Source organism: Massilia norwichensis (assembly GCF_024753245.1).
GTDB classification, from domain to species: Bacteria; Pseudomonadota; Gammaproteobacteria; order Burkholderiales; family Burkholderiaceae_D; genus Telluria; species Telluria norwichensis.
Genome location: NZ_JANUGX010000010.1, coordinates 57,672 through 170,833 on the forward strand (window position 1 = coordinate 57,672; position 113,162 = coordinate 170,833).

Genomic DNA, 113,162 nt, shown 5'->3' on the forward strand with positions numbered 1-113,162 from the left:
CTGACGATCTGGCCGCCGTGGGTATGGCCGGCCAGCGCCAGGTCGAAGCGCTGCCCGTCCAGCAGCGCCATGCCGTCCGGCGAATGCATCAGGTAGATACGTATCGGCCCGGCGCCGGCGAAGGCGGCGTCCAGCGCGGGCGTGCCAGTCCAGGGATCGTCGATGCCGCAGATGCTGACGTCGCCGAAGGGCTCGGGCAAAGCCACGTTGCGGTTGACCAGCACCTCGACCCCGGCCGCCGCGAGTGCCGCGCTCACCTCTTCGCTGCCGTTCCAGACGTCGTGGTTGCCCAGCACCGCATAGGTGCCGAGCGGTGTGCGCGCCTGCACCAGAAAGGTGCGCAGGGCGCGGATGTTGGCGGCATCGAAGGAGATGTAATCGCCGCCCAGCAGCAGCACGTCGGGACGTTCGCGCCGGACCTGCTCCAGCAGGACATCGAAGATGGCCGGCGCGGTGGTCGGGCCGGCGTGGAAGTCGGAGGCGAAGGCGATCCGCAAGGGTCGTGGCAGGCGCCGCTCGGGACCCAGGTCGACCTCGTGGCGCGTGACGCCCAGGCGGCCGTGGCCGCCCAGCCGCCAGCTCAGGCCGGCGACCCAGCCTTTCAGCAGCAGGACGTCGAGCAGCCGTTCGGTGGCATGGCGGAAAGGACGGTGGTGCTTGCTAGGTCTCATACGGCGCCGACTATACGGCAGATGTTGCAAAATTGCCACTATACACCGTCGGGCGGCAGCGAGGGCGCAGGCTACGACCGGGCACTAGTGCTGCGAATCAACGCGATGTAAGATGCGCCCATGCTGACACCTGAACAATTGCTCGCCTTCCTGCCCGCCGCCATCCTGCTGACGCTCTCCCCCGGCCCCGACAACATGATGGTGCTCGGCATCGGCATGGCCAAGGGGCGGCTGCGCGGCATGGCCTTCGGCCTCGGCTGCGCGCTCGGCTGCCTGAGCCACACGCTGCTGGCCGCGATCGGCGTCAGCGCCCTGATCGCCGCCTCGCCGCTGGCCTTCACCACGCTCAAGATTTGCGGCGGCCTCTACCTGGCCTGGATGGGTTTCAACGCGATCCGCTCGCGCGGCGGCGCTGCCGCCAGCCGCGCCGAAGGGGTGAGCGAATCGGCGCGCACCCTGTTCCTGCGCGGCGTGTTCGCGAATGCCATCAATCCCAAGGTCGTTCTGTTCTTCCTGTCTTTCCTGCCGCAATTCGTGGTGGCGCAGCGCGGCGACGCCAACCTGCAGATCGCCCTGCTCGGCCTGGTCTTCACGACGCAGGCGGCCATCCTGTTCGGCCTGCTGGGCTTCTTTTCCGGCGCGGTCGGCGCCTGGCTGCAGCAGCGTCCGCGCGCCGGCATGTGGCTGGACCGGATCGCCGGCGTCATCTTCATCGGCCTGGGTTTGCGCCTGATCGTGGCGCGCTGAGCATCGCTGCGGGCGCACTTGCATAGACGGTTTCCGTTTTAAGGTTTAGTTCATATGCTAGGCCGAATATCTTCGTTCACACCCGACGCGTGGTTTGGAATACTGGGCAGCACCGCTGAACAGGACAAGCCATCATGCAACTCACCAGTGTGCCGCCGGCCGACCAGGCCGCTTCTACCGCCCCTTTCGATGCCATCGCCGCTGCCGGCGAACTCGCCCAACGCCTGAGCGAAACCGCCGTCGAGCGCGACCGTGCCGGCGGCCACGCCGGACCGGAACGGGAGCTGATCCGGGCCTCGGGCCTGCTGGCCCTGTCGGTGCCGCGCGCTTACGGCGGCCCGGGCGCCGATTGGGCGACAGTACTGCGCACGGTACGCATCGTCGCCGGCGCCGACAGCGCCCTCGCCCACCTGCTGGGCTTCCACCACCTGCAATTGGCGGGGCTACAGCTCTACGGCAACCCAGCCCAGCAGCGCCGCCTGCTCGCGGCGACGATTGAGGAGCGTATCTTCTGGGGCAATGCCCTGAACCCGCTCGACAAGCGCCTGGTCGCGACGCCCACCGCCGGCGGCTACCTGCTGAACGGGACCAAGAGCTTCGCCTCCGGTTCGGTCGGCTCCGACTGGCTGACCATCTCGGCCTGGAATCCGCTGGCGGGCGCCGCCCTGATCGCTGTGCTACCCACGCGCCAGCCCGGCATCGCCGTACAGCCGGACTGGGATGCTTTCGGCCAGCGCCAGACCGACAGCGGCAATGTCCACTTCAGCAGCGTCCTGCTGCCGGACGACCTGGTGCTGCAGGCACCCGGCCAGGCCGCCACGCCGCGCAGCACGCTGCGCTCGCAGGTGGCGCAGCTGGTCATGGCAAATCTCTACCTGGGCCTGGCCGAAGGCGCGATGGCGGCGGCCCGGCGCTACCTGCTCGAAGAAGCGCGGCCCTGGTTCGCATCCGGCCCCGAAGTCGAGGACGCCATCGACGATCCCTTCGTGCAGCACCGCTTCGGCCAGTTCCGCTTGCTGGTGCGCCCGGCCCAGCTGCTGGCCGACGCCGCCGCCGGCGCGCTGGACGCGGCCTGGCGCCGCGGCGCGGAGCTGACGGCTGCGCAGCGCGGCGACGTCGCGCTGGCGGTGGCCGAAGCCAAGGTGCTGGCGCATCGCGCCGCCATCGAGATCGGCAGCCAGCTGTTCGAGCTGACCGGCGCGCGCTCGACCTCCGGCCGCCATGGCCTGGATCGCTACTGGCGCAACGCCCGCGTACATACCCTGCACGACCCGGTCGACTACAAGCTGCGCGACCTCGGCCGCCACGCGCTGGATGGCCGCCTGCCCGAACCGACAGCCTACTCCTGAGCCATGCGCCCCCTGATCCGCATCGAGCGCGTCTCGAAAACCTTCGGCAGCGGCCTGCCCGCGCTGCGCGAGGTGTCGCTGCAGGTGGAGCGCGGCGAAATCCTCGGCATCGCCGGGCGCAGCGGCGCCGGCAAGTCGACCCTGCTGCGCATGATGAACCTGCTGGAGCGGCCCGACAGCGGCACGGTCGAAGTGGCCGGGCGCGAGCTCACCAGCCTGGCCCCGCGCGAGCTGCGTGCGGCGCGCCAGGAGATCGGCATGATCTTCCAGGGCTATAACCTGCTGCAGAACCTGAACGTCGCCGACAACGTCGCCTTCCCGCTGCGTCTGCACGGCCGCCTGAACCCGCCGCGCCTGCGTCAGCGGGTCGAGGAATGCCTGGCACTGGTGGGCCTGACCGGCAAGGCGCGCAGCTACCCGGCCCAGCTCTCGGGTGGCCAGAAGCAGAGGGTGGCGATCGCACGCGCGCTGGCCAACCAGCCGGCTATCCTGCTATGCGACGAGCCGACCTCCGCGCTGGACGCCGAGACCACGCGCGGACTGCTGCAGACCCTGCAGGCAGTGAACACGGAGCTGGGCGTGACGATCGTAATCGTCAGCCACGAGCTGCCGGCCCTGGGCGCACTGTGCCGGCGCGTAGCCGTGATCGAGGATGGCCGCGTGGCCGAGGACTTCCTGCTGTCCGACCTGAGCACGCCGCGCAGCACCGCACTTGGGCGCGAACTCGCCTTCCACGGCGCCGAGGCCGCCGCCGCCCTGCACCAAGGAGCCCTGCATGCCTGAGACCCTGCACGAACGCTTCGCTGCGCTCTTGCCCGAGCTCTTGAGCGCCCTCGGCCAGACCCTCGTCATGCTGGGCATCGGGCTGCTGGCCGCAGTCATGCTGGGCGGACCGCTCGGCGTGCTGCTGTACCAGGCCGGCCGCAATCCGTCGGGGCGCCTGCGCCTGCTTGCCCGGCTGCTGGGCTGGGCCGTGAACACGCTGCGCTCCTTCCCCTTCATCGTGCTGCTGGTGGCGCTGGTGCCCTTCACGCGGCTGCTGACCGGCACCTCGATCGGGCCGCTGGCCGCCGCGGTGCCGCTGGCCATCGCCGCGATCCCGTATTTCTCCCGCCTGGTCGAGCAGACCCTGGCCGAGGTGCCGCAAGGTGTGATCGAGGCCGCGCAGGCGATGGGCGCGTCGCCGCTGCAGATCGTGCTGCGGGTGCTGCTGGTGGAGGCCCGTTCCGGCCTGGTGCTGGCGCTGACGGTACTGGCGATCAGCTTCCTGTCCTACTCCGCGGTGGCCGGCGTGGTCGGCGGCGGCGGCATCGGCGACCTGGCGATCCGCTACGGCTATTACCGCTTCGAGACCGACGTCATGATCCTGACCGTGGCGGTGCTGGTGGTCCTGGTGCAAAGCATCCAGTTCACCGGCGCCCGCCTCGCGCGCAGGCTGGATAAACGCTGACAACAAGAAGGAATGAACATGCTCCATGCACGCCGCAGCCTGCTGGCCGCCGCACTCGCCGCAATCCCGCTGCTCCTGGCGCCCGCCGTCCAGGCCAGGGACGCCAACGCCATCGTGATCGGCACCAGCGCCGGCCCCTATGCCGACCAGGTCAAGTACGGCATCAAGCCCATCCTCGAACGCCAGGGCTACCAGGTCAAGGTGGTCGAGTTCAACGACTACATCCAGCCGAACTTCGCGCTGGCCGAGGGTTCGCTGGACGCCAACGTGTTCCAGCACAGCGTCTACCTCAGGAAATTCTCCGCCGACCACAAACTGGCCCTGAGCGAGCTCGTAACCATCCCGACGGCGCCGATCGCCATCTACAGCCGGCGCCACCGCAGCCTCGACGAAGCGCGCGCCGGCAGCACCGTGGCGCTGCCGAACGACCCCACCAACCAGGCACGCGCCCTGGTCATGCTCGAGCAGCTGGGCTGGATCAGGCTGAAGCCGAACACCGATCCGGTCAAGGCCTCGGAGCGCGACATTGCCGCGAATCCGCGCGGCGTGAAGCTGCTGCCGCTGGAAGCCGCCCAGCTGCCGCGCGCGCTGCAGGACGCCGACTATGCCTTCGTCAATGGGAACTATGCGCTGGCCTCGGGCCTGAAGCTGACCGATGCCCTGCGCACGGAAAACATCTCGCGCAACTACGTCAACCTGGTGGCGGTGCGCACGGCCGACCGCGACAAGCCCTTCGCGCGCGACCTGGCCGCGGCCTACCGCTCGCGCGAATTCCTGGCCTGGACCGTGCAGCACTGCCCGGGCTATGCCAAGACCGACTACCAGCTGGCGCTGCTCTCGAACAAGCCGGAGGCGAACAAGCTCGAGGCGGCCCGATGAGCCCTCAGATCCGCTTCAACGCCTTCCAGATGAACACGGTGAGCCACCAGTCGCCGGGGCTCTGGACCCATCCGCGCGACACCAGCCACCGCTACAAGAGCGCCGAGCACTGGGTCGAGCTGGCGCGCCTGCTGGAGCGCGGCGGCTTCGACGCGCTGTTCCTGGCCGACGTGCTGGGCGTGTACGACGTGTACGCCGGCAGCGCCGATGCGGCGCTGCGCCACGCGGTGCAGGCGCCGCTGAACGACCCGCTGGCGCTGGTCCCGCTGCTGGCCCACGCCACCCGCCACCTGGGCTTCGGGGTCACCGCCTCCCTCACCTACGAGCATCCTTACACCTTCGCGCGGCGCATGTCGACGCTGGACCACCTGAGCGGCGGCCGGGTCGGCTGGAATATCGTCACCGGCTACCTCGACAGCGCCGCGCGCAACCTCGGCCTCAAGCAGCAGATCGCCCACGACGACCGCTACGACCTGGCCGACGAGTACCTGGATGTGGTCTACAAGCTGTGGGAGAAAAGCTGGGATGACGATGCCGTCCTCGCCGACAAGGCCAGCGGCGTGTATGCCGACCCGGCGCGCGTGCACCCGATCCGCCATGAGGGCCGCCACTACACGGTACCGGGCATCCACCTGTGCGAGCCCTCGCCGCAGCGCACGCCCTTCCTCTACCAGGCCGGGACCTCGCCGCGCGGCCTCGCCTTCGCCGCCCGCCATGCGGAAGCCACCTTCGTCTGCGGGCCGAGCAAAAAGGTGGTCAAGCGCTACGTCGACCAGACCCGCGAAGCGGTGCGCGCCGCCGGCCGCGATCCGCAGGAGCTGCTGGTCTACGCCCAGGCCCTGATCGTCACCGCGCCCACCGCGGCGCTCGCGCGCGCCAAATACGGCGACTACCTGGACCACGTCGACATCGAAGCATCGCTGGCGCTGCTGTCCGGCTGGACCGGGGTCGACTTCTCGAAGCTGCCGCTGGACGCCACCGTCGACTACATCGAAACCGAAGCCGGCCGCAGCGCCCTGGCCTCGCTGTCCAGCGCCGATCCGGAGCGCAAGTGGACCGTGCGCGAGGCGGCCCGCTTCATCGGCCTGGGCGGACGCGGGCCCGTGCTGGTGGGCGACCCCGGCCAGGTCGCCGACCAGCTCGAAGCCTGGCAGGCGCAGACCGGCGCAGACGGCTTCAACCTGGCCTTTGCCGTCGCCCACGAATCGATGCGCGACGTGGTCGAACTGGTCGTGCCCGAGCTGCAGCGGCGCGGGCGCTATCGCAAGCACTACGAAGGCGGCACCCTGCGCGGCCAGCTGCTGGGCCGCGGCGACCGCCTGCCGGCCAGTCATGCCGGCCGCCAGGTCAGCATCGCATGAAGAACGACAAACCAGAAAGGATCACCGTGAAACGCAGGACCCTGCTCCAACTCGCCGCCGGCGCGGCTGCCGCCGGCATACTGCCTCGTACCGCCATCGCCGCCGCTGGCCAGTCCGCCGCCCCGCTCGAGGAACTGCGGCTCGACTACGCCTATTACTCCCCCACCAGCCTGGTGCTGCGCCGCTTCGGCTGGCTGGAACAGGAATTCAAGGCCGACGGTACGAACATCAAATGGGTGTTCAGCGCCGGCAGCAACCGCGCGCTGGAGTACCTGAACGGGAACAGCATCGACATCGGCTCCTCGGCCGGCCTGGCAGCCTTGCTGGCACGCGCCAACGGCAATCCGATCCGCACGCCCTACATCTACTCGCGCCCCGAATGGACGGCGCTGGTGGTGCGCAAGGATTCCCCGATCCGCGGCCTGGCCGACCTGCGCGGCAAGAAGATCGCCGCCACCAAGGGCACCGATCCCTATCTGTTCCTGCTGCGCGCCCTGCAGGTGGCGGGCCTCAAACGCGCCGACATCGAGCACGTCAGCCTGCAGCACGCCGACGGCCGCGTCGCCCTCGAACAGGGCAGGGTCGACGCCTGGGCCGGGCTCGACCCGCACATGGCCGCCAGCGAACTGGAAAGCGGATCGCGCCTGCTGTACCGGAACGTCGCCTTCAACACCTATGGGTTCCTGAACGTACGCGAAGCCTTCCTGGCCAGCCACCCGCAGCAGCTGGCACGGGTGATCAAGGCCTACGAACGGGCACGCGCCTGGGTCCGCGCCAACCCCAGCGAGGCGGCGAGCATCCTGGCCGAGGAAGCCAAAGTCTCGCTGCCGGTGGCACTCCTGCAGATCAAGCTGCGCAGCGATTTCTCGCAGGCGCTGCCGGGCGCCCGCCACGTGAACGCCCTGCGCGCCGCCGCGCCCATCCTGCACGACGAGGCCCTGGTCAAGCCGGGCACGGACCTGAACCGGGTAGTGGCGGAGCTGGTCGACACGCGCTTCGCGCAAACCATCGTGGCGCGAGGCTGAAGCCATGACGACCCGTGTGCTCGATCTGACGCGCGCAACAAAGTGCGATCCGGCCGGCGGCCGGCGCCTGCCGCCGCCGCTATTGCCGGCGTGGCTGGCCGCGCTGCTGCTGCCGGCCGTCGTTCTGGCCGGTCTCGAAGCGGCCGTGCGCGCCGGCGCCGTGCCGGCCAACCTGATGCCGCCGCCGTCCGAGGTGGCGCGCACGATCGTCGACCTGGCCGGCCATGGGCTGGCGGGCCATGCGACGGCCAGTAGCTTGCGCGTGCTGCTGGGCTTCCTCGGCGGCGCCGGTGCCGGCCTGCTGCTGGGCGCTGCGGTCGCCCTGCACCGCGGCGCGCGCGGCATGCTCGACCCCAGCCTGCAGGCGCTGCGTTCGATTCCCTCGCTGGCCTGGGTGCCGCTGCTGCTGCTCTGGTTCGGCATCGACGAGCTGCCCAAGCTGGTCCTGATCGGCATCGGCGCTTTCTTCCCGGTCTATACCGGCGTCACCTCGGGCTTTGCCGGCGTCGACCGCAAGCTGGTCGAGGTCGGCCTGCTGTACCGCCTGCCGCCGCCGGCACTGGTCGGCCGCGTGCTGCTGCCGGCGGCCCTGCCGGCGATCCTGACCGGACTGCGCAACGGCCTGTCGCTGGCCTGGATGTTCATGGTGGCGGCCGAACTGATCGCCGCATCGCGCGGCCTCGGCTACCTGCTGTCGGACGGACGCGAGACCAGCCGCGCCGACATCGTCCTGGCCGCGATCGTGCTGCTGGCGCTGCTCGGCAAGCTGAGCGACATGGCGATGCTGGCGCTGGAACGCCGCCTGCTTGCCTGGCGCGACACGCATCCCGATACCGGAGCACGCGCATGAGCTTTCTGGAGATCGAGGTCGAGGACAAGCGCTTCGGCACGCGCCAGGTGCTGCGCAAGCTGCGCCTGGCCGTGCAGGCCGGCGAGATCGTGAGCCTGCTGGGCGCCAGCGGCTGCGGCAAGAGTACCTTGTTGTCCATCGCTGCCGGCCTGGACCGGGCATGCACGGCGCGGGTCGGTCTCGACGGGCGCGAACTGCACGGACCGGACGCCGGCATCGGCTTCGTGTTCCAGGAGCCGCGCCTCTTTCCCTGGCTATCGGTGGCGGACAACATCAGCTTCGGCGCCGGCGTGCGCAATGCGCCGGCGCAGGCGGTGGAGGCCTTGCTGGAAGAAGTCGGCCTGCCGGGCTATGCGCAGGCCCTGCCCAAGCAGTTGTCCGGCGGCCAGGCCCAGCGCGTGGCGATCGCGCGCGGCCTGTACACGCGGCCGCGCGTGCTGCTGCTGGACGAACCCTTTTCGGCGGTCGACGCCATCACCCGCATGAAGCTGCAGGACCTGCTGGCGCGGGTGGCCGCGGAGCGCGGCCTGAGCGTGCTGCTGGTGACCCACGACGTCGACGAAGCGGTGCAGCTGTCCGACCGCGTGGTGCTGCTCGACCGCCAGCCAGGGCCGGCGCGCGCCTCGCTGCCGATCGGCCTGCCGCGCCCGCGCACGCGCGGCGGGGCCGGCGCAGCGGCGCTGAAGCGCCAGATCCTGGCGCATTTCGACGTCGACCTGGCGGCATGAAGCGCCAGCGCCGGCTTCTCAGGTCGGGGTGCCGGTCGCCGGCGGCACGCCTTCGCGCGAAGGAATCAGCTCCACCTTCAGCCAGCCCGGCCGGCGCAGGTCGAATTCCTTGTAGGCGTCGATCACCGACGCCATGCCCTCGCGCCTGGTGATGATGGCGGTCGGATCGAAAGCGCCGCTGCGCACCAGTTCGATCAGGTCGGGGATGTACTTGCGGTGGTTGCAGTTGCCCATGCGCACCGTCAAGTTCTTGTTCATCGCCGCGCCGATCGGGAAGAAATTGTCGGTCGGCGGATAGACGCCGATGATCGAAAGGGTGCCGGCCTTGGCCAGCGCCTGCACCGCCCACTGCTGGGCCTGGGAAGGCGCCTGGCCCGGCACCCAGTTCTCGCCGTCCGGGTGCTGCACCGGCGCGATCTTCTCGAGTTCCTGCTTGAATTCGTCCTTCTTTTCCGCCGCATCCTTGGCCGCCGGGCCATGGTGCGGGCACTCGGCGTCCACGCCCACGGCATCGATCACGCAATCGACACCGATGCCGCCGGTCAGATCCTTCAGGGTCTGGACCGGGTCTTCCTCGTCGAAGTTGATGACCTCGGCGCCCTGGCGGCGCGCCATCTCGAGACGGTCGGGCAGGTTATCGACGGCGAACACGCGGCCGGCGCCCATCAGCTTGGCGGACGCGATGGCGAACTGGCCCACCGGGCCGCAGCCGAACACCGCCACCGAGTGGCCGTGCTTGATGTTGGCCAGGTCGGCGCCGAAGTAGGCGGTCGGGAAGATGTCGGACAGCAGGATGGCCTGGTCGTCCGTCACCTCGTCGGGCAGCTTGATCAGGTTGATGTTGGCGAAAGGCACGCGCGCCTTTTCCGCCTGCAGGCCGTTGAAGGGGCCGGTGTCCTTCGGTCCGCCGTAGAAGGCGGTGCCGGCGCTGGGGCCGTTCGGGTTGGCGTTGTCGCACTGCGCGTAATAGCCGGCGCGGCAGTACGAGCAATAGCCGCAGGCGATCGTCGACGGAATCACGACGCGGTCGCCCACCGACAGGTTGCGTACCTTGCTGCCGATCTGTTCGACCACCCCGACCGCTTCGTGGCCGAGGATGGTGCCTTTTTGCATGCCGCTGAAAGTGCCGCGCACGAAGTGCAGGTCGGTGCCGCAGATGGCGCTGGTGGTGATGCGCACGATGGCGTCGCTGTCCTGTTCGATCTTCGGTTCGGGGACATCCTCGAGGCGGATGTCGCCGATGTCATGGAATACCACGGCTTTCATCATGCTCCTTTCGGTCAACTGGCAGGGATAGGGTGGCTCAGCTTAGCACCGTGAATTTTCGACACCAACACCTTACCGGGCGTTATCAAACAGGCACCCGGTAACACTGTTTTCCGGTGTCAACGCTGCGCCGCGGCAGCACGGATCTTGGGATGATCGGAGCGAACGCGGCCAGCCCGACAGCCTGTCCGCCCTGCAGCTATCCGACATCGAAAGAAAGGCGCTCCCATGGATACTTCCTCGCTCTGGAAAGGCACGGCGGCCAAGATGGCCTGCCTGCCGACCCTGCAAACCGACCTCAAGGTCGACGTCGCCATCGTCGGCGCCGGCATCACCGGCCTGACCGCCGCCATGCTGCTGGTCCAGGCCGGCAAGCGCGTGGCCGTGCTCGACGCCTATAAAGCCGGCGACGCCAGCACCGGCAACTCGACCGGCAACCTGTATGCGACCGTCGACCTCGGCCTGCACACCCTCGAGGAGCAGCACGGCCTGGAAGTGATGCGCCGGGTGGTCGAATCGCGCGCCGCCGCCATCGACCTGATCGAGGCCACGGTGGCGCGCCTGAACCTCGATTGCGGCTTCCAGCGCGTGCCCTGGCACCTGATCGGCGTCGATGCCGCCCAGGTCGGCGAGGTCGAGAAGGAAGCGCTGGCGGCGATGCGCGCGCGCCTGCACGCCGACCTGCGCGACGATGCCCCGCTGCCGCTCGACGCCGCGAAGACCCTGCGGGTCGAGGACCAGGCCCAGTTCCAGCCGCTGGAATATGTGCGCCAGCTGGCCCAGCGCATCGGCGGCGAGGACTGCCTGATCTTCGAGAACACCCGCGTCACCGCGATCGACGACGAACCGGCCGTGGTCCATACCGAGCACGGCAAGGTCCAGTGTCAGCACATCGTCATCGCCACCCACACGCCGATCGGCATCCACCTGGTGCAGTCGCAGCTGGAAGTGGTGCGCGAATACGGCATCGCCGCGCCCCTGCACGACAGCGTGCCCGAGCCGGGCGTGTACTGGTGCATCGGCCAGGAGCGCCATTCGGTGCGCACCTATGCCGCGCACGGCCGCACTTACCTGGCGGTGGTCGGCAGCGCTCACAAGCTGGGCGAGAAGGAAGTCGGCGGCGAGCGCTTCCAGGAGCTGGAACTGTTCGCGCGCGACCACTGGCCGATCGGACCGGTCGAGTACCGCTGGTCGGCCCAGCGCTACCGCGCCAAGGACAAGCTGCCCTACATCGGCCGTAACGTCGACGCGCAGAATACCTATATCGCCACCGGCTTTTCGGGCGACGGCCTGACCTACGGCACCCTGGCCGGGATGATGCTGGCCGACGAGATCCTCGGCCGCGGCACCCCCTGGCGCGACCTGTACGCGGTCGACCGGCTGGCGCAGGCGCAGCGCCCTGAAGGCTTCGAGAAGGAGCGTACCGGCCCGGCCCAGCCCGACGCCGCGGCCCAGCTCGGCGCGGCCGAGTTGAACCAGCTGCAGGACCTGCCGCCCTGCCAGAGCCGCAAGATCGAGATCCAGGGCCAGCCGGTGGCGGTGTACCGCGCCGAGGACGGCCGGCTGCAGGCGGTGGCCGGCAAATGCTCGCACATGGGCTGCGAGATCAAGTGGAACGGTGCCGAGACCAGCTGGGACTGCGATTGCCATGGCAGCCGCTTCGCGCCCGACGGCCGGGTGCTGGAGGGCCCGGCCCTGGTGCCGCTGGCGGCAGCGAAGGTCGATCAGGGCGCTTGATCCCGCTCACACGGATCGGCGCCACAGGAACTTCGCGCGGGTCGGCTCGTCCTAATGGACATGCCGATCTCGCCCACCACCGCCCATGAAAGCGCCGCCGATGCCCAGGCCCAGCCGCGGCCGCTGCTCGGCCTGCGCGCAGCGGTCACGCTGATCGTCGGCATCGTGGTCGGTGCCGGCATCTTCAAGGCGCCGGCACTGGTGGCCGGCATGAGCGGCGGCGCCGGCGGCATGTTCCTGGCCTGGCTGCTGGGCGGCGCGGTGTCGCTGGCCGGCGCCCTCTGCTACGCCGAACTCAGCACCGCCTACGCGCATGCGGGCGGCGATTACCACTTCCTCCAGCGCGCCTACGGCCGCGCGGTGGCCTTCCTGTTCGGCTGGGCCCGCTACGCCGTGATCACCACCGGTTCGATCGCCCTGCTCGCCTTCGTGTTCGGCGACTACCTGGCCCAGGTGGCGCCGCTGCCGGGCCTGGCGCCGGCCTGGAGCGGCGCCCTGTACGCCGGCGCCGCCGTGCTGGTGCTCGGCCTGCTCAACCTGCACGGGCTGCGCGCGGGCAGCGCCACCCAGACCTGGCTGACCCTGGCCGAAGTCGGCGGCCTGCTGCTGGTGGCCGTGGCGGCCCTGCTGCTGCCCGCTGCCGGCGCCGGAGCTTCTGCCGCTGCGGTCGACGCGGCAGCCGCGCCTGGCGCCGGCCACGCTTCCTTCGGGCTGGCGATGGTCTTCGTGCTGCTGACCTACGGAGGCTGGAACGAAGCCGCCTACCTGAGCGCCGAGGTCCGCGACGGCGCCGTCAACATGGTTCGCGCGCTGGTGCTGGCGGTGCTGATCGTGACCGGTCTCTACCTGCTGGTCACCTGGGGCTACTGGCATGGCCTGGGCATGGACGCGCTGGCCGCCTCCCAGGCGCCGGCCGCCGAGCTGATGCGCCGTGCCTTTGGCGCCGCCGGCGAGCAAGGCATCGCCCTGCTGGTCGCGCTCTCCAGCCTGACCTCGATCAACGCGACCATGATCGTCGGCGCCCGCACCGGCTATGCGATGGGGCGCGACTGGCGCCCGTTGGCCTGGCTGGCGCGCTGGGACGGCCGGCGCGCCACGCCCACGCTGGCCATGCTGGTGCAGTGCGGCGCCGCCCTGCTGCTGGTCGGTATCGGCGCTACCCTGGGCGGGGGCTTTCGCGCGATGGTCGAATTCACCGCGCCGGTGTTCTGGCTGTTCTTCCTGCTGAGCGGCATCTCCCTGTTCGTGCTGCGCCGGCGCGAGCCCGGCCGTGCCCGCCCTTACCGGGTGCCGCTGTTTCCGCTGCTGCCGCTGCTGTTCTGCGCCAGCTGCGCCTACATGCTGTGGTCCAGCCTCAGCTATGTCAGCAGCCAGACGCTCGGCGGCCTGAACGCCGCCTGGATCGGCATCGCGGTGCTGGCCGCCGGCCTGCTGCTGCTCGCCTTCCTGCACCAGGACGAAGCGCTTCGCGAACCGTCCCACGCCAACCACGATGAGGAGAGCCGATGAATCCGCACGCACGCCGCCGTACCCTGCTGCTGTCCGCTGCCGCCGCTGCCGGCGCCAACCTGGGCCTGGCCTGGGCCCAGGACTTCGCCACCCCGCCCAGACTCGACGTGCCCTTCGTCCCCACGCCCCAGGACGTGGTCGACCGCATGCTGGCGCTGGCGAAGGTGAGCAAAAGCGACACCCTGTACGACCTCGGCTGCGGCGACGGCCGCATCGTGGTCACGGCCGCCAGGCAATTCGGCGCGCGCGGCGTCGGCATCGACCTGAATCCTGAACGGATCGCCGAAGCCCAGGCCAATGCCAAAAAAGCCGGGGTCGAGCAGCGGGTCCGGTTCCGGGTGGCCGACCTGTTCGAGACCGACCTGTCGCCGGCCTCGGTGGTCAGCCTCTACCTGCTGCCGAACATCAACATCAAGCTCAGGCCACGCCTGTGGTCCCAGCTCAAGCCGGGCGCGCGGGTGGTCTCGCACGCCTTCGACATGGGCCCGGACTGGCCGCCCGAGAACACGGTCGACGTCAATGGCAGGACCATTTATTTGTGGACCATCACGGCGGCGCAGAAGACTGCGGGCGGAAAGAAATCTGCATAAAATTGATCGTATTCACGTTTTTGCGATACATTGCTGTTTTTACGTTTCCACGGGATAGGCTGCTATCCCGCCCGCAGCACGCGAATGCGCGATCTTTCCCTGTTCAAGCACCTGAATGCCGGCTCGCTGGTCACCGTCACCTGCGGGCTGGGTCTGCTCTATTTCGGCCGCGACGTCCTCGAGCCGATCGCCCTCGCGTCCATCCTGAGCCTGGTGATCGCGCCCTTGATCCGCAGCATGCGCCGCGCCGGCCTGCAGCAGATGCCCGCCACCATCCTGTCGGTGCTGGTGGCGACCACCTGCGTGGTCGGGATCGGCATCGTCCTTGCCTTCCAGCTGGTGGCCGTGACCCGCGACCTGCCGAAGTACCGGGCGGCGATGCGCACCAAGGTCGCCGCCGTGCGCGAACTTGCCGAACGCCCCTTCGAGCGCCTCGAGGCCGAACTGAGCGCGGTGGCGCCCAGCGGCAGCGTGCCCGCCACCGGCAAGCGCGGCATGACCACGATCACCATCAGCCCGACCCAGCCGATTCCGGTCGAGATCCGGGCACCGCGCCTGACCACCGCCGGCGCCCTGACCCGTCTGTTCTCGCTGGCCTGGGGTCCGATCGGCGAGGCCGGCCTGGTGCTGGTGCTGCTGGTCTTCATGTCGCTGGAGCACGAATCCCTGCGCGACCGACTGATCCGGCTCGGCGGCCAGACCGAGGTCAGCCGCACGATCCAGGCGCTGGCCGATGCCGCCCAGGGCGTATCGCGCTTCTTCTTCTCGCAATTCATCGTCAACGTCACCTTCGGTGCCCTGATCGCCGTGGTGCTGTGGGCGGCCGACGTGCCGCACGCGGCGCTGTGGGGCGCGCTCAGCGGCCTGCTGCGCTTCGTGCCCTACCTCGGCATCATGGCGGCCGGCGCCGTGATCGCGCTGTTCGTCGCCGCCATCGACCCGGGCTGGAGCCTGGCGCTGTCCTGCATGGTGCTGTTCGTCGCGCTGGAACTGCTGGTTGCGAACGTCGTCGAACCGAAGGTGTATGGCCACAGTTCCGGCCTGTCGCCGCTGGCGGTGATCATCTCGGCGCTGTTCTGGGGCGCGATGTGGGGCCCGGTCGGCCTGCTGCTGTCGACCCCGCTGACCCTGTGCCTGGTGGTGGCCGGCCGCCATGTGCGCACGCTGGAGCCGGTGACCATCCTGCTCGGCGATGCCCCGGCCGTGTCCGGCGCCCAGCGTTTCTACCAACGCATCCTGGCCGGCGACATCGCCGCCATCATCCACGACGCCCAGGCCTTCCTGGAGCGCTCCAGCTTCGCCCGCTACTGCGACCACATCCTGCTGCCGGGTATCGTGCTGGTCACCAGCGACGCCCGCTCGGGCAAGATCGAAAAGCCGCAGGAAGACCGGATCCGCAGCGCGATCGCCGACGTCGCCGCGACCCTGACCCCGGAATCCGGCGGTGCGCCCAAGCTGCGGCGCCGGCGCGACATGTCCCTGCTCGACGCCAACATCGGCGCCCACCTGCGCCAGATGCGCGAAGCGCGCCTGGGGCGCTGGCAGGGCGCGCTCGACGTCCCGGCGCATTCGGTGGTGCTGTGCGTGGGCCTGGCGTCGATGCGCGACGACCTGCTCAGCGAACTGCTGGTGCGCGCCCTGCGCGAAGACGAGGTCGACGCGCGCAGCTTCTCGATCATCGGCGAGGCCGAGAACCCGGGGCCGGACAAGGCCGACATGGTGTCGACCGTGTTCATCAATTATCCGACCGAGGCGATGCTGGACCAGTGGCTGACGGCGGTCGCCAACCTGCGCGCCGGCCTGCCGGAAGCGATGCTGGTAACGATCCGCCTGCCGCTGACCGAGCCGGTGCCGAGCGCCTCGCTGGTGGAAAAGCAGGTCGACATGGTGCTGCGCTCCTTCGAGGAAGCCCTGACCCTGGTCTCGCCCGAGCAGGCCGCGCCGCCGGCACGGGCCCGCCTTTCCGCCTGACATCAATTGCACCGCGGCGTCTTGATCCGCGGCCAACAATCCGCTTCCGAGCTGCTCCACGGCACCAAGCTTGCCCTTATGATCATGGCGAAGGGGTGACGAAAGGGAGAAGGCGATGCCGGAACCAACCGAGATCGACGAGCGCGGCGCGGCACACGAACCGCCGCCGGACTCGCCGCAGACAGCCAGGCAGCGGCGCGCCCCATCGCATGCCGGCCAGATCACGCGCTTCACCTTCCTGCGCCGCACCCTGCTGCTGAACTTTTACCCGGTGCTGACGGTTGCCGCCGGCAATGTCATCCTGCTCGGGGTTCCGCAGGCGCGCGAAGCGCTGGGCGCCTTCCGCAACTTTGCCGAGACCCGCGAAAGCCTGTGGGCCAACCCGGGCTACTGGATCTTCATCGCAGCGCTGGCCTACTGGTCGCTGACCGCCTGGTATTGCGCGCGCCTGCTGGTGGCCAAGCGCTTCGCGGTCGACAATATCGGCCGCTGCGAGCACCATCGCTTCGCCGCCGCCGTGAATACCTGGCTGCCGCGCGCGCTGGGCCTGCTGTCCTGCGTGCCGATCACGGTCTGGTTCGCGCTGCCGGGCGCGCCGCCCGGCGCCTGGCTGGCCCCGGCACTCTACACCGGCGGCTTCGTGCTGCTGGTGGTGCTGCGCCGACGCCTGCTGAACCGCTGGCTGCGGCGCCAGGCGCTGGCCAGCCAGCCCTGGGCCCGCACGCGGCGCACGCCGCGCGTCAGCGTAGTGGCGGTGCTGTTGATGTTCGGCGTGTCGGCGCTGGTGCTGGCGGCGGTCTGCTTCGGCCAGGAAGCGGCGGCGCGGGCGCTGGGGGCGCCGGCGCTGCTGCTGTTCGCCTTCGGTTCCTGGACCGTGTTCGGCAGCATCGTGCTGGTCTACCTGCCGAAAAGCGCCGGCTGGCCGTCGCTGGCCCTGCTGCCGCTGTTCGCAGTCCTGCTGGCCTCGATCTCGAACGAGAACCACCTGGTCGCGCAGAACGGCGGGCCGCCGCTGCACCTGCGGCGCCCGGGCCTGGCCGAGGATTTCCGCGCCTGGCAGGCCGCGCGCGGCGCGCACGGCGCTGAACCGGTCTACCTGGTGGCGGCGGCCGGCGGCGCCTCGCGCGCGGCGTTCTGGTCCGGCACCCTGCTGCTCGAACTCGAACGCCAGGCGCGCAGCCAGGGCAGGCGCTTCGCCCCCAACATCTATGCGATGAGCGGGGTGTCCGGCGGCAGCCTGGGCCTGGCCGCCTTTGCCGGCTCGCTGGCGGTGGGCGGCGCCGACTACGGCGCCACCGCGAACCAGGTGGCGGCCTTTCTTGGCCAGGATTACCTGGCGCCGCTGGTCGGCTACCTGCTCTACCCGGACCTGCTGGCGCGCTTCTCGCCCATTCCCTGCCCGCGCTGCGACCGTTCGCTGGCCCTGGAAGGCGCCTGGCAGCGCGACTGGGCGCAGCGCTTCCCGGATTCGCCGGCGCGCGACTGGTTCGCGCGCCCGCTGCTGGCACCCGGTCCGCAAAGTGCGGCACTGCCGCGCCTGCTGCTGAACGCCACCTCGGCCAGCGAGGGCCGGCGCGTGGTCCAGTCCAGCCTGGCCTTCGTGCCGCCCCAGGCCTACGACCTGTTCGCCGCCGGGCCCGGCGAGCCGGCGCTGGACACCTCGCGCCTGACCCTGGCGCAGGCGGTCCACAACAGCGCGCGCTTCCCCTACATCAGCCCGGCCGCGCTGGTGCGGCGCACCGACGGCCAGGCCTGGAACTACCTGGTCGACGGCGGCTACTTCGAGAACTCGGGCGCCGCCACCCTGAATGCGATGATCTCGGAGATCCTCAAGCTCGGCGTCGTCAAGCCGGAACAGCTGGTGGTGCTGGTGATCGAGAACGAACCGGCTTCGCAGTCGCAATGGATCTGCCCGACCCGCGCGCAGATGATCGATGCCGTGGCCGGCCCGGCGCCGCGGCCGCTGTCGGTCGGGCTGCGCATGCCCTGGCAGCCGCCCCGGCGGCCCGGCGACCGGGCCGTGCCGCCGGTGCCTGAGCTGTCGCTGCCCTTCTTCGCCCTCTACCAGACCCGCAACGCGCGCGCCCAGGCCGCCGAGGAAGAGACCACGCGCCTGCTGGGCGGCTGCGGCGGCGGCCGCGTGATCGAGCTGCGCTATCCCTGGACCGCGGAGGGCCGCCAGCCGCCGCTGAGCTGGTTCCTGAACGGCGGCACCACGCGCGCCATGGCCGGCATGCTGCAGCGCCGCGAGAGCGAGGCCGCCGAAGTCGATGCCTTCCTGGTCAACTGGCAGCGGATCCGGCGCACGGTGCTTGCTGCGCCGGGGCCGGCGCCGTTGCCGGCTGACTGAGCCAGAAAGGACACGCCATGCCGCGCGCAGCCGCTCGGGATCGCGCGCCGTCTCAGGATCAGCGTACCGGCACCGCAGCCGGCCCGGCCGCCGCACGCGAACGCGGCGCCGCCTTGCGCACGATGCCAGGCAGCGCCAGCGCTGTGGTCGTCCCGGTGGCCGCCGCCCCGCCGGCCGTGGCCGCCGCGGCGCTCTGCCAGCTGGCCGTCGTGGCGCCGCCGGACCAGCCGTTCAGGGTCCAGGCGCCGCGTCCGAGAATGCCGGCGATCAGCACCCTGGCCCGCTCGTTGTAGCGCAGGTCGAGCACCAGCCCGTGCGGCAGATTGCTGCCGAGGCGGCTCCAGGCGGCAGCGCCCGTACCCGGCTCGCGCAGCTGGAACACCCCGCCCAGGCCACCCACCAGCAGCACGCTTTGCGCACCGCCGGCAGGCCGCGCCAGCTCGATGGTGCGCGCCTGGCCCAGCAGGGTCGGCAGGTTGCCGGTCAGGTTGCGCCAGCTCAGGCCCTCGTCGAACGAAGCCCAGACCCGGCTCTGTTCGTCGACCACGTAGACGCGCCGGTAGTCCTGCGGGTCCATCGCCAGGTCGCCCACGCCGCCGCCCGGGTAGGCGCCGAGGGTCTGGACCGCGCGCGTCCCGGCGCCGCGGTGCAGCAGCAGCGGCTGGCCGGCGCCCGCGGTGCCGACATAGAACACGTCCGGCGCCGGCTGGCCGTTCAGCCGCCCACCATAGGCCAGCGAGCTGATGAATTTCCCGGTGGCGTAGAGATCGACCAGCGTATCGCCCTGGTCGCGCGATTCGTAGATGTTGGCGGTGCCGATCAGCATGCGGCGCGGATCGATCCGGTTCAGCACATACGGATTGTAGAACTGGATATTCGGATCGTAGCTGTGCAGGTCCTGGCCTGCGCCCGGCCCGGCGACGATCTGCAGCCCCAGTTCGGTGGGCCCGCTGATCAGGGTGTTGGACGGGCTCCAGGTCGAACGGTTGAAGAACTCCAGGTCCTCGAAACTGGTGTAGCGCACCGAGTAGGCGCCGCCGCCGGTGAGCTCGTCGACCTCGACCACGCCGCCGTCGCCGGTCAGGAAGTCGGTCCAGGTCCGGCTGCCGGGGCTGTTCTGCATCGGCGTACCGGTGTCCTGGGTGCCCCCGAAGGCCGTGCGCGTGATGGCGTCGAACACCGCCGAATGCATCTCTGCCGGGCGCAGGTCGCCGTTCGCCGAGACCCAGCGCCGGCTGCTCAGGTTGGGGTTGTCGAGCCGGTAGAAGCCGCCGTCGTTGGCCTGCAGCAGGTTGCCGTTGGCGTCGAATTCCATGTCGCGCGAATCGGCGTGCGGCGAGGTGCCCTGGGCGCCGTTGCAGACCGCCAGCTGCCAGGGCGAGGCCAGCGAGGCGTCGCCGCGGAAGACGTTGGCGCTGAAGTCGTTGCAGCCGTTCGTGTTCGGGAAGGGAAAGTCCTGGCGGTCGCCGCTGACGTAGACCACGTTCGGATCGCTGGGATCGGCTTCGATGGCGCCGTGGATGATGCCCTGCCCGCCCGGATGGATGGTCGGCGCGGGCACACCGAGCGCGGTCCAGCTGGCGCCGCCGTTGGCCGAGCGGAACACGCCCGAGGCGGCGCCGTTGCTGTCGATGACCATCGCGTAGACGACGCCGGTATGGCGGCCGACGCTCAGGAGCACGCGCAGCGAGCTGCCCAGGCCGGTCAGGCCGGTGTCGGCACGGACCCAGGTCTGGCCGCCATCGTCGCTGCGGAACACGCCGGCCGGCGCCCCGCCCGCGTACGAGGCCGGCACCGCGGCGTAGACCCGGCTGCTGTTGGTCCGGTCGGGCGCCAGGCTGCTGACGCCGGCGCTCGGCAAGCCGCCCGTCCCCGACACCCGCACGAAGCTGTTGCCGCCGTTCGTGCTGCGGTACACGCCGCCGCCATCGAACAGGGTCGCGGCCAGCACCACCTGCCCGGCCAGTCCCCCGCCGGTGCGCGCCAGCGGCGCGATGCTGACGATGCGGCGTCCGGCGAAGGTGGCGCCGGCCAGAATCGACCAGGTCGCGCCGCCGTCCGTGCTGCGGATCACGCCGAAGCCCGGACTGCCCTCGAAGGCGTCGGAGCTGGTGCTGCCGGTGCCGGCGAAGATGGTCTTCGGATCGAGTGGGCTGATCGCAATCGAACTGATCGACAGCGCCGGCAGCTGCAGGTCGGTCAAGGGCTTCCAGTTGGGCGCGGTGGTATTCGCGTTCGTGGTCTTCCAGACGCCGCCGTTGACGGTGCTGAGGTAGACCGTGCCCGGATGCGCCAGGTCGACCGCGATGGCATTCACGGCACCGGCGACCGGATTCCCGGGCAAGCCCTCGGTCTGGCCGTTCAGGGTCGGGCCGGGCCCCTGCTCGGACCAGGCTGGGGTGGCGGTCGGCGCCGCCGGTCCGGCCGAGGCGGCGCCGCTGACGGCAATTCCTAGTGCCCAAGCAACTAAATTCTTGCGTTTTGACATGGCAATCTCCTGACGATGCTGCTAGCGGTTGGGTCCATCCACGCTAAGCGTTCGCGGCTGGACCCGGCTAGAGCCCGAGCAGGAAGCGGCGGGCGACATCGCCAAAACACGAGCCAGATCAAGAAGATTTTTTCAGGGCATTTCTCGGCGCCATGCTCAAGCACGCAGGTGCACGCTGCCCCGGACGCAGCAGGCCGCGGCATGCTCGGCGATAATACGATTTTCCACTCGCGATACGCCCATGCATCTGCCGGAAAACCACTGGTATGTCGTCCTGTCCAGCGCCGAACTGCGGCGCAAGCCGGTCGGCGCCGAGCGCTTTGGCCGCCGCATGGTGTTCTGGCGCGATGCCGGGAATGTGGCGCACGCCCACGAAGACCGCTGTCCCCACCTGGGCGCGGCGCTGAGCGCGGGCAAGGTCGAAGACGGCCGCCTGGTCTGCCCCTTCCACGGCTTTGCCTTCGACGGCGGCGGCGCCTGCCGGCACATTCCCGCCAATGGCTGCGCCGGCAAGATCCCGAAAGGCATGGCCTTGACCAGCTTCGTGCTGCGCGAAGCCTACGGTTTCATCTGGCTGTGGCACGGCCAGGCGCGCGACAGCTATCCCGAGCTGCCCTACTTTCCGGAGCTGCTTGAGGAGGGCTGGCGCTGCCGCACCGATATCGTCGACTGGCCGGTGCACTACACGCGCGCCATCGAGAACCAGCTCGACGTCGCCCACCTCGCCTTCGTGCACGGCGCGGCAATGGGACAGGCCGGCCGCAGCTTCGTCGACGGCCCCTGGGTCGAAGCCGACGACCACGGCATCCGCATATGGAGCAGCAATGCGCGCGACACCGGCCAGCCCAAACGCAGCCAGGCCGCGCTGCGCGAAGCGGCACAGGGCCAGCCGCCGCGCATCCGCTTCCTGTTTCCGGGCACCTGGATCCTGCACATCGCACCGTCGATCAGGAACGTGGTGGCCTTCGTGCCCATCGACGACAAGCACACGCGCTACTATCTGCGCTTCTACCACCGGGTCCGGCTGCCGGTCGTGGCCCAGCTGTTCGAACTGGCGCTGGGCTGGAGCAACCGCCACATCCTCGCTCAGGACCGGCGCGTGGTCGTCACCCAGACGCCGGCCAACAGCCTGGATGCCGCCGACGACCGCTTCATCGAGGCCGACCGGGCGATCGTCGCCTTCCGCCGGCGGCTGGCGGCGCTGCTGGCCGGCGACGCACCCGACCAGCCCGGACGCTGAAGCGCCTCAGCGGCAGAGCGCGTCCAGGTCGCCGGCCGGCGGCACCGTCGGCACGCCGCCGAGATCGATGCCCAGGTCCTGCGCCCGGCGCTCCATCAGCATGCCGGTACCGGCGCGCGGGCTGGGCTCGCGGTAGGCGGCGTCCGCCTGGGCCTGTTCCAGCGTCACGTAGCGCGCGCCGGCCGCGTCCAGCCTGGCCAGTACATCGGGCAGGGTCGCCGCGCTCCACGCACCCAGGTGGGTCAGCAGCACCTGCGGCACCATGCGCCCGTAGACGCGCTGCGAGAGCGCCCGCGTGCGCGCGATCGCCGCATCCACGCGCTGCAGGTAGCTGGCCTTCATTCCCGCAATCGCCGCCCCGTCGCCCTTCGCCAGGCAGCGTGCGTAGGTCTCGGTGTAGGCCCAGTCGTCGAAGCTGATGCTGACGTCGGCGATGCGATAACCCTGAGCCTTCAGCCAGGCGGCGGCGCCGTCGTGGCGCGCGCGCTCCGCGCCGCCGTCGAGGAAGGGAAAGCGCAGCATCCGCCAATCCATGCCCGCCATGCGCGCGGCGATCGGCGGCTCGCCGGCCCTGGCATCGTCGATCCAGGCCGGCAGCGAGGGCGCCTGGCTGAGGGCGAGGTGGCTATAGGTGTGGTTGCCGAGCGGGTAGCCGGCCCGGCGCCAGTCGTCGAGCACCGCTTCGCTGGCGGGCTGCTCGGCGATGCGTTTGGCGTTCACGAAGCCCCAGGCCTGGGGCACGCCGTGCGCCTTCAGGGTGGCGATATACGACTGGCCGATGGCGCGCCAGCTGCTCCCCTGCGGCAGCGAACCGTGGACGCTGAGGTCGTCCACCGTGACGGCGAGCTCGAAACCCTGCGCCGCAATGTGTTCAGAGGTGGCACTGGAAGCGGCGCTGGCGCTGCCAAAGGCGCCCGCAGCGAGTGCGAGTAAAGAGTTGAGGATACGTCGGTTCAAGGGGCTGCACTCCATGCATATGCGTTGACTTGGCTTCATCTTGCACTGTAACATGAAATCGATTTCATTATCCCAACATCATCAGGAGACAGCATGCCCCACCCTGCGTACACCTCACGGCTTGCCCTGCTCGCCGCCTGCTCCCTGCTGGCGGGCGGCGCAGGCGCCGCGCCGCTCGCCATCAAGCTCAACCAGGTCGGCTTCCTGCCGGCCGCGCAGAAGCTGGCGGTGGTGCCCGCGCCGGTGCCTACGATGATGCCGGCTACGGCGCCGGCGCGCTTCAGCGTGATCGACGCCGCCAGCGGCAAGCCGGTATTCGACGGCAGCCTGGCGCCGGCGGCCAGCTGGAACCTGTCCGGCGAACGCGTCCGCCTGGCCGATTTCTCGGCCGTGCGCACGCCGGGCAGCTATCGCATCCGCGTTGCCGGCCTGCCTGACTCCGCGCTCTTCAACGTCAGCCTCGACGTCTACCGTGCGCTCGACACCGCCGCGATCCGCAGCTTTACCCTGAACCGCGCCGGCATCGAGCTGACGCCCGCGGTGGCCGGTGCCTGGGCGCGCCCGCTCGGCCATCCGGATACGGAGGTGATCGTCCATCCGTCCGCCGCCTCGCCGGGCCGTCCCGCCGGCACCGTCATCGCCAGTCCAAAGGGCTGGTACGACGCCGGCGACTACAACAAGTACATCGTCAATTCCGGCATCAGCACCTATACCCTGCTGGCCGCCTACGAACACTTCCCGGCCTGGTTCGACAGGCTCGCGCTGAACCTGCCCGAATTCGGCAACGGCCTGCCCGACATCCTCAACGAGGCGCTGTGGAACCTGGAGTGGATGGCCAGCATGCAGGACCCGGCGGACGGCGGGGTCTATCACAAGCTGACCAACAAGGTCTTCGATCCCTTCGTCATGCCCGACAAGGCGACGACGCCACGCTACGTGGTGCAGAAGACCACCGCGGCCACGCTCGACTTCGCGGCGACGATGGCCGCCGCCAGCCGCATCCTGGCGCCTTTCGACAGCCAGCAACCGGGCCGTTCGGCGCGCTACCTGGCGGCGGCCGAAGCGGCCTGGCGCTGGGCCGAGGCGCATCCGAAGGTGTTATACGAGCAGCCGGCCGACATCCTGACCGGCGCCTACGGCGACAAGACGGTTTCCGACGAATTCGCCTGGGCCGCCACCGAACTCCTGATCGCCACCGGCAAGGACGCCTACCGCGCACGCGCCCTGGCGGCGAACGGTGCCAAAGCCGCGCCGGCGCAGACCGCCCCCGGCTGGGCCGACGTCGGCATGCTGGGCTGGATCTCGCTGGCCCAGCAGTCGCTCAACCGGACCGGCGCCCTGCCGCAGGACGTCGATACCGGCGCGGCGCGCAAGCGCCTGCTGGCGCTGGCGGACCGCCTGGCCGCGCGCTGGAAGGCGTCGCCCTACCGTGTCGGCATGGTGCGCGAGGACTTCGTCTGGGGCAGCAACTCCGCGGTCCTGAACCAGGCCATGATGCTGGCAGTCGCCTACCGCATCGAGCCGCGTCCGGACTACCTGAACGCGGCGCAGTCGGCGCTCGACTACGTCCTCGGCCGCAACGGTCCCGGCGCCTCCTTCGTCACCGGCTTCGGCGCGGTTTCGCCGCTGCATCCGCACCACCGCCCGTCCGAGGCCGATGGCGTGGCGGCGCCGGTGCCGGGCTGGCTGGTCGGCGGCCCGAATCCGGGCCAGCAGGACCGTGCCGGCTGCCGCGCCGGCGCCTACCCGTCGGCACTGCCGGCCCTGTCCTGGCTCGACGACGTCTGCAGCTACGCCAGCAACGAGGTCGCGATCAACTGGAACGCGCCGCTGGTGTATGTGGCGGCGGCGCTGCAGTCGCTGTCGCGCTGACGCAAATCATCGAATGTTGGGCGCAAACATTTTTGTTGCCCAGCCCCGTCCGCCTGCAATACACTGGCTGTAAGGACAGACCAGAACAAAGGACGGAGACAAATGATGGACAAGAGCATCCGCAGGATCGTGATCGTGGGCGGCGGCACCGCGGGTTGGATGACCGCCGCGCCGCTGGCCCAGCGCCTGGCGCGCCATCCGACCCAGGCCTGCGACGTGATCCTGGTGGAGTCGCCCGAGATCGGCACCATCGGCGTCGGCGAGGCGACGCTGCCGACGATCCGCTTCTATAACAACGCGCTCGGCCTGGACGGCGCCGACTTCGTCAAAAAGACCCAGGCCAGCTTCAAGCTCGGCATCGAGTTCAAGGACTGGGGCCATGTCGGCAACCGCTTCTTCCACGCCTTCGGCGATTTCGGCCCGCCGCTGGCCGGCAGCGCGGCGCACATGCACTGGCTGCGGCTGGCCCAGGAATTCACCGGCATGCCGGCCATGGAGAACTGGTCGATGCCCTCGGTGATGGCGCGCCACGGCAAATTCGTGCCGCCGAACGAAGAAACGCCGGGCATGACCGATGCCTATTCCTACGGTTTCCATTTCGACGCCGGCCTGTACGCCAATTACCTGCGCGACTACGCGCTGCGGCACGGCGCCCAGCGCATCGAAGGCATGATCGTCGACGTCGAACGGCATCCGGAGAGCGGCTTCGTCACCGCAGTGAAGCTGCGCGACGGCCGCCGCATCGAAGGCGATCTGTTCGTCGACTGCTCGGGCTTTCGCGGCCTGCTGATCGAAGGCGCCCTGCAGGCCGGCTACGAAGACTGGAGCGACTACCTGCCCTGCAACAGCGCCCAGGCCGTGCCCTGCGCCGGCGTGCCGGAACTGACGCCCTTCACCCGCTCCACGGCCAGGGAGGCGGGCTGGCTCTGGCGCATCCCGCTGCAGCACCGGACCGGCAACGGCCACGTGTACAGCAATGCCTTCACCACCGACGACAAGGCGCGCCAGGTCCTGCTCGATGCCCTCGACGGCGAAGCCCTCGACGAGCCGCGCCAGCTGCGCTTCGTCACCGGGCGCCGGCGCAAGTCCTGGGTCAAGAACGTGGTCGCGATCGGCCTGTCGGCCGGCTTCGTCGAGCCGCTCGAATCGACCAGCATCAACCTGATCGAAACCGCGGTCGGCAAGCTGCTCGAACTGTTCCCGGACCGCGACTGCAGCCCGGCGCTGGCCGACGAATTCAACCGCATCATGGGGATGCGCTACGAATCGGTGCGCGACTTCATCATCCTCCACTACAAGCTGACCGCGCGCGACGACTCCGAATTCTGGCGCTATTGCAGGAACATGGCGATCCCGGACTCGCTGCGGCACCAGATCGAGCTGTTCCGCGAGACCGGCCGCGTGGCGATCATCGACCGCGGCGGCTTTGCCGAGCCCTCCTTCGTGGCGATGATGATGGGCCTGGGCGTGGTGCCGAAGCGCTACGACCCGCTGGCCGACCGCGTCGACATCCGCGTGGTGCATGGCCACTTTGCGGAACTGCGCGACATGATCGCGCAGGCGGTGGCGCGGATGCCCTCGCACCGCGCCTACGTGGCCGCCCAGGCCGCCGCTGCGCAAGCCGCCGCCGCGCAGGCGGCGCCGCGGGCGGCCTGAAGGACAGTCTAAGGACAGCCCCGCCTACCAGCCCATGCGTGCGCGAATAAAAGCCGCCAGCTTCGCCGCGTTCTCCTGGTGCTGGCGCACGCGCGGGTGCTGTCCATAGCCGGTGAACTCGAAGAACAGGGTGTCGATGCGCTTGTCGCCGTCGTCCTTGCGCATGCGCTCGACCGCCGCCATCACATAACCCGGCCACGGCGATCCCGGCCGGGTCGCATCCATGCTGCCCAGCGCGCACACGATGTAGGCTTTCGGATACAGCTGGCGGATGCGCCGCACGAAGGTCCGGTAAGCCTCGATGCGCGCATTCTCGTCCGGCTCCGGCTGCAGCTTGTGGTCGCGGCCGATCAGCCAGCTGTCGTTCTGCATCAGGTTGATGACCACCACCTCCGGTGTCCAGCGCGAAAAGTCCCAGCGGCTGTCGTTGTCGCCGACCGCGCTGAGCTGGTCGTAAAAGTCCGGCATCGTGAACGGGAACCAGCTGATCATCACGCCGATGCCGCCCTGCGAGGTCACATGCGCTTCGGCGCCGAGCTGGCGCGCCGCGATCTGGGCATAGGCCATGTAGCTGTTCTTGTCGGCCGGGAGGTCGTCGCGGCCGTTGAAGGGCGCCTCGTTGCCCGCGCCGCTGGTGATCGAGTCGCCGAAGAACTCGATCCGGTGCTTCGGCCGCGAAGGCGGCGGCAGCAGCGCGCCGCCATCGGCCAGCGCCAGGCCGCGGAACACGGTTGCCCCTTCCGCGCCTTCGGTGCGCTTGGTTAGCAGGAAGCTGTGCGCGCCGGGCGCCAGGCCCTGGGCTACCTGGTAGCGCTTGACGCCCTTCTCGGCCTGCAGCACCAGCGGCGCTTTCTGTTCGCCGTCGATGAAGACGTTGAAGTAATTCTGGCCGTTCTGGTCGTCCAGTTCGATCGCCAGCGAGCTGCCGGTGAAGTTGGCGGCGATCTGCGTGCCGGGCCAGGACAGCACCGGCGCGGCCGGCCTGGAGAAGTCGATACGGCCGGTGTACAGGAGCTTGCCGTTGTCGGGCGCGATCTCGACCTCGGCCAGGGCCGGGCCGGCGGCCAGCAGGCCGGCGAGGATCATTGCGAGGGCGCTGGCCCGGGTGCGGATTGGTTTTTTCATGGGTGCTGGGCTCATAATTTGACGGTGATGGGCGTGCCCTCGTAGCGCACGCTCTTGTCGTAGGCGTCGAGATCGGCGGCCGCGGCGGCGCCCGGGCGCAAGACGCGGATGCGGAACTCGCGCTGCTCCGGCATGCCCTTGTAGCGGCCGACCCGCTCGCCGATCGTCACCGTCCCGCTGCGCTCGTCATAACGGACCGGGATGCGGCTGTATTCGCCGCGCGCATAGGCGTTGGTCACGCCATCATCCTCGTACAGGCTGGTTTCGCCGTTTGCGCCGGCATAGACCTGCAGCAGCACCGGGGCGTCCGGCTGCTCGTCGACATATTGCATGACCGGCCCGGTGGCCAGCACCGCCCCCCGCCTTGACGAACAGCGGGATGCGGTTCAGCGGTGCCTCGACCGCGATGGCGGCGCCGCCCCGATAGCGCGTGCCGGTGTGGAAGTCGATCCAGTCGGCGCCCGCCGGCAGGTAGACCTGGCGCGAACGCGCGCCATAGCTGGTCACCGGGGCCACCATCAGGCTGGGGCCGAACATGTACTGGTCGCGGATCGCCTTGACCTTGTCGTCGTGCGGGAAGTCCATCACCAGGCCGCGCATCATGGTGCCGTCGTTGTAGTAGGTATCCGCCGCCATCGTGTAAGTATAGGGCATCAGGCGGTAGCGCAGCTTCAGGTACCAGACCATGGCGTCGCGCATCGCGTCGTCGCCTGCCGCCAGGTTGTAGATCTCGCGCTTGACCACTTCGCCGTGCGAGCGGAACAGCGGCGAGAAGGCGCCGAACTGGAACCAGCGCAGGTTCAGCTCGCGCCATTCCTTCAGGTCTTCCGGGTTGACCTTGCCGGCACCGGTACTGCGGTTTTCCTGGGCCGAGCCGACGTCGCCGACCTGGAAACGCGTCTCCTGCGCATAACCGCCGATATCGTGGGTCCAGTTCGGGATGCCCGACATCGACATGTTCACGCCGGAGGCGATCTGGTCGTACAGGTTGTTCCAGCGGCTGACCGTGTCGCCGCTCCACACCGCCACCGAATTGCGCTGGATGCCGGCGAAGCCCGAGCGCGACAGGATGAACTGGCGGGTATCCGGCTGGTCGCGGCGCAGGCCTTCGATCATGCCGCCCGAATGCACCAGGCTGTAGGGGTTGAAGGTCACTTCGCCGGCGCCGTAGACGGTGGGGCCGATCAGCTGCTTGAAGTCTTCCGGACGCGAGTTCGACAGGATGTCGGGCTCGGTGTTGTCCATCCACCATGCGTCGAAACCGAGGTCCACCAGCTTCCTGATCTGGCGGTAGTAGATCTCGCGCGCTTCCCTGGTGTAGGGATCGTAATGGCTGTTCTTGTAGCCCGGGCCGACCCAGTCGAGATCCCCGTTCTCGACATTCTTCGTCCACATATAACCCTTGGACGCCAGCTCCCTGTAGTTGTCGGTATTCGCGTAGAACTTGCCCCAGATGGAGATCATGATGCGCGCATGCTGCTTGTGGACGGCGTCGACCATGCCCTTCGGGTCCGGGAAGCGGGTCTTGTCGAAGTCGTGCGAACCCCAGCCGTTCTCGGGCCAGTAGAACCAGTCCTGCACGATGTTATCGAGTGGCCAGCCGCGCTTGCGGTATTCCGCCACCGTATCGAGCAGCTGCTGCTGGGTCTCGTAGCGCTGGCGCGACTGGCAGAAGCCGTAGGCCCACTTCGGCATCATCGGCTGCTGGCCGGTGAGCTTGCGGTAGCCGGCGATGACCCGGTCCATGCTGTCGGCGCTGATCACGTAGTAGTTGATCGCTTCGGCGATCTCCGACGACATGGTCAGCGAATGGCGCTCCGCGGCCGGCAGCGGATCGTTGTGGGTGATCGCCACCATGCCGCCGCTGGTCTTCCATTCCAGGCGCAGCTTGACCGGCTTGTTCTTCTCGAAGCGCACCTCGAAGTTGTGGTACCACGGGTTCCAGCCCTGACGCCAGACGTCCATCACCTGCTTGCCGTCGATGCTGAGTGTCGCGTAGTCGGACGAGTACAGCTGCATCTTGTGCACGCCGGGCTTGGCGCTTTCCATCGTGCCGTCCCAGACCACCCTCGCATCCTTGATGTCCTTCAGCGGCGGCAGCTCCTTGGGCCAGTTTTCGGCCACGTCCTTCAGGTACTGGTAGGCGATGTCCTTTTCGCGGCGGGTCAGCAGCAGCTTGTCGCCGCTGTAGTAGCGCGCCGTCAGGCCGCCCTTCGCACCGTTGTCGTCACGCAGCACCAGGTCGCGCGACATCCAGGCGTAGGGCTTGGGGTCGCCGAAGCGCGAGATGGCGTTGTTATCCCACAGCAGGCCGTAGTTCTTGTCCGAGACCACGAAAGGCACCGAGGCGATCATGTTGTGCTGGGCCAGCAGCACGTCTTCGCCGTTGTAGTTCATCTGGGCGTTTTGATGCTGGCCCAGGCCGTAAAAGGCATCCCTGGTGCCGTGGTTGAAGCCTGACTTGATCGCGAAATAGGGTTTGCCGCCCACCCTCACCGGCTGCATGCTCTCGGCGTCCTGCACCAGGATCGGCTTGCCGGCGGCATCGAAGAAGGACACCCGTCCATCCTTGAGCGAGGCCGCGGCCGAGATTTTGCCGGCCTTGAGCAGCACCGCACTGTCCTTGCCCAGCCGCGTATCGCTCACTTCGAAGCTGCAGGCGCAGGGTGCCGCCACCGTCATCAGCGAGGGCGTGAGCGTCTTGCCGGGTGTGTCGAGCTTGAGCACCTGGACGATGTTGTCGCTCATCAGATTCAGGCGCACCAGCCTGGCGGCGCCGCGATCCGGCTTCACCTCGATACCGGTGGCGGTTTTCTGCCAGCTGCCGGCCAGGGCCTGGGCGCCCGCGGACAGCAGCAGGACTGCGGTGGCGATTCTCGTGATCTGCATGTTTCTCTTGTCTCCGTTCTGGTTATTGTTCGACGCTTCCCATCGTGAGCTTGAGCACGGTCGGCTCGGCCGGCAGGTTCAGGCCGTAGTCGGTCTGGTCGCCGTTCCAGTTGCGCTCCATGATCCATTTGCCGGCGCCGTCGAAGCGCCCTTCCTCGGCCCGGACCAGCATCGTCATCTTGCCGGCGTTGGCGCCCGCGCCGGACAGCTTGATGCGCGCGCGCTGGCCCACCAGCACGAATTCGTTGGGCCCGGTCTGGGCGATGGCGACGCCGCCGTTCGGCGCGGCGCTGCCGTCCGGGTAGTCGTTCTGGTCCTTCAGCCAGGCGCGCTCGCCGAACTGGAATTCGCGGAACGAAACGGTGGCCTGCCAGCCGTCCAGTGCCAGGGTCTGCGGCGCGCGGTCGTCGCCTTCGGCCACGCCGTGGGTGCGGCCTTCGAAGCCCCAGCGCGCCCACAGGCGCTGCATCGGCGCGAAGGCGGCATACACCCTGGCGAAGGGCTCGACCATGCGGCGGTCCGTGTATCTGGAACCGAGCGGATAGTTGCTGTAGGCGGCGTAGTCGATGCCGAACGGCGCCACGCCCAGCGCACCGCGGCCGAGGATCTGGTACACGTAGCGCGCATAGCCGGCCGCGTTGCCCATCTCCGGCACCATCAGCGCATTGTCCGGCCGCTGGAAGCGTGCGAGGTTGGCGCTCACCTTGGCGGATTCCGGCATGTAGATGTCCGGACCGGCAAAGTCGATGTGCGGCGCGGCCGCCTTGTAGATGCCGAGCACATCCCAGGTCGGACCGCCGCTGGCGAAGTCGCCTTTCCATGGCGCCGCGGCTTGCGGCGGCGTGCCGGGCTCGCGCAGCGCATTGTTGACGAACATCGGCAGGTCGTAGACGGCGCGCCCGGCCTTCGCGATCTCTTCGATATAGCTGGCGATGGCCCAGCTGTGGAAGTACTGCTCGGCGTGCTCGCCATAGACTGCGCGCCAGCTCCCCTGCGCGGGCCGCCCGGCCGGCGGCGCCTGGCGCGCCAGCACCGCGGCCGGCACCTGCTGCGCGAACGCGGCTTCAGCCCGGGGCGCGTGGTCGCGCGCCAGGCGATAGGTCCCGACTTCGTTCTCCACCTGCACCATGATCACGGTGCGCTTGTCGGCGTCGATCCTGCGCAGGTGCGCCATCAGCGCCACGAAAGCCTTCCTGTCCGCGGCCAGCGTCGCTTCGCCGAACGGCGACAGGCAATAGCTCGGCTTGCCGTCCTGGTCGAGCATGCGCGGAAAACGCCGGTTGTCCAGCTTGACCCAGGCCGGCGCATAGGCCGGACCGGTGTTCTTCCAGGTGCCGAACCACAGCAGTACCAGCCGCACCCTGTTGCCGCGCGCTTCCTTTATCAAGGTGTCGACCCAGCTGAAGTCGAAGCGCCCCTCGCGCGGCTCGATCTGTTCCCAGGCCACCGGAATCGCCAGCGTATTCGCGTGCGCATCCCGGATCGCAGCCCAGACCCTGGGCAGCGCGGCCGGGTAGTTGCTGGAATTGTGGGCCTGGCCGCCCAGGACCAGGAAAGGCGCACCGTCGACCAGCAAGGCATGGCGGCCATCGCGCTCGACGATACGGGGCAGTTCGGCGGCGGCGGCCGGCAGCGCCGATGCTGCGCTCAGGGAGAGCACCAGCTTGAGCACCAGACTGCGCACCTGATTGAACGCCACGCTGGAGCGCTGGGGCGGATTGAGCATGGGTCTCCTGGCCTGTTATGCAATGTTAGCTGCTTATCCAAACATCGTAAGCCAGGAATGCAAAACATGGCAAGGCAAATGTTCACGCTAACATGCCTGTTCTTGTGCAGACTTATGCTGAGCGCATAGCCTTCGCCCATTCTTGGTGCAGTGCATCGGGTACTGAAGGAGCACCAGCATGGCCTGCGCCGGAGCGTCCGTCGGCAGTATTTCACGCTTTGGCGCCCACACAACGCCTCATGACCGGGCATTTTCCTGGACTGTCATGAAAACGATTTCTTGACTATGGTGAGCACATTCCTTAATGTTGCTACAAGCTAAGACGCGCCCAGCAATTTGTCCAGCTGGCGCACGGCACGGCGGCGAAACGAAAACCGCACTTTTCGAGTGCATTTTTCCCAATGAAGTGTTGTGTAATCACAAAACTTTCAGAGTTGTAAGCTTTCCATGGAAATTTTATGGTAGCGTATAACAACCAGTGTTAGCACCGAAGAGTAGTACTGGCGTGTTACGACCTGTTAGATATAAAAAAACCACCTATATCAGGGAGACAAAGTGAGCAAGTTCCAGAAGACTGCAATCGCCGCCGCGGTTGCGCAGGTTGTTGTCCTGTACAGCGGCGCGGCATGGGCCCAGACCGCAGACAGCACCAGCACCCAAGCCAATCCGGCCAAGGAAAACGTCGTGGTCGTCAGCGGCCAGCGCGCCGCTCTGCAATCCGCGCAAAAACTCAAACAGGAGTCGGACGAGGTCGTCGATTCGATCGTCGCCGAAGACATCGGCAAACTGCCGGACCGCTCGGTCACCGAGGTGCTGCAGCGTATCGCCGGCGTCACCATGGACCGCAACATGGCGGGCGACCCGAACCGCCAGGCCGTCGAAGGTTCCGGCGTGTCGGTGCGTGGCCTGACCTACGTGCGTTCGGAAGTCAACGGCCGCGACGCGTTCTCGGCCGGCGGCGGCCGCTCGCTCGGCTTCACCGATGTGGCGCCGGAGCTGATGGCCGGCGTCGACGTCTACAAGAACCCGTCCGCGGAGCAGATCGAAGGCGCACTCGCCGGCCTGGTCAACCTGCGCACCGCCATGCCTTTCGACTTCAAGGGTTTCAAGGGCTCGCTCGGCGTGTCGGAAACCTATTCGGAGCTGAACCGCAAAAAAGGCCCGACCGGCACCCTGCTGCTGTCGAACCGCTGGAACACGCCCTTCGGTGAATTCGGCGCCCTGGTCGACTTCGCCCATGCGAAGAACCCGACCCGCACCGACGCCATCGGCATCGATCCTTACTTCCCGCACGTGAACTCGCGCAACCCGGCCGAGTACAACCGCGACGCCACCAAATGGCTGCCGCTGGGCGGCGGCTTGCGCTCGCAAGAGTTCGAACGCGTCCGCCGCGGCGACTACGCCGCGTTCCAATGGCGTCCGAACCGCGACATCACCACCGCCCTCACCTACTTCAAGACGCGCTACAAGGAAGACCTGAGCGAACGCGTGGTGGCGTCGTCCGAAGACAAGTGGTACCAGCAGGTGGCGGGCACCGACGTCGTCTACGACAGCAATGGCGCCTTCCAGTCGGGTACGATCTCGAACCCGAGCTATGGCGGTTCGCCGTTCTACAGCTCGCGCCGCATCAACCAGCGCCAGTCCGACACCCGCGACCTCGCGCTGAACGTGCAATGGCGCGTGACCCCGGCCCTGACCTGGACCAACGACATCCAGCACGTCCGTTCCAACACCCGCGGCTTCGACGCCGACGTGTCGACCGGCTTCATCCTGCCGAACCAGCAGATGGACCTCACCGGCGACATCCCGCACGTCGGCCTCGGCTCGGCGCAGTTCATGGCGGATCCGAAGAACTACTACTGGGCCTATACCCAGGAAGCGCTCGACTACGCCAAGGCCAACCAGAAGACATGGCGCAGCGACGTCAAGTTCGCCTTCGACGACCCGGTGCTGCGCGACATCCGCTTCGGCGTGCGCATGGCCGACCGCGAAGGCGAAAACCACAAGGCCCAGAAGTTCTACAACTGGTCGTCGATTACCTTCCCCTGGATGGAAGGCTGGCAGATTCCTGGCGTCGCACGCCTGAGCGACCCGCGCTTCGCGGGCGGCACCGAGCTGGCCCAGATTCCGAACTTCTTCGACGGTAAGGTATCGGTGCCGGCCATGCTGTACCCGACCGATGCGCTGGCACGCGACTTCCCGAATGGCTGGACCAAGCTGCACGACTACCATACCCTGCTGTGCCAGGAGCAGGCGGCCGCCCAGGGCTGGGGCACCTGCGACGCGTGGAAGCCGGCGACCTTCGACACCCCGTCGGCACTGAACACCCAGACCGAGAAGACCCGCGCCGCCTATGCGCAGCTGCGCTTCGGCTTCGACGACCTCAAGTATCCGATCGACGGTAACGTCGGCATCCGCTACGTGCGGACGGCGAACACGACGCACGGCTACATCGCCTACGATCCGACCAACGTCAGCATCCCGGGCGACGTGCCGGTGGAAGGCGTGGACACGCTGGTCAACATCGCCAAGTTCGAGACCCCGCGCTCAACCGACACCTCGTACAACAACTGGCTGCCGAGCCTGAACCTGCGCATGAAGGTCAACGACCAGCTGCAGTTCCGCTTCGCTGCCGCCAAGGCCATGGCGCGTCCGGACTTCAACCAGCTGCAGTCGCTGACCACCCTGAGCTCGCCGGCCAACCAGCTGACGATCAAGGATCCGGTCACGCTGGCCGACCAGCGCGTGGTCTTCAGCGGTAACAACCTGACCGGTACCAGCGACGGCAACCCGCTGCTCAAGCCGGTCACCGCGACCAATATCGACCTGACCGCCGAGTGGTACTTCGCCAAGGCCGGCTCGCTGACCGTGTCCGCGTTCAACAAGGACATCAAGAACATCATCGTGAACACCACCTACGGTTACACGGTGAAGGATGTCAACGGCAAGGACCAGACCTTCGCGGTGACCCACCCGATCAATGGCGCGCACGGCTATGCCCGCGGCTTCGAGATCGCGCACCAGCAGTACTACGACTTCGTGCCCGACTGGCTGCGCGGTATCGGCACCCAGGCCAGCTGGACCTATGTGTCCAGCGAGCGCAAGCTGAACCAGGAAGTGCCGGCCGCGTTCTGCGCGGGCAGCGACCAGTCGAACATGAACCTGTCGATGAACGGCTGCGACACCGACGGACGTCCGTTCGGCAACACCCCGCTGGAAGGCCTGTCGCGTCACACGATCAACTTCGCGGTGATGTACGAACAGCACGGCCTGTCGGCCCGCCTGGCCTACAACTGGCGCTCCCGTTACCTGGTTGCCGTCAACACCTGGGGCAGCCGCGGCAACAACGGCCTGAACACGAACCCGGCCGCCGGCGATCGCTTCCTGATCCCGACGCCGAACAGCGACCAGGCTTACGGCCTGCCGCTGTGGCAAGCACCCTACGGCCAGCTGGACGGTTCGATCTTCTACGACTTCACGGACCGCTTCCGTGTCGGCCTCGAAGCGCAGAACCTGAACAACGCCAAGACCCGCCAGCAGATGCAGCAGCATGCCGGCATGTTCACCCGCCAGCTGTACATGAGCGGTCCGCGCTACACGATCCAGGCGCAGTACTCGTTCTAAGCGCATGATTCGATACAATCGCTGATCTGATCCATGCACGCCGCCGCGTCCTTTCCGGGCCGCGGCGGCGCTTTTTTACCGCATCAACAAGGAGCCCCCATGCACATCCAAGGCGACATGATCATCGGCAGGCAAGCCGTGCGCGGCAGCGCCGGCGCGCTGCGTGCCTATAACCCGGCCACCCACGCCGAGATGGAACCCGCTTTCGGCACCGCCACCGAAGCGGACCTCGACCGCGCCTGCCGCCTGGCCGAACAGGCGCTCGACGCCTACCGCGCCGTGCCGCTCGAGCAGCGCGCGCGCTTCCTGGAGACCATCGCCGAACAGATCCTGGCGATCGGCCCGGTCCTGATCGAGCGCGCGTCCGCCGAATCCGGCCTGCCGACGGCACGCCTCGAGGGTGAGCGCATGCGCACCGTGAACCAGCTGCGCCTGTTCGCCAAGGTGGTCCGCGACGGTCACTTCCTCGAAGCGACGCTGGATTCCGCCCTGCCCCAGCGCACCCCGCCGCGGCCGGACCTGCGCATGCGCAAGATCCCGCTTGGCGCGGTTGCCGTATTTGGCGCCTCCAACTTCCCGCTGGCCTTCTCGGTGGCCGGCGGCGATACCGCGTCCGCCCTGGCGGCCGGCTGCCCGGTCGTGGTCAAGGCCCACAACGCCCACCTCGGCACCTCGGAACTGGTGGGCAAGGCGATCCTCGCCGCCGCCATCGAATGCGGCATGCCGGAAGGCGTGTTCTCGCTGCTGATCGGCGAAGGCAACCAGATCGGCGCCGACCTGGTCAGCCATCCCGCGATCAAGGCGGTCGGCTTCACCGGTTCGCGTAGCGGCGGCCTGGCGCTGATGCGCATCGCCAACGCGCGCAAGGAACCGGTCCCGGTCTACGCCGAAATGAGCAGCATTAACCCCTTCTTCCTGCTGCCGGGCGCACTGGCCGCCAACACCCAGAAGCTGGCCAGCGGCTTCGTCGATTCGCTGACCCTGGGCGTGGGCCAGTTCTGCACCAACCCGGGCCTGGTGATCGGCCTCGAAGGCGAGGCCTTCAACGCCTTCTGCGTGGCCGCCGCCGAGGCGCTGCAGGCGAAAACCGCCGGCACCATGCTGACCGCCGGCATCCACAAGGCCTATGTCGATGCCGTCGAGCGCCGCGCCGGTATCGAGGGCGTGCAGCTGCTGGCGCGCGGCGGCGAGCAAGGCGCCGGCTGCGCCGCCCAGGCCGCGCTCTACCAGTGCGACGCCGCGACCTTCCTGGCCAACCCGGCGCTGGAAGAAGAGATCTTCGGCCCGGCCTCGATCCTGGTGCGCTGCCGCGACGAAGCCGAGATGCTGGCCGTGGCCCAGCACGTGGAAGGCCAGCTGACCGCGACCATCCACGCTACCGCGAGCGACCGCGCCCTCGCCGGCAAGCTGCTGCCGACGCTGGAACGCAAGGCCGGCCGCATCCTGTTCAACGGCTTCCCGACCGGTGTCGAGGTCTCGCACGCGATGGTGCATGGTGGTCCCTTCCCGGCCACCTCGGACAGCCGCACGACCTCGGTCGGCGCCACCGCGATCGAGCGCTTCCTGCGTCCTGTGTGCTATCAGGATGTGCCGTCGGAGCTGCTGCCGGAAGAGCTGCGGGATGACAATCCGCTGGGTCTGGCCCGTGTAGTCGATGGCGAGTTGACGATCACGGCGTGATGCGCCTGTAGCAACGCTGGACGCCGCAGTCTCGCGTCCTCTGAAAAGCCGACCATGTTCATGGTCGGTTTTTTTTTCACCTTCGAAGGCTGCGTGGTAGCCGTCCGGCTACATCAGCTCGATGCGATTGAGCGCCCTCAAGCGGAAGCCAGGATTTTTTCTAGCGAACTGAGCAGCTCCTAAAATGACCCGGCATGCATACCGGCGCGTTGCGCCGTGAGGTGGAAACCGGTACGCAGCCATTTCTCACACCACAGGAGAGGGTCATGAACGACAAGGACGAATTGCAGCAGCACCAGGATGGTGTCGCGCCCCCGCGCCGGCGCTTTTTGCATACCGCTGCCGGTCTCGCGGCACTGGCCGGCGGCGTGGGTCTGGCCAGCGAGCAGGCCTACGCCGCCGGCGACGGCGCCCGGCAAGGCGCCAACGGCCGCGGCGACTGGGTCACGACATGGGCCGGGGTCGCGCACGGCACCTACCCGACCGGCACGGCCATCCTGCAGCCGAACCTGAGCTTCGCCTTCCCCGACGGGGCGACCAGCGCGAATGACCAGAGCTTTCGTCTGATGGTACGGCCCACTGTCTGGGGCGACACTTTCCGGCTGCGCTTCAGCAATGTGTTCGGCACCCAGCCGCTCACGCTGGACGACGTGTACCTGGGCTTGCAGGCCAGCGCCGGCACGATCGAGGAGGACACCAACACGCGGGTTTCCTTCCGTGGCGGGCGGCGCAGGGTCGTCATCCCGGCGGGTCAACTGCTGTGGAGCGACCCGGTCTCGGTCGATTTCGCCGGCGATCCCGAAAAGCGCCTGCTGTTCGGCCGCAAGCTGGCGATCAGCTTCCATGTGGTCGGCAACAGCGGCCCGATGACCTGGCACTCGAAGGCCCTGCAGACCAACTACATCTCCGCGCCGGGCGCCGGCTCGCACAGCGAGGATGAAAGCGACGAAGCCTTCCCCTACACCAGCACGTCCTGGTATTTCCTGGATGCCGTGGATACGCGCGGCGTGCGCAACGCGGTCACCGTCGTGACGCTCGGCGATTCGATCACCGACGGCACCGGCTCGACGCTCAACGGCGACGACCGCTGGCCCGACGACCTCGCGCGCCGGCTGCGCGAAGCCTATGGCAACCAGGTCGCCGTGGCCAACGCCGGCATCGGCGGCAACCGGATCCTGACCGATGCCGGCGCCGGCGGCCCCCCTGCCCTGAGCCGGCTCGAGCGCGACGTCCTGGGCCTGTCCGGCGTGACGGCCGTGATCTGGTTCGAAGGGATCAACGATCTGAGTGCGGGCGCATCGGCGGAGTCGGTGATCGAAGGCATCCGGACCGGTGTGGCGACGCTGCGTGCGCGCCGCCCCGGCCTGAAGATCATCCAGGCGACCATCACCTCGAGCCTGGGCAGCACCAACGGCACGCCCGAACTCGATGCACGCCGCCAGGCCGTGAATACCTTCATCCGCACTGCCGGCATCTTCGATGCGGTGGCCGACTTCGACGCCGTGACGGTGGATCCGGCCACCGGCCGGCTGCGACCCGAGTTCCAGCCGAACAGCAGCACCGCGGCCATCGATTATCTCCATCCCAACCGTGCCGGCTATCTGGCGATGGCCGCGACCATCGATCTGGATCTGCTGGCGCCGCCGTATGGCGTACGCAGGCGCAGGAGCCGCTAAAAGAAAAGCCTGGCGCGACGATGCGCCAGGCTTTTACGATCACGATTACTTAGCGGCGTCCGGTACGGGTCGCCACATCCAGCCACACCGCCAGCGTCAGGATCAGGCCCTTGACGATCATCTGCCAGTAGGTGTCGACGTCCAGCATCGACATGCCGTTGTCAAGGCTGGCCATCACCAGCGCCCCGACCAGCGCGCCATGCACGGTGCCGGCGCCGCCGCGCATCGAGGTGCCGCCAATGAAGCAGGCCGCGATCACGTCCAGTTCGCCCGAGGTGCCGGCCGAAGGCGAACCGGCGGCCAGGCGGGCGGTGTTGATCAGGCCCGCCAGCGCGCACATCAGGCCCATCAGGCCGAAAATCCACAGCTTCACGGCGCGCACGTTGATGCCCGAGAGGCGGGTCGCTTCCATATTGCTGCCGACCGCGTAGATGCGGCGGCCGAACACGGTCTGGCGTGCGATGTAGCTGAAGATGCCCAGCAGCGCCAGCAGCACGAGCACCGGCAGCGGGATGCCTTCGTAGCTGTTCAGGGTCGAGATGAAGCCGGCCAGCACGATGCCGACCAGGGCCACGCGGAAGGCCAGGCGCCAGGTGGCAGTTTGCGGCAGGTTGTGCTGCGCCTGGGTCACGCGCTGGCGCCAGGCCAGCACGCCGGCCAGCACGAACAGCGCGACGCCCAGCGCCATGCCGAGGGTCGGCGGCAGGTAGGCCTGGCCGAGCTGTTCGAATTCAGGCGAGATCGGCGCGATGGTCGAGCCGCCCGTGATCCCCAGCACGATGCCGCGGTAGGCCAGCATGCCGCCCAGGCCGACAATGAAGGATGGGATGCCCGCATACGCTGTCAGGTAACCGTTCAGGAAGCCGAGCAGCAGACCGCTGGCCAGCACGATCGCCATCGATATCGGCAGCGGCAGGTGGTGGGTGACGTCGAGCACCGCCGCCGCCCCGCCCAGCAGGCCAAGCAGCGAGCCGACCGAGAGGTCGATTTCGCCGGCGATGATGACGAACACCATGCCGCAGGCGAGGATGCCGGTGATCGACATCTGGCGCATCAGGTTCGACAGGTTGCGCGCGGAGGTGAAGCCGCCGTCGGTCTTCCAGCTGAAGAAAGCCCAGATCAGGGCGATCGCGACCAGCAGCGCCAGGATTTTGTATTGCGTGAAGATCTGCTTGAAATTGATCGTGCCGCCCGTGGCCGGTGCCGCGCGCATCGATGCGGCGCCATTTGGCGCTTGCCCCATGGGTGCCTGTACTTTATCCATGATTGTTCCCTTGTCCGATTGCGGCCGCCAGCACCATCTCCTGGGTCAGCCCTTGATTCACGAAATCCCCGCGCAGCTTCCCTTCCCCCATCACCAGCACGCGGTCCGACACGCCGAGCACCTCGGCCAGTTCGGACGACACCATGATGATCGAGATGCCCTGCGCCGCCAGTTCCAGCATCAGCTTGTAGATCTCGAACTTGGCGCCGACGTCGACGCCGCGCGTCGGCTCGTCCAGGATCAGGACCTTCGGCCCGGTGAGCAGCATCTTGGCCAGCACCGCCTTCTGCTGGTTGCCGCCCGAGAGCGCCGTGATCGGCAGGCCCGGGCTGGCGGTCTTCAGCGCCAGGCGCTTGATCTGTTCGCCGATCTCGCGCGCTTCGAGGTTGCCGTCGATGCGGCTCAGGCGCGAATAGCGCTCGAGCACGGACAGCGTGATGTTCTCGCCCACCGACAGGTCGCGCACGATGCCGTGGTGCTTGCGGTCCTCGGGCACCAGCGCGAAGCCGGCGTCGATGGACTTCAGCGGCGTGGACGTGTTCACGCGCTGGCCCTCGAGCCAGACCTCACCCTCGTACGCGCCTTCGTAGGCACCGTAGATGGCAGTCACCAGTTCCGTGCGCCCGGCGCCCACCAGGCCGGCGATGCCGAGGATCTCGCCGCGCCGCAGCTGGAAGGAGACGTCGTCGACCTTCTTGCGCAGCGGCTGGTCCGGGTCCCAGCAGGTGATATGGCGGGCTTCCATCACGACCTCGCCGATCTCGTGCGGCAGGGTCGGGTACAGCTGGTTCATCTCGCGCCCGCACATCTGGGCGATGATGCGGTCGACGTTCATCTGCTGCATCGGCGTGGTGGCGATGTGCTTGCCGTCGCGGATCACGACGATGGTGTCGCAGATCGCGGCCACCTCTTCCAGCTTGTGCGAGATGTAGACGCAGGCCACGCCCTTGGCCTTCAGGTCGCGGATGATCTCGAGCAGGACTTCGATCTCGGCCGCCGTCAGCGAGGCCGAAGGCTCGTCCAGGATCAGCAGGCGCGCCTTCTTGTTCAGGGCCTTGCCGATCTCGATCAGCTGCTGGTGGCCGCCGCCGTAGTTCTTCACCGGCAGCACCACGTTCACATCGGGCAGCTTCAGCTCGCGCAGGATTTCCTCGGCGCGGCGGTTCATGGCCGGGTAGTTCAGGCGACCGCCCGGCAGGGTCGGCTCGTTCCCGAGGAAGATGTTTTCGGCCACCGTCAGTTCGGGCACCAGCATCAGTTCCTGGTGGATGATGATGATGCCGGCGTCTTCGGTGTCGCGGATCGATTGCGCGCGCAGCGGCTGGCCGTCGAGCAGGATCTCGCCGTCCCAGGTGCCGTGCGGGTAGACCGCCGACAGGACTTTCATCAGGGTGGACTTGCCGGCGCCGTTTTCGCCGCACAGTCCGATGCACTCGCCGGGACGGATCGCCAGATCGATCCCGTCGAGCGCGGGGACACCGTCGAATCGCTTCGCGATGCCCTTCATTTCAAGGAGGTAGCCGGACATTCAGAGACTCAGTTGTACGTATTAGGGAGGAGCGCGCATGATCGTCGTCCCCGCGCAGGCGCGGGATCCAAGTTTGTCGGCGTCTCGACAGCGCATGCAAACTTGGGCCCCCGCCTGCGCGGGGGCGACGATACTGGCTTATTTGCCGGCCAGCTGCGCCTGGGTGTAGAACCCGTCCTTGACCAGCAGGTCGACGTTGGCCTTGTTCAGCATGATCGGCTTGAGCAGGACGCTGTCGACCTTCTTGAAGCCGTTGTCGAGCTGGGCGTTGTAGGCCGGCTTCTGGTTGCGCACCAGCTGCACCGCTACGCTGGCGGCGGTCGAGGCGATCTCGCGCAGCGGCTTGTAGACGGTCATGGTCTGGGTGCCGGCGATCACGCGGCGCACCGCGGCGAGGTCGGCGTCCTGGCCCGAAACGGCCACCTTGCCGGTCAGCTTCTGGGCCGCCAGCGCCTGGATCGCGCCGCCGGCGGTGCCGTCGTTGGATGCGACCACGGCGTCGATCTTGTTGCCGTTGGCGGTCAGCGCGTTCTCGACGATGGCCATCGCCTCCGAAGCGCTCCAGTCCTTGACCCACTGTTTGCCGACGATCTTGATGTCGCCCTTGTCGACCAGCGGCTGCAGCACCTTCATCTGGCCTTCGCGCAGGATCTTGGCGTTGTTGTCGGTCGGCGCGCCGCCCAGCAGGTAGTAGTTACCCTTCGGTTTGAGCGCGACCAGCGACTGCGCCTGCAGCTCGCCCACTGCCTTGTTGTCGAAGGAGACGTAGGCGTCGACGTCGGCGTTCAGGATCAGGCGGTCGTAGGACACCACCTTGATCTTGGCCTTCTTGGCTTCGCGGATGGCGTTGTTCAGCACCGTGGCGTTGTAGGGCACGATGACCAGCACGTCCACACCGCGCGAGATCAGGTTCTCGATCTGGGCGATCTGGCGCTGCTCGCTGGCGTCGGCCGACTGCACGTAGACCTTGGCGCCCAGCTTGTCGGCGGCGGCCGTGAAGTAATCGCGGTCGCGCGCCCAGCGCTCCAGGCGCAGGTCGTCGATCGAGAAGCCGATCTTCGGATGCTGGGCGTCGGCGTGCGCCGTACCGACGCCGGCGGTGAACATCAGGGCGCAGGCCAGGCCGACGGCCTTGATCATCTTTTTCATTCTCTTGTCTCCTGTTGGTATCTATTTTCCGCTGCAGTCCGGCTCTGCGGCCGGCCCAGCCATTCTAGTGGTTATGGCGCGGCATGTCGTGTCCCACGCCGCGATAAGGCAGCGCCAGTTCCATGCAGGCGCCGGTGTGCAACTGGCCGACGGTGGCGCGGTAGATCTGCTGCCACGGGGTCTGGTTCGGCGGAATCGCCGGCGGTGCCTCCTGGCGGCGCGCCTCGAGCTCCGCGTCCGGAATCAGGACGTCGCAGCGGCCGGTGTTCAGATCCACCCGCACCACGTCGCCAGTACGCAACAGCGCCAGGTTGCCGCCCGCCGCGCTTTCCGGCGAAGCGTTGAGGATCGAAGGGCTGTCCGAGGTGCCGGACTGGCGGCCATCGCCCAGGGTCGGCAGCGCCATGATGCCGCGTTTGATCAGCGCATCCGGCGGCTGCATGTTCACCACTTCGGCCGAGCCGGGCCAGCCCACCGGGCCGGAACCACGGATCACCAGCATGGTGCGCTCGTCGATGTTCAGGGCTGGATCGTTGATGCGGTGGTGGTAGTCGTCCGAGCCGTCGAACACGACCACGCGGCACTCGAAGGCGTTTTCCGAACCCGGCGTCGACAGGTAGCGCTCGCGGAAGGCTGGCGAAATCACGCTGGTCTTCATGATCGCGAAATCGAACAGGTTGCCCTTCAGGACCATGAAGCCGGCGCTGTGCTTGAGCGGATCGGCAAACGGCCGGATCATCTCGCGGTCGAAGCTCTCCTTGCCCGCCAGGTTCTCGGCCATGCTGGCGCCGGTCACGGTCGGGCGCTGCGAACGCAACAGGCCCTGCTGCTCCAGCTCCCACATGATGGCCGGCACGCCGCCGGCGCGGTGGAAGCGCTCGCCCAGGTATTTGCCGGCCGGCTGCATGTTCAGCAGCAGCGGCACATCGTAGCCGTATTCCATCCAGTCTTCCGGCGTGATCTCGACCCCGGCATGACGCGCCATCGCGACGATGTGCGGCTGGGCGTTGCTGGAGCCGCCGATCGCCGCATTCACCACGATCGCGTCGAGGAAGGCCTCGCGGGTCAGGATCGTCGACGGCCGCAGGTCTTCGAAGGCCATGCCGACGATACGGCGGCCGGTGTCGTAGGCCATCTGGCCGCGCTCGCGGTAAGGCGCCGGAATCGCCGAGCAACCGGTCAGCGACATGCCGAGCGCCTCGGCCACCGCGTTCATCGTCGAGGCCGTGCCCATGGTGTTGCAGTGACCGGCGGACGGCGCCGAGGCGGTGGCGATGTCGATGAATTTCTTCTCGTCGATCTCGCCGGCGGCCAGGCGGCGGCGACCCTTCCAGATCGCCGCCCCCGAGCCGACCAGTTCGCCCTCGAACCAGCCGTCCAGCATCGGCCCGCCGGACAGCACGATGGCCGGGATGTCGACCGTGGCCGCGGCCATCAGTTGCGCCGGGGTGGTCTTGTCGCAGCCGGTGGTCAGCACCACGGCGTCGATCGGGTAGCCGTGCAGGATCTCGACCAGGCCCAGGTAGGCCAGGTTGCGGTCCAGCGCCGCGGTCGGGCGGCGGCAGTTCTCGAAGATCGGGTGCAGCGGGAATTCCATCGGGATGCCGCCGGCATCGCGGATGCCGTCGCGCACGCGCTTGGCCAGCTCCAGGTGGATGCGGTTGCAGGGCGCGATGTCGCTGCCGCTCTGGGCGATGCCGATGATCGGCTTGCCCGAACGGAGTTCGTCCGGCGTGATCCCGTAGTTCATGAAGCGCTCGAGATACAGCGCGGTCATGTCGATGCGGTCTTCGTTGTCGAACCAGTCCTGGGACCGGAAGCGGCGCGGGCGCTTTTGTTCGTTCATTTCCTGACTCATTTGCTGACTCTCTGTTTCATTCCTCGATGCGCAGCTTGTGCTGCGGCAGTCCCGGCGTCCCGACCCGGAACGTGAACAGGCTGCCGGCGAGCGGCTGCGCGGCCAGCTCTTCGCTGGACAGCCCCTTGCGCGCGGTGGTCGCATACACGGTGCGCAAGTCTTCGCCGCCGAAGGCCAGCTTGGTGACGTTCGCGCAGGGGAAGCGCACTTCGCCCAGCTTGCGCCCGCCCGCATCGAAACGGGCGATGCGCCAGCCGCCGAAAGTCGCCACCCACAGATTGCCCTCGGCATCGACCGCCATCCCGTCCGGATGACCGCCGTCGGCGATCTCCACGAAGGTGCGCTTGTTCGCCAGGCTGCCGTCCGGCGCCACGTCGAAGGCGTAGATGCGCTTGTCCAGCGTGTCCGTGTGATACAGGGTGCGGCCGTCGGGGCTCAGCGCCGGGCCGTTGGTGATGACGTAGCCCTCGTCCATGCGGGCGACCCGCCTGCCGTCGAAACGGTACAGGACACCGGTCGGCTCGACCTCGGCATCGTGCATCGAACCGAACCACAGCGCGCCGTTGGCGTCGACGTGGCCGTCGTTGAAGCGGTTGCCGGTATCGTCGGCTTCCACCTTCGCCAGCGGCAGGAAGCGGCCACCCTCATCGTCGAAGCGGTACAGGCCGTCGTCCAGGCCGCAGACCATGCTGCCGTCCGCCGCCGGCACGATGAAGCACACCTGCCCCGGCGCGTCCCAGCTGCGCCGGTCGCTGCCGTCGGCGGCGCAGCGATGGATGCGCCGGCCCTTGATGTCGACGAACCAGACGCGCGCGTGCGCGGCATCCCACAGCACGCCCTCGCCCAGCGTGGCCTGGACTTCCCACAGCGGGACCGGGGTGATGTCGTTCATCGCGCTCATGCGCCGTACCAGCCGGCGTCGACGAAGTATTCGCGGCCGCTGCAGTGGCGCGCGTTGTTCGAAGCCAGGAACAGGGTCAGCGCCGCCACGTCCTGCATCTCGACCCGCTCCGGCATGCACTGGCCGGCCAGGATGCGGGCCTCTTCCTCCGGGTTGTGCCAGAGCGCCTGCTGGCGCGGGGTGCGCACGGCGCCCGGGATCACGGTGTTGGCACGGATGCCGTATTTGCCCACTTCGCGGGCCAGCGCCCGGGTCATGCCCTCGATGCCGGCCTTGGCCGTCATGTACAGGTGCAGCTGGGTGTGCGGGATGTGCCAGGAGATCGAGCCGAAGTTCAGGATCGCGCCCTGCCCGCGCTGCTTCATCCCCGGCAGCACGGCCTGGGTGCAGAAGAACATGTGGCGCAGGTTGACGTTGATCCGGCTTTCCCAATAGGCCGGGGTGACGTCTTCGATCTCGTGGCGGTCGTCGTTGGCGGCGTTGTTGAGCAGGATATCCACGCCGCCGAGTTCTTCGTCGATGCGGGCGAACACCGCCTTCAGCTCGTCCAGGTCGGTCAGGTCGCATTTCAGGAACTTCGGCGGGTGCGCCGAGCCGCTCAGCGTTTCTTCGAGCTGGCGCGAAGCTTCCTCGGCGATGTCGAGGAAGACCACGCGCGCGCCCTGGCCGGCAAAAGCGGTCGTCAGCTCGCCGCCGATGCCGCTGCCGCCGCCGGTGATGACCACGCGCTTGCCTGCCAGGTCCGGATAGGTCGCGTAGGCAAAGGCTTGTTGTTTGGTGTCAGACATGAATTTCTCGTTAAATGAGGCCGCGTTGCGCCAGGTTCTTGTAGAGGGCGCGCACGCCGAAGGTCCAGGGTGCGATCGTGTCGCTGCGCTGGACCGTGTTGACCAGGGTGCCCAGCGACGGCGTCGAGATGCTGACGCGGTCGCCCGCATGGTGGGTGAAGCCTTTGCCGGGGGCGTCGCGGTCCTTGATCGGCGAGAACATCGTGCCGAGGAAGAGCATGAAGCCGTCCGGATACTGGTGGTGGGCGCCGCAGGTCTGGCTGACCAGGTCGAGCGGGTCGCGGCTGATCTCGCGCATGCGGCTGCGCCCTTCCAGCGTGAAGCCGTCGTCGACGCCTTCGATCAGCATGCCGACTTCCGCTTCACGCAGGGTGTCGAGCGTGAAGCCGCCGTCGAACAGACGGATGAAGGGACCGATCGCGCAGGACGCATTGTTGTCCTTGGCCTTGCCCAGCAGGAGCGCGCTGCGGCCTTCGATGTCGCGCAGGTTGACGTCGTTGCCGAGCGTGCCGCCGACCACCTCGCCGCGGCTGTTCACCGCCAGCACGATCTCCGGTTCCGGGTTGTTCCAGTGCGAAGCCGGGTGCAGGCCGACCTCGACGCCGTGGCCGACCGCCGACATCGGCTGCGACTTGGTGAAGACCTCGGCGTAAGGGCCGATGCCGACCTCCATGTACTGCGACCACAGGCCGCGGCCGGAGAGTTCGTCCTTCAGGCGCAGCGCGGCTTCGGAACCGGGCTCGATCTCGGACAGGTTGGTGCCGATCGAGGCCTGCAGCTGGGCGCGCAGCTCGCCGGCGCGTGCCGGGTCGCCCTTGGCCTGCTCCTCGATCACGCGCTCGAGCAGGCTGACCGCGAAGGTCACGCCGCAGGCCTTGATCGCCTGCAGGTCGCAGGGTGCGAGCAGGCGCACGCCGTTCGCCCCTTGCGCGCCGGCCTGGACCAGGTCGAGGGCGGCGCCCAGATCCTGGCCTTCGGCATCGCGCACGATGTTCAGCAGGTCTGCGCGGTCGAACAGGTCGGCCACGGTGGCCGCGTGGCGCGTGATATCGACCAGGCGGCCTTGGCGCACCGCCACCACCGCCGGGCCGCCGACCGCGTCGGCCGATTCGTCGCGCCACACGCGGCCGACCAGCAGCGCGGTGTCGAGGTCTGCGGGCAGCGGGCTGAATTGGATTGCTGTCGTCATGTCTGTGCTCTCTGCTTATGCCACCGTCAGGGTCGTCTTCTTGAGGTCGACGCTGTTCGGTCCTACGAAAATGGTGAAGGTGCCCGGTTCGACCACGCGCTTCATGTCGACGTTGTAGAACCACAGGTCGGTCGGCTTGATGTCGAAGCCGAGGGTGCGGCGCTCACCCGGCTCCAGCGTCACGCGCTGGAAGCCCTTCAGCTCGAGCAGCGGCCGGGTCACGGAGCTGAAATCGTCGCGGATGTAGAGCTGCACCACTTCGTCGCCGCGGCGGCTGCCGGTATTGCGCACCTCGACCTGCACGCGGGTGCTGTCCTTCACGCCGATGCTGGCCTTTTCCAGGCGCGGCTCGCCGATCTCGAAGCGGGTGTAGGACAGGCCGTAGCCGAACGGGTACAGCGGCGTGGTGACGCCATCGATGTAGCCGCGGCGCGAACTCGGCTTGCGGTTGTAGAACATCGGCAGCTGGCCCGGATCGCGCGCGATCGTCACCGGCAGCTTGCCGCCCGGGTTGGCGCGGCCGAACAGCAGGTCGGCCACGGCGTGACCGGTCTCCTGGCCCATGTACCAGCATTCGAGCAGCGCATCGGCGCGTTCGGCCAGCAGGTTCGCCGACAGCGGACGGCCGTTCAGCAGCAGCACCACGGTCGGCTTGTTCAGCGCGAAGATGGCGCGTGCCAGGTCGTTCTGCTGGCCGATCAGGTCGAGGCCGGTGCGGTCGCCCAGGTGGTTGTCGGCCCAGGCTTCGCGCGCGGTCTGCTCGTTGTCGCCCAGGACCATGACGATGGTATCGGCCGACCTGGCCGCTTCCACCGCCTCGGCGATCAGGCGCGCATTGACCTCGGGCTTGGTGAAGACGATTTCGTCCTTGCCCCAGATCCGGCCTTCGGTCAGGCGCACGCCTTCCGCGTAGGCCAGCGAGAAACCGTTCGCCTGGGCTTCCTTCTGCAGGCCTTCATACACCGACACCACGTGGCGCGGCACGTCGGAGTAGCCGCCGATCGGCGTGTCCTTCGCGTGGGTACCGAGCAGCAGCATCTTGCCGACCTTGTTCGGCTGCAGCGGCAGCAGGCCCTTGTCGTTTTTCAGCAGCACGGCCGAGCGCACGGCGGCTTCGCGCGCCAGCGCGATCGCATCCGGCGTGGCGGTGCGGGCGTCGGCCTGGGCGGCATCGGCGTAGGGATTCTCGAACAGGCCGGCCAGGAATTTCAGCTTGAGGATGCGGCGCACGGAGACGTCGATCTCCTTTACCGAGATCTTGCCTTCGCGGACCAGCGCCGCCAGCGTCACATAACCCTTCGGGTCGGGCGTCTCGATGTCGACGCCGGCCTTGATCGCCCGCAGCGCCGCTTCCTTGGGCGTGGCCGCCAGGTGGTGGCGGGTGATCAGCTCGTCGACCGCCATGTAGTCCGACACGGTCACGCCCTGGAAGCCCCACTCGCGGCGCAACACGTCGGTCAGCAGCCAGCGGTTGGCGTGCGACGGCAGGCCGTCGATCTCGTTATACGAGGGCATCACCGCCGCGATCTTGGTCTCGCGGATGAGCTTCTCGAAGGGCGGGAAGAAGTCTTCGCGCAGGGCGCGCTCGCCGACGTTGGCCGGGCCGATATTGGTGCCGCTTTCGGGCTGGCCGTGGCCGGTCATGTGCTTCAGGGTGGCGTAGACCTTGTCCTGCGCCAGCGGCAGCGTGTCGCCGGAGAAGCCGATCACGGCCGCCTTGCCCATCGCGCCGCACAAGTGCGGGTCTTCGCCATAGGTTTCTTCGATGCGGCCCCAGCGCGGTTCGCGCGCCACGTCCACCACCGGCGCCAGCGCCAGGTTGGCACCGCGGGCACGCATCTCGCGCGCGGCCACGCTGAACACGCGGGTGGCCAGCGCCGGGTCGAAGCTGGATGCCAGGCCGATCGCCTGCGGGAAGCTGGTCGCTTCGCGCGCCACGTAGCCGTGCAGCGCCTCTTCGTGCATCAGCACCGGGATGCCGAGGCGGGTGCGCTCCATCGCCCACTTTTGCACCGCATTGACGTATTCCGCGGTCTCGCGCGGGCCGCGGTGCGCCGTTTCGCCGGCGTCCCCCGCCGCGCTGGCCGCGCCCAGCTGGCGGTCCGACGGACGCGCGAACATGCCCATCCCGTGCGGATAGGTGCTGGCCGCCTTCTCGGGCGAGAAGCTGGTGTCGGCATTCTGGATGCCGGCCTTCAGCTGCCACACGCACTGCATCTGCGCGATCTTTTCATCGAGCGTCATGCGGCCGAGCAGATCCTCGACCCGTGCGTCGACCGGCGCACCGGCCTGCTTGTAGAGCGGCGTGCCGGCCTTGTTCGCGGCGGTTGCCGCCGCTGTCGCTATCGAAGGCAAGGCGCCCAGACTTGCCACGCCGGCCATGCCGCCCACCGATGCCAAAAACTCCCTGCGTTTGATCACCATGGATCCTGTCTCCGCTGATTGTTGTTATGTCGTTCTGGCGAGGTCAAACATTCCTATAACAGAAATGTTATCGCAACCATTCCAGTCTAAACGGCAAGATCGCGGCGTGTCAATTAAATACTGGAGGAATGTTAAGTGGACGCGACGGGGCACGCGAACGGCCGCGGAAATGGCTCACGCGCAGGGACTGGCGGGGATATCGGAGACGGATAAAACGCGCGGGCGCCCGAGCGGCACCCGCGGATGGGAGAGGAAGATCAGCGCGCGGCGTGGGCGCGCTTGGCGGCGCCGGCGGCGCTGGATTTGACCGCTGGCAGGCGTGCCGGCGGACGGATGCGCGGCGCGGCGTCCGACTGGCGGCGCACCAGTTCGAAGGCCATGCCGACGCGTTCGGGCTGGGCATCCTCGCCTTCGCGCTGCGCCCGCACGCGGCGCACCAGCGACTGCACGGCTTCGCGCGCCATCTCGGCAATCGGCTGGCGCACCGTGGTCAGCTCCGGCCAGATCGTGGTCGCCAGCGCCGTGTCGTCGAAGCCGGTGACGGTGAGGTCGCCCGGCACGTCGAGCCCGAGGCGGTGCGCGACCGCCACCGCGGCCGCGGCCATGTCGTCGTTGCTGGCGAAGATGGCGGTCGGCCGCTCGTCCAGCGCCAACAGGAGTTCCGCCGCATCGAGTCCGGAGCGGTAGGTGAACAGGCCCGGCACGACCAGCTCTTCGGACTTGTCGGCGCCCTTCTCCTCGATCGCGGCGCGGTAGCCTTCGAGGCGCTTGGCGCTGGCGGTCTGGTTCGGATGACCGACCACGAAACCGATGCGCTGGTGGCCGAGGGCGATCAGGTGGCGGGTCATCTCGTAGGCGGCCTTGCGGTCGTCGATGCTGACCGAGCCGACGCGCTCGTCCGGCAGGCCGCAGGCGACCACCACGGCGGGGATGCCGGCTTCTGCCACGCAGGCGATCACGGCTTCGCTGTCGCACAGCGGCGGCGGCAGGATGATGCCGTCCAGGCCGTTGCCGATCAGGTGCCGGGTCTGCTCTTCCTCATGCTGCCCGGCCTCGCATTTTTCGACGAAGAGCTGGACGTTGTTGAGGCCGGACTGGCTGAGCAGGCCGACCAGGAATTCGCTGAGGTAGCCTGCGCTGGGATTACTGTACAGGAAGCCGACGCGGATCGGCTTGGAGCCGGCCAGATTGCGCGCCTCCTGGTTCGGGGTGTAGTTCAGTGCGGCGACCGCTTCGGCAACCTTGCGGCGCGTGCTTTCGCGCACCAGGCCTTTGCCGTTCATGACGCGCGACACCGTCATCGGAGAGACGCCGGCCAGCTTCGCGACGTCGGCCATGGTCGGCTGGCCGCGGCGTTCCGCGTCTTCCTGGACCTCGTGTTTGGCTTTACTCATCTCTGACGGACCCCTATGAAGCTTGTTGTTTGCGCTATCTTAGCATAAGTCCGGAGACGAAAACCGCTTTCCCGGGGCGTCGCAAAAGCCTGGGTGTTAGAGAGAAATCGATTTCAATACCACAAAGATTGCGCTAACATTGAGAAAACAATATCCGGAGACCACCGTGCCGCGCACGCCGCCACGTTTGCCCCTGCGTTTGCCCCTGCATTCGATGCTACGCCCGTTTGCCCTGCTTGCGCGGGCGCTGCCGGCCATCGTGCTGGGCAGCCTGGTGCTGGCCTGGCTGCCGGCGGAACAGGCCCGGGCGCAAGCACCAGTACCGGCGCCGGCGCCGGCACAGGTACAAGCACAAGCGGCGGCGGAAGACGGCTACCAGCTCTGGCTGCGCTATAGCCCGCTCCCCGCCGGCCTGCGCGAACGCCTGCAAGCGCGGGTCGCCACCATCGTGCAGCTCGGCGCCGACAGCCCGACCCTGCGCGCCGCACGCCAGGAACTGCAGCGCGGCCTGGGCGGCCTGGCCGGACGCACGCCGGCGCCGGCGGTCGCGCCGCGCGCCGGCAGCGTGGTGCTGGCACGCGCTGCCGATCTGCCGCCCTCCCCGGCGCGCGAGGCCCAGCTGCGCAGCCTCGGCCAGGAAGGCTACCTGGTGCAGCGCACGCGCCTGCATGGCGTCGAAGTCACGCTGATCGCCGCCAACACCGACATCGGCCTGCTGTACGGCAGCTTCGCCTGGCTGCGCGCGCTGCAGGCCGGCGCTGCCGACAGCCTTGCGGCGATCAATGCGCCGGCGCTGGCCTCGCGCCCCGCGCTGCCGCGCCGCCTGCTGGACCACTGGGACAACCTCGATCGCAGCATCGAGCGCGGCTATGCCGGCCAATCGATCTGGAACTGGTGGGAGCTGCCGGACATTCTCGACCCGCGCTACACCGACTATGCCCGCGCCAACGCCTCGCTCGGCATCAATGGCGCGGTACTGAATAACGTCAACGCCAAAGCCGAGGTGCTGAGCGCGCCCTTCATCGCCAAGGCGGCGGCCCTGGCCGCTGTGCTGCGTCCCTACGGCATCCGGGTCTACCTGTCGGTACGCTGGTCGACGCCGCTCGAACTGCACGAAACCCGCAACGCCGACCCGCTCGACCCGGCAGTCGCAGCCTGGTGGCAGCGCAAGGCCGACGAGATCTACCGCGCGATTCCCGACTTCGGCGGCTTCCTGGTCAAGGCCAATTCCGAAGGCCAGCCCGGGCCGCAGGACTACGGCCGCAGCCATGCGGATGGCGCCAACATGCTGGCGCGCGCGCTGGCGCCGCACGGCGGCATCGTCATGTGGCGCGCTTTCGTCTACAGCCCACCGGCCCGCCCCGGGCAGATGGCGGACCGTGCCGCCCAGGCCTACGAGCAGTTCAAGCGGCTGGACGGGCGCTTCGAGCGCAACGTCATCGTCCAGGTCAAGAACGGCCCGATCGACTTCCAGCCGCGCGAACCGGTGCATCCGCTGTTCGGCGCGATGCCGGACACCGCGCTGATGATGGAATTCCAGGTCACCAAGGAGTACCTGGGCTTCGCCACCCACCTCGCCTACCTCGGCCCGCTGTTCGAGGAAGCGCTGCGCTTCGATACCCGCGCCGGCGGCGTGGGCACCAGCGTGGCCGACGTGCTGGCGGGTGCCCAGGCCGGGCACGTGGGCGGCATCGCCGGGGTGGCGAATATCGGCAGCAGCCGCAACTGGACCGGCGCCGACTTCGACCAGGCCAACTGGTATGCCTTCGGCCGCCTGGCCTGGGATCCGAAGCTCGGCAGCGCCGCCATCGCAGGCGAATGGGCGGCCCAGACCTGGTCGGCGGACCCGCGCGTGCGCGATGCCGTGGTGGCGCTGATGATGCGCTCGCGCGAGGCGGTGGTCGACTACATGACCCCGCTCGGCCTGCACCACCTGATGGGCACCGGCCACCACCACGGCCCCGCGCCCTGGGTCGACGATCTGGAACGCCCTGACTGGAATCCGACTTATTATCACCGCGCCGCCCGCGACGGCATCGGCTTCGACCGCAGCGCTTCCGGCAGCAATGCCGCCGCCCAGTACGCGCCCGAGATCGCGCGCCGCCTGCAGGACCCGGCCACCACGCCGCCGGAACTGCTGCTCTGGTTCCACCACCTGCCCTGGGATTACCGCATGCCGTCCGGTCGCACGCTGTGGGAAGAACTGGTCGCCCACTACGACCGCGGCGTGGCCGAAGCGGCCGCCATGCAGGCGCAATGGGCCCGGATTCGCCCGCTGGTCGACCCGCGCCGCGGCGCGGACGTGGCCCAGCGCCTGGCGCGCCAGCATGCCGAAGCCCAATGGTGGCGCGACGCCTGCGTGGCCTACTTTCAGCAAGTCTCGGGCCTGCCGCTGCCGCCGGGCGCCGTGCCGCCCGCCCATCCGCTCTCTTACTACCAGTCCCTGCGTTTCCCTTACGCGCCGGGGCACGGCTGACCATCGGCTGACCACCACCACCAAGCACCACTATATAACTGGAGACACAAGAAACCATGACCACACGACGCACCCTGCTCCGCGCCCTGGCCGGCGCCACCCTGCTGCCCACCGGACTCCAGGCCTTCGCCGCCAGCACGGCCGGCGGCGCCGACGAAGCGCTGAAAGACATCGCCAAACGCAAGGGCCTGCGTTTCGGCACCGCCGTCGGCAGCGGCAAGAACCAGTTCGGCGACCCGGCCTACCGCGCCCTCGTCGAACGCGAGTGCAACATTATCGTGGCCGAGAACGAGATGAAGTGGCAGGCGCTGGAGCCGGCGCGCGACGCCATGCGTTTCGGTCCGGCCGATGCGATGCTGGCCTGGGCCAGCGACAAGGGCATGGCGATGCGCGGCCATAACCTGTTCTGGCAGGCCGAGAAATGGCTGCCGGCGTGGATCGCGAAAGAAGATTTCGGCAGCGAGCCGCGGCGCGGCGCCGAACGCCTGATGCGCAAGCACGTGCAGACCGTGTGCGCCCATTACGGCACCCGCATCCAGAGCTGGGACGTGGTCAACGAGGCGGTCGATCCGGCGGACGGCAAGCTGCGCCAGAACGCCCTCACCCGGCCCTTCGGCGCGGCCGGTGAGATCGAGCAGATCGACCTGGCGTTCCGCCTGGCGCGCGAATACGCACCGCATGCCCAGTTGGTCTACAACGACTACATGCGCGGCGACACCGGCAGCGCCAAGCATCGCGCCGGGGTGCTGGCCATGCTCGCCGAACTGAAGAAGCGCGGCAGCCCGGTCCAGGCCCTTGGCCTGCAGAGCCACATCGGTTCCTGGGACGAAAGCGCGGACCGCGGCAAGGAAGACCTGCTGCAGTGGCGCCGCTTCCTGGACGAAGTGACCGGCATGGGCTACGACCTCCTGATCACCGAGTTCGACGTCAACGACCGCCGCCTGCCGGCCGATATCGCCCAGCGCGACCTTGGCGTCGCCGCGGCGGCCCGCGACTACCTCGACCTGACCCTGTCCTACCCGCGCCTGCGCGACTTCCTGCTGTGGGGCATGGCCGATCACATCAGCTGGCTGCAGACCTGGGACGAGGCGCCGCGCACCGACAAACTGCCGATGCGCCCCTGCCCTTACGACGCCCAGCTGCGCGCCAAGCCGCTGCGCCAGGCCATCGCCGACGCCATGCGCAGCATGCCGGCACGCCAGGCGTGAACCCGGCCGCCGCTGCCAAAAAATCATTTGACAGCGGCGTTGGCGCAAGCATAATATGAAATCGATTTCATAACCGCTTGCGCCCTCTCACTCCATGACCGATTCCATCCAGTTTTCCCCCGACTTCACCTGGGGCGTCGCCACCAGCGCGTTCCAGATCGAAGGTGCTTCCACCGCCGACGGCAAGGGTCCATCGATCTGGGACACCTTCTGCCGCAATCCCGCCAACATCAAGGATGCCAGCAACGGCGACGTCGCCTGCGACCACTACCACCGCTACCGCGAGGACGTCGGCATCATGGCCGGCCTGGGCGTGGATGCCTACCGCTTCTCGATGGCCTGGGCGCGCGTGCAGCCGACCGGCAAAGGCGCCTGGAACGAGAAGGGTTTCGATTTCTACTCGCGCCTGCTGGACGCGCTGGAAGAAAAAGGCATCGCCGCGCACCTGACCCTCTATCACTGGGACCTGCCGCAAGGCCTGCAGGACGAGGGCGGCTGGCTGTCGCGCGACACCGCCTACCGCTTCGCCGACTATGCCCGCGAAGTGGCGCGCCGCTTCGGCAATCGCCTGGCCAGCATCGCCACCCACAACGAACCCTGGTGCACCGCCAACCTCGGCTACGGTAACGCGCAGTTCGCGCCCGGCGTCACCGATGCGAAGCAGGCGGTGCAGGTTTCGCACCACCTGCTGCTGTCGCACGGCCTGGCGATGCAGGCGATGCGCGCCGAGAACCCGAAGGCGGCACTCGGCATCGTGCTGAACCAGTGGACCTCCGATCCCGCCACCGACAGCGCCGCCGACCGCGCGCTGGCCGAACTCGAATGGGCCCGCTCGGTACAGTGGTTCATGGACCCGATCTTCAAGGGCCGCTATCCGGAACTGGCGTTGCGCGCACACGGCGCCAACGCGCCGACCGTGTTCGATGGCGACTTCGACATCATCCGCCAGCCGCTCGATTTCCTCGGCGTGAACTACTACTTCCGCCACTACGCCAGCGCCGAAACCCCGCCGCGCACCGCGCCGGCCGCGTTGGGCGTCACCGACATGGGCTGGGAGATCTACCCGCAGGGCCTGACCGAGCTGCTGGTCAAGCTGAACGGCGAATACACGCTGCCGCCGATTTACATCACCGAGAACGGCATGGCGGCGCCGGACAGCGTCGAACAGGGCCAGGTGACGGACACGATCCGCATCCGCTACGTGCAGCAGCACCTCGCAGCCCTGCAGGCGGCTATCAACCAGGGCGTGGACGTGCGCGGCTACTTCCTGTGGAGCCTGATGGACAACTTCGAGTGGAACTCGGGTTACGCCAAGCGCTTCGGCATCGTCTACGTCGACTATGCGACCCAGCAGCGCATTCCGAAAGCCAGCGCGCTGTGGTACCGCGATTTCGTCGCCGCCCAGCACCTGCAGCGCCGCGCCGCCTGATCCATATAAAAACAAGGACACGGAGGAGACACATGAGCACGACGACCGCGCGCACGCGCCACCCGCTGCTGTGGGTACCCAGCGGCTACTTCACGATGGCCCTCGGCTACACCATGCTCACCAGCGTCACGGCGATCATGTTCAAGAACCTGGGCATGGACAACGGCCGCGCCGCGGCCTATTCGAGCATGCTGATCCTGGCCTACACGATCAAGCCGCTGTTCGCCCCCATCGTCGAGATGTACCGCACCAAGAAATTCTTCGTGCTGTGCGCCCAGGTGCTGGTGGGCCTGGGCTTTGCCGGCGCGGCGCTGGCGATGGGCCTGCCGGACTACATGACGCTGATGCTGCCGCTGTTCTGGCTGATGTCCTTCGTCGGCGCGACCCAGGACATCGCCAGCGACGGCGTCTACGTGACCTCGCTCGACACCCGCGCGCAGTCGCTGTACTGCGGCGTGCAGAGCCTGTCCTGGAACATCGGCCCGATCATCGCGTCCGGCCTGCTGGTGTATGTGAGCGGACGGCTGCACACCGGCGGCATGTCGTGGATGGAGGCCTGGCGCGTGATCTTCTTCATCGTCGGCGGCGTCACCGTCCTGATGGCGCTGTGGCATGCGCGCGTGATGCCGGAAGGCGCACGCGCCGAAAACACGCCCACCAGCCTGCGCGGCGCCGGCGGCATCCTGTGGGATTCATTCGTCACCTTCTTCCAGAAGCGCGATGTGTGGAAGATGATCGCCTTCGCCTTCCTGTTCCGCACCAGTATCGGCCTGCTGGAGAAGATCGGCCCCTTCTTCATGGTCGACGCGGCGGCCAAGGGCGGACTCGGCATGTCGAACGAACAGCTCGGCATCGTCTACGGCACCTACGGCCTGGCGGCGGTGCTGCTCGGCTCCCTGCTCGGCGGGATCTTCGTGGCGCGCCGCGGCCTGAAGCGCGTACTGTTCGTGCTGTGCTGCGCGGTCAACATCCCGAATCTGACCTTCCTGGCGATGGCCATCGCCCTGCCGTCCAGCATGCTGGTGATCACCGCCGGCGTGGTCATCGAAAAGTTCTTCTATGGCTTCGGCGCGGTCGGCTTCATGATCTACCTGATGCAGCAGCTCGCACCCGGCAAGTACGCCACCACCCACTATGCCTTCGGCACCGGCCTGATGGGCCTGTGCAATATGGTGACCGGCGTGGTCAGCGGCCACCTGCAGGAGATGATGGGCTACGTCAGCTATTTCGTGTTCGTGATGGTGGCCACCATCCCGTCCTTCCTGGCGACCTGGTTCGCCCCCTTCCACCAGGCCGACGGGATGGACCCGGCGCCGGCGGCACTTCCGCCCGACGCCTCGTCCCGTCCCGTCGCCTGAACCGGCGTTCTCCTCAGCGCCGGACTTCCTGCTCGAAGGGGAAGGCCGGCAGTCCCGATCGACCGTCGTACAGCGTACAGGTCGGGGCGTCCGCCCAGCAGTAGCGCACCTTCCGCGCCTTGCCGTCATCCGCCAGCACCACCTGCGAACCGCTGACCTGCGCCTCGGCCCAATGGCAGCCGGCGGCATCGCAGGTCTCGAAGCCGATCGGCCGGTTGGCGCCGTAAGCCAGCAGCGTCCCTTCGATGCCGTCGAAGTCGAGCACGATACGCCCGCCCCCGGCGAGCGCCGAGCGGATCATCGGCCCGGTGCTGCCCGCCGCCCCGTACAGCCGGGTCCCGACCGCGCGCGCCAGGCGCTGGCCGACGGCCTGCTTGTTGGCGGGGTGGATGTCGCCGGGCTCGCCGAGATCGACCGCCGTCACCAGCACCGCGTTCGGGTCCTTCAGCACCGCCAGGCGCTGGTCTTCGCGCAGGCGGGCCAGCGCCGATTCGGCCGGCTGCGCCGGGCGCGCGCCGAAGTTCGCCAACTGCACCACCGCGAACAGCATGTCCTTGCCGAACTGCCCGCGCCAGTCCGCGAACAGGCGGCCCAGCAGGTCCTGGTAAGGTGTGCCGACATTCGTCTCGCCCTGGTACCACAGCGTCCCTTTGAAGGGGAAGTTGGCGAGCGGTGCGATCATCCCGTTGTACAGCACGCTCACGCCGGACATCGCATCCCAGGGCGCGCGCGGCGGGTACTTCTGCGCCGACGGTGCGAGCTGCCAGCGCCACTGCGCCAGCGGGACGACACTGCCGTCGGCCAGGCGCAGCTGGCGCGGCTCGGCGCCGTACATGCCGCCGAAGCTCCACAGGTCGACGATGTTGGCCACCACCGTGTTGTCGCCGGCCTTGAGGGTACCGGCCGGCAGCGGGTAGACGCGGCGCGTGCCCGCACCCGAGGTCAGGCCGACCGGCTTGCCGTTCACCCAGCTGATGTCGATCTCGTCGATGAGGCCCAGTTCCAGCGTGGCGGCCTGCGCCGCCTGGGCCGGGCTCAAGCGCACCGAGGCCCCGTACCAGACGCTGCCATCGTAGGCGGCGAGTTCCGGCACCTCCCACTTTTCCCAGTTCTTCGAGACGTCGGGCACGGCGCGCCAGCGCGCCAGCTCGGCCGGCGTGGCGGCCCAGGGTTGCCCAGCTGCGCCGCCGCTGCGCCACCACTGCTCGAATTCCTGGCCGAAGGCGATGCTGGCGCGCGCCGGATCGGTCGCGTAGAGCTTCAGGAGGTCCTGCTGCCTGGCGTAGTCCGGCAGCGAGGCCGCCGGCGAGAGCCAGGCCGTGATGTTCGAGCCGCCCAGCGAGGCATGCACCAGGCCGATCGGCAGCTTGTGCTTTTGCTGCAGTTCCTGGCCGAAGAAATAGCAGGCGGCCGACCACTTTGGCACCGTCTGCGGCGCTGCCGCTTCCCACGGTGCCGGATTGGCCAGCCGCTCGCGCGGCGCCGGCACCGGATCCACCGCCACCGTCGCCATGCGCAGGTCCGGGTTGGCGGCATTGCCGATCACGACGTCCGAGTTCAGCGCACGCGTGATCGGCAGCTGCATGTTGGACTGGCCCGAGCACAGGTAGACGTCGCCGGTGACGACGTCGGCCAGCGTCACGCCCTGGCCGCCGGCGCCGCTGACGCTCAGAGTGCCGCTGCGGCCGGGGACAAAGTCGGGCAGCGCCACGCTGAAGCGCCCGTTTTCGTCCGCCGTCGCTTCCCATTTGCCGCCGAAACCGGCGACGACGATGCGCTCGCGCGGCGCCGCCCGGCCCGAGACCACGGCGCGCCGGCGCGGCAGCACCATGTGGTCGCCGAACAGGCTGTCCAGTGTCAGCCGGGGCTGGCCACCGGCGCCGGCCAGCGCATGCAGGCGCTGCGCCGACTGGCGGATCACCTCGAGCGTGGAAGCATCGCTGTCGAACACCGAATACAGGCCCTGCTCTTCCTGCGGCGGGTCGCCGACGAAATCGTTCCCGGGCCGCCACCAGTAATCGGCATTGGCGGCGCGCCCAGCCCCGCCCCAGGCCCAGAAGTTCCAGCCGGCGATGGGGTCGCCCGCGGCCGCGCGCTGCTGCAGCAGGCCGAACACCTCGCCGTAGAAGCGGTCGCGCACCGTGGTCGGTGTCTTGAGGTCGAAACCGGCGCCGTCGCGGTTCAGGCCGAATTCCTCGAGCACGATGGGCTTGCCCAGGGTTTTCGCATCGTCGATGTGGGTGTTCAGGTAGCGCCGGCTCTTGTCCAGCATGCCGTCCCAGGTCTGCGCGGCCCGCTTCGGATCGAACCAGCCCCAGTTGGCCGGCCACAGGTGGTAGGTCAGGTAGGCGATGTCCGGCGTGCGGTGCGCATCCAGGAAAAGCTGGCGGTCTTCGCTGGAGCCGGCCAGGCCTTCGCTGCCGCTGCTGACCAGGTGCCGGTCGTCCAGCGTGCGGATGTAATGCGCGGTTTCACGGATCCACTTCACGTAGGCGGCCTTCTCGGCCGCCGTGACTTTGCTGTTGCCCGGGCGCGGCTCGTTCGCCAACTGCCAGGACATGATGGCCGGGTCGTCGCGGTAAGACTTGCCGGTGACCGTGTTCGTACGCTGGACCAGATGCGCGATCACGCGGCGGTACTCGGCCTGCGCCTTGTCGTTGGTGTAGAAGCGTGCGTTCTCGGCCATGAAGCGCTCATAATCGCGGCTCGCGTTCGGGTCGTGGGCCGGGCTGCCGGTGAACCAGTTCAGGTACTGGGTCATCCCGCCCGACCACTGCCAGAAGTTGTTCAGATAGAGCACCGCCGTCATGTCGCGCTTGCCGAGTTCGGCCAGCAGGAAGTCCAGGCCCTGCAGCAGCTGCTCGTCGTAGCGGCCCGGCGCGGCCGTCGTGGCCGGGCTGACCGCGCTGCGCATCGCGCTCTGTTCCGACACCGCCAGCACACGCACGTTGTTGATGCCGAGCGCCTTCAGGCGGTCCAGTTCCTGCAGCAGGCGCTGGCGCCGCCCGACCGCCGATGGCGCGCCGAGGTAGCCGCCGTACCAGAGGTTGGTGCCGGCCACGTACCAGGGCTGGCCCCTGCGCACGAAGTGGCTGCCCTCGACGGCGACGAAGCCGTCCGGCACCGGGCCGGCGGCGGCCCAGGCGCTGCCCCAGCCCGCGAAGGCCAGCAGCAGCGCGCCCACCGGCAGCGCGCGTACACTCGCGCGCCTCATTTCGCCTTCCCTGCACCCCGCACATCCAGGGTGCTCGCCGGCAGTTCGACCGTCACGCTGCTGGCGTTCGTGCCGGCGGCATCCTCGGCCAGGGTCACGCGCACCTTGCCCTTGGCGATGCGCCAGGTGCGCGACTTCTCGTCGAACATGCCCAGCACGCGCGGCTCCACCGTCAGCGCGACCTCCTTCGCCTCGCCCGGCTGCAGCAGCACCTTGTCCCAGCCGGCCAGGCGCTTCGGCGCTTCCCACTTGCCGGACAGCGGCGACACGTAGACCTGGGGCACGTCCTTGCCGGCCACGTTGCCGGTGTTCGTGACCTTGAAGCGCACCTGCAGGCGACCATCCTTGACCTGGCTGCTCAGGCCCGAATACGCGAAGCTGGTGTAGGACAGGCCGTGGCCGAAGGGAAACAGCGGCTTGTGGCCCTTCAGGTCGAACCACTTGTAACCGATCGCCGCGCCTTCGTGGTAGTCGACCGCGAACTGCAGTTGCGGGTTCTTCGGATCGCCGTCCACTTTCGGGCGCGGCAGCTGCTGTTCGGAGGCCGGGAAAGTGGCCGGCAGGTGGCCCGAGGGGTTCACGACACCGAACAGCACGTTGGCGATCGCTTCGCCGCCGCTGGTGCCCGGATACCAGGCTTCCAGCACCGCCGGCACCTTGTTCAGCCAGGGCATGGCGACCGGGCCGCCGGTCTCCAGCACGACCACCGTACGCCGGTTGGCATCGGCCACCGCTCCGATCAGGTCGTCCTGGCGGTCCGGCAGGGCCAGCGATTCGGCGTCGACCGATTCGGCGGTCCACTGGGTGGCGAAGACCACGGCGACGTCGGCCTGGCTCGCCACCCGTGCGGCGCGCACCGGATCGGTACCGTCGTCGTAGACCACCTTCGCCTCCGGCGCCTGGGCCCGGATCGCGCGCAGCGGCGAGGACGGATGGTAGACCACCGGCCCCGGCCAGGTGGCCGGCAGCAGGCCCTTGACCGCATTGCCGCCGACCGGATACACCAGCGAGGAGCCGCCGCCCGCCGGCACGCCGGCGTCGGCGTGGCCGCCGATCACGGCGATGGTGCGCACGCTCTTCGCCAGCGGCAGCACGCCGCCCTCGTTGCGCAGCAAGACGATGCCTTCTTCGGCGGTAGCGCGGCTGACCGCGGCATGGGCCTTGAAGTCGATCGTACCGCCCTCCTTCAGTGGATTGTCGACCACGCCCTTGGCGAACATGCTGCGCACGATGCGGGTGACCATGTCGTCCAGGCGCGCCTGCGGCACCGCGCCGGACTTGATGGCTTCTTCGAGCGCGCCGCCGAAGTATGGCGACTTGTCGAATTCATGGCCCGACTGCTGGTCCAGGCCGTTGTTCGCCGCGGCCACCGTGCTGTGGGTCGCACCCCAGTCGGACATCACGAAACCGCGGTAGCCCCAGTCGCGCTTCAGCACCTGGTTCAGCAGGTAGTCGTTCTCGCAGGCGTAAGGGCCGTTGACGCGGTTGTAGGAACACATGACCGAGCCGGCGTCGGACTGTTCGATCGCCAGCTGCATCGCCAGCAGGTCGGACATGCGCAGGGCCGCCTTGTCGATGCGCGCATCGAGTTCGTTGCGGCCGGTCTCCTGGTCGTTCAGCACATAGTGCTTGACGGTCGCGATGATCTGGTTCGATTCGATGCCCTTCACCGCATTGCCGACCATGACGCCGGACAGCAGCGGGTCCTCGCCGGCGTATTCGAAGTTGCGGCCGTTGCGCGGCTCGCGCATCAGGTTCACGCCGCCGGCCAGCATCACATTGAAGCCCGAGGCGCGCGCCTCGGCGCCGATCATCGCGCCGCCGGCATAGGCCAGCTTCGGGTCCCAGCTCGAGGCCGTGGCCAGGCCCGACGGCAGCGAGGTCCGCTCGCGCACGTTCGGTCCGGCCTGCGAGGCCACGCCCAGCCCGGCATCGGTCTCGAACAGCGCCGGCAGGCCGAGCCGCGGCGTGCCCGGGATGTAGCCTGCCGACTGCGGCAGCGCTTCCGGAATCTTCTTGCTCTTGCCGAAGTCGTGACCGAAATAAGCCATCACCCAGCGCAGCTTTTCCTCCTGGGTCATGGCCTTGACGGCCAGTTCGGCGCGCCGGTCGGCACTCAGGGCGCGGTCGAGCCAGGGCTTCTGGGCCGGCTCCGGCGGCGTGGCCGGCGCGCTGACGGCGAACAGGGGGAAAGCGGCGGCCAGGGCCGCGCTCAGGTGGCGAATGCGCATGAAGGGTCTCCTTTTTGTGTTTTATTGAAGTCAGTGCTGCCTGCCGGCGTCCGCCGGCTGGTAATCGAACCACGCGAAATCGGCGGGCGGCATGGCGGCGCGGTCGGGCGCGTGCGCCACCATGCCGATCACCACGCCGGTGAATCCGCCGGCCTCCTCGGAACTGAGCGGGGCCGTGGGCAGGCTGCCAAAGGCCGCGTCCTCGCGCCCGCCGATGCGGTAGCCGAACACATAGCGGTCCGGCTGGCCGCGCACGCTCAGCTCGACCTGGCCCGGGCCCAGCGCCGTTTCGCGCACGACCTTGCTCACGCCTTTGACGCGGGTGGTCAAGCGCAGCACGCGGCCCTTGCCGGTGCCGGCGACCAGCAGCTGGTAGTGGTTATCTTCGTTCATGCGCAGCGCCAGCCCGGCCTCCTGCCCCTTCGCGCGCGGCGCAAAGTCGAGCAGCGTGGCGGCGCGCATCTGCAGGTCTTCCTGGCGCCGGCCGACGAAGGCCGGCGTGCCGATGTCCGCCAGCGACAGCGTGCTGCCCTTCAGGCGCAGCACGCCCGGCCTGTCGGTGAGCGACCACAGCTCCGTGGCGGGACCGCGCAGGAAGATCCAGTCCAGCCCCAGCGTGGCGCCGTCGAAGTCGTCGCGGACCGGCGCGGCCGGCCATGGCTGCGATGGCGGCAGCCCGTCCGCCTGCACCTTCAAGCCGAGCGGCGCGCCGCCGTTGATCTTCAGCCAGCCGTCCGCGGTCCATTCGACCGGGGCCAGCATGGTCTCGCGGCCGATGTGGTGCTTGAAGCTCAGGGCGCGCACGCCCAGCATCACCATGAACCACTTGCCCTCCGGGGTCTGCACCAGGTCGGCGTGGCCGAGGGCCTGCAGCGGCTGTTCGGGGCGGTCGCGGTGGGTGAGGATCGGGTTGCCCGGTGCGCCCTCGAACGGCCCCCACGGCGACCTGGAACGCGCCAGGATCACCGCGTGGCCGTAGGAGGTGCCGCCTTCCGCATGCAGCAGGTAGTACCAGCCATTGATCTTGTACAGGTGCGGCCCTTCCGGCCAGATGCCGCCCGTGCCGTTCCAGATGCGTTTGTGCTCGCCCTTGGGCTGGCCGGTGGCGACGTCGATCTCGACCTGGGCGATGCAGCCATGTTCGCCGCCCTCTTCGTGCGTCAGGTAGACCTTGCCGTCGTCGTCGAAGAACAGCGAGGGATCGATGCCCTCGACCTTGACCGGAATCGGCTCGGACCAAGGTCCGGACGGACTATTCGCATGCACGATGAAATTGCCGCCGCCCGCGATGTTCGTGGTGATCATCGTGAAGCGGCCGTTACCACAGCGCAGGGTCGGCGCGAAGATGCCTTCGGAGCTCTTCTGCCCGGCCAGCGGCAACTGCTTCGGCGTGCTCAAGGCGTGGCCGACGAGCTTCCAGTGCACCAGGTCCCGGCTGTGAAAGATCGGCACGCCCGGATAGTATTCGAAGGTGCTGGTGGCGAGGTAGTAGTCGCTGCCGTCGCGGCAGATGCTGGGATCGGGATGGAAGCCCGGCAGCACCGGATTGCGGTATTCGCCGGCGCCGGCGCTGCCCGCGCACAGGAGCGCCGACAGGATCAACAGGGACTTGCGCATCATTCGGGGTTCTCCACGCGCGCCGCACAGCGGCAGGTTTCTGGCCGTTCAGCGGCATGGCGTCGGCCATCGCCCTGAAATGTTAGCGCAACCAGTATATGTTACAAAAAGCCAAGCGGCAACGAAAAGCGTGGCGCCGCCTCTTTCCCCTTTTGGCCGGGAACAGTCTACAAAAAGATATATCGTCTTGCGGTATAATGTCGAAAGACATGGGAGCCGATGCGATGGCACACGATCAGAACAAATTCGACTTGGCGGAAATGCAGGCCGCCGCGGCGCGCGCATGTGCGCTGCTGAAGGTGCTCGGCAACCCCGACCGCCTGATGCTGCTGTGCCAGCTGACCCAGGGCGAATTCTGCGTCAGCGAGCTCGAAACCCTGCTCGGCATCCAGCAGCCGACGCTCTCGCAGCAGCTCGGCGTGCTGCGCGAGGAAAAGCTGGTCAACACGCGGCGCGAGGGCAAGCAGATCTATTACAGCCTCGCCAGCAAGGAAGCGTCCGCCGTGCTGCAGGTTCTTTATCAACAATTCTGTACCCCGACACAGGCTGGCAACGATGCGCATTGACTGGATTCACTTCACGCCCTGGACGGCGCTGGCCGGCGGCCTGCTGATCGGCCTCGCCGCGGCGGCTTTCGTACTGCTGAACGGCCGGATCGCCGGCATCAGCGGCATCCTCGGCGGCCTGCTGCGCCCGGCGCGCGGCGATATCGCCTGGCGCGTCGCCTTCCTGGCTGGCCTGGTCGGGGCGCCGCTGGTCCATGCCCTGTTCGCGGCCCTGCCCGAGGCCCGCATCGAGGCCGGCGAAGGCACGCTGGTCGTGGCTGGCCTGCTGGTCGGGCTCGGCACCCGCTATGGCGCCGGCTGCACCAGCGGCCACGGCGTGTGCGGCCTGTCGCGCCTGTCGCCGCGTTCGCTGGTGGCGACGGCGGCGTTCATGGCTGCCGGTTTCCTGACCGTGTACCTGCTGCGCCACCTGTTCGCCTGAGGAGTCGAAGATGTCCATCGTGAGTGCATTGATCGTCGGGCTGCTGTTCGGTATCGGCCTGATCGTTGCGGGAATGACGAATCCGGCCAAGGTCCAGGGCTTCCTCGACCTGGCCGGCAATTGGGATCCGTCGCTGGCCTTCGTCATGGGCGGCGCCATCCTGGTCGGCCTGGTCGCCTTCCGTTTTGCCGGCAAGCGCGAACGCTCGCTGCTGGGCGAAGCCATGCGCCTGCCTACCGCAACGCAGATCGACCGCCGCCTGGTGCTGGGCGGCCTGGCCTTCGGCGCCGGCTGGGGACTGGCCGGCTTCTGCCCGGGCCCGGCGCTGGCTTCGCTCACCACCGGCGGCAGCAAGGCTCTGCTGTTCGGCGGCGCCATGCTGGCCGGCATGCTCGTGTTCGAGATCCTGGAGCGCCGCGTGGCCGCCGCCCGCGTACGCAAAGCATAAGGTCGAGCGCGGCATGCTGACTTCGCTGATGCTCGGCCTCGCGGTGGGTCTGATTCTGGCGCTCACCGGGGCCGGCGGCGGCATCCTCGCGGTGCCGCTACTGGTGTTCGGCACCCATATCGGCGTGGCGCAGGCGGGCCCGATCGGCCTGATGGCGGTCGGCATGGCGGCCGCGCTGGGCGCCATCCTCGGGCTGCGCGCCGGCGTGGTGCGCTACCGCGCGGCGCTGCTGATCGCCATTGCCGGCATGCTGTTCTCGCCCGCCGGCCTGTGGCTGGCGCACCGCATCGACAACCGCTGGCTCAGCGTGCTGTTCGCGCTGGTGCTGCTGTACGTTGCCTTCAATACCCTGCGCAAGGCGCGCGGCTGGACGGGTACCGCGGCAACGCCCGAGGAGCGGCGCCCGCCCTGCGTGCGCGGGCTGGATACCGGCCGCTTCATCTGGATCCGGCCGTGCGCGCGGGCACTCGCCCTGTCCGGCTCATTTGCCGGTCTGCTGTCCGGCTTGCTGGGGGTCGGCGGCGGCTTCGTGATGGTCCCCGCGCTGCAGCGCTACACCGACCTGGCGATGCAGTCCGCAGTGGCGACCTCGCTGGCGGTGATCGCGCTGATTTCGCTGGCCGGCGTCGCCAGCAGTGCGGCCGGCGGCGCGCTCGCCTGGGGCATCGCCCTGCCCTTCTCGGCCGGCGCACTGGCCGGCATGCCGGGCGGGCGCACATTGTCGGCGCGCCTGTCCAGCCCTCTTCTGCAAACCGCATTCGCCGCCGTCTCCGCCGCCGTCGCGGCCGGCATGATCGTCAAGGCATTACGCTAAACTTCACACGTCTCCCGGGAACACGCCATGCACCTCAATCCGATCCAGCTGTTCGACACCGAATCCTCGACCTTCACCTACATCCTCGCCGCGCCGGGCAGCCCGGAGGCCGTCATCATCGACCCGGTCGACCGGCACTGGGAACGCGACCTGCGCCACCTCGAACGGCTCGGCCTGAAGCTGGCTTATGTGCTCGAGACGCACGCCCACGCCGACCACGTCACCTCGGCCGGCAAGCTGCGCGAGCTGACCGGCGCCACGGCGGCGGTGCCGAGCGGCTGCGGGATCGCCACTGCGGAAACCCAGCTCAACGACGGCGACACGATCCGCTTCGGCGCCGGCGAGACGATCGCGGTCCTGCATACGCCGGGCCACACGGCCGGCAGCATGTGCTACGTCTGGCGCGGCAATGTCTTCACCGGCGACACGCTGCTGATCGACGGCTGCGGCCGCACCGACTTCCAGAGCGGCAGCGCCGACGCGCTGTACGACAGCGTGACCGGCAAACTGTTCGCGCTGCCCGACGACAGCCGCATGTGGCCGGGCCACGACTACAAGGGCCAGTCGGTCTCCACGATCGGCTGGGAAAAGCGCCACAACGCCCGCCTCGCGGATCGCAGCCGCGAAGCCTTCGTCAAGCTGATGGGAGAACTGAATCTGCCGCGGCCGAAGCTCATCGACGTGGCGGTGCCCGCCAACCAGAACCTCGGCCTGCCGCACGGCGGCTGATCGCTTGCAAGCGCCTGGCGCCGGCGGGCCAGGCGCTCGCGTGCCGCTGTGCGCCGCCCTGCCGCCATTGCCGTTATTCTTCGAACAAGACTATCGACACGGCATGTGCCCATGAACAGCCTGCTGGCCTACGACTACGAAACCACCGGGCTGGACCCGGTCCGCGACCGGCCCGTCCAGTTCGCCTGCCTGCGCCTGGACATGGACCTGAACGTGATCGGCAACCCGACCACGCTGTATTGCCAGCCCGCCCCCGACCATCTGCCCGACCCGCTGGCCTGCCTGCTGACCGGGATCACGCCCCAGCGCTGCCAGGCGCTCGGCTTGCCGGAGCTGCAGTTCGTCGAAGCGGTCCATCGCCAGCTCGCGGCGCCGGGCACGATCGCCTTCGGCTACAACTCGATCGCCTTCGACGAGGAGGTCACGCGCTTCATGTTGTGGCGCAATCTGATCGACCCGTATGGCCGCGAATGGAAGGATGGCTGCGGGCGCTGGGATGTGCTGGGCCTGGTGCGCGCGACCTGGGCGCTGCGGCCGGAAACGCTGGAGTGGCCCGTCGACGAAGCCGGCAAGCCCTCGTTCGCGCTGGCGCGCCTCAGTGCCGCCAACGGCCTGGCGCACGAGGCGGCGCACGACGCCCTGTCCGACGTCCTGGCCACCGTCGCGCTGGCGCGGCGCATCCGCGACCGCCAGCCCCAGCTTTTCGCGCATTGCCTGGCGATGCTGGACAAGAACCTGGCGCTGCAGGAAATGGACGTGAACGCGCACAGTCCCTTCCTGCACGTTGGCGGCGGCAGCGCGCAGGCGGCCGGCGTCCGCATCATGATGCCGCTGGCCGCGCACCCGACCAACCGCAACGAGGTGATCGCCTGGGACCTGGCCAAGGATCCGCGCCAGCTGCTGGACATCGATGCCGAAACCATGCGCAGGCGGCTCTTCACCGGGCCGGAGGCGCAGCCCGACGCCTTCGAGCCGATGCCGGTCTTTAGCATCGCCGCCAACAAGTCGCCGGCAGTGTTCAGCAACCTGGGCGTGCTGTCGCGCGAGCGCGCCGCCGAACTCGGCATCGACGTCGGCGCCGCGCTGGCCAATGTGCCGGTGATGCTGGGTGTGATGCAGACGGTCGAGCTGTCGCGGCTGCTGCAGGTCGTATTCGCGCGCGAACCGCTCGAATGCGATCCCGAGGAAGCACTGTACGCCGGCTTCGTCGCGGCGCCCGACCGGCGCCTGCTGGACCAGCTGCGCAGCATGGACCCGGCCACCTTCGCGACGGCGAAGCCAAGCTTTGTCGACCCCAGGCTCGACGCGCTGTTCCTGCGCTACAAGGCGCGCCATTTCCCGGCGACCCTGACGTCGCGCGAGGAAGACAAGTGGGAAGAGCACCGCTTCCGCAAGCTGATCGAAGGCGATGGGCGCAGCCGCACGGTGGCGATGGTGCGCGAGGCGGTGGCCCGTTGCCGGCAGGCGCTGGCGGCAGCGGGCACGCCGGCCGACCCCGACAAATACCAGGTACTCGACGACGTACTGGCCTACACCAACGGCGTGGCGGCCGTGATCGATCCTTTCGGGACGGTGCCGCCGCCGGAACCGCAGCCGCTGGCGCCGGCCGAGCCGATAGCCGCTGCGGCCACTGAGGAGCCCGCGCAGGCCATGCTGCAACCGGAGCCGAAGCCGGCGCCGGTCCAGCCCGACCTGTTCGGCGGCGCCGACGTCGTGCCGGGCAAGCGCCGCGCTAGGACCCGCCGCTCCTGAGCAGGTTCTCGATCACGGCCGCCGGCTCGAGGTCTTCCTCGAACTCGAAGCGCTGGGTGGCGGCACGGTAGTCGCCACCCGCCCGTTCCAGCAGGCGCCGGATCTCGGCGAACCGGCTCAACGCCTGGATCGGCAGTTTGAGGCTCTGCCCTTCCGGTTCGAGCATGGCCAGCTGCTCGCGCAGTTCCTCGATGCTGCCCGGCGTCGGTGCCGCGGCGGTGGCGGCGACGGCGGGCATCTCGGGCATCGCGGGCGCCTCGCTGCCGCGCAACTGCGCCAGCTCCGGGTCACGCGCGTAGACCGCGGCGAGCCTGTCGCTCAGTTGGCCGACATCGAAGCGGCCGGCATAGCGTCCGCCGGCCAGCAGCTGGTAGCGCACCGTGAGCCGGCCATCCTCGCCGGCATCCAGCAGGTAATGGTCGGCCAGGCGCGCGTCTAGCGTGGGGCGGTGGATGCCGATGCGCTCGATGACGCTTTTCAGCTCGTCGTTGGCCTGCACCCGGACCGAGAAGCTGCGCGCGAGCACGCGCGGATCCTGCGCGTCGAAACCGGCCGCCGCCAGCGCCCGCACGGCGATGCCCTGCCCGACGCGCAGCGTCAGCTCATCGGCGGCGTGCGCCGGCAGGCCGGTCGCATAGCGTACCGCCTCCGGCCCGGCCCTGACCGGCAGCGCGATCGAGGCGAACAGGCCGGTAATGCCGCTTTCGGACAATACGGTGCGGTAGCGCGGATCGAGCGCTTCGAGGGTGACGCCTTCAGGCATGCCGTCCAGCAAACAGCGCTCGCGCAGGGCCTGGTACTCCGGATCGGCCTCGAGCACCGGCGCCGGATAGCGCAGCTCGCGCTCGATACGCCGGCCGTCGACGTCCTTGACCCGCGCCGCGCGGAATTCCTCGCGGGTCGCATCGGCGGTCGGCCAGCGCTTGTGGTAGGCGGCGAACACCTTGCCGATGCCGATGTAATAGGCCAGGTCATGCGCTGCGCCCGAACGGCCGAGCGGCAGTTCGAGCTGGGAAGTCGAGACCTGGGTCCGATGCGCTTTCGCTTTCATGATGCTCGAACGATACCGGATCGGCTGGCGGCGCAACGTTAGCGCACCCACATAGATGCGGGATACGCGAATTTTCGTGCCGCGCGACGAGCGCGCCGCCGCTTCCGCCAGGCCAAGGATCAATGTCTGGCGATTTTGACGCACATCAAAAAGCCCACTGGCGCCAGAAATCCCCTCGCCTTAGAGTGAATCCATGTCATGCCCCGCCGGGGTTCCGGCACCCGATCACCGCAAAGGAATGCCATGTTCAAGACCATCGTTGTCCATGTCGACGGGAGTCCTCTGCAGGACAGCCGTCTGCGCGCCGCCGCCTGCCTCGCCAATGCGCATGACGCCCACCTGGTCGGCAGCGCCGCCACCGGTCTTTCGCCGGTCGAGTATGCCTTCATCGAGGGCTCGCTGGGCGCGCCAGTACCGCCCAGCGACTTCGTGGCCTTGCGTGAGTCGAGCACGGCCCATCTGGACGCGTTCGCGGAACAGGCCAGGCGGCTCGGGGTCGCCTCGGTGGAAACGCGCCTCATCGAAGACCATGCCGACTACGGCCTGCTGCTGCAGTCGCGCTATGCCGACCTGGTGGTCCTCAGCCGCAACCCCGACGATTCCGGCCCCGTCCTGCCCGGCCATTTGCGCAGGCTGCCCGAACAGCTGGCCCTGCGCGGTGCACGCCCGGTCCTCGTGGTGCCGGACAGCTACCGCGACGAGGCGATTCCCGGCATCGCCGTGGCCGCCTGGGATGGCAGCATGCAGGCCTTGCGGGCGCTGACCGCGGCCCTGCCGCTGCTGCAAAGCGCCAGCGCTGTCAAGCTGGTGCTGGTCAATCCCGACACGCTTTCGGAACTGCACGGCGAACAGCCCGGCGCCGACATGGCGCTCTACCTGGCCCGCCATGGTGTCGAGGTCGAGGTCGTGGTCGAGTACACCCGAACCACGGTCGGCCATGCGCTGATGTCCCTGGCGCGCGATTGCGGCGCCGGGCTGCTGGTCTGCGGTGCCTATGGCCACAGCCGCTACCGCGAATGGGTGCTGGGCGGCGTGACGCGCGAATTGCTGGCGCGCGCGCCGCTGCCGCTGCTGGTCGCGCACTGATGACTTCAGGGCATACACGGTCATGCTGAAATCCATTCTCGTCCACGTCGACCTGTCGAAGCACGCTCCTGCGCGCATGCGCTATGCCGCCGCGCTGGCGCATGCGACCGGCGCGCACCTGACCGGCGCCGCCATGTTCGGGGTGTCCCGGGTGGTCTTCCCGAACGGCTACAAGGAAGAACCGGGTACGCTCAGCGCCAGCTATTTCCAGCCGCTGGAAGATAACGCCAGGCGTGCGCTGTCGCATTTCGAAGCGATCGCCAGCGAAATGCAGGCCGAACACGATACGCGCTTCGTTTGCGACCAGTCGGATGACGGGCTGGCGCGGCTGGCGCGCTTCGCCGACCTGGTCGTCATCAGCCAGGACGATCCGGACGAATCGATGCCGGAGATGGCGGTCCAGCTGCAGGAATACCTGATCCTCAACTGCGCACGCCCCGTGCTGGTGCTGCCGCGTACCGATCCCGCGCCCTACCACAGCCAGCAGGTGCTGGTGGCCTGGGACGGCAGCAAGGAAGCCTCGTTCGCACTGAGCACTGCCATCCCCCTGCTGCGGCGCGCCGCCGGGGTCACGGTAGTCGCTATTGCCGGACAGGACGGCAGCGAAGAGGATTTCCGTGCCCAGCAGCCTGAGCTGTTCACCTACCTCGAGCGCCACCTCGAAGGCCACCACGTACCGGCGAACATGCTGGTGCGTGCGCCGCGCCAGTCGACCGGACAGGATCTGCTGGCATTGGCCGCCGAGCTGGACTGCGGCATGCTGGTCATGGGCTGCTTCGGCCATAGCCGCTTTCGCGAACTGTGCCTGGGCGGGGCCAGCCGCACGGTGCTGGCGCAAGCCATCTTGCCGGTGCTGATGGCGCACTAGGTGGTGCCGGTGACGGTCGAATGGGTGGTGGCGCTCGCCGCTGCGCCTGGGCCAGCGACCGGCAACGCCAGCGGCATGCGGCTGGATTCGATCGGGAGAGAGGCTTCATGCCGAGGAAGAATTGCCCAAGCCTGTACCAGGCTGCGGCGTCCGCGGCCGCCCTGGCCGTCGGCGGCGCCTTGCAACTGCTCGGCATGCCGCACGCCGCCGCCTGGTGCTGGATCGCCGGCGCCGGCCTGGTGCTGGCGGCGGTGGTGCTGGACACCGCCGCCGCGCTGTGGCGCAGGCAGTTCGGCCTCGACCTGATTGCACTGGTGTCGATCGTCGGTGCGCTGGTTCTGGGCGAACACCTGACCGCGGCGGTCATCGCCCTGATGTTCGCCAGCGGCCGGGCGCTCGAGGCCTATGCGGAACAGCGTGCCGAGCAGGATATGTCGGCGCTGCTCGGCAAGGCCCCGCGCTCCGCCAACCGCTACGAGAAGGGCGCCATCGTGCAGGTGGCGTTGGACGCGGTCCGGCCGGGGGACAGGCTCGCGGTACGGCCCGGCGAGACGGTGCCGGTCGACGGCACCCTGGTCTGCGCCGCCATGGTCGACGAATCGAGCCTGACCGGGGAATCGGTGCCGGTCGCCTGCGGCGCGGGCGCGCCGGTGCGCAGCGGCACCGTCAATGCCGGCAATGCCTTCGACATGCTGGCCACCAGCAGCGCCAGCGACAGCACCTTCAGCGGCATCGTCCGCCTGGTACGGGAAGCCAGGGCTTCGAAGGCCCCGGCCGCGCGTCTGGCCGACCGCTACGCCCTGCTGTTCGTGCCGCTGGCCCTGGGGATGGCCGGCCTGGCCTGGCTGCTGAGCGGCGACCCGCACCGGGCGCTGGCCGTGGTGGTGGCGGCCACGCCCTGCCCGCTGATCCTGGCGGTGCCGGTCGCCATCGTCAGTGCGATGTCGCGCTGTGCCCGGCGCGGCGTGCTGGTCAAGCATGGCGGCGCGCTCGAAAAGATGGCGCAGGTCCAGACCCTGTTCTTCGACAAGACCGGCACGCTCACCAGCGGCCAGGCCAGGCTGACGGCGATCGCGACCGCGCCCTCGATCCAGCCTGCCGAAGCGCTCCGGCTGGCGGCCTCGCTGGAGCAGTTGTCCACCCACGCCATCGCGCAGGCGGTGGTCGCGGCGGCGCTCGAGCGCGGCCTGGCGCTGTCGCTGCCGCAGCAGGTCGAGGAGCAGCCCGGCGCCGGCCTGAGCGGCAAGGTCGACGGCAAGGCGGTACGGGTCGGCAGCTACGAAGCGATTGCCGGCCGGGCGCCGCCACCGGCCTGGGCCGCGGATATCGTGGCACGGGTCGGCGACGAAGGCGCGGCCGGCGTCTATACCGCGGCCGACCGCAGCTTCTACGCCGCGCTGCACATGGCGGACGAGATCCGCAAGGACACCCCGCGCGCCCTGCGGCTGCTACGGACCCTGGGTGTCGAACGGATCGTCATGCTGACCGGCGACCGGCGCGACGTCGCCAGCGCGATCGCCGGTTCGCTGGGCATCGATACGGTGCTGCCCGAGCAGACCCCGGCCGCGAAGCTGGCGGCGATTGCCGCCGCGCGCACGGATGGCGTCACGATGATGGTCGGCGACGGCATCAACGACGCCCCGGCCCTGGCCACGGCCGACGTCGGGGTCGCCATGGGCGCGCGCGGCGCCGCGGCGGCGGCGGAGTCGGCCCAGGTGGTGCTGCTGGTCGACCGCCTCGACCACCTGGCCTTCGCAGTGCGCATCGCCCGCCGCACCCGGGCCATCGCCTTGCAGAGCGTGATCGGCGGCATGGCCTTGTCGATCCTGGCCATGAGCGTGGCGGCCTGCGGCTATCTGCCGCCGGTGGCCGGCGCCGTGCTGCAGGAACTCATCGACGTCGCCGTGATCCTGAACGCGCTGCGGGTGCTGCGTCTCGAGCGGGCCAGGGCCGGATCCACGATCCGCGCCGACGAGGTCGCCAAGCTCAAGGGGGAGCACGCCCACCTGCTGCCCGTCATCGAGCAACTTGCCTCGCTGGCCGACCGGGCCGAAACACTGCCGGCGGCTGCCATCCAGGCCGAACTGGCATCGCTGAACGCCGCGCTGCGCAGCCGGCTGCTGCCGCACGAGGCGCACGACGATGCCGTGCTCTACCCGCAGCTTGCTCAACTCATCGGCGGCGAGGACCCGATGGCATCCATGAGCAGTACGCATCGCGAAATCTATCGCCTGAGCCGCAGCGTTGATCGCCTTGCCGCGACGATATCGAAGGGCGGCGCGACCGGTGCCTCGGTGCGCGAACTGCGCCGCACGCTGTATGCGCTGGACGCGATCCTGCGCCTGCATTTTGCCCAGGAAGAGGAGATCTACCACGGGCTTTCCTTCTGAAGCCTTATCAGAACACCCATGTTTTGATTTACATCAACGATTTGATCGACAACAAAACGTTAAGGTGGCCGAATGGACAAACCGACACTGCATTTCCCAGTCACGCTCGCGCCCGAGCCGCAGGATTTGCCGGCGGCCGCCCCGGCCGTCGGCGCCAGCGCCGACATCGAAACCCCGACCCGGACCGACCGCCTGCTGCATGCCGCGCTCGGGCGGCTGACCGCTGGCATCTCGCCAGCCGCGCTGGCGCTGGCCTGGACCGACTGGGCCCTGCATCTGGCGCAGTCGCCCGGCAAATGGGGCCGCCTGCTGGAGAAGGCGGTGCGCAAGAGCGGACGCTTCGCCGATTATGCGGCGCACGCCGTGGCCGGGTCGCCCGCGCCCTGCATCGCACCGCTGCCCCAGGACCACCGCTTCGACGGCGAGGCCTGGCAGCGCTGGCCCTTCAACGTGATCCAGCAGGGCTTCCTGCTCAACCAGCAGTGGTGGCACAACGCGACCACCGGGATCGGCGGAGTTTCGCCGCACCATGAACAAGTGGTGTCCTTCGCTGCGCGGCAATTCCTCGACATGCTCTCCCCCGTCAATTTCCTCGCGACGAACCCGGAAGTGCTGCAGGCCACGCGCGAGGAAAACGGCATGAACCTGGCCCGTGGCGCTGCCCACCTGCTTGAGGACTGGCAACGCATGCTGCTTGGCAAGCCGCCGGCCGGGACTGAAAATTTCGTTCCCGGCAAGAACGTCGCGGTCACGCCCGGCCAGGTGGTGCTGCGCAACAGGCTGGTCGAGCTGATCCAGTACGCGCCTGCTACCGCCGAGATCCACGCCGAACCGGTGCTGATCGTGCCGGCCTGGATCATGAAGTACTACATCCTCGATCTGTCGCCCCACAATTCGCTGGTCAACTACCTGGTCCAGCGCGGCCATACCGTGTTCATGATCTCCTGGCACAACCCGGTCGAAGCGGACCGCGACCTCGGCATGGACGACTACCTGCAGCAGGGCGTGCTGGCGGCGCTGGACGCGGTGGCGGCGATCGTTCCTGAGCGCCGCATCCACACCGCCGGCTACTGCCTGGGCGGCACCCTGCTCGCCATCGCCGCCGCCTGGCTGGCCGGGCAGCGCGACGCGCGCATCGCTTCGATGACCTTGCTGGCTGCCCAGACCGACTTCACGGAAGCGGGCGAACTGAACCTGTTCATCGACGACAGCGAGCTGGACTATCTCGATGCCATGATGTGGCGCCAGGGCTACCTGGAGACCCACCAGATGGCCGGCGCCTTCGAACTGCTGCGCTCGAATGACCTGGTGGGGTCGCGCGTGGTCAGCGCGTACCTGCTCGGCAAGCGCCAGCCGGTGAACGACCTGATGGCCTGGAACGCCGACGCCACGCGCATGCCCTACCGCATGCACAGCGAGTACCTGCGCCGGCTGTTCCTGAAAAACGAATTGTTCGAAGGGCGCTACCGGGTCGATGGGCGGCCGGTGGCGCTGACCGACATCCATGTCCCGATGTTCGTCGTCGCCACCGAGACCGACCACGTGGCGCCCTGGAAGTCGGTCTACAAGATCAGGCTGGTGGCCGATGCCGACCTCAGCTTCGTGCTCACCAGCGGCGGCCATAATGCTGGCATCGTCAGCGAGCCGGGCCACCCGAGGCGCCATTTCCGGCTCGGGCGCCAGGCCGACGGCGACATTTACCTGGCGCCGGACGACTGGGTCGCCGCCACGCCGCCGCAGGAAGGCTCGTGGTGGCCGGCCTGGGCCGACTGGCTCGAGGCCGCCGGCAGCAGGCGCGCCGCCCCGCCGGCGATGGGTGCGCCCGCGCGCGGCTACCCCGCCCTCGGCCCGGCACCCGGCAACTACGTGCTGGAGCGCTGAGCGAAAGAACCGAATGGACACCATACAGAACCGCACCTTTGACGAACTCCGGGTTGGCGACAGCGCCAGCCTGACCCGCACCCTCACCCGCGAAGACATCGAACTGTTCGCCGTCATGTCGGGCGACGTCAACCCCGCCCACCTCGACGACGAGTACGCCCGCAGCGACATGTTCCACAAGGTGATCGCGCACGGCATGTGGAGCGGCGCGCTGATCTCCACCGTGCTCGGCACCCAACTGCCCGGCCCGGGCACGATCTACCTTGGACAGTCGTTGCGCTTCCTGAAACCGGTCGGCCTGGGCGACAGCGTGACCGTGACCCTGAGCGTGGCCCGGCTCGATCCGGAACAACGCCGCGTCACCCTCGATTGCGTGGTGACCAACCAGGCGCACGAAGAGGTGGTGGCCGGCAGCGCCGACGTCATCGCGCCCGCCGAGAAGATCGTGCGCCCGCGCGTGGCGCTGCCCGAGGTGCGCCTGCGCGAGCGCGGCGGCCGCTACCGCGCCCTGCTGGCGGCGGCCCAGGACGCGCCGCGCATCCGCACCGCGGTGGTACACCCGGTCGATACCGTCTCGCTGCTGGGCGCCCTCGAAGCCGCGCGCCAGGACCTGATCGAGCCGGTGCTGGTCGGTCCGGAAGCGAAGATCAGGCGCGCCGCCCTCGAGGCCGGCGTCGACCTGGCGGGGATACGCATCGTGCCCACCGAGCACAGTCACGCAGCGGCCGAGGCCGCGGTGGCGCTGGCCCGGGCTGGCGAGGTCCAGGCCCTGATGAAAGGCGCGCTGCATACCGACGAATTGATGCATGCCGTGGTGGCCAAGGAAAGCGGCCTGCGCACCGCGCGCCGCGTCAGCCACGTGTTCGCGATGGACGTGCCGACCTACCCGCGCCCGCTGTTCATCACCGATGCCGCGATCAACGTCACCCCCACCCTCGAGGACAAGCGCGACATCGTCCAGAACGCGATCGACCTGGCGCACGCGCTGGGGATCGCCGCGCCGCGCGTGGCGATCCTGTCGGCGGTCGAGACGGTGTACCCGAAGATCGCCTCGACCATCGAAGCGGCGGCGCTGTGCAAGATGGCCGAGCGCGGCCAGATCGGCGGCGGCCTGGTGGATGGCCCGATGGCCTTCGACCTGGCGGTGTCAGGCGAGGCCGCGGCGACCAAGGGCTTCGTTTCGCCGGTGGCCGGCTGCGCCGACGTCCTGGTCGTGCCCGATCTCGAGGCCGGCAATATGCTCGCCAAGCAGCTCGAATACCTGGCCGAAGCCCAGGTGGCCGGGATCGTGCTCGGCGCACGCGTTCCCATCATCCTCACCAGCCGCGCCGACGGACCGCTGGCGCGGCTGGCCTCCTGTGCGCTGGCGGCACTGCTGGTGCGACATCAATCGGCTTCGGCCGGGAGCAGCATGCCATGAAAGCCTACGCCTGTTTCAATGCCGGCTCGTCCAGCATCAAGTTCGCCGTATTCCTTGAACGCGAGGGCCAACTGGTGCCCGCCAGTCACGGCAAGATCGACAACGGTGCCGCCACGCCGCGCCTGCAGGCCTGGTCGGCCGAGGGCGCGCTCATCGAGGACCGCTTGCTGGCCACGGACAATGCCTACGCGACCGAGATGGCCGCGGCGATCGACTGGATCGAAGCGCATCTGGCGCCGGCGCAGCTGGCCGGCGTCGGCCATCGCGTGGTACATGGAGGAAATGCGCATGCCGGTCCGGCGCTGGTGACACCCGTGCTGCTGCAGGAATTGGCCGAGCTGGCGCCGCTGGCGCCGCTGCACCAGCCGCACAACCTGGCCGCGATCCGGGCCATCGCGCGGCTGCATCCGGGCCTGCCGCAGGTTGCCTGCTTCGATACCGCCTTCCACCTCGGCGGTCCGCGCGTGCCGCGTTTGTACGCGCTGCCACGTGAATTCGCCGAGCAAGGGATGATGCGCTACGGCTTCCACGGCCTGTCCTACGAGCACCTGGCTGCCAAGCTGCCGGCGCTGGAGCCGCGCGCCGGCGGCCGGGTGGTCGCTGCTCACCTGGGCAGCGGCGCCAGCATGTGCGCCATGCTGGACGGGCGCAGCATCGCCAGCACGATGGGATTTTCGGCGCTCGACGGCTTGCCGATGGCAAGGCGCTGCGGCAGCATCGATGCCGGCCTGCTGCTCTACCTGCTGCAGGAAAAACACATGGCGCCGAAGGCGCTGGAACGGCTGCTGTACCAGGGTTCGGGCCTGTTCGGCCTGTCCGGCATCAGCGGCGACATGCGCACCCTGCTGGCCAGCGAGGATGCGGCGGCGCGCGAGGCGGTCGAGGTTTTCGTCTACCGCATCGGGCGCGAACTCGGCTCGCTGGCCGCGGCCCTGGGGGGTCTCGACGTGCTGGTCTTCACGGGCGGCATCGGCGAGCACGCGGCCGAGATCCGCGCGCGCGTCTGCGCCCAGGCGGCCTGGCTCGGCGTCAAGCTGGACCTCGAGGCCAACGCCGCCGGCGGCCCGCGTCTGCACGCGCCGGACAGCGCGGTCGCGGTCTGGGTGCTGCCGGCCGACGAGGAAGCGGTGATCGCGCGCCAGACGCGCGCGCTGGTGCAGCGTATGCCGGCTCAGATCGTCCGCGAGTAGCGCACCCGCTGCAGCGGCACCGCTTCCGGCATGCCGAAGTAGGCGTCGAACACCATGCAGATATTGCGGATCAAGAGCCGGCCCCTGGCGCTGACCTCGAGCCGGTCCGGCAGCAAGGCGAGCAGGCCTTCGGCGCCCAGCGCCGTCAGCTTTTCCAGCTCAGGCGCGAAATCGGCCGCGAAGTCGATCCCCCAGCTCGCCTCCAGGGCGTCGAAGTCGAGCGCAAAATTGCACATCAGCTGCTGGATGATGTCGCGCCGCACCAGGTCGTCGCGCGACAGGCACAGGCCGCGCGCCACCGGCAGCACGCCTTCGTCCAGGCGTGCGTAATAGGCTTCGAGCGTCTTCTCGTTCTGGCTGTAGGTGCCGTTCACGGCGCTGATCGCCGACACGCCGCAGGCGATGGTGTCGAGCGCGGCCCGGGTCGAGTAACCCTGGAAGTTGCGGTGCAGCGTGCCGTCGCGCTGGGCGCGCGCCAGTTCGTCGTCCGGCTTGGCGAAATGGTCCATGCCGATATAGACGTAGCCGGCCGCGCACAGGCGCTCGATGCACAGGCCGAGCATGGCCAGCTTGGTGGCGGGATCCGGCATGTCCTCGTCGCGGATCACCTTCTGCGCCTTGAACATCTGCGGCATGTGCGCGTAGTTGTAGACCGAGATCCGGTCCGGCAACAGCGCGACCACCTTGTCGAGCGTCTGCGCCATGCTGGCCACGCTCTGCAGCGGCAAGCCGTAGATCAGGTCGATGCTCACCGAGCGGAACCCGGCCGCGCGCGCGGTCGCGATGGCGTCGCCCGTCATCGCTTCCGGCTGGAGGCGGTTGACGGCGCGCTGCACGTCCTCGTCGAAGTCCTGCACGCCGAGGCTGAGGCGGTTGAAGCCCTGGCGCCGCAGCGAGCGGATGCGCTGCGCGTCGACGGTGCGCGGGTCGATCTCGATCGAATACTCGCCCTCTTCGTCATCGGCGAACGCGAAGCGGCTGCGCAGGTGGTCCATCAGGGCGCCCATCTGCGCGTCGCTCAGGTAGGTCGGCGTGCCGCCGCCGAAATGCAGCTGCTGCACCGGGCCGCAGGCCGCGAACAGGCTGGCCTGCATGTCGATCTCGCGCACCAGGTAGTCCAGGTATTTCGCAGCCTTGCTGCGGTCGTGGGTGATGATCTTGTTGCAGGCGCAGTAGTAGCACAGCGACTCGCAGAACGGCACGTGCACGTACAGCGACAGCGGCCGTCCCGGCGCGCCGCGCCAGGCCGCCGCCGCGAATTCGTTCGCGGCGAAACTGCCCGTGAAACGGTCGGCGGTCGGATACGAGGTGTAGCGCGGCCCGCGCTGGCTCATGCGAGCGATCAGTTCGGGGTCGAATTGGACGGTGGGTTGCATGGTAAATCCTGTGAATGAATCAGCCTTCGCGGCCATCGGGACGCGGCGCGACGAGGCGTGGCAGGTAGACGGCCAGGTAGGCCAGGAAGCAGCCGCTCCAGCACACGGTGGCAAGCACCAGCCAGGGCATGCGTGCGGCAGGTGCCAGCGCGGCCGCGAAACGGGCCAGCACGGCGCCCTGCGCCAGCACGTACATCAGGGTTTCGGCGCGGCCCGCCTTCAGAGGACGGCCGGTGTGGCCCAGCGCGGTGCGGGTGATCATGCCGATCACCAGGCCGGCGAGCGAGCCGACGGTCAGCAGGTGCAGCGCGGCGCTGGGCGTCACGATGCCGTACTGGGCCAGCGCCAGCGCCAGGAAGCCCAGCGGAATCCAGGCATACGACAGGTGGAGTATCCACAGCAGCGGGTTGCGCAAGGTGCGCCACGGCTTCCAGCCCGCCAGGCGCAGCGCCTGCGCCACGGCGGCGGCCATCGCCAGCGCCGCGGTGAACGGCGCCGCCAGGCCGGCCGTCCACGCCGCACCGGCCAGCACCGTCAGGAACAGCGCGGTCCTGTCGACGCGCGCGTCCTGCACCGGCCTGGTCCCGGGCGCGCCGTTCGCGGTAAACATCGGAATCACGCGTCCGCCGATCACGGCTTCGATGGCCACGATCAGGACGATGGCCGCGTGCACCGGCGCCAGCGGGTCGAGCGGCAGCCAGCCCAGCGTGGCGGCGTGGTACAGCAGGTTCGACAGCGCCAGCAGGCCGAGCAGCGCCACCAGGAACATGTTGCGGCGGTTGCCCGACTGCTTCAGCACCCGGTACAGCGGCAACGCCGCCAGCGGCAGGAAGATGGCATCGACGGCGGCAGCGGCCAGCGGCGGCGCGGCCAGCATGGCAGCGCGTCCGGCGAGCCAGACCCCGGCGATCGCCGCCAGGCGCCAGCCGCGCGGGGTCCACAATCTGGTCCAGTTGTAGCCGGCGGTGTACAGGAAGCCGACGATGACGGCGACCGCGAAGCCGTACACCATCTCGTGCATGTGCCACAGCATGTCGACGCGGGCCGGCACCGGCCAGCCGGCCTGCGCCGCCACCCACAGCGGCACGCTGACAGCGGCGAAGGCTGCGGCCAGCAGGTAGAAGGGACGAAAGCCAAGCGCGAACAGCGCCGGCCTGGCGCCGGGCGCCGGCGCGCGGGGCGCCTCTTCGATGGACATCAGCGACATGTGGACTCTCCCTGGAGCGGCATATGGGACGCATCTTAGTTGCGCCCGGCCACGGCCACAATCCGCCAAAGGAACTAGCCCGCCTGCGGCCTGCTCAGCCCTGGTAGCTGCGCAGCCCGCCGGCGTCGAGGATGTCGATCGCGCGCCCCTCGACCCGGATCAGCTGCCGTGCCGAGAGCGCGTGCAGCACCCGAGAGAAGTACTCCGGCGTGATGTTCAGGCGGGAAGCGATCGCGCGCTTGCTGACCGACAGCGTCAGCCGGTCGCCGCTCTCCGGCCCATCCTTGAGCAGGTAGCCGACCACGCGCTGGCCGCCGGTATGCAGGGTATAGGCTTCGACGTCGGCGATCAGGCCGTGCATGCGGCGGCTGATACCGGCCAGCATGCGCCGTGCCAGCACCGGGTGGCGGTCGAGCTCTTCGAACAGCCCCTTCTTGCCGACGTGGAGCAGCATGCAGTCTTCGAGCGCGGTGGCGGTGACCACGTAGGGCTTTTCCATGAACATCACCGCCTCGCCGAAGCTCTGTCCCGGCCCGAGGATCTCGACGATCTTTTCCTGCCCCTGGGCCGACACGAAGCCCAGCTTGACCTGGCCGTACACCACCGAATGGAAGCCGTGACAGGGGTCGCCGCGCTCGAAGACGGTGCGCCCGCGCGGCACGTGCACTTCGCTGGCCCCCGCGGCGATCGCGCCCAGCTCCTCGTCGCCCAGGCTTGAGAACAGCGGCATTTGGCGCAGGAATCTGCGCGGGTCGATGGCGTGCATGGGTGTCCTTTCGATGTAAGCCCATGCATTGTCCGCCTGCCAGGTCCGTCACGGGATAGGCCGGAAGAACTAGGCCGCTTACGCCGTCGTGCAGACAGGCAAGCGCAGCCCTGCTCTCTAGAATGGCAAGACTCACCTTCACGCTTACTCCGCACACATGCAGACCACCACCACCCTCTCCAGCTTCGACGACTTCCTTGCGGCCGCGCGCGCCCAGCCGGAATCCCAGCGCCTCCTGTTCGTGTTCGGCGTCGCCGAACTTCCCCAAACTCACAGCCCGGGCCAGGAAAAACGCTTCCGCGAAGGTCGGGGCGGCGCGCTGTCGCCGGTGATGTGCGTCGACAAGGCGATTACGGAGCTGGCCGATTTTTCCGCGCTCGCACAGGAATCGCAGAGCACCGGCCAGCCCTGGGACGTGGTGTTCGCCGCCGCGCTGGCCGGCCCCTCCGGGCGCGAGCCGTCGGACGCGGAGGTCGAACAGGCACTGCGTTCGATGATCGGCGCCGTGCACCGCAGCGCGGTCGAGCGCTTCATCGCCTTCGACCGCGACGGTCATGCGCTGCATTTTTCCTGAACCTTAAACCGGTTCAAGGACGGCCGGTGAGCGGTTGCCTATAGTCCTGTCACAGCAGACCCACGACATCCCGAAAGCCAATCAATGAACGCGCACGAAAAACACTTCGGCAGCCATCTGCCGGCACAGGAAGTCTCCCTCGACGTCCTGCGCGAAAAATACGCCAGGGGCGACGAGACCAGCATCGGCCAGGTCCGTGCCCGCGTGGCGCACGCCCTCGCCGCCCACGAGGCGGAGCCGCTGCGCCTCGACATGGAGCAGCGCTTCCTGTGGGCCCAGGATCACGGCTTCGTGGCGGCCGGCCGCATCAACTCGGCCGCCGGCCTGGGCATCAAGGCGACCCTGATGAACTGCTTCGTGCAGCCGGTCGGCGACGCCATCAGCGGCTACCATGACGGCCTGTCCGGCATCTACACCGCAGTGGCCGAAGCCGCCGAGACGATGCGGCGCGGCGGCGGCGTCGGCTACGACTTCAGCCCCATCCGCCCGGCCGGCAGCCTGGTCCGGGGTACGCAGTCGCGCGCCTCCGGCCCGGTCTCGTACATGGAAGTGTTCGACGCCTCCTGCCGCACGGTGGAATCGGCCGGCGCCAGGCGTGGCGCGCAGATGGGCGTGCTGCGCATCGACCATCCGGACATCGAGCGCTTCATCGCCGCCAAGGACGGCGGCGCCTTCAGCAACTTCAACCTGTCGGTCGGCGTGACCGATGCCTTCATGGACGCGGTGGTTGCGGACGCCGAGGTCGAACTCGCGCACCCGGCCGAGCCTTCGGCCGAGGACCGGGCCGCCGGCGCCTGCCGGCGCGAGGACGGCTGGTGGATCTACCGCCGGGTCGCGGCGCGCGCGCTGTGGGACAAGGTGATGCGCTCGACCTACGACCACGCCGAACCGGGCGTACTGTTCATCGACCGCATCAACGCCGAGAACAACCTGTATTACTGCGAGCGCCTGGCCGCCACCAACCCCTGCGGCGAACAGCCGCTGCCGCCCTACGGCTGCTGCGACCTCGGTTCGCTCGACCTGACCCGCTTCGTGCGCGATCCCTTCACCGCCGATGCCTGCTTCGACTTCGCGACCTTCCGCGAAGTTGCCGCCATCGGCGTGCGCATGCTCGACCTGGCGCTCGACGCCACCGAGTGGCCGCTGCCGCAGCAGGCCGCCGAAGGCCGGGACAAGCGCCGCGTCGGCCTCGGCTTCCTGGGCCTGGGCAGCGCGCTGGTGATGCTGGGCCTGCGCTACGACGCCGACGAAGGGCGTGCGCTGGCCACGCGTATCGCTCGCGAACTGCGCGACAGCGCCTACGCCGCATCGGTGGACCTGGCCAGGGAAAAAGGGCCATTCCCGCTGTTCGATGCCGAGGCTTACCTGGCCGGCCGGTTCGTACAGCGCCTGCCGGACGAACTGCGCGCGTCAATCGCGCGCGACGGCATCCGCAACTCGCATCTGTTGTCGATTGCGCCCACCGGCACGATCTCGCTGGCCTTTGCCGACAATGCCTCGAACGGCATCGAGCCGCCCTTTTCCTGGACCTACCAGCGCAAGAAGCGCATGCCGGACGACAGCACCCGCGTCTACGAAGTGGCCGACCATGCCTGGCGCCTGTACCGCCACCTGGGCCACGAAGCCGGCGACGAGGCGGCGCTGCCGCCGCAGTTCGTCACCGCCCTGCAGATGCCGGCGCAGGACCACCTGCGCATGATGGAGGCGGTCCAGCCTTACGTGGACACGGCGATCTCGAAGACCGTCAACGTGGCGGCCGATTATCCCTACGAGGACTTCAAGGACCTCTACCTCGACGCCTGGCGCGCCGGCCTGAAGGGGCTGGCGACCTACCGTCCGAACAGCGTCACCGGCAGCGTGCTGAGCGTCGCTCCCGAGCCGGCGCCGGCACTGGCGCCTGCCGCCGACCTCAATCCCCTGCACCGGCGCTTCGACAGCCGGCCGCTGGGCGAACTCGACTCGGTCACCTCGAAAGTCGAATACGGCACCCAGGAGGGCAAGAAGGCGCTGTACCTGACGGTCAGCTTCCTCCGCGTGCAGGGCACGCTGGACGGCCGCCCGGTCGAGATCGAGCGCCCCTTCGAATTCTTCATGCCGGCCAACCAGCGCAGCGAGGGCCACCAGTGGATCACCTCGACCATGCGCCTGCTGTCGCTGGCCGCGCGCGCCGGCAGTTCGATCGCCAAGGCGCTGGCGGACATGCGTGAAGTGGTCTGGGAAAAAGGTCCGGTGCGCTGCGGCCACCTGACCCGCGCCGACGGCGTGCAGGTGCCGGTCCACCACGATTCGGAAGTCGCGGCGATCGCCTTCATGCTGCAGCGGATGCTGATCGCACGCGGCTTCCTCGACGCCTACGGCAACCAGGTCCCGGTCGCGCAGCTCGACCGCGAACTGGCGGCCCGCGGCGGCGGCGGCGCGCGCGAGTTCCGCCCGAGCACGCCAACCTCAGCGTCGCCATCCGCGCCGGCGCAGCGTCCCCTCGGACGCCCCTGCCCGGAATGCGGCGCGCGCGCCCTGTCCAGAGTCGACGGCTGCACCCGCTGCGCCGAATGCCATTACATCGGGGCCTGCGGCTGAGCAGCCCCGCCCTTCAAGGAAAGGAAACATCATGCAACAACGCTTCCAATTGTCGACGCCGCTCGCCTTTGCGGATGTCGAGCGCATCACCAACTGCCTGGCCATCCTGCCCGGCGTGCACGGTCTCGACATGGCGCCCGGCAGCCGCCAGATCGAGGTGGCCTTCGACGAACGCCAGACCTCGGCGCAGGCCATCGTCGATGCCGCCTCCCAGGCTGGCTACAGCGACCTGCGCAACGCGCCCGCCGGCGGCTGCTGCGGAGGCTGCTGTGGTGGCTAAGGCAGGCATGGCCGCGGCGTCGCGCGCACGCCGCGATATCCGCGACGCGGTCCGGCTGGCGATCCCGATGGGGGTCACGCTGGTCCTGTTCTACGCCGGCGAACTGGGCCTGATCCCATCCTCCGGACCGCTGGCCTGGACGGCTGCCTTGTGCGCGGCGCTGGTCATGGCAAGCGCGCTGGTCGGCCTCGGCAGCGGCAAATCACGATGATGATGATGGTGAACGGGCGGGGTGTCCGCCTGTTCGCCAGTCGCGCAAGACATCGATCCAAGGGCGAAAATAAACGGATTCACGCATAAGCTGAATCCGTTTTTTATTGCCCTTTGCAAGCGCCCACGATCTTCCCCGAGCGCCTCCTGAAACACGCTGGTCAGCTCAACTGGAGCGCCAGAGGCCGCACCTTCTCCTCGATCTTGAACATCCGGATCGTCTCGTTCAGCGTGGCAGCCTGGTCCTGCAGGGATTGCGCCGCGGCGGCGGCCTGTTCGACCAGGGCGGCATTCTGGTGGGTGGCGCCATCCATCTGGCCAACGGCAATGTTCACCTGTTCGATGCCGGCGCGCTGCTCGTCGCTGGCGGCGGTGATCTCGGCCATGATGGCGGCCACTTCGCGTACGCCGGCCAGCACCTGCTGCATGGTGTCGCCAGCCTGCCCGGCAAGCCGCGCGCCATCGCCGATCTTGGCCGTGGAATCGACGATCAGGGCCTTGATTTCCCTGGCCGCGACCGCCGAGCGCTGGGCCAGCGAGCGCACTTCGCTGGCGACCACGGCAAATCCCTTGCCCTGCTCGCCGGCACGCGCCGCCTCGACCGCCGCATTGAGTGCCAGGATGTTGGTCTGGAAGGCGATGCCGTCGATGATCGCGATGATGTCTTCGATGCGGCGCGCGCTGTCGCTGATGGCGGTCATGGTCAGTGCCACCTTCGCTACCGCGGCGCTGCCCTCGGCGGTGGTGGTCGAAGCGCTGCCGGCAAGCGCGTTTGCGCGCTGGGCGTTGGCGGCGTTCTGCTGCACCGCGCCGGTCAGTTCCTCCATCGACGAAGCGCTCTGCTGCAGCGCGCTGGCCTGCATTTCGGTGCGGGCTGCCAGGTCGAGGTTGCCGCTGGCGATCTGGGTGGAGGCGCTGGCGATGGTTTCGGTGCCCTGGCGTACCTGCCTGACCATATTGCCAAGATTTTCATTCATGACCGCCAGGGCGCGCAGCAGCTCGCCCAGCTCGTCCTTTGCGGACGACTGGATACGGCCGCTCAGGTCGCCGTCCGCCACGCGTTGTGCCAGCGCCACGGCCGCGCGCAGAGGATGGACGATCGAGCGCGCAAGCGTCGCCGTGAACAGGGTGCCGATGACCAGCGCGGCCGTGCCGAGCGCCAGCATGATCTTGCTGCCACCGGCGATTTCATTCTGCACGTCCTGGCCGGCGCTAGCGGCGCGGCGCTTCTGCAAAGCGCTCATGTCGCGCACGCTTTCCTGCAGCACGTCCAGGTGGCGCATGGTCTCGCCCAGCACCAGGGTGCGGGCCTGCTCGGTCTTGCCCGACTCGATCAATTGGTTAACCTGGGTGAAGGAGTCGACATAGGCGCGGCGGCGCTCGGTGAGCTGCGCCAGCAGGGCGCGCTCGTCCGGCGCACTGGCGCGGTCTTGCAGCAGGGCCAGCGCTTTGCCGATTTCCGCCTTGTTGGCGTCGATCTTCTCGCGGATGCCGTCGCGGTAGGCGCGGTCCGGCGCCAAGAACAATTCGAAGGTACGGCGCGCGTTGGCGCGGGTCATGGTATCGATCGTGTTCGCGGCCTCGGCCTTGACCCAGTCTTCGCCGACCAGCCGGCCGGTCGAACCGCCCACGGTCTGGAAGCCCCTGAGTCCGGTGGCGACGATCAGGGCGAGGAGCAGGAGCACGAAGCCGAAACCCACGCCGAGGCGGGTTCCTATCTTGAAATTCTGGAGTGTCATGATGTTAATTCGTAGCGTGGCGAAGTTGCCGCATAGAAACAAGCTTAGCGCCGCTGCGCCCCGCCCCGGAATACGCCGAAGTGACTAGTCGGCGTCATCCCTCATGCCGACTGTCAAGGGCGCGGCCCTCCCCTAGAATGTCAGCCATTCACCACCATTGGAGCACCGCATGCTGCGCGACCGCTTTGGACGATCGATCGAATATTTGCGCCTGTCGGTGACCGACCGCTGCGACCTGCGTTGCACGTATTGCATTCCGACCGGCTTCAGGGGTTTCGAGGAACCCGAACACTGGCTGCGCTTCGACGAGATCGAGCGCCTGGTCGGCGCCTTCGCCCGCCTCGGCACCCGCCGGGTGCGCCTGACCGGCGGCGAGCCGCTGTTGCGCCGCAACGTCAGCGCGCTGGCCGGGCGCCTCGCGGCCATCGACGGCATCGACGACCTGTCGATGTCGACCAACGCCACCCAACTGGGCCGCCACGCGCAGGCGCTGCGCCAGGCCGGCGTCGGCCGCATCAACGTCAGCCTCGATACGCTGGACCGCGCCTGCATGCAGAGCATCACGGGGCGCGACAGCTACCGCCAGATCATGGACGGCATCATGGCCGGCAAGGACGCCGGCTTCGAGCCGATCAAGATCAACATGGTCGCCATGCGCGGCGTGAACGACGGCGAGATCGAACAGATGGCCGCCTTCTGCATCGCCAACGGCTTCGTGCTGCGCCTGATCGAGGTGATGCCGATGGGCGACACCGGGCGCAATACCGCTTACCTCGACCTGGGTCCGGTGCGGGCGCGCCTGACGGAACGCTTCGACCTGGTGCCGCAGGCGGCCGAGCTCGGCGGCGGCCCCGCGCGCTACCTCGCCACCCGCGACGGCCGCAGCAGCATCGGCTTCATCACGCCGATGTCGCAGCACTTCTGCGCCACCTGCAACCGGGTGCGCCTGGCGGTCGACGGCACCCTCTACCTGTGCCTCGGCCAGGAAGAGAAATTCGAATTCCGCCCGCTGCTGCGCGGCGGCGCCAGCGACGCCGAGCTGGAAGCGGCGATTCGCGCGGCGATCGAACTCAAGCCCCACCAGCACGACTTCACGGCGCGGCCGGAAAAGATCGTGCGTTTCATGGCCCAGACCGGAGGTTGACATGCAGGATATCGAACGTTTCATTCGCGGCTTCGGCCGCTTCCAGCAGCAATACCTGCGCGAACCCTCGGCGCGCGACAGCCTGCGCAGCGGCCAGCACCCGGCCACCCTGGTGATCGGGTGCTGCGACTCGCGGGTCGACCCGGCCCTGCTGACCGGCTGTGACCCGGGCGACATCTTCGTGGTGCGCAATATCGCCAATCTGGTGCCGCCCTGCACGCCGGAGGCGCCGCCCGGGGTCAGCTCCGCGATCGAGTTCGCCGTCTGCGGCCTCGAGGTGGCGCGCATCGTGGTGCTCGGCCACGCCCGCTGCGGCGGCATCCGCGCCCTGATGCAGGGCGCCCGCGTGACCGACGAGACCGATTTCGTCGCGCGCTGGATGGAGATCGCCGCGCCGGTGCGCGAGGAAGTGCTGCGCGCGCTGCCGCACAAGCACGAAGAAGGCCGCTGCCGCGCCGCCGAGCAGGCCAGCATCCTGCATTCGCTGGACAACCTGATGAGCTACCCCTGGATCCGGCGCCGCGTCGACGAGGGCAAGCTGGCCCTGCACGGCTGGTACTTCGACATCGACACCGGCTCTCTGCTGGCCTACTCGCCGCGCAAACAGGAGTTCCTGAACCTGGTGCAGCCGCTGGAAGCCGCCGCATGAACGCCACCGCCGGCACCGTGCCCGCCTATCCGCCGATTCCCGGCCACCTGCGCCTCTCCTCTCGCATCGCCGGGGCGCTGGTCGGTTTCCTGCTGCTGGCGCTGGCCGCCATCGGCGCCACCCTGTGGCTGTCCTGGCAGCTCGAAGGCGCCGGCGCCGCGATCAACGAGACCGGCAGCCTGCGCAAACAGGAATACCGTCTCGCCATGCTGCTGGGACGCGAAGTCCACACACCGGGCGCCGGCTTCGACGGCGCCGCGCGCGCCCAGGTCGCGGCGATCGACGCCACGCTGGCGCTGGTGGCCCAGGGCGATCCGCAGCGCCCGCTCGGACTGCCGCCCACCGCCGCGATCCGCGACAGCTTCGACACCATGTCCGCCCAATGGCAGCGCGAGGTACGCCCGCTGGCCCTGCACGTACTCGAGGCGCGCGGCGAGCAGCGCGTGCTGGTGCTGCGCCACTTCCTGGGCGTGCTCGATCCCTACGTCGACCGCATCGACGGCGTCGTGCGCCTGATCGAAAGCGACAACGAGGTGCGCACCTTCTGGCTGCGTTCCTCGCAACTGGCGCTGATGGCGCTCGCCATGGGCGGCACCGTCGCCCTGGTGTACCTGATGTTCAGCCTGATCGTGCGTCCGGTCGAACGCCTGCACGCCGGCATGCGCAGCATGGCCGACACCGACTTCGGCGTGCGCCTCGAGGTCGACAGCAAGGACGAATTCGGGCAACTTGCCACCGGCTTCAACCAGATGGCGGACCGGCTCGAACGGCTGTACGGCAGCCTCGAGGAAAAAGTGCGCGACAAGACCGCCGCACTGGAACACAAGAACCGCGAACTGGCGCTGCTCTACGACAGCGCCGCCTTCCTGCAGGCGCGCCAGACGCTGGAGCCGATGTGCGAAGGCTTCCTCGACCGCATCCTGCGCTACTTCGGCGCGGATGGCGGCTCGGTGCGCCTGACCGAGCCGGCCGGCGAGAAAGTGCACCTGGTGGTCCAGCGCGGGCTGCCCGAAGAGATGGTGCAGGCCGAGCACTGCATGCCGCTCGGCGACTGCTTGTGCGGCGAGGCGGCGCTGGTGCAGCAGCCGGCGGTGCACTGGCTGCAGCCAACGACGGACGCCGCCGATGCCAGCCCTTGCGTGCGCAGCGGCTTCGGCACCGTGGCGGTCTTCCAGATCTTTGCCCAGGACCAGCACCTCGGGGTCTTCAGCCTGCACCTGCGCAGCAAGCGCCACTTCGACGAGCGCGAACAGGCGCTGCTGGAAACCCTCGGCCGCCTGCTCGGCACGGCGATCGAGAACATGCGCCTGGCCGCGCGCGAGCGCGAGATGGCGATTTCCGAGGAACGCAACATGGTCGCCCGCGGCCTGCACGACAGCATCGCCCAGGGCCTGAATTTCCTCAATTTGCAGGTACAGATGCTGGACGACTCGCTGCGCCAAGGCCAGCAGCAAGAGGCCGCCGACATCGTCCCCGCCCTGCGCGCCGGGGTCAAGGAAAGCTACGAGGACGTGCGCGAGCTCTTGCAGAACTTCCGCAGCCGCCTGGAGGAAGACGACCTCAACAGTGCGCTGCGCAAGGCGGTGCGCAAGTTCCGCGACCAGACCGGGATCGAGGCCTGCTTCCAGGCCGAGGGCACCGGCAAGCTGCCATTCTCGCGTGAAGAGCAACTGCAGATTCTGTTCATCGTTCAGGAAGCATTGTCGAACATCCGCAAGCACGCCCAGGCCGACAGCGTGAGCGTACGTGTGAGCGAGGAGCAAGACTTTTCGCTGTCGATCAGCGATAATGGCGTCGGCTTCGACGCTTTTGTCGAGTCCGGCATAGAAGACCGCCGGGTCGGCCTGCACATCATGCAGGAGCGGGCCGCGCATATCAATGCCGAGCTGGCGATCGAATCGCGGCCCGGACTAGGTACCACGATCCGCCTGCACGTTGCCCACGGCCAGCGACGGGCGGTTTGAGCACAATGGAGTAATGCATGGAGGCACCAACCGACACGATCAGTGTCCTGCTCGTCGACGACCACACCTTGTTTCGCAGTGGCGTGCGCTCGCTGTTACAACGCAACCCGCGCTTCACCGTGGTCGGCGAGGCGTCCGACGGCGTGGACGGCGTCAAGCGCGCACTGCAGTTGCGGCCCGACGTCATCCTGCTCGACCTGCACATGCCCGGCATGACCGGCGTGGAAGCGCTGCAGGTGATCCTGCAGGGCTGGCCGGAAGCCGCGGTCATCATGCTGACCGTGTCCGAAGAAGGTGAAGACCTCGCCACTGCGCTGCAGGCCGGCGCGCGCGGCTACCTGATCAAGAACATCGATGCCGACTACCTGATCCGCGCCGTCGAGCGCGCCGCCGCCGGCGAGTCGGTGCTGGCCGAATCGATGGCCGCCAAACTGGTCGCCCAGCTGCAAAAGCAGCGCGAACCGAAACCGGCCGCGCCGCCATCCGAACTGGACAAGCTGACCCCGCGCGAGCGCGAGATCCTGGCCTGCCTGGCGCGCGGCGAAAGCAACAAGCTGATCGCGCGCGTGCTCGACCTGGCCGAAAGCACGGTCAAGATCCACGTCCAGAACATCCTCAAGAAGCTGGGCCTGTCGAGCCGGGTCCAAGCCGCGGTGTTCGCAGTCGAACAAGGCCTGAACGGCAGCACCGAACGGTAGGGTGGGCACTCGGTGCCCACGCCGGCCGCGCCCACCCTACGTTACAAGCGCCAGCAATACCGTGCTGGCTTCCTCATAAGCCCGCGTCAGATCCGCCAGCTGTTCCTGCGCGCCCTCGAAATTCTGCGCCTTGCCCAGCAGTTCGAGGTTGGTGCACGGCAGCCGCATGCGGTTGGCGCCGACGAAGTCGATGCTCGAGCGCAGATAATGCGCGGTCGAGGCCAATAGCTGGCCGTCGTGCTCGCGCACCGCGTGGTCCAGCTTGTGCAGCAGATGCGGCACCTCGCCGACGAAGGATGCGATCACCTCGTTCAGCAGCGATGCCTCGTCGTCGATCGCGCGCAACTGCTCGATGCGGGCCGGATCGATCGCCACATCGTCGCGCCGGCGTGCCGCCACCCGCTCGATCGCGGTGGCCAGTGCCTTGTCCAGCACCTCCAGCTCGATCGGTTTCGGCACGTAGTCGTTCATGCCGGCATTCAGGCAGCGTTCGCGGTCGCCCGGCATCGCATTCGCGGTCATGGCGATGATCCACGGTGCGTTGGCGCCGCGGAAGCGCTGGCGCAGGCGGCGCGTGGCTTCCAGGCCGTCCATCTCCGGCATCTGCATGTCCATCAGGATGATCTGGTATTCCTGGCGCTCGAGCGCCTCGACCGCTTCCAGCCCGTTCGCGACCACGTCGGCGCGGTAGCCGAGGTGGCGCAGCAGCTGCCGGATCACCTTCTGGTTGATCGTGTTGTCTTCGGCGACCAGGATCGCGACCGGGTTGGCCGCCGCGGCCGGTGCCGGCGCCGGCGCCGGCCGCGCGACGGCGGGCCGCTCGCCCAGCACTTGCTGCAAGGCCTCGAGCAGGGCCGCCGGCTTGATCGGCTTGTTCAGCCAGGCCGAGAACGCGCCCATGCCGTCGGCCTCGCCGGCGGCGCGCTGGCGCTGGCCCACCGAGGTCAGCAGCACCAGCGGCAGCGCGGCGCGGTTGCGGTGCTTGCGCAGCTCGGCCGCCAGGCGCGCGCCGTCCATGTCCGGCATCTGCATGTCGAGCACGGCAACATCGAAGGGGTGGCCGTCGCGCACCAGGTCGATCGCCTCGATCGCCGAGGCCGAGGCCAGCGGTTCCATTCCCCACAGCAAGGCCTGCTTCATCAGGATGCGGCGGTTGGTGGCATTGTCGTCGACGATCAGGATGCGCCGGCCGCGCACCACCGCCGCGCGCTCGCGCAGCACGTTCTCGGCCAGCTGCTCGTCGAAGGCATCGGCCTGCACGGTGAGCGTGAAGGTCGAGCCGCGCCCGACTTCGCTCTCGACCGTCAGGCTGCCGCCCATCATCTCGGCCAGGCGCCGGCTGATGGTCAGGCCCAGGCCGGTGCCGCCATACTTGCGGGTGGTCGAGGCGTCGACCTGGGTGAAGGACGAGAACACGTCGTCCAGCCGGTGCGGCGGGATGCCGATGCCGGTGTCGCGCACCGCGAAGGCCAGCAGGTAGCCGCCGCCGTCCTGCGGCGTGGCTGAGACCGTGACCACGACCTCGCCGTGGTGGGTGAACTTGATCGCGTTCGACAGCAGGTTGACCAGCACCTGGCGCAGGCGCGTAGCGTCGGCCAGGATCGTGGCCGGCACCCCGGGATCGATCATGTAGGCCAGGTCCAGGCTCTTTTCGCTGGCGCTCGGCACCAGCAGATCGAGCGCCTCCTCGACGCAGCGGCGCAGCTCGAAGGCATGGCGTTCGAGGTCCAGGCGCCCCACTTCGAGCTTGGAATAATCGAGCAGGTCGTTGATGATCGCCAGCAGCGACTCGCCGCTGGCGCGGATGGTTTCCGTATAGTCGCGTTGCTCGTCGTCGATGGCGGTGTGCAGCAGCAGGCTGGTCATGCCGATCACCGCGTTCAGCGGCGTGCGGATCTCGTGGCTCATGTTGGCTAAAAACATGCTCTTGGCCTGCATCGCCGCTTCGGCCTTTTCCTTGGCCAGCTCGAGTTCACGCTCGTAGGCCTTGCGCTCCGAAATGTCCTGCAGGATCGCAGTCAGGATCAGCCGCCCGCCGGCCGAGGACTTCGAGATCGTCGCCTCGGCCGGGAATTCGGTGCCGTCGCGTCGCAGCGCATAGATGGTGCCGCGCTCGCCCATGCGCCTGGCGGTGCGGTCGCCGTGCTCGAAGCCGGCCACGCGCTCGGCGTGCCCTGGCCGGAAACGTTCCGGCAGCAGCAGCGCCAGATCGCGCCCGGTCACCTCCTCGGCAGTCCAGCCAAACACCCGTTCTGCCCCCTGGTTGAAGAAGATGATGCGGTGCCGCTCGTCGGTACAGACGATCGCGTTCTCGGCGATGTCGATGATGCTGCCCAGCTGTTCCGGGCTCAGGGGGTGGTGCATGCGGTCGGATCCGTGCGGTGAAAAGTGCCGTCATCCTACGCCATTGTGACTAGCCCGGCTAGCCCATCCGGTTGCCGTGCCTAGGTCTATTGCCTCCTGTTAAACACCCCTCCGGCCAATAGTTGGACGAGCGGCCCATGCGTAAGCTTGCATCCATCGAGAAGTGCGTTCCAAGGAGGAAAAAATGAGCACCGATAGAAGACCGCTCGCGGTACTGGCCAGCAGTACCTTCGCGTTCACCATTTGTTTCGCGATCTGGATGATGTTCGCGGTCCTGGGCATTCCCATCAAGGCCAAGCTGGGCCTGAACGAAACCGAATTCGGCCTGCTGGTCGCCACGCCGGTGCTGTCCGGTGCGCTGGTCCGGGTGCCGCTCGGCATCTGGACCGACCGCTTCGGCGGCCGCATCGTGTTCTTCACGCTGATGATGGCCTGTGCGCTGCCGATCTGGCTGATCGGCTATGCCACCGAATACTGGCACTTCCTGGTGCTGGGCCTGTTCGTCGGCCTGGCCGGCGGCTCGTTCTCGGTCGGCACGCCCTATGTCGCGCGCTGGTTCGGCAAGGAGCGCCGCGGCTTCGCCATGGGCGTGTTCGGCGCCGGCAACTCCGGCTCGGCCCTGACCAAGTTCGTGGCGCCGGCCATCATCGCCGCCGCCGGCTGGCAGGCGCTGCCGAAGGTCTACGCGGTGGCGATGATCGTCACCGCCCTGCTGTTCTGGTTCGGCAGCTATTCCGATCCCTCGCACAAGGCGCCCTCCGGCGAAAGCGTCGCCCAGCAGATGCGGGTGCTGAAAGACCCGCGCGTGTGGCGCTACTGCCAGTACTACTCGGTGGTGTTCGGCGGCTACGTCGGCCTGGCCCTGTGGATGACCAAATACTACGTCGGCGAATACGGCTTCGACCTCAAGCTGGCCGCCCTGCTGGCCGCCTGCTTCTCGCTGCCCGGCGGCGTGCTGCGCGCGCTCGGCGGCTGGATTTCGGACAAGTACGGCGCCTACAAGGTCACCTGGGCCGTGATGTGGGTGTGCTGGGTCTGCTTCTTCATCCTGTCCTATCCGCAGACCACGATGAGCGTCAAGACCGTCGGCGGCGCCATGGACCTGCATCTCGGCCTCGGCCCGGTGCTGTTCACCTGCCTGCTGTTCGTGGTCGGCGTGGCGATGGCGATCGGCAAGGCTTCGGTGTTCCGCTTCATCGCCGACGACTTCAGCGACAACATCGGCGCGGTCTCGGGCGTGGTCGGCCTGGCCGGCGGCCTCGGCGGCTTCATCCTGCCGATCATGTTCGGCGCCATCGTCGACCTGACCGGCATCCGTTCCAGCTCCTTCATGCTGCTGTACGGCACCGTCTGCGTCTCGCTGATCTGGATGCACTTCTCGTTCAAGCCGCAGGCCAAGCCGGCCGTGCCCGCTGCCGTGCCGGCAGCCGCGAAGCCCACCGCCCGCAAGGCAGCCTGATCCAACCCTATTCCTTACCCATTTACCCGCAGGAGCACATCGTGAGCAGACATCTGATATCCACCTGGGAACCCGAGGTTCCCGCGTTCTGGCAAAGCCAGGGCAAGCCGACCGCCACCCGCAACCTCTGGATCTCGATCCCGGCCCTGATGCTGGCCTTCGCGATCTGGATGGTGTGGAGCGTGGTGGTCGTCAACCTGCCGAGCATCGGCTTCAAGTACAGCACCAACCAGCTGTTCTGGCTGGCCGCGGTGCCCGGCCTGTCCGGCGCCACGCTGCGCATCTTCTATTCCTTCATGGTGCCGATCTTCGGCGGCCGCAAGTGGACCGCGATCTCGACCGCCTCGCTGCTGATCCCGGCGCTCGGCATCGGCTTCGCCGTGCAGGACCCGGGCACCAGCTACCCGACCATGCTGGTGCTGTCGCTGCTGTGCGGCTTCGGCGGCGGCAATTTCGCTTCCTCGATGGCCAACATCAGCTTCTTCTACCCGAAGGACCAGAAAGGTTATGCACTGGGCATGAACGCCGGCCTCGGCAACCTCGGCGTGTCGGCGGTGCAGTTCGTGGTGCCGCTGGTGATCACCGCGGCCGTGTTCGGCGGCGAGCCGCAGGCCTGGGTCAAGGCCGCGCAAAGCAAGCAGGTCTGGCTGCAGAACGCCGGCTTCATCTGGGTGCCCTTCATCGTCATGAGTTCGCTGGCCGCATGGTTCGGCATGAACGACCTGGCCTCGGCCAAGGCCTCGTTCTCGGAACAGGCCGTGATCTTCAAGCGCAAGCATAACTGGCTGATGTGCTGGCTGTACGTGGGCACCTTCGGCTCCTTCATCGGCTACTCGGCGGCCTTCCCGCTGCTGACCAGCACCCTGTTCCCGCAAGTGAACCCGCTGCAGTACGCCTTCGTCGGCCCACTGGTGAGCGCCCTGGCGCGGGTCGCCGGCGGTTACATCTCCGACAAGCTGGGCGGCGCGCGCGTCACCGTCTGGACCTTCGCCGCCATGATCGTCGCGGTGCTGGGCGTGCTGCACTTCCTGCCTTCGGCCGGCAACCCCGGCAGCTTCATGGGCTTCTTCGGCATGTTCCTGCTGCTGTTCGCCTGCACCGGCGTCGGTAATGCCTCGACTTTCCGCATGATCCCGGTGATCTTCCTGACCCTGCACCAGCGCGCCAGCGCCGGCCAGTCGCAAGCCGTCAAGGCCCAGGCCGTCGCCAGCGCCAACAAGGAAGCCGCCGCCGTGCTCGGCTTCACCTCGGCCATCGCCGCCTACGGCGCCTTCTTCATCCCGAAGAGCTATGGCACCTCGATCGCCCTGACCGGCAGCGCCAACGCCGCGCTGTGGTGCTTCATCGGCTTCTACGTCAGCTGCATCGCCGTGACCTGGTGGTACTACGCCCGCAAAGGCGCGGACATGCCTTGCTGATCGCCTGAATCAAAGTCAGCCCATGGCCAGCGGCCGCCATCCGGGACACCGGTGGCGGCCGCTGGTCTTTCCGGCTTCCGGCAGCCTTGGCCCCAGCGCCGCGGGTGCGCACTAGTACCAAAGGACTAGTCGGCCTAGTCCCAAATCCGCCGCCCGACCGCCTTCTTACGAATATTCAATAGGCCTCCCCGTCCGTAGACTGTGTCCAATATCACTGGAGGAATCATGAGTCACTTTTTGGACCGACTGAAATTTTTCGGCAGCCCCAAGCAAACCTTCTCGAACGGCCACGGCGAAGTGGTCAACGAAGACCGCACCTGGGAAAAGGCCTATCGCCAGCGCTGGCAGCATGACAAGATCGTGCGCTCCACGCACGGCGTCAACTGCACCGGCTCCTGCAGCTGGAAGGTGTACGTCAAAAATGGCCTGATCACCTGGGAAACCCAACAGACCGACTACCCGCGCACCCGCCCCGACCTGCCCAACCACGAGCCGCGCGGCTGCCCGCGCGGCGCCAGCTACTCCTGGTACGTGTACTCGGCGCAGCGCGTCAAGCACCCGATGGTGCGCGGCCGCCTGATGCAGCTGTGGCGCGAAGCGCGCGTCACCCGCGATCCGATCGGCGCCTGGGAATACATCAGCCAGGACCCGGAGCGCGCCGCCAGCTACAAGGCCATCCGCGGCCAGGGCGGCTTCGTGCGCGCCAAATGGGACGAAGTGAACGAGATCATCGCCGCCGCCAACGCCTACACGATCGGCAAGTTTGGCCCGGACCGCATCATCGGCTTCTCGCCGATTCCCGCGATGTCGATGGTCAGCTACGCCGCCGGCACCCGCTACCTGAGCCTGATCGGCGGCGTCGCCATGAGCTTCTACGACTGGTACTGCGATTTGCCGCCGGCCAGCCCGCAGGTCTGGGGCGAGCAGACCGACGTGCCGGAATCGGCCGACTGGTACAACTCGACCTATTTGATGGTATGGGGCTCCAATGTTCCCATGACCCGCACCCCTGACGCCCACTTCTACACCGAAGTGCGCTACAAGGGCACCAAGACGGTGGCCGTGTCCTCCGACTTCGGCGAGATGGCCAAGTTCGGCGACATCTGGCTGGCCCCCAAGCAGGGCACCGACGCCGCGCTGGCGATGGCCATGGGCCACGTGATCATGAAGGAGTTCCACGCCACCGGCAAGTCGGCCTACTTCACCGAATACGCCAAGCAGTACACCGACTTCCCGATGCTGGTCATGCTGAAGGAACGCGACGGCACCCTGGTGCCCGACTACTTCCTGCGCGCCTCGCACCTGGAAAACAGCCTCGACGAGACCAATAACCCGGAATGGAAAACCCTGGTCATCGACCAGAGCACCGGCAAGATCGTGGCCCCGAGCGGCTCGATCGGCTTCCGCTGGGGCGAGTCGGGCAAGTGGAACCTCGAGCAGAAGGAAGGCGGCAGCCGTAACCCGATCGATCCGCAGCTCTCGCTGATCGACGGCCACGACCGGATCGTGCCGGTCGGCTTCCCCTACTTCGGCGGCAAGGATGCCGACGACCTGCTGCTGCGTAACGTGCCGGTCAAGCAGATCGCACTGGCCGACGGCAGCACCGCGCTGGTCACCACCGTGTTCGACCTTTCGATGGCGAACTACGGCGTCGACCGCGGCATCTGCCCGAACGCCGCGAAGAGCTACGAAGACGACGTGCCCTACACCCCGGCATGGCAGGTCAAGCACACCGGCGTCAAAGCGGCCGATGTGATCACCGTGGCGCGCGAGTTCGCCGACAACGCCGACCGCACCCGCGGCAAGTCGATGGTCATCGTCGGCGCGGCGCTGAATCACTGGTATCACATGGACATGACCTACCGCGGCATCATCAACATGCTGATGATGTGCGGCTGTATCGGCCAGAGCGGCGGCGGCTGGGCCCACTACGTCGGCCAGGAAAAGCTGCGTCCGCAGACCGGCTGGACCCCGCTCGCCTTCGCGCAGGACTGGAACCGTCCGATGCGCCAGATGAACTCGACCTCCTTCTTCTACGCCCACACCAGCCAGTGGCGCCACGAGAAGCTGCACACGGCCGAGATCCTGTGCCCGACCGCCGACGGCAAGCTCGAGGAAATGGCGCTGATCGACTACAACGCCAAGGCCGAGCGCATGGGCTGGCTGCCATCCGCACCGCAGCTGGAAACCAATCCGCTGGACGTGACCCGCGCAGCGGAAGCGGCCGGCCAGGACCCGGCCAAATACGCCGTCGAGCAGATCAAGGCCGGCAAGCTGAACTTCTCCTGCGACGACCCGGACAATCCTGCGAACTTCCCGCGCAACATGTTCGTGTGGCGTTCGAACATCCTGGGCAGCTCGGGCAAGGGCCACGAGTACTTCCTGAAGTACCTGCTGGGCACCCAGAATGCCCTGCTGAGCGACGAGACCGACTGCATCAAGCCGCGCGACGTCAAGGTGCGCCCGGCCGCCGAAGGCAAGCTCGACCTGCTGGTGGTGCTCGACTTCCGCATGTCGACCACCTGCCTGTACGGCGACATCGTGCTGCCGACCGCGACCTGGTACGAGAAGGACGACCTGAACACGTCCGACATGCACCCCTTCATCCACCCGCTGTCCGAAGCCGTGCAGCCGCTGTGGGAATCGAAGTCGGACTGGGAGATCTACAAGGGCATCGCCGCCAAGTTTTCCGAGATCGGCGGCGCCCACCTGGGCACCCGCAAGGACCTGGTGCTGACCCCGCTGATGCACGACACCCCGGGCGAACTCGGCCAGCCCTTCGACCCGAAAGACTGGCGCCTCGGCGAATGCGAGCCGGTGCCGGGCAAGACCATGCCGAGCATGACCGTGATCGAGCGCGACTACCGCCAGATCCACAAGAAGTTCACCTCGGTCGGTCCGCTGCTCGAAAACGTCGGCAACGGCGGCAAGGGCATCTCGTGGAAGACCGGGCATGAAGTCGAGGTCCTGCGCGGCATCAACCGCACCGTGCTGGAGGAAGGCGTGTCCCAGGGCCAGCCGCGCCTGGATACCGCGATCGACGCCGCCGAGATGATCCTGACGCTGGCGCCGGAAACCAACGGCCACGTGGCGGTCAAGGCCTGGGATGCGCTGTCGAAGATCACCGGCCGCGACCATACCCACCTGGCGACCCCGCGCGAGCACGACAGCATCCGCTTCCGCGACGTCCAGGCGCAGCCGCGCAAGATCATCTCCTCGCCGACCTGGTCGGGCCTGGAGAGCGAAGAGGTCAGCTACAACGCCTGCTACACCAACGTGCACGAGCTGATCCCGTTCCGCACCCTGACCGGCCGCCAGCAGTTCTATCAGGACCACCTGTGGATGCGCGACTTCGGCGAAGGCCTGTGCGTGTACAAGGCGGCGATCAACACCAAGACCACCGAGGCGATCATGAACCGTCGCCCGAACGGCAACAAGGAACTGGCGCTGAACTTCATCACGCCGCACCAGAAGTGGGGCATCCACTCGACCTACTCGGACAACCTGCGCATGCTGACGCTGTCGCGCGGCGGCCCCCACGTGTGGCTGTCGGAGACCGACGCCAGGGATGCCGGCATCGAGGACAACGACTGGATCGAGGTGTTCAACGTGAACGGCACCCTGACCGCCCGTGCGGTGGTCAGCCAGCGCGTCCCGGAAGGCATGACGATCATGTACCACGCCCAGGAAAAGATCGTCAACGTGCCGGGCGCGGAGATGTCGAAGAAACGCGGCGGCATCCACAACTCGGTGACCCGCGCCGTGACCAAGCCGACCCACATGATCGGCGGCTACGCCCAGCTGTCGTACGGCTTCAACTACTACGGCACGGTCGGTTCGAACCGCGATGAATTCGTGGTGGTGCGCAAGATGCGCGACGTCGAATGGATGGAAGGCCCGCGCGACGAAGCGCGCCCGAACAGCGACGAGATCTCGCGCGGTACGGGACCGGCGTCGGCGAAACCGGTGCCCGCACCGAAACCCACCCGCGAACAGGAAGCGCGCGAACCCGCACTGGCCATGACGCCGGCCCCGAAGGCTGTTTGAAGCGGCCGCTTGAGGAATAAAGAGGAATCAACATGAAAATCAGAGCACAAATCGGCATGGTGCTAAACCTGGACAAATGCATCGGCTGCCACACCTGCTCGGTGACCTGCAAGAACGTCTGGACCAGCCGCGACGGCGTCGAGTACGCATGGTTCAACAACGTCGAGACCAAGCCGGGCATCGGCTACCCGAAGGAATGGGAAAACCAGGACAAGTGGAACGGCGGCTGGAAGCGTAACGCCAACGGCAAGATCGAACCGCGCCAGGGCAGCCGCCTGAAGATCCTGGCGAACATCTTCGCCAATCCGAACCTGCCGGCCATCGACGAGTACTACGAGCCCTTCACCTACGACTACGAGCGCCTGCAGAACGCGCCGCTGTCGGAGACCCCGCCGACCGCGCGTCCGGTGTCGATTTTGACCGGCAAGAAGATGGACAAGATCGAATGGGGTCCGAACTGGGAAGACGACCTGGGCGGCGAATTCGCCAAGCGCAGCAAGGACAAGCTGTTCGACAACGTGCAGAAAGAGATGTACTCGACCTTCGAGAACACTTTCATGATGTACCTGCCGCGCCTGTGCGAGCACTGCCTGAACCCGGCCTGCGTGGCGTCCTGCCCGTCCGGCTCGGTGTACAAGCGCGAAGACGACGGCATCGTGCTGATCGACCAGGACAAGTGCCGCGGCTGGCGCATGTGCATCTCCGGCTGCCCGTACAAGAAGATCTATTACAACTGGTCTTCGGGCAAGGCCGAGAAGTGCACCTTCTGCTACCCGCGCATCGAAGCGGGCCAGCCGACCGTGTGCTCGGAAACCTGCGTGGGCCGCATCCGCTACCTCGGCGTGCTGCTGTACGACGCCGACAAGATCGAGGCCGCGGCATCGGTTGCCAACGAGCAGGACCTGTACGAAGCCCAGCTCGGCCTGTTCCTCGACCCGCATGATCCGAAGGTGATCGAAGAGGCGCGCCGCCAGGGCATCCCGGATTCGTGGCTGGAATCGGCCAGGCGTTCGCCGGTGTACAAGATGGCGGTCGAGTGGAAGATCGCCTTCCCGCTGCACCCGGAATACCGCACGCTGCCGATGGTCTGGTATATCCCGCCGCTGTCGCCGATCCAGGCCGCGGCCGAGTCGGGCAAGATGGGCATGAACGGCATCATCCCGGATACCAAGAGCCTGCGGATCCCGGTGCGCTACCTGGCCAACCTGCTCACCGCCGGCAAGGAAGAGCCGGTTGTGCATGCACTGGACCGCATGCTGGCGATGCGCGCCTACATGCGCAGCAAGTCGGTCGACGGCGTCGAGAACCTCGACGTACTGAAGCAGACCGGCCTGACCAAGGCCGTGGTCGAGGACATGTACCACATCATGGCCATCGCGAACTACGAAGACCGCTTCGTGATCCCGAGCAGCCACAAGGAAATGGCCGAGGACAGCTTCAACGAAAAAGGCTCCTGCGGCTTCTCGTTCGGTAACGGCTGCTCGGACGGCGTCAGCGACGCTTCCCTGTTCGGCAAGAAGAAACAGGGTTCGACCTTCTTCGTCTCGATGCCGAAGTCGCGCAAGAAAAAAGAAACCGAAGGAGTCTAGCATGCAACACTACCAAATCCTGTCGGCGCTGCTGACCTACCCGGAGCCGGAACTGCTGGCCGCCCTGCCCGAACTGCAGGCGGCGCTGGCCGATCGCCCGCAGATCCAGGCGCGCCTGGCCCCGCTGTTCGGCCATCTGGCCGACAACGCGCTGATCGTGCTGCAGCAGGAATATGTGCAGACCTTCGATCGTACGCCGACGCACTCGCTGCACCTGTTCGAGCACATCCACGGCGAATCGCGCGACCGCGGCCAGGCCATGGTCGACCTGATGGAGGAATACAAGAAGCACGGCCTGGAGATGACGCCGGACGAACTGCCCGACTACGTGCCGCTGTTCCTCGAATTCCTGTCGCAGCTGGACGACGAGGAAGCCGCCGGCCACCTGCTGGGCGACGCGGTCCACGTGCTGGCCCACATCGGCCGCAAGCTGGCCGCCAACGGCAGCCTGTATGCCGCCGTGTTCCAGGTGCTGGAAAGCCTGTCGCCGGTGCAGGCCGAAGAACTCAGCGAACCGCCGATCAAGGACATGGACGAGGCGCTGGAAACCTTCGGCCCCGGCGCGGACGGCGTCGAGCCGCTGCTCAAGCCGGCCGCCAACGGCACCCAACCGATCAATTTTTACCCCAGGGGCACGCGTCCGGCACAGCCGGCCCGCGCCTGACCGGACCAGGAGAGCATCATGAACTATCTGCACCAATTCCTTTTCGGGATCTATCCCTACATCGCCCTGGCGGTCTTCCTGCTCGGCAGCCTGATCCGCTTCGACCGCGAACAATACACCTGGCGCTCGGAATCGACCCAGGTGCTGCACCAGGGTAACCTGCGCCTCGGCAGCATCCTGTTCCACATCGGCATCATCGGCCTGCTGGGCGGCCATGCCGTCGGCCTGCTGACCCCGGTGTGGGTGTGGGACACGCTGGGCGTCACCCACGGCGCCAAGCAGCTGTTCGCCATGGCCGCCGGCGGCGTGATGGGCGGCCTGTGCCTGATCGGCATCCTGCTGCTGCTGGCCCGCCGCCTCGGCAACGAGCGCCTGCGCGCCGCCACCAGCCTGAAGGACAAGGTCGTGCTGCTGTGGATCCTCGGCACCCTGCTGCTGGGCCTGTCGTCGATCTTCGTATCAAGCGGTCACATGGACGGCCACATGATGGTGCTGCTGATGTCGTGGGCCCAGCACATCGCCACCTTCCGCGGCGACGCCGCCGGCTTCATCGTCGATGCGCCGCTGGTGTTCAAGCTGCACCTGTTCATGGGCATGTCGCTGTTCGTGATCTTCCCGTTCACCCGCCTGGTGCACGTCTGGAGCGGTTTCGGCGCCGTCGGCTACCTGGGCCGCGCCTTCCAGCTGGTGCGTCCGCGCTAATCCCGAACATTCCGCAAGCACAAGGAGCACACCATGGGTATCACCGTCAACGGCATCGACATCGACGACGCCCTGATCGAACAGGAACTGCCGCACCACCAGCAGGCCGCCAATCCGCTCAAGCAGTCGGTGCACGAAGTCGTGCTGCGCACCGTGCTGCTGCAGGAAGCCGAGCGCCTGGCGGTGCCGGGCGAAGACGACGATGCGCGCATCGAAGCGCTGCTGGCGCGCGAAGTCAAGGTCCCGCAGGCCAACCACGAAGCCTGCCTGACCTACTACGGCAAGCATCCGCGCCAGTTCACCCGCGGCGAACTGGTCGAGGCGCGCCACATCCTGTTCCAGGTCACGCCCAGCGTGCCGCTCGAGCTGGTGCGCGAGACCGCCGAGGCGGTGCTGGCGGCTCTGAAGGCCGAGCCGGGGCGCTTCGGCGAGCTGGCTGCGCAGTATTCGAACTGCTCGTCCGGCGCGCTGGGCGGCAGCCTCGGCCAGCTGGCGCGCGGCGCCTGCGTGCCGGAATTCGACGAGGTATTGTTCCGCCTCGGCGCCGGCGAGCTGGCCGGCAAGCTGGTCGAAACCCGTTTCGGCCTGCATATCGTGGAAGTCGTGCGCCGCATCGAAGGCGTGCTGCTTCCCTTCGACGCCGTGCGCGCGCAGATCGCCGATTACCTCACCACCGCGGCCTGGCAGCGCGGCGTGCACCAGTATCTGCAAATCCTGGTCGGCCGCGCGCAGATCGAAGGCATCGTACTCGAGGGCAGCCAGTCGCCGCTGGTGCAGTAAGATCATGGAATCGCTTCGCTCCCCCGCCACGCGCAAGGATCCGCTCGGGCTGCACAACCGGAAGGTGGTCGCCGCCAAGGTCCTGATCGACGTCCTGCGCCGTTACCCGGCCACGCGCCGCATCGCGCAGGCCGCGCTGCCGATCGGCGACACCGCCCGCCTTCTGAACCGCGCGGTGGGAGGCGCGCAGCTCGAACGCGCGCCGCTGCACGCCGGCGACTGCGAAGGGGTCGGCATCTATGTCGCCCTCGAATCGGGCGTCTACCGCTACGATCGCTATACCTGTCTGCTGTACATGATGTCCGCGCTCGATATACGGCCCCAGCTCGCGCTGCTGGACGGCTTGCCGCCGGCGCCGCTGAACCTGCTCTACGTCGGCCGCACCGCCGCCGGCGAACCGGGGCGCGAAGAGAGCACGGCGGTGCTGTCGTCGCTGAACACGGCCGCCCTGTGCGAGGAAGTGGCGCAGTATTGCGCCGGCGTGGGACTGGTGGCGGTCGCCAGGGGCTGGCTGGAACGCAGCCTGCTGGCCAGCGCGATCGGCCTGCCGCAGGACGAATACCTGCTGCTGGTGCAGTCGGTCGGCTATCCGGGCCGCGGAGCCGCATGATGCGCCCTTCCCTCGTGTCCCCGGTCCATGGCCGCAAGCGCATGGCGCTGGCCGAGTCGGTGCTGGACAACCTTGTCGAAGTGGTGTTCCAGATCGACTGCGGCGGCAACTGGGTGTTCCTGAACCAGGCCTGGCTGCAACTGACCGGCCACATCCCCGCCGACAGCCTCGGCAAGCGTTTCATCGACGATGTCCACCCCGACGACAGGGCCGAATGCTGCGCGCTGTTCCAGTCCCTGATTAGCCGCCGGGCCGGCGAATGCCGCCACGAAGTGCGCTACCGGCACCGCGACGACAGCTATCGCTGGGTCGAAGCCTTCGCCCGCTGCGCGCTGGACGAGGACGGCCGGCTGGCCGGCGTTGCCGGCACCCTGACCGACGTCAGCGCGCGCAAGGCCGCGGACGATCAGCTGCGCCTCGCGGCAAGCGTGTTCACCAACGCCGGCGAAGGCATCATGATCACCTCCAGCGCGGGCCTGATCCTCGACGTCAATGCGGCATTCGAGACAATTACCGGCTACACCCGCGCCGAGGTGCTGGGACGCAGTCCCAAGCTGCTCAGCTCGGGCAGGCAGGACGCCGCCTTTTATGCCGACATGTGGCGCAACCTGGACACCCACGACTATTGGCAGGGCGAGATCTACAATCGCAGGAAGAGCGGCGAAGCCTATGTCGAACGGCTGACCATCACCACCATCCGCGACGGCGCCGGCCAGCCCGCGAACTACGTCGGCATCTTCAGCGACATCACGATCCAGAAGATCCAGGCCGAGCACCTCGACAAGATCGCGCACTACGACCCGCTGACCGGCCTGCCGAACCGGCGCCTGCTGGCCGACCGCCTGCAGCAGGCGATGGCGCGCTCGCGGCGCGACGGCACTGGGGTTGCGGTGGTCTACGTCGACCTGGACGGCTTCAAAGCGGTGAACGACGAGCACGGCCATGAAATCGGCGACCGCCTGCTGGTGGCGATCGGCAGGCGCATGCAGCTGGCGGTGCGCGAACTCGATACCGTGGCCCGCATCGGCGGCGACGAATTCGTGGTCGTGATCGGCGACATCCGCCCACCCGAGGACTGCCTGTCCCTGATCGCGCGCCTGCTGGAGTGCGTGCGCGAGCCGGCCTTCATCGAGGACGCCCAGGTCTGCGTGACCGGCAGCCTCGGCGTCTCCTTCTATCCGCAGGACGAGGACATCAATGCCGACCAGCTCATGCGCCAGGCCGACCAGGCGATGTACCGCGCCAAGGATCTCGGCAAGAACCGCTACTGCGTGTTCGACAGCGCCGGACACCGCTCCGCCCTGGACCGCAACAGCCAGCTCGAAGAGATCGAGCGCGCCATCGCCAAGCGCGAGTTCGTGCTCCATTACCAGCCGATCATCGATCTCCGCACCGGCCGCCTGAACTCGGTCGAAGCCCTGGTGCGCTGGATGCATCCCGAACGCGGCTGCCTCGGTCCCGGCGAATTCCTGCCGCTGATCGAAGGGCATCCGCTCACGATTCCGCTGGAGAACTGGATCCTGGGCGAAGCCCTCGACCAGCACCAGCGCTGGCTCGACGCCGGCTGGGACATCGCGGTCAGCGTCAACATGAGCGGCACCCAGCTGCACCAGCGCGACTTCGTCCAGCGCCTGCGCACCGCGCTGGCGACGCGGCCGCGGGTCGATCCGCGCCGCTTGAAGCTGGAAGTGCTGGAGACCAGCGCCCTGCACGACATCGCCCATGTCTCGCGGACGATCTCGCAATGCGCGGAATTCGGGGTCTCGTTCAGCCTCGACGACTTCGGCACCGGCTACTCGTCGCTGCGCTACTTGAAGCAGCTGCCGGCGCGGCGCATCAAGATCGACCAGAGCTTCGTCAAGAACATGCTGCAAGACCCGGACGACCTGGCGATCCTGGAAGGCGTGATCGGCATGGCGGCGGCCTTCAAGCGCGAACTGGTTGCCGAAGGCGTCGAAAGCATGGCGCACGCAAAAATGCTGATCCAGCTCGGCTGCTTCCTGGCGCAGGGCTTCGGCATCGCCCGTCCGATGCCCGGCGAGCGGCTGGTCGAGTGGGCATCCGGCTGGACCCTGCCGTCCTCGCTGCGCGGCTGCACGGCGCTGGATCGCGAACACGCCTTGCTGCTGGGGGCGCTCGTCGAGTACCGCGCCTGGACCGCGGCGGTGCTGCGCCAGGCCGCCGCGCCGGCGCCGGATCGGGTGCCGGATGCGATGCAGGATTCCCGTATGGAGCAGTGGCTGACGGCGGTGGGTGCCGCTACGCCCGACTGCCCGGCCTGGCTGCGACCGCTGCTGGCGCTGCGCGACGCGCTGCATGCTGCCGGCGCCGAACTGCTGGCATCGGGCGACGATGCAGCGACGGACAACCGATCCGCCGCGGCGAAGCACTTCAGCGGGCTGGCCGCTGATTTCCTGGGCATGCTCGGCGCCGGGCTGGAAAGCCCGCGCTAAAGATCAGAGACTGGAAAAGAAGGTGTCGGGGCCTGGGCGCGGGCGCGATGGCGCGCCCGCCTCGGCGCTGCCGAAGCCGATGAAGCAGAGCGCCTGTTCGTGCGGACCCAGCCCCAGCAGCCTGCGCAGCGCGGGCGCCCCCATGCCGGCACCGCTGGCCAGGCCGCTCGCAAAACACCGCGCCTGCGCGGCGACCAGCATGTTCTGGATGGCACAGCCGAGCGAGACCAGTTTTTCGTCGCGCGGGATCGCGTCCGCTGCCGGGTCGTCGCACAGGACCGCCACCAGCAGGCATGGGGCGTTGTAGGCCTTGGCGCATGCCGCGGCGCGCGCTTCTTCGCTGCACGCCGGGTCGCGCGCCACCAGGGTCTCGACGAAGGCGGCGCCGAGGTCGGCGCGGCGGTGCGTCGGCACCAGAATGAAGCGCCAGGGGCGCAGGCGGCCGTGGTCCGGCGCGCTGGCGGCGGCGGCCAGGATGGACTGCAGCGCAGCGTCGTCCGGGCCGGGTTCGGCCAGACGCCGCAGGGAAACGTGACGGCGCGCCGTCATATGGTGGAGAAGGTCCGGGTCCATGGCGGATTCGAGCAGATTGGGGATGTTGACAGGATGAGGCCACCGGTACGATTCCGGAATAGGCCGGAAGGACTAGGCGCTTTACTCCCTCGTGCCGACAGCGCGGACGCGAAGGCCTCACTAGAATCCAGGCCATCCATTTTACTCTTCCGGAGCAAGCATGCAACTCACACTGCGCTATTTCGCCAGCCTGCGCGAAGCGCTGGGCCTCTCCCATGAACAGATCGCCGCGGCCGGGACGCCGGCAAACGTACACGACGTCCTGGTCCTCCTGCGTCAGCGCGGCGGCGCCTGGGCAGAGACACTCGCCGACGGCAATGCCTTCCGCGTCGCGGTCGATCAGCGCATGGGCACCCTCGCCAGCCCGGTGCACCCCGGCGCCGAAGTCGCCTTCTTCCCACCAGTCACCGGGGGCTGAGATGCCGGTGCGGGTGCAAGACGCCGATTTCGACCTCTCCACCGAGCTTGCCGCGCTGCGCGCAGGCCACCCGGACACAGGCGCCACGGTCGCCTTTGTGGGCACGGTCAGGGAAATGAACGGTGGCAGCGCGGTCTCGCTGCCGAACTGGAGCACTACCCCGGCATGACCGAGGCCGCGCTCGCGGACATCGTGTCCCAGGCGCGCAACCGCTGGGCGCTGATCGACGTGCTGGTGGTGCACCGCATCGGCCCGCTGCAGGCCAGCGAGCAGATCGTGCTGGTGGCGGTGGCCGCGCGCCACCGTGGCGAAGCATTTGCCGCTTGCGAATTCGTCATGGACTATCTGAAGACGCGTGCGCCGTTCTGGAAAAAGGAGAGCGGCGCGGAGGGCACGCGCTGGGTTGATGGGCGTGAGGCTGATGAAGCGGCGCTGGTCCGGTGGGCGTGGGGGAGCCGGGACGGCAACGCGACATGCACACCCTCACATAGCGCGACGCTGTTCCGCCGGTTCGCCGCGCAGGCTTGTCACGCCGTGCGCCATGGCGACGAAAGACGCTGCCGCCCGGCTCTGGTGCCGCTCCGCATGACGCAGCATCGTAAAGCTGCGCACCGGAAGCGCAAGCCTGGCCTGTACCAGCAAGCGCGCCTCCAAGTGCGAGGCCACGACCAGCTCCGACAGCGCGCCGGCGAACGTGCCCGCCATGATGGCGCTACGCACGGCCTCGTTCGAAGGTAGCGCAAGCGCGACCATGAGTGCCTGCGACGGAATGTCCAGCGCAGCCAGCGCGCCCTCGAAGGCCGAGCGCGTACCCGAACCGGCTTCGCGCATGATCCATCGCGCACCCAGCAGGGCTTCCTTGTCCAGCGGACGTCCGTCCGCCCACGGATGCTGGGGCCCGACCACAATCACCAGGCGGTCTTCCCCGACCGGCGTCATTTCCAGCTTGCCCTCATCCACGCCGCCTTCGACGAAGCCGAGGTCCGCCTCGCCCTGCATCACGGCCTCGGCAACCTTCTCGGTGTTGTCTACCCGTAGTTCGAGTGCGACGGCCGGATACATCTGCCGGAAGCGCACCAGCAAGGGCGGCAGCCAATAGCTGGCGATGGTCTGGCTGGCATGAATCGCCAGCGCGCCGCGCTGCAGGCTGCCCAGCTCCGCCAGCGTCAACTCGGCCGCCCGCGCGCTGGCCAGCGTGCGCCGGGCCTCTGCAAGGAAAATGTGCCCTGCCTGGTTGGTCTCGATGCGGCGGCCGACCCGGTCGAACAGCGGCGTTCCATAACGTTCCTCGAGCGCCCTGATCGAGGAGCTGACCGCCGACGGCGTGAGGCAGAGCGCGGCCGCAGCCTGGGTCAGATGCTGGCGTTCGGCCACTTCGACAAAGATCCGCAGCTGTTCAAGCGTCATCATCGTTCGGATCACCTTAACGAATTCTACAAAATTGATCAATGGACCGAACGATTGTAAGCATCGACAATTCCTTAATGCAAGAGAAATAGGAAACTGTCATGCGAACAATTACTGCAACCATACGCTGTTACTGCCCGGGCGTCGCCCTGTGTGCCGCCGTCACTGCCATAGCGAGCGTCCTGGAACGTCTCGAATCCATCCTGTTCGGGCGCGCCTGGCTGGAAAGCCTGGTGCTTGCCATCCTGCTCGGTGTGGCCATCCGCAGCCGGCGCGCTCTGCCTCCCAGCTGCCAGCCGGGCGTCCAGTTCAGCGCCAGGGTGCTGTTGGAAACGGCGGTCGTGCTGCTTGGGGCGTCGGTCAGCGCCGGCGCGCTGCTCGAGAACGGGCTGCCCCTCATCGGCGGCATCGGCCTCACCGTGGCCCTGGCGGTTGCCTTCAGCTACACCATCGGGCGGCTCGCGGGACTGCCCAAAAAGATCGCGATCCTGATCGCCTGCGGCAACTCAATCTGCGGCAATTCGGCGATTGCGGCAGTCGCGCCAGTCATCGAGGCCGATGGCGAAGACGTGGCCGCAGCAATTGCCTTTACCGCCGTGCTCGGTGTCGGCGTCGTGCTGTTGCTGCCTCTGAGCGCCGCCCTGCTGCACTTCACGCCGACGGAGTTCGGCATCTTCGCGGGCCTGACGGTGTATGCGGTGCCTCAGGTGTTGGCGGCCACAGCGTCGAGCTCGGCGGTCAGCCTGCACGTTGGTACGCTGGTCAAGCTGCTGCGGGTGTTGATGCTTGGCCCCGTCGTGGTTGCCCTGGCACTGCTGGGCCGCGCCCGACAGAAAAGCCGCCTCGAACTGCCGCTTTCCCAGCTGCTGCCGTGGTTCATCGTGGGTTTCCTGCTGATGCTGGCCATGCGCTCTGCCGGGATACTGCCACCGTTCATGCTGGCGCCCCTGCATCGCGTTGCAGACGTGCTGACCGTGATGTCGATGGCGGCCCTGGGTTTGGGCGTCGATGCGCGTTCGGTGCTGCGTGCAGGGGGACGGGTCGCGGGCGTCGTGGTGCTGTCGCTGGCCGGGCTGGCCGTGTTCAGCTACCTGCTGATCCGCCTGCTGGCTTGATCTTCCTTCGCAGGTGGGCCGGATCGCCCACGTATCGGAAGGAATGCTTGATGCCGGTGATGAAGCCGTGCTGCGCCATGCCCGCGCCGACACTGCCGCCCGCGCTGAGCGCGACCGCAGCGGTGCCCTTGTTGGCCACGTGGCCGATCCAGGGTGACCGCGCCGTTCAGCTTGTAGGCGCCGTCGACGTAATACAGGTTGCTGCGCGGCGTGCAGGCGGCTGTCGCTCAGGTCGCTGCGGGTGATGCCGCCCGCGTTGCCGGCAGCCGCCGGGCCTGCCCGGTGTGGACGGGCTTTCGGCCCAAGGTCGATGTGGACA

Annotated in this window: 84 protein-coding genes and 1 pseudogene (1 of these 85 only partly in view); 56 read left to right on the plus strand and 29 right to left on the minus strand. The window is 68.2% G+C overall.

The annotated features are described in order from the left end of the window. Positions 1–671, minus strand: the 5' portion of a protein-coding gene (locus NX782_RS10445) for a metallophosphoesterase (RefSeq protein WP_258845384.1). 175 nt of this gene lie to the left of the window's left edge; the window shows 671 of its 846 coding nt (coding positions 1–671); it begins with the start codon at positions 669–671; its stop codon lies off the left edge, out of view. 120 nt (positions 672–791) lie between these two features. Here NX782_RS10445 and NX782_RS10450 point away from each other — a divergent pair, with 120 nt between their 5' ends. The 9 genes from NX782_RS10450 (at position 792) to NX782_RS10490 (ending at position 9,060) form a co-directional block, all read left to right on the plus strand. After that, complete coding sequence (locus NX782_RS10450) at positions 792–1,418, plus strand: LysE family translocator (RefSeq protein WP_258845385.1); 627 nt, start codon at positions 792–794, stop codon at positions 1,416–1,418. Positions 1,419–1,552: 134 nt separating this feature from the next. Next, on the plus strand, positions 1,553–2,767 hold the full coding sequence (locus NX782_RS10455; protein WP_258845386.1) for an acyl-CoA dehydrogenase family protein: 1,215 nt from the start codon (positions 1,553–1,555) through the stop codon (positions 2,765–2,767). A gap of 3 nt (positions 2,768–2,770) precedes the next feature. Then, complete coding sequence (locus NX782_RS10460) at positions 2,771–3,550, plus strand: methionine ABC transporter ATP-binding protein (protein ID WP_258845387.1); 780 nt, start codon at positions 2,771–2,773, stop codon at positions 3,548–3,550. Continuing rightward, positions 3,543–4,217, plus strand: a complete 675-nt coding sequence (locus NX782_RS10465) for a methionine ABC transporter permease (protein ID WP_258845388.1) — start codon at positions 3,543–3,545, stop codon at positions 4,215–4,217. Before NX782_RS10460 ends, NX782_RS10465 begins: the two co-directional genes overlap by 8 nt. Positions 4,218–4,235: 18 nt before the next feature. Then, on the plus strand, positions 4,236–5,096 hold the full coding sequence (locus NX782_RS10470; protein ID WP_258845389.1) for a MetQ/NlpA family ABC transporter substrate-binding protein: 861 nt from the start codon (positions 4,236–4,238) through the stop codon (positions 5,094–5,096). Beyond that, complete coding sequence (locus NX782_RS10475; protein WP_258845390.1) at positions 5,093–6,457, plus strand: LLM class flavin-dependent oxidoreductase; 1,365 nt, start codon at positions 5,093–5,095, stop codon at positions 6,455–6,457. The genes NX782_RS10470 and NX782_RS10475 overlap by 4 nt, the downstream gene beginning before the upstream one ends. Positions 6,458–6,483: 26 nt before the next feature. Beyond that, complete coding sequence (locus tag NX782_RS10480; RefSeq protein WP_258845391.1) at positions 6,484–7,482, plus strand: aliphatic sulfonate ABC transporter substrate-binding protein; 999 nt, start codon at positions 6,484–6,486, stop codon at positions 7,480–7,482. Between the two features lie 4 nt (positions 7,483–7,486). Then, the gene (locus NX782_RS10485; RefSeq protein WP_258845392.1) at positions 7,487–8,332 is read left to right on the plus strand and encodes an ABC transporter permease; all 846 of its coding nucleotides are present in this window, start codon (positions 7,487–7,489) and stop codon (positions 8,330–8,332) included. Beyond that, positions 8,329–9,060: an ABC transporter ATP-binding protein gene (locus NX782_RS10490; RefSeq protein WP_258845393.1), complete on the plus strand. Its 732-nt coding sequence runs from the start codon at positions 8,329–8,331 to the stop codon at positions 9,058–9,060. Before NX782_RS10485 ends, NX782_RS10490 begins: the two co-directional genes overlap by 4 nt. 18 nt (positions 9,061–9,078) lie before the next feature. On the opposite strand, the gene NX782_RS10495 is transcribed toward NX782_RS10490, so the two are convergent. After that, a complete protein-coding gene (locus NX782_RS10495; RefSeq protein ID WP_258845468.1) occupies positions 9,079–10,326 on the minus strand; it encodes a zinc-dependent alcohol dehydrogenase in 1,248 nt (415 codons plus the stop codon). A 228-nt stretch (positions 10,327–10,554) separates the two neighbouring features. Here NX782_RS10495 and NX782_RS10500 point away from each other — a divergent pair, with 228 nt between their 5' ends. The 5 genes from NX782_RS10500 (at position 10,555) to NX782_RS10520 (ending at position 18,483) form a co-directional block, all read left to right on the plus strand. Beyond that, a complete protein-coding gene (locus NX782_RS10500) occupies positions 10,555–12,063 on the plus strand; it encodes an FAD-dependent oxidoreductase (RefSeq protein WP_258845394.1) in 1,509 nt (502 codons plus the stop codon). Positions 12,064–12,117: 54 nt separating this feature from the next. Continuing rightward, complete coding sequence (locus tag NX782_RS10505) at positions 12,118–13,572, plus strand: APC family permease (protein ID WP_258845395.1); 1,455 nt, start codon at positions 12,118–12,120, stop codon at positions 13,570–13,572. Next, positions 13,569–14,162 carry an SAM-dependent methyltransferase gene (locus tag NX782_RS10510; protein WP_258845396.1) on the plus strand — a complete coding sequence of 198 codons (594 nt, stop codon included), beginning with the start codon at positions 13,569–13,571 and terminating at the stop codon, positions 14,160–14,162. Before NX782_RS10505 ends, NX782_RS10510 begins: the two co-directional genes overlap by 4 nt. Before the next feature lie 84 nt (positions 14,163–14,246). Further along, positions 14,247–16,133, plus strand: coding sequence for an AI-2E family transporter (locus NX782_RS10515; RefSeq protein WP_258845397.1), 1,887 nt, complete (start codon positions 14,247–14,249; stop codon positions 16,131–16,133). 115 nt (positions 16,134–16,248) lie between these two features. Next, positions 16,249–18,483 carry a hypothetical protein gene (locus NX782_RS10520; protein WP_258845398.1) on the plus strand — a complete coding sequence of 745 codons (2,235 nt, stop codon included), beginning with the start codon at positions 16,249–16,251 and terminating at the stop codon, positions 18,481–18,483. Positions 18,484–18,541: 58 nt separating this feature from the next. Here NX782_RS10520 and NX782_RS10525 read toward each other — a convergent pair whose 3' ends face one another. Continuing rightward, positions 18,542–20,971, minus strand: coding sequence for a WD40/YVTN/BNR-like repeat-containing protein (locus NX782_RS10525; protein ID WP_258845399.1), 2,430 nt, complete (start codon positions 20,969–20,971; stop codon positions 18,542–18,544). Between the two features lie 241 nt (positions 20,972–21,212). Here NX782_RS10525 and NX782_RS10530 point away from each other — a divergent pair, with 241 nt between their 5' ends. Then, the gene (locus NX782_RS10530) at positions 21,213–22,211 is read left to right on the plus strand and encodes a Rieske 2Fe-2S domain-containing protein (protein WP_258845400.1); all 999 of its coding nucleotides are present in this window, start codon (positions 21,213–21,215) and stop codon (positions 22,209–22,211) included. Between the two features lie 6 nt (positions 22,212–22,217). Here NX782_RS10530 and NX782_RS10535 read toward each other — a convergent pair whose 3' ends face one another. Then, positions 22,218–23,168 carry a polysaccharide deacetylase family protein gene (locus NX782_RS10535; RefSeq protein ID WP_258845401.1) on the minus strand — a complete coding sequence of 317 codons (951 nt, stop codon included), beginning with the start codon at positions 23,166–23,168 and terminating at the stop codon, positions 22,218–22,220. 93 nt (positions 23,169–23,261) lie between these two features. Here NX782_RS10535 and NX782_RS10540 point away from each other — a divergent pair, with 93 nt between their 5' ends. Together NX782_RS10540 and NX782_RS10545 are read left to right on the plus strand one after the other, a co-directional pair. Continuing rightward, on the plus strand, positions 23,262–25,040 hold the full coding sequence (locus tag NX782_RS10540) for a glycoside hydrolase family 9 protein (protein WP_258845402.1): 1,779 nt from the start codon (positions 23,262–23,264) through the stop codon (positions 25,038–25,040). A 102-nt stretch (positions 25,041–25,142) separates the two neighbouring features. Then, a complete protein-coding gene (locus tag NX782_RS10545; protein ID WP_258845403.1) occupies positions 25,143–26,696 on the plus strand; it encodes a tryptophan halogenase family protein in 1,554 nt (517 codons plus the stop codon). Between the two features lie 24 nt (positions 26,697–26,720). On the opposite strand, the gene NX782_RS10550 is transcribed toward NX782_RS10545, so the two are convergent. From NX782_RS10550 to NX782_RS10565, 4 genes are read right to left on the minus strand one after another with little or no spacing between them, the layout of a single operon-like run. Continuing rightward, on the minus strand, positions 26,721–27,821 hold the full coding sequence (locus NX782_RS10550) for an SGNH/GDSL hydrolase family protein (protein ID WP_258845404.1): 1,101 nt from the start codon (positions 27,819–27,821) through the stop codon (positions 26,721–26,723). 11 nt (positions 27,822–27,832) lie between these two features. Then, entirely contained in the window at positions 27,833–28,153 is a 321-nt protein-coding gene (locus NX782_RS10555) for a DUF5110 domain-containing protein (protein ID WP_258845405.1), read from the minus strand. Further along, the gene (locus tag NX782_RS10560) at positions 28,065–30,710 is read right to left on the minus strand and encodes a TIM-barrel domain-containing protein (protein ID WP_258845406.1); all 2,646 of its coding nucleotides are present in this window, start codon (positions 30,708–30,710) and stop codon (positions 28,065–28,067) included. The genes NX782_RS10555 and NX782_RS10560 overlap by 89 nt, the downstream gene beginning before the upstream one ends. A gap of 22 nt (positions 30,711–30,732) precedes the next feature. Next, positions 30,733–32,436, minus strand: coding sequence for a DUF5597 domain-containing protein (locus NX782_RS10565; protein ID WP_258845407.1), 1,704 nt, complete (start codon positions 32,434–32,436; stop codon positions 30,733–30,735). Between the two features lie 555 nt (positions 32,437–32,991). Between NX782_RS10565 and NX782_RS10570 the strand changes: the two genes are divergently transcribed. The 3 genes from NX782_RS10570 (at position 32,992) to NX782_RS10580 (ending at position 39,416) form a co-directional block, all read left to right on the plus strand. Then, a complete protein-coding gene (locus tag NX782_RS10570; protein WP_258845408.1) occupies positions 32,992–36,060 on the plus strand; it encodes a TonB-dependent receptor in 3,069 nt (1,022 codons plus the stop codon). Between the two features lie 99 nt (positions 36,061–36,159). Next, positions 36,160–37,740 (plus strand): aldehyde dehydrogenase (NADP(+)), encoded by a 1,581-nt coding sequence (locus NX782_RS10575; RefSeq protein WP_258845409.1) that lies wholly within the window; start codon positions 36,160–36,162, stop codon positions 37,738–37,740. A gap of 266 nt (positions 37,741–38,006) precedes the next feature. Further along, entirely contained in the window at positions 38,007–39,416 is a 1,410-nt protein-coding gene (locus tag NX782_RS10580; protein WP_258845410.1) for a GDSL-type esterase/lipase family protein, read from the plus strand. 49 nt (positions 39,417–39,465) lie between these two features. On the opposite strand, the gene NX782_RS10585 is transcribed toward NX782_RS10580, so the two are convergent. From NX782_RS10585 to NX782_RS10625, 9 genes are all read right to left on the minus strand, one after another. Beyond that, positions 39,466–40,629 (minus strand): sugar ABC transporter permease, encoded by a 1,164-nt coding sequence (locus tag NX782_RS10585; protein WP_258845469.1) that lies wholly within the window; start codon positions 40,627–40,629, stop codon positions 39,466–39,468. Between the two features lie 43 nt (positions 40,630–40,672). Continuing rightward, a complete protein-coding gene (gene xylG / locus NX782_RS10590) occupies positions 40,673–42,208 on the minus strand; it encodes a D-xylose ABC transporter ATP-binding protein (RefSeq protein WP_258845411.1) in 1,536 nt (511 codons plus the stop codon). Between the two features lie 138 nt (positions 42,209–42,346). Continuing rightward, positions 42,347–43,357 (minus strand): D-xylose ABC transporter substrate-binding protein, encoded by a 1,011-nt coding sequence (gene xylF, locus NX782_RS10595; RefSeq protein ID WP_258845412.1) that lies wholly within the window; start codon positions 43,355–43,357, stop codon positions 42,347–42,349. Positions 43,358–43,421: 64 nt separating this feature from the next. Further along, on the minus strand, positions 43,422–45,203 hold the full coding sequence (locus tag NX782_RS10600; RefSeq protein ID WP_258845413.1) for an IlvD/Edd family dehydratase: 1,782 nt from the start codon (positions 45,201–45,203) through the stop codon (positions 43,422–43,424). A gap of 28 nt (positions 45,204–45,231) precedes the next feature. Next, on the minus strand, positions 45,232–46,107 hold the full coding sequence (locus NX782_RS10605; RefSeq protein ID WP_258845470.1) for an SMP-30/gluconolactonase/LRE family protein: 876 nt from the start codon (positions 46,105–46,107) through the stop codon (positions 45,232–45,234). Between the two features lie 5 nt (positions 46,108–46,112). Next, the gene (xylB, locus tag NX782_RS10610) at positions 46,113–46,904 is read right to left on the minus strand and encodes a D-xylose 1-dehydrogenase (RefSeq protein WP_258845414.1); all 792 of its coding nucleotides are present in this window, start codon (positions 46,902–46,904) and stop codon (positions 46,113–46,115) included. 10 nt (positions 46,905–46,914) lie between these two features. Further along, on the minus strand, positions 46,915–48,093 hold the full coding sequence (locus NX782_RS10615; RefSeq protein WP_258845415.1) for a fumarylacetoacetate hydrolase family protein: 1,179 nt from the start codon (positions 48,091–48,093) through the stop codon (positions 46,915–46,917). A 15-nt stretch (positions 48,094–48,108) separates the two neighbouring features. Further along, positions 48,109–50,517 (minus strand): glycoside hydrolase family 3 N-terminal domain-containing protein, encoded by a 2,409-nt coding sequence (locus NX782_RS10620; RefSeq protein ID WP_258845416.1) that lies wholly within the window; start codon positions 50,515–50,517, stop codon positions 48,109–48,111. Between the two features lie 257 nt (positions 50,518–50,774). Further along, a complete protein-coding gene (locus NX782_RS10625; protein ID WP_258845417.1) occupies positions 50,775–51,911 on the minus strand; it encodes a LacI family DNA-binding transcriptional regulator in 1,137 nt (378 codons plus the stop codon). Between the two features lie 214 nt (positions 51,912–52,125). On the opposite strand from NX782_RS10625, the gene NX782_RS10630 reads away from it, so the two are divergent. From NX782_RS10630 to NX782_RS10645, 4 genes are all read left to right on the plus strand, one after another. Next, positions 52,126–54,387 (plus strand): alpha-glucuronidase family glycosyl hydrolase, encoded by a 2,262-nt coding sequence (locus NX782_RS10630; protein ID WP_258845418.1) that lies wholly within the window; start codon positions 52,126–52,128, stop codon positions 54,385–54,387. Positions 54,388–54,443: 56 nt separating this feature from the next. Beyond that, on the plus strand, positions 54,444–55,595 hold the full coding sequence (locus NX782_RS10635) for an endo-1,4-beta-xylanase (RefSeq protein ID WP_258845419.1): 1,152 nt from the start codon (positions 54,444–54,446) through the stop codon (positions 55,593–55,595). Between the two features lie 94 nt (positions 55,596–55,689). Next, positions 55,690–57,024 (plus strand): GH1 family beta-glucosidase, encoded by a 1,335-nt coding sequence (locus NX782_RS10640; RefSeq protein WP_258845420.1) that lies wholly within the window; start codon positions 55,690–55,692, stop codon positions 57,022–57,024. A gap of 32 nt (positions 57,025–57,056) precedes the next feature. Continuing rightward, positions 57,057–58,382 (plus strand): MFS transporter, encoded by a 1,326-nt coding sequence (locus NX782_RS10645; protein WP_258845421.1) that lies wholly within the window; start codon positions 57,057–57,059, stop codon positions 58,380–58,382. 13 nt (positions 58,383–58,395) lie between these two features. Here NX782_RS10645 and NX782_RS10650 read toward each other — a convergent pair whose 3' ends face one another. Genes NX782_RS10650 through NX782_RS10660 form a run of 3 tightly spaced genes read right to left on the minus strand, consistent with a single transcriptional unit; the run spans position 58,396 to position 65,447 of the window. Beyond that, positions 58,396–61,596, minus strand: a complete 3,201-nt coding sequence (locus NX782_RS10650) for a sialate O-acetylesterase (protein WP_258845422.1) — start codon at positions 61,594–61,596, stop codon at positions 58,396–58,398. Continuing rightward, complete coding sequence (locus NX782_RS10655) at positions 61,593–63,827, minus strand: beta-glucosidase family protein (RefSeq protein ID WP_258845423.1); 2,235 nt, start codon at positions 63,825–63,827, stop codon at positions 61,593–61,595. Before NX782_RS10655 ends, NX782_RS10650 begins: the two co-directional genes overlap by 4 nt. 30 nt (positions 63,828–63,857) lie before the next feature. Then, on the minus strand, positions 63,858–65,447 hold the full coding sequence (locus NX782_RS10660; protein WP_258845424.1) for a glycoside hydrolase family 43 protein: 1,590 nt from the start codon (positions 65,445–65,447) through the stop codon (positions 63,858–63,860). Positions 65,448–65,668: 221 nt separating this feature from the next. Here NX782_RS10660 and NX782_RS10665 point away from each other — a divergent pair, with 221 nt between their 5' ends. The 6 genes from NX782_RS10665 to sbcB all read left to right on the plus strand — a co-directional run bounded on the left by NX782_RS10665 (position 65,669) and on the right by sbcB (position 70,174). Further along, on the plus strand, positions 65,669–66,010 hold the full coding sequence (locus NX782_RS10665) for an ArsR/SmtB family transcription factor (protein WP_258845425.1): 342 nt from the start codon (positions 65,669–65,671) through the stop codon (positions 66,008–66,010). Further along, entirely contained in the window at positions 66,000–66,431 is a 432-nt protein-coding gene (locus NX782_RS10670) for a YeeE/YedE family protein (RefSeq protein ID WP_258845426.1), read from the plus strand. The genes NX782_RS10665 and NX782_RS10670 overlap by 11 nt, the downstream gene beginning before the upstream one ends. Positions 66,432–66,441: 10 nt before the next feature. Beyond that, positions 66,442–66,879: a YeeE/YedE family protein gene (locus NX782_RS10675; protein WP_258845427.1), complete on the plus strand. Its 438-nt coding sequence runs from the start codon at positions 66,442–66,444 to the stop codon at positions 66,877–66,879. A gap of 13 nt (positions 66,880–66,892) precedes the next feature. Further along, a complete protein-coding gene (locus NX782_RS10680; protein WP_258845428.1) occupies positions 66,893–67,693 on the plus strand; it encodes a sulfite exporter TauE/SafE family protein in 801 nt (266 codons plus the stop codon). A gap of 27 nt (positions 67,694–67,720) precedes the next feature. Beyond that, a complete protein-coding gene (locus tag NX782_RS10685; protein WP_258845429.1) occupies positions 67,721–68,422 on the plus strand; it encodes an MBL fold metallo-hydrolase in 702 nt (233 codons plus the stop codon). Positions 68,423–68,533: 111 nt separating this feature from the next. After that, the gene (gene sbcB, locus NX782_RS10690; RefSeq protein ID WP_258845430.1) at positions 68,534–70,174 is read left to right on the plus strand and encodes an exodeoxyribonuclease I; all 1,641 of its coding nucleotides are present in this window, start codon (positions 68,534–68,536) and stop codon (positions 70,172–70,174) included. Here sbcB and NX782_RS10695 read toward each other — a convergent pair. Continuing rightward, the gene (locus NX782_RS10695) at positions 70,155–71,225 is read right to left on the minus strand and encodes a hypothetical protein (RefSeq protein WP_258845431.1); all 1,071 of its coding nucleotides are present in this window, start codon (positions 71,223–71,225) and stop codon (positions 70,155–70,157) included. The genes sbcB and NX782_RS10695 overlap by 20 nt on opposite strands. Before the next feature lie 243 nt (positions 71,226–71,468). Between NX782_RS10695 and NX782_RS10700 the strand changes: the two genes are divergently transcribed. The 6 genes from NX782_RS10700 to NX782_RS10725 all read left to right on the plus strand — a co-directional run bounded on the left by NX782_RS10700 (position 71,469) and on the right by NX782_RS10725 (position 80,060). After that, a complete protein-coding gene (locus NX782_RS10700) occupies positions 71,469–72,311 on the plus strand; it encodes a universal stress protein (protein WP_258845432.1) in 843 nt (280 codons plus the stop codon). Between the two features lie 22 nt (positions 72,312–72,333). Then, positions 72,334–73,179 (plus strand): universal stress protein, encoded by an 846-nt coding sequence (locus NX782_RS10705; RefSeq protein WP_258845433.1) that lies wholly within the window; start codon positions 72,334–72,336, stop codon positions 73,177–73,179. 107 nt (positions 73,180–73,286) lie between these two features. Continuing rightward, complete coding sequence (locus NX782_RS10710) at positions 73,287–75,569, plus strand: heavy metal translocating P-type ATPase (RefSeq protein WP_258845434.1); 2,283 nt, start codon at positions 73,287–73,289, stop codon at positions 75,567–75,569. 72 nt (positions 75,570–75,641) lie between these two features. Continuing rightward, positions 75,642–77,450, plus strand: a complete 1,809-nt coding sequence (locus NX782_RS10715) for a PHA/PHB synthase family protein (RefSeq protein WP_258845435.1) — start codon at positions 75,642–75,644, stop codon at positions 77,448–77,450. A gap of 13 nt (positions 77,451–77,463) precedes the next feature. Next, on the plus strand, positions 77,464–78,870 hold the full coding sequence (locus tag NX782_RS10720) for a bifunctional enoyl-CoA hydratase/phosphate acetyltransferase (protein ID WP_258845436.1): 1,407 nt from the start codon (positions 77,464–77,466) through the stop codon (positions 78,868–78,870). Next, positions 78,867–80,060: an acetate/propionate family kinase gene (locus NX782_RS10725; RefSeq protein ID WP_258845437.1), complete on the plus strand. Its 1,194-nt coding sequence runs from the start codon at positions 78,867–78,869 to the stop codon at positions 80,058–80,060. Before NX782_RS10720 ends, NX782_RS10725 begins: the two co-directional genes overlap by 4 nt. Here the strand turns inward: NX782_RS10725 and hemN are convergent. The 3 genes from hemN to NX782_RS10740 all read right to left on the minus strand — a co-directional run bounded on the left by hemN (position 80,042) and on the right by NX782_RS10740 (position 83,409). Continuing rightward, on the minus strand, positions 80,042–81,436 hold the full coding sequence (gene hemN / locus NX782_RS10730) for an oxygen-independent coproporphyrinogen III oxidase (RefSeq protein WP_258845438.1): 1,395 nt from the start codon (positions 81,434–81,436) through the stop codon (positions 80,042–80,044). The genes NX782_RS10725 and hemN overlap by 19 nt on opposite strands. A gap of 19 nt (positions 81,437–81,455) precedes the next feature. Further along, positions 81,456–82,643 (minus strand): NnrS family protein, encoded by a 1,188-nt coding sequence (locus NX782_RS10735; protein ID WP_258845439.1) that lies wholly within the window; start codon positions 82,641–82,643, stop codon positions 81,456–81,458. Positions 82,644–82,737: 94 nt separating this feature from the next. Further along, the gene (locus tag NX782_RS10740; RefSeq protein ID WP_258845440.1) at positions 82,738–83,409 is read right to left on the minus strand and encodes a Crp/Fnr family transcriptional regulator; all 672 of its coding nucleotides are present in this window, start codon (positions 83,407–83,409) and stop codon (positions 82,738–82,740) included. A 157-nt stretch (positions 83,410–83,566) separates the two neighbouring features. On the opposite strand from NX782_RS10740, the gene NX782_RS10745 reads away from it, so the two are divergent. The 4 genes from NX782_RS10745 (at position 83,567) to NX782_RS10760 (ending at position 87,051) form a co-directional block, all read left to right on the plus strand. After that, a complete protein-coding gene (locus tag NX782_RS10745; protein WP_258845441.1) occupies positions 83,567–83,983 on the plus strand; it encodes a ribonucleotide reductase subunit alpha in 417 nt (138 codons plus the stop codon). Between the two features lie 84 nt (positions 83,984–84,067). Further along, positions 84,068–86,560 (plus strand): adenosylcobalamin-dependent ribonucleoside-diphosphate reductase, encoded by a 2,493-nt coding sequence (locus tag NX782_RS10750; RefSeq protein ID WP_258845442.1) that lies wholly within the window; start codon positions 84,068–84,070, stop codon positions 86,558–86,560. Positions 86,561–86,591: 31 nt separating this feature from the next. Beyond that, positions 86,592–86,840: a heavy-metal-associated domain-containing protein gene (locus NX782_RS10755; protein WP_258845443.1), complete on the plus strand. Its 249-nt coding sequence runs from the start codon at positions 86,592–86,594 to the stop codon at positions 86,838–86,840. Beyond that, positions 86,833–87,051 (plus strand): hypothetical protein, encoded by a 219-nt coding sequence (locus NX782_RS10760; protein ID WP_258845444.1) that lies wholly within the window; start codon positions 86,833–86,835, stop codon positions 87,049–87,051. Before NX782_RS10755 ends, NX782_RS10760 begins: the two co-directional genes overlap by 8 nt. A gap of 160 nt (positions 87,052–87,211) precedes the next feature. Here the strand turns inward: NX782_RS10760 and NX782_RS10765 are convergent, their stop codons facing one another. Next, positions 87,212–88,789 (minus strand): methyl-accepting chemotaxis protein, encoded by a 1,578-nt coding sequence (locus tag NX782_RS10765; RefSeq protein WP_258845445.1) that lies wholly within the window; start codon positions 88,787–88,789, stop codon positions 87,212–87,214. A gap of 169 nt (positions 88,790–88,958) precedes the next feature. On the opposite strand from NX782_RS10765, the gene moaA reads away from it, so the two are divergent. Genes moaA through NX782_RS10785 form a run of 4 tightly spaced genes read left to right on the plus strand, consistent with a single transcriptional unit; the run spans position 88,959 to position 93,244 of the window. Then, the gene (moaA, locus tag NX782_RS10770) at positions 88,959–89,933 is read left to right on the plus strand and encodes a GTP 3',8-cyclase MoaA (RefSeq protein ID WP_258845446.1); all 975 of its coding nucleotides are present in this window, start codon (positions 88,959–88,961) and stop codon (positions 89,931–89,933) included. A 1-nt stretch (position 89,934) separates the two neighbouring features. Beyond that, entirely contained in the window at positions 89,935–90,582 is a 648-nt protein-coding gene (locus NX782_RS10775; RefSeq protein WP_258845447.1) for a carbonic anhydrase, read from the plus strand. Then, positions 90,579–92,546 (plus strand): type IV pili methyl-accepting chemotaxis transducer N-terminal domain-containing protein, encoded by a 1,968-nt coding sequence (locus NX782_RS10780; RefSeq protein ID WP_258845448.1) that lies wholly within the window; start codon positions 90,579–90,581, stop codon positions 92,544–92,546. Before NX782_RS10775 ends, NX782_RS10780 begins: the two co-directional genes overlap by 4 nt. Before the next feature lie 17 nt (positions 92,547–92,563). After that, positions 92,564–93,244, plus strand: coding sequence for a response regulator (locus NX782_RS10785; protein ID WP_258845449.1), 681 nt, complete (start codon positions 92,564–92,566; stop codon positions 93,242–93,244). A gap of 36 nt (positions 93,245–93,280) precedes the next feature. On the opposite strand, the gene NX782_RS10790 is transcribed toward NX782_RS10785, so the two are convergent. Next, entirely contained in the window at positions 93,281–95,608 is a 2,328-nt protein-coding gene (locus NX782_RS10790) for a response regulator (RefSeq protein ID WP_258845450.1), read from the minus strand. Between the two features lie 184 nt (positions 95,609–95,792). Between NX782_RS10790 and NX782_RS10795 the strand changes: the two genes are divergently transcribed. The 9 genes from NX782_RS10795 to NX782_RS10835 all read left to right on the plus strand — a co-directional run bounded on the left by NX782_RS10795 (position 95,793) and on the right by NX782_RS10835 (position 109,330). Next, the gene (locus NX782_RS10795; protein ID WP_258845451.1) at positions 95,793–97,067 is read left to right on the plus strand and encodes an MFS transporter; all 1,275 of its coding nucleotides are present in this window, start codon (positions 95,793–95,795) and stop codon (positions 97,065–97,067) included. A gap of 41 nt (positions 97,068–97,108) precedes the next feature. Further along, on the plus strand, positions 97,109–98,485 hold the full coding sequence (locus NX782_RS10800; RefSeq protein WP_258845452.1) for a NarK family nitrate/nitrite MFS transporter: 1,377 nt from the start codon (positions 97,109–97,111) through the stop codon (positions 98,483–98,485). A 225-nt stretch (positions 98,486–98,710) separates the two neighbouring features. Beyond that, complete coding sequence (locus NX782_RS10805) at positions 98,711–102,532, plus strand: nitrate reductase subunit alpha (protein ID WP_308632912.1); 3,822 nt, start codon at positions 98,711–98,713, stop codon at positions 102,530–102,532. Between the two features lie 32 nt (positions 102,533–102,564). Next, positions 102,565–104,121 (plus strand): nitrate reductase subunit beta, encoded by a 1,557-nt coding sequence (gene narH / locus NX782_RS10810; RefSeq protein ID WP_258845453.1) that lies wholly within the window; start codon positions 102,565–102,567, stop codon positions 104,119–104,121. A gap of 1 nt (position 104,122) precedes the next feature. After that, positions 104,123–104,785, plus strand: coding sequence for a nitrate reductase molybdenum cofactor assembly chaperone (narJ, locus tag NX782_RS10815; protein WP_258845454.1), 663 nt, complete (start codon positions 104,123–104,125; stop codon positions 104,783–104,785). A gap of 18 nt (positions 104,786–104,803) precedes the next feature. Continuing rightward, entirely contained in the window at positions 104,804–105,487 is a 684-nt protein-coding gene (gene narI, locus NX782_RS10820) for a respiratory nitrate reductase subunit gamma (protein WP_258845455.1), read from the plus strand. Positions 105,488–105,520: 33 nt separating this feature from the next. Beyond that, on the plus strand, positions 105,521–106,267 hold the full coding sequence (locus tag NX782_RS10825) for a peptidylprolyl isomerase (protein WP_258845456.1): 747 nt from the start codon (positions 105,521–105,523) through the stop codon (positions 106,265–106,267). Between the two features lie 4 nt (positions 106,268–106,271). Next, on the plus strand, positions 106,272–106,877 hold the full coding sequence (locus tag NX782_RS10830; protein ID WP_258845457.1) for a nitroreductase family protein: 606 nt from the start codon (positions 106,272–106,274) through the stop codon (positions 106,875–106,877). Then, positions 106,874–109,330: a putative bifunctional diguanylate cyclase/phosphodiesterase gene (locus NX782_RS10835; RefSeq protein WP_258845458.1), complete on the plus strand. Its 2,457-nt coding sequence runs from the start codon at positions 106,874–106,876 to the stop codon at positions 109,328–109,330. Before NX782_RS10830 ends, NX782_RS10835 begins: the two co-directional genes overlap by 4 nt. 3 nt (positions 109,331–109,333) lie before the next feature. Here the strand turns inward: NX782_RS10835 and NX782_RS10840 are convergent, their stop codons facing one another. Next, positions 109,334–109,903, minus strand: coding sequence for a nitroreductase family protein (locus NX782_RS10840; RefSeq protein ID WP_258845459.1), 570 nt, complete (start codon positions 109,901–109,903; stop codon positions 109,334–109,336). A gap of 160 nt (positions 109,904–110,063) precedes the next feature. Here NX782_RS10840 and NX782_RS10845 point away from each other — a divergent pair, with 160 nt between their 5' ends. Both NX782_RS10845 and NX782_RS10850 read left to right on the plus strand, forming a co-directional pair. Next, the gene (locus NX782_RS10845; RefSeq protein ID WP_258845460.1) at positions 110,064–110,321 is read left to right on the plus strand and encodes a MoaD/ThiS family protein; all 258 of its coding nucleotides are present in this window, start codon (positions 110,064–110,066) and stop codon (positions 110,319–110,321) included. Between the two features lies 1 nt (position 110,322). Beyond that, positions 110,323–110,795 (plus strand): annotated as a pseudogene (locus NX782_RS10850) (molybdenum cofactor biosynthesis protein MoaE); the annotation flags it as partial. A gap of 9 nt (positions 110,796–110,804) precedes the next feature. Here NX782_RS10850 and NX782_RS10855 read toward each other — a convergent pair. Next, positions 110,805–111,731: a LysR family transcriptional regulator gene (locus NX782_RS10855; protein ID WP_258845461.1), complete on the minus strand. Its 927-nt coding sequence runs from the start codon at positions 111,729–111,731 to the stop codon at positions 110,805–110,807. Between the two features lie 98 nt (positions 111,732–111,829). Between NX782_RS10855 and NX782_RS10860 the strand changes: the two genes are divergently transcribed. After that, complete coding sequence (locus NX782_RS10860; RefSeq protein ID WP_258845462.1) at positions 111,830–112,843, plus strand: YeiH family protein; 1,014 nt, start codon at positions 111,830–111,832, stop codon at positions 112,841–112,843. On the opposite strand, the gene NX782_RS10865 is transcribed toward NX782_RS10860, so the two are convergent. After that, positions 112,812–112,982, minus strand: a complete 171-nt coding sequence (locus NX782_RS10865; protein ID WP_258845463.1) for a hypothetical protein — start codon at positions 112,980–112,982, stop codon at positions 112,812–112,814. The two genes, NX782_RS10860 and NX782_RS10865, sit on opposite strands and share 32 nt — an antisense overlap. Positions 112,983–113,162 lie beyond the last annotated feature (180 nt).

Excerpts from the sequence above, each read along its gene's own strand:
- NX782_RS10600 (WP_258845413.1), bottom strand. The coding sequence starts at position 45,203 with ATGAACGAACAAAAGCGCCCGCGCCGCTTCCGGTCCCAGGACTGGTTC.
- NX782_RS10840 (WP_258845459.1), bottom strand. The coding sequence starts at position 109,903 with ATGGACCCGGACCTTCTCCACCATATGACGGCGCGCCGTCACGTTTCC.
- NX782_RS10635 (WP_258845419.1), top strand. The coding sequence starts at position 54,444 with ATGACCACACGACGCACCCTGCTCCGCGCCCTGGCCGGCGCCACCCTG.
- xylG (WP_258845411.1), bottom strand. The coding sequence starts at position 42,208 with ATGTCCGGCTACCTCCTTGAAATGAAGGGCATCGCGAAGCGATTCGAC.
- NX782_RS10785 (WP_258845449.1), top strand. The coding sequence starts at position 92,564 with ATGGAGGCACCAACCGACACGATCAGTGTCCTGCTCGTCGACGACCAC.
- NX782_RS10830 (WP_258845457.1), top strand. The coding sequence starts at position 106,272 with ATGGAATCGCTTCGCTCCCCCGCCACGCGCAAGGATCCGCTCGGGCTG.
- NX782_RS10630 (WP_258845418.1), top strand. The coding sequence starts at position 52,126 with ATGCTACGCCCGTTTGCCCTGCTTGCGCGGGCGCTGCCGGCCATCGTG.
- NX782_RS10560 (WP_258845406.1), bottom strand. The coding sequence starts at position 30,710 with ATGCAGATCACGAGAATCGCCACCGCAGTCCTGCTGCTGTCCGCGGGC.
- NX782_RS10720 (WP_258845436.1), top strand. The coding sequence starts at position 77,464 with ATGGACACCATACAGAACCGCACCTTTGACGAACTCCGGGTTGGCGAC.
- NX782_RS10740 (WP_258845440.1), bottom strand. The coding sequence starts at position 83,409 with ATGCACGCCATCGACCCGCGCAGATTCCTGCGCCAAATGCCGCTGTTC.
- NX782_RS10700 (WP_258845432.1), top strand. The coding sequence starts at position 71,469 with ATGTTCAAGACCATCGTTGTCCATGTCGACGGGAGTCCTCTGCAGGAC.
- NX782_RS10750 (WP_258845442.1), top strand. The coding sequence starts at position 84,068 with ATGAACGCGCACGAAAAACACTTCGGCAGCCATCTGCCGGCACAGGAA.
- narI (WP_258845455.1), top strand. The coding sequence starts at position 104,804 with ATGAACTATCTGCACCAATTCCTTTTCGGGATCTATCCCTACATCGCC.
- narH (WP_258845453.1), top strand. The coding sequence starts at position 102,565 with ATGAAAATCAGAGCACAAATCGGCATGGTGCTAAACCTGGACAAATGC.
- NX782_RS10550 (WP_258845404.1), bottom strand. The coding sequence starts at position 27,821 with ATGAAAAAACCAATCCGCACCCGGGCCAGCGCCCTCGCAATGATCCTC.
- NX782_RS10655 (WP_258845423.1), bottom strand. The coding sequence starts at position 63,827 with ATGCGCATTCGCCACCTGAGCGCGGCCCTGGCCGCCGCTTTCCCCCTG.
- NX782_RS10620 (WP_258845416.1), bottom strand. The coding sequence starts at position 50,517 with ATGGTGATCAAACGCAGGGAGTTTTTGGCATCGGTGGGCGGCATGGCC.
- NX782_RS10605 (WP_258845470.1), bottom strand. The coding sequence starts at position 46,107 with ATGAACGACATCACCCCGGTCCCGCTGTGGGAAGTCCAGGCCACGCTG.
- moaA (WP_258845446.1), top strand. The coding sequence starts at position 88,959 with ATGCTGCGCGACCGCTTTGGACGATCGATCGAATATTTGCGCCTGTCG.
- NX782_RS10710 (WP_258845434.1), top strand. The coding sequence starts at position 73,287 with ATGCCGAGGAAGAATTGCCCAAGCCTGTACCAGGCTGCGGCGTCCGCG.
- NX782_RS10640 (WP_258845420.1), top strand. The coding sequence starts at position 55,690 with ATGACCGATTCCATCCAGTTTTCCCCCGACTTCACCTGGGGCGTCGCC.
- NX782_RS10680 (WP_258845428.1), top strand. The coding sequence starts at position 66,893 with ATGCTGACTTCGCTGATGCTCGGCCTCGCGGTGGGTCTGATTCTGGCG.
- NX782_RS10530 (WP_258845400.1), top strand. The coding sequence starts at position 21,213 with ATGCATCTGCCGGAAAACCACTGGTATGTCGTCCTGTCCAGCGCCGAA.
- NX782_RS10790 (WP_258845450.1), bottom strand. The coding sequence starts at position 95,608 with ATGCACCACCCCCTGAGCCCGGAACAGCTGGGCAGCATCATCGACATC.
- NX782_RS10855 (WP_258845461.1), bottom strand. The coding sequence starts at position 111,731 with ATGATGACGCTTGAACAGCTGCGGATCTTTGTCGAAGTGGCCGAACGC.
- NX782_RS10765 (WP_258845445.1), bottom strand. The coding sequence starts at position 88,789 with ATGACACTCCAGAATTTCAAGATAGGAACCCGCCTCGGCGTGGGTTTC.
- NX782_RS10520 (WP_258845398.1), top strand. The coding sequence starts at position 16,249 with ATGCCGGAACCAACCGAGATCGACGAGCGCGGCGCGGCACACGAACCG.
- NX782_RS10695 (WP_258845431.1), bottom strand. The coding sequence starts at position 71,225 with ATGAAAGCGAAAGCGCATCGGACCCAGGTCTCGACTTCCCAGCTCGAA.
- NX782_RS10645 (WP_258845421.1), top strand. The coding sequence starts at position 57,057 with ATGAGCACGACGACCGCGCGCACGCGCCACCCGCTGCTGTGGGTACCC.
- NX782_RS10860 (WP_258845462.1), top strand. The coding sequence starts at position 111,830 with ATGCGAACAATTACTGCAACCATACGCTGTTACTGCCCGGGCGTCGCC.
- NX782_RS10835 (WP_258845458.1), top strand. The coding sequence starts at position 106,874 with ATGATGCGCCCTTCCCTCGTGTCCCCGGTCCATGGCCGCAAGCGCATG.
- NX782_RS10450 (WP_258845385.1), top strand. The coding sequence starts at position 792 with ATGCTGACACCTGAACAATTGCTCGCCTTCCTGCCCGCCGCCATCCTG.
- NX782_RS10510 (WP_258845396.1), top strand. The coding sequence starts at position 13,569 with ATGAATCCGCACGCACGCCGCCGTACCCTGCTGCTGTCCGCTGCCGCC.
- NX782_RS10670 (WP_258845426.1), top strand. The coding sequence starts at position 66,000 with ATGCGCATTGACTGGATTCACTTCACGCCCTGGACGGCGCTGGCCGGC.
- xylB (WP_258845414.1), bottom strand. The coding sequence starts at position 46,904 with ATGTCTGACACCAAACAACAAGCCTTTGCCTACGCGACCTATCCGGAC.
- hemN (WP_258845438.1), bottom strand. The coding sequence starts at position 81,436 with ATGCAACCCACCGTCCAATTCGACCCCGAACTGATCGCTCGCATGAGC.
- NX782_RS10470 (WP_258845389.1), top strand. The coding sequence starts at position 4,236 with ATGCTCCATGCACGCCGCAGCCTGCTGGCCGCCGCACTCGCCGCAATC.
- NX782_RS10585 (WP_258845469.1), bottom strand. The coding sequence starts at position 40,629 with ATGCGCGCGGCACCGGCCACGGGCGGCACGATCAATTTCAAGCAGATC.
- NX782_RS10675 (WP_258845427.1), top strand. The coding sequence starts at position 66,442 with ATGTCCATCGTGAGTGCATTGATCGTCGGGCTGCTGTTCGGTATCGGC.
- NX782_RS10735 (WP_258845439.1), bottom strand. The coding sequence starts at position 82,643 with ATGTCGCTGATGTCCATCGAAGAGGCGCCCCGCGCGCCGGCGCCCGGC.
- NX782_RS10540 (WP_258845402.1), top strand. The coding sequence starts at position 23,262 with ATGCCCCACCCTGCGTACACCTCACGGCTTGCCCTGCTCGCCGCCTGC.
- NX782_RS10515 (WP_258845397.1), top strand. The coding sequence starts at position 14,247 with ATGCGCGATCTTTCCCTGTTCAAGCACCTGAATGCCGGCTCGCTGGTC.
- NX782_RS10565 (WP_258845407.1), bottom strand. The coding sequence starts at position 32,436 with ATGCTCAATCCGCCCCAGCGCTCCAGCGTGGCGTTCAATCAGGTGCGC.
- NX782_RS10665 (WP_258845425.1), top strand. The coding sequence starts at position 65,669 with ATGGCACACGATCAGAACAAATTCGACTTGGCGGAAATGCAGGCCGCC.
- NX782_RS10490 (WP_258845393.1), top strand. The coding sequence starts at position 8,329 with ATGAGCTTTCTGGAGATCGAGGTCGAGGACAAGCGCTTCGGCACGCGC.
- NX782_RS10460 (WP_258845387.1), top strand. The coding sequence starts at position 2,771 with ATGCGCCCCCTGATCCGCATCGAGCGCGTCTCGAAAACCTTCGGCAGC.
- NX782_RS10685 (WP_258845429.1), top strand. The coding sequence starts at position 67,721 with ATGCACCTCAATCCGATCCAGCTGTTCGACACCGAATCCTCGACCTTC.
- narJ (WP_258845454.1), top strand. The coding sequence starts at position 104,123 with ATGCAACACTACCAAATCCTGTCGGCGCTGCTGACCTACCCGGAGCCG.
- NX782_RS10485 (WP_258845392.1), top strand. The coding sequence starts at position 7,487 with ATGACGACCCGTGTGCTCGATCTGACGCGCGCAACAAAGTGCGATCCG.
- NX782_RS10545 (WP_258845403.1), top strand. The coding sequence starts at position 25,143 with ATGATGGACAAGAGCATCCGCAGGATCGTGATCGTGGGCGGCGGCACC.
- NX782_RS10650 (WP_258845422.1), bottom strand. The coding sequence starts at position 61,596 with ATGAGGCGCGCGAGTGTACGCGCGCTGCCGGTGGGCGCGCTGCTGCTG.
- NX782_RS10500 (WP_258845394.1), top strand. The coding sequence starts at position 10,555 with ATGGATACTTCCTCGCTCTGGAAAGGCACGGCGGCCAAGATGGCCTGC.
- NX782_RS10775 (WP_258845447.1), top strand. The coding sequence starts at position 89,935 with ATGCAGGATATCGAACGTTTCATTCGCGGCTTCGGCCGCTTCCAGCAG.
- NX782_RS10575 (WP_258845409.1), top strand. The coding sequence starts at position 36,160 with ATGCACATCCAAGGCGACATGATCATCGGCAGGCAAGCCGTGCGCGGC.
- NX782_RS10745 (WP_258845441.1), top strand. The coding sequence starts at position 83,567 with ATGCAGACCACCACCACCCTCTCCAGCTTCGACGACTTCCTTGCGGCC.
- NX782_RS10755 (WP_258845443.1), top strand. The coding sequence starts at position 86,592 with ATGCAACAACGCTTCCAATTGTCGACGCCGCTCGCCTTTGCGGATGTC.
- sbcB (WP_258845430.1), top strand. The coding sequence starts at position 68,534 with ATGAACAGCCTGCTGGCCTACGACTACGAAACCACCGGGCTGGACCCG.
- NX782_RS10805 (WP_308632912.1), top strand. The coding sequence starts at position 98,711 with ATGAGTCACTTTTTGGACCGACTGAAATTTTTCGGCAGCCCCAAGCAA.
- NX782_RS10725 (WP_258845437.1), top strand. The coding sequence starts at position 78,867 with ATGAAAGCCTACGCCTGTTTCAATGCCGGCTCGTCCAGCATCAAGTTC.
- NX782_RS10615 (WP_258845415.1), bottom strand. The coding sequence starts at position 48,093 with ATGACGACAGCAATCCAATTCAGCCCGCTGCCCGCAGACCTCGACACC.
- NX782_RS10505 (WP_258845395.1), top strand. The coding sequence starts at position 12,118 with ATGGACATGCCGATCTCGCCCACCACCGCCCATGAAAGCGCCGCCGAT.
- NX782_RS10465 (WP_258845388.1), top strand. The coding sequence starts at position 3,543 with ATGCCTGAGACCCTGCACGAACGCTTCGCTGCGCTCTTGCCCGAGCTC.
- xylF (WP_258845412.1), bottom strand. The coding sequence starts at position 43,357 with ATGAAAAAGATGATCAAGGCCGTCGGCCTGGCCTGCGCCCTGATGTTC.
- NX782_RS10580 (WP_258845410.1), top strand. The coding sequence starts at position 38,007 with ATGAACGACAAGGACGAATTGCAGCAGCACCAGGATGGTGTCGCGCCC.
- NX782_RS10795 (WP_258845451.1), top strand. The coding sequence starts at position 95,793 with ATGAGCACCGATAGAAGACCGCTCGCGGTACTGGCCAGCAGTACCTTC.
- NX782_RS10780 (WP_258845448.1), top strand. The coding sequence starts at position 90,579 with ATGAACGCCACCGCCGGCACCGTGCCCGCCTATCCGCCGATTCCCGGC.
- NX782_RS10705 (WP_258845433.1), top strand. The coding sequence starts at position 72,334 with ATGCTGAAATCCATTCTCGTCCACGTCGACCTGTCGAAGCACGCTCCT.
- NX782_RS10715 (WP_258845435.1), top strand. The coding sequence starts at position 75,642 with ATGGACAAACCGACACTGCATTTCCCAGTCACGCTCGCGCCCGAGCCG.
- NX782_RS10825 (WP_258845456.1), top strand. The coding sequence starts at position 105,521 with ATGGGTATCACCGTCAACGGCATCGACATCGACGACGCCCTGATCGAA.
- NX782_RS10455 (WP_258845386.1), top strand. The coding sequence starts at position 1,553 with ATGCAACTCACCAGTGTGCCGCCGGCCGACCAGGCCGCTTCTACCGCC.
- NX782_RS10845 (WP_258845460.1), top strand. The coding sequence starts at position 110,064 with ATGCAACTCACACTGCGCTATTTCGCCAGCCTGCGCGAAGCGCTGGGC.
- NX782_RS10495 (WP_258845468.1), bottom strand. The coding sequence starts at position 10,326 with ATGAAAGCCGTGGTATTCCATGACATCGGCGACATCCGCCTCGAGGAT.
- NX782_RS10525 (WP_258845399.1), bottom strand. The coding sequence starts at position 20,971 with ATGTCAAAACGCAAGAATTTAGTTGCTTGGGCACTAGGAATTGCCGTC.
- NX782_RS10660 (WP_258845424.1), bottom strand. The coding sequence starts at position 65,447 with ATGATGCGCAAGTCCCTGTTGATCCTGTCGGCGCTCCTGTGCGCGGGC.
- NX782_RS10475 (WP_258845390.1), top strand. The coding sequence starts at position 5,093 with ATGAGCCCTCAGATCCGCTTCAACGCCTTCCAGATGAACACGGTGAGC.
- NX782_RS10555 (WP_258845405.1), bottom strand. The coding sequence starts at position 28,153 with ATGCAATATGTCGACGAGCAGCCGGACGCCCCGGTGCTGCTGCAGGTC.
- NX782_RS10625 (WP_258845417.1), bottom strand. The coding sequence starts at position 51,911 with ATGAGTAAAGCCAAACACGAGGTCCAGGAAGACGCGGAACGCCGCGGC.